This is a genomic window from Parabacteroides sp. D25, from assembly GCF_000307475.1.
GTDB lineage: Bacteria > Bacteroidota > Bacteroidia > Bacteroidales > Tannerellaceae > Parabacteroides > Parabacteroides distasonis.
This window is the reverse complement of the sequence record NZ_JH976500.1, coordinates 467,228-582,570: the sequence shown is the minus strand read 5'-3', so window position 1 is coordinate 582,570 and position 115,343 is coordinate 467,228. Positions and strand designations below refer to the sequence as shown.

93 protein-coding genes, 3 tRNA genes and 2 pseudogenes (2 of these 98 running past the window's edge) are annotated in these 115,343 nt (G+C 46.3%); 42 read left to right on the top strand and 56 right to left on the bottom strand.

Annotation, left to right across the window (positions count from 1 at the left end; all coding sequences use genetic code 11):
- Positions 1-804, bottom strand: the 5' portion of a protein-coding gene (locus HMPREF0999_RS02280) for a PhoH family protein (RefSeq protein WP_009275076.1). The gene continues 522 nt to the left of window position 1, outside the view; 804 of the gene's 1,326 nt are visible here — the first part of the coding sequence; it begins with the start codon at positions 802-804; its stop codon lies beyond the left edge, outside the window.
- Positions 805-972: 168 nt separating this feature from the next.
- Between HMPREF0999_RS02280 and HMPREF0999_RS02275 the strand changes: the two genes are divergently transcribed.
- The gene (locus HMPREF0999_RS02275; RefSeq protein ID WP_009275075.1) at positions 973-1,584 is read left to right on the top strand and encodes a MarC family protein; all 612 of its coding nucleotides are present in this window, start codon (positions 973-975) and stop codon (positions 1,582-1,584) included.
- 76 nt (positions 1,585-1,660) lie between these two features.
- On the opposite strand, the gene HMPREF0999_RS02270 is transcribed toward HMPREF0999_RS02275, so the two are convergent.
- Entirely contained in the window at positions 1,661-4,027 is a 2,367-nt protein-coding gene (locus HMPREF0999_RS02270) for an outer membrane beta-barrel family protein (RefSeq protein ID WP_009275074.1), read from the bottom strand.
- Between the two features lie 183 nt (positions 4,028-4,210).
- On the opposite strand from HMPREF0999_RS02270, the pseudogene HMPREF0999_RS23195 reads away from it, so the two are divergent.
- The 5 genes and pseudogenes from HMPREF0999_RS23195 to HMPREF0999_RS02250 all read left to right on the top strand — a co-directional run.
- Positions 4,211-4,291: pseudogene (locus HMPREF0999_RS23195) on the top strand (cysteine hydrolase); the annotation flags it as partial.
- A gap of 295 nt (positions 4,292-4,586) precedes the next feature.
- On the top strand, positions 4,587-5,468 hold the full coding sequence (locus tag HMPREF0999_RS02265; protein WP_005857566.1) for a helix-turn-helix domain-containing protein: 882 nt from the start codon (positions 4,587-4,589) through the stop codon (positions 5,466-5,468).
- A 95-nt stretch (positions 5,469-5,563) separates the two neighbouring features.
- Positions 5,564-7,945 carry a response regulator gene (locus HMPREF0999_RS02260; RefSeq protein ID WP_005857568.1) on the top strand — a complete coding sequence of 794 codons (2,382 nt, stop codon included), beginning with the start codon at positions 5,564-5,566 and terminating at the stop codon, positions 7,943-7,945.
- 83 nt (positions 7,946-8,028) lie between these two features.
- Positions 8,029-9,549 carry a sensor histidine kinase gene (locus HMPREF0999_RS02255; protein ID WP_005857570.1) on the top strand — a complete coding sequence of 507 codons (1,521 nt, stop codon included), beginning with the start codon at positions 8,029-8,031 and terminating at the stop codon, positions 9,547-9,549.
- A gap of 24 nt (positions 9,550-9,573) precedes the next feature.
- The gene (locus tag HMPREF0999_RS02250) at positions 9,574-10,257 is read left to right on the top strand and encodes a response regulator transcription factor (RefSeq protein ID WP_005857572.1); all 684 of its coding nucleotides are present in this window, start codon (positions 9,574-9,576) and stop codon (positions 10,255-10,257) included.
- Here HMPREF0999_RS02250 and HMPREF0999_RS02245 read toward each other — a convergent pair.
- Entirely contained in the window at positions 10,247-10,504 is a 258-nt protein-coding gene (locus HMPREF0999_RS02245; RefSeq protein WP_005857574.1) for a TIGR03905 family TSCPD domain-containing protein, read from the bottom strand. The genes HMPREF0999_RS02250 and HMPREF0999_RS02245 overlap by 11 nt on opposite strands.
- A gap of 83 nt (positions 10,505-10,587) precedes the next feature.
- On the opposite strand from HMPREF0999_RS02245, the gene HMPREF0999_RS02240 reads away from it, so the two are divergent.
- The 7 genes from HMPREF0999_RS02240 (at position 10,588) to HMPREF0999_RS02205 (ending at position 20,452) form a co-directional block, all read left to right on the top strand.
- Positions 10,588-11,907, top strand: coding sequence for a bifunctional folylpolyglutamate synthase/dihydrofolate synthase (locus tag HMPREF0999_RS02240; protein WP_009275072.1), 1,320 nt, complete (start codon positions 10,588-10,590; stop codon positions 11,905-11,907).
- Between the two features lie 23 nt (positions 11,908-11,930).
- Positions 11,931-13,346, top strand: a complete 1,416-nt coding sequence (locus HMPREF0999_RS02235) for an MFS transporter (protein ID WP_005857578.1) — start codon at positions 11,931-11,933, stop codon at positions 13,344-13,346.
- 825 nt (positions 13,347-14,171) lie between these two features.
- Positions 14,172-14,564 (top strand): helix-turn-helix domain-containing protein, encoded by a 393-nt coding sequence (locus HMPREF0999_RS02225; protein WP_009275070.1) that lies wholly within the window; start codon positions 14,172-14,174, stop codon positions 14,562-14,564.
- 637 nt (positions 14,565-15,201) lie between these two features.
- Positions 15,202-16,017, top strand: coding sequence for a 4-(cytidine 5'-diphospho)-2-C-methyl-D-erythritol kinase (gene ispE / locus HMPREF0999_RS02220; RefSeq protein WP_008779736.1), 816 nt, complete (start codon positions 15,202-15,204; stop codon positions 16,015-16,017).
- Entirely contained in the window at positions 16,014-16,595 is a 582-nt protein-coding gene (locus HMPREF0999_RS02215; protein ID WP_005857587.1) for a class I SAM-dependent methyltransferase, read from the top strand. Before ispE ends, HMPREF0999_RS02215 begins: the two co-directional genes overlap by 4 nt.
- An 11-nt stretch (positions 16,596-16,606) precedes the next feature.
- Positions 16,607-19,099: a S9 family peptidase gene (locus HMPREF0999_RS02210; RefSeq protein ID WP_009275069.1), complete on the top strand. Its 2,493-nt coding sequence runs from the start codon at positions 16,607-16,609 to the stop codon at positions 19,097-19,099.
- A gap of 198 nt (positions 19,100-19,297) precedes the next feature.
- The gene (locus tag HMPREF0999_RS02205) at positions 19,298-20,452 is read left to right on the top strand and encodes a carboxymuconolactone decarboxylase family protein (RefSeq protein ID WP_009275068.1); all 1,155 of its coding nucleotides are present in this window, start codon (positions 19,298-19,300) and stop codon (positions 20,450-20,452) included.
- A gap of 84 nt (positions 20,453-20,536) precedes the next feature.
- Here the strand turns inward: HMPREF0999_RS02205 and HMPREF0999_RS02200 are convergent, their stop codons facing one another.
- Positions 20,537-21,538, bottom strand: coding sequence for a malate dehydrogenase (locus HMPREF0999_RS02200; protein ID WP_005857595.1), 1,002 nt, complete (start codon positions 21,536-21,538; stop codon positions 20,537-20,539).
- 154 nt (positions 21,539-21,692) lie between these two features.
- Here HMPREF0999_RS02200 and HMPREF0999_RS02195 point away from each other — a divergent pair, with 154 nt between their 5' ends.
- The gene (locus HMPREF0999_RS02195; RefSeq protein ID WP_008779733.1) at positions 21,693-23,543 is read left to right on the top strand and encodes a YgiQ family radical SAM protein; all 1,851 of its coding nucleotides are present in this window, start codon (positions 21,693-21,695) and stop codon (positions 23,541-23,543) included.
- Positions 23,544-23,669: 126 nt separating this feature from the next.
- Here the strand turns inward: HMPREF0999_RS02195 and HMPREF0999_RS02190 are convergent, their stop codons facing one another.
- The 3 genes from HMPREF0999_RS02190 to HMPREF0999_RS02180 are packed head-to-tail and all read right to left on the bottom strand — an operon-like array spanning position 23,670 to position 25,464.
- Complete coding sequence (locus tag HMPREF0999_RS02190) at positions 23,670-24,050, bottom strand: RidA family protein (protein ID WP_005862903.1); 381 nt, start codon at positions 24,048-24,050, stop codon at positions 23,670-23,672.
- Positions 24,051-24,077: 27 nt separating this feature from the next.
- Positions 24,078-24,824, bottom strand: coding sequence for a 23S rRNA (guanosine(2251)-2'-O)-methyltransferase RlmB (rlmB, locus tag HMPREF0999_RS02185; RefSeq protein WP_008779732.1), 747 nt, complete (start codon positions 24,822-24,824; stop codon positions 24,078-24,080).
- Between the two features lie 49 nt (positions 24,825-24,873).
- Positions 24,874-25,464: a thymidine kinase gene (locus HMPREF0999_RS02180; RefSeq protein WP_009275066.1), complete on the bottom strand. Its 591-nt coding sequence runs from the start codon at positions 25,462-25,464 to the stop codon at positions 24,874-24,876.
- 372 nt (positions 25,465-25,836) lie between these two features.
- Between HMPREF0999_RS02180 and HMPREF0999_RS02175 the strand changes: the two genes are divergently transcribed.
- From HMPREF0999_RS02175 to HMPREF0999_RS02155, 5 genes are read left to right on the top strand one after another with little or no spacing between them, the layout of a single operon-like run.
- A complete protein-coding gene (locus tag HMPREF0999_RS02175) occupies positions 25,837-26,877 on the top strand; it encodes an efflux RND transporter periplasmic adaptor subunit (RefSeq protein WP_009275064.1) in 1,041 nt (346 codons plus the stop codon).
- Between the two features lie 5 nt (positions 26,878-26,882).
- Positions 26,883-29,924 carry an efflux RND transporter permease subunit gene (locus tag HMPREF0999_RS02170; protein WP_009275063.1) on the top strand — a complete coding sequence of 1,014 codons (3,042 nt, stop codon included), beginning with the start codon at positions 26,883-26,885 and terminating at the stop codon, positions 29,922-29,924.
- Positions 29,925-29,933: 9 nt separating this feature from the next.
- Positions 29,934-31,244: a TolC family protein gene (locus HMPREF0999_RS02165; RefSeq protein ID WP_005857609.1), complete on the top strand. Its 1,311-nt coding sequence runs from the start codon at positions 29,934-29,936 to the stop codon at positions 31,242-31,244.
- 3 nt (positions 31,245-31,247) lie between these two features.
- Positions 31,248-32,288, top strand: coding sequence for a sensor histidine kinase (locus HMPREF0999_RS02160; RefSeq protein ID WP_005857611.1), 1,041 nt, complete (start codon positions 31,248-31,250; stop codon positions 32,286-32,288).
- Positions 32,281-33,060, top strand: coding sequence for a LytR/AlgR family response regulator transcription factor (locus HMPREF0999_RS02155; RefSeq protein WP_010183331.1), 780 nt, complete (start codon positions 32,281-32,283; stop codon positions 33,058-33,060). Before HMPREF0999_RS02160 ends, HMPREF0999_RS02155 begins: the two co-directional genes overlap by 8 nt.
- Here the strand turns inward: HMPREF0999_RS02155 and HMPREF0999_RS02150 are convergent.
- From HMPREF0999_RS02150 to rpmB, 10 genes are all read right to left on the bottom strand, one after another.
- Positions 33,057-33,575: a hypothetical protein gene (locus tag HMPREF0999_RS02150; RefSeq protein WP_010183333.1), complete on the bottom strand. Its 519-nt coding sequence runs from the start codon at positions 33,573-33,575 to the stop codon at positions 33,057-33,059. The genes HMPREF0999_RS02155 and HMPREF0999_RS02150 overlap by 4 nt on opposite strands.
- Positions 33,576-33,764: 189 nt before the next feature.
- The gene (recN, locus tag HMPREF0999_RS02145; protein WP_008779726.1) at positions 33,765-35,429 is read right to left on the bottom strand and encodes a DNA repair protein RecN; all 1,665 of its coding nucleotides are present in this window, start codon (positions 35,427-35,429) and stop codon (positions 33,765-33,767) included.
- Positions 35,430-35,436: 7 nt separating this feature from the next.
- Positions 35,437-36,348 (bottom strand): DUF4835 family protein, encoded by a 912-nt coding sequence (locus tag HMPREF0999_RS02140; RefSeq protein WP_005857619.1) that lies wholly within the window; start codon positions 36,346-36,348, stop codon positions 35,437-35,439.
- The gene (coaBC, locus tag HMPREF0999_RS02135; protein WP_009275062.1) at positions 36,345-37,550 is read right to left on the bottom strand and encodes a bifunctional phosphopantothenoylcysteine decarboxylase/phosphopantothenate--cysteine ligase CoaBC; all 1,206 of its coding nucleotides are present in this window, start codon (positions 37,548-37,550) and stop codon (positions 36,345-36,347) included. Before coaBC ends, HMPREF0999_RS02140 begins: the two co-directional genes overlap by 4 nt.
- Before the next feature lie 49 nt (positions 37,551-37,599).
- The gene (locus HMPREF0999_RS02130) at positions 37,600-38,751 is read right to left on the bottom strand and encodes an iron-containing alcohol dehydrogenase (RefSeq protein WP_009275061.1); all 1,152 of its coding nucleotides are present in this window, start codon (positions 38,749-38,751) and stop codon (positions 37,600-37,602) included.
- Positions 38,752-38,755: 4 nt separating this feature from the next.
- Positions 38,756-39,526, bottom strand: coding sequence for a 3'-5' exonuclease (locus HMPREF0999_RS02125; protein ID WP_005857624.1), 771 nt, complete (start codon positions 39,524-39,526; stop codon positions 38,756-38,758).
- Between the two features lie 10 nt (positions 39,527-39,536).
- Positions 39,537-40,661 carry a DNA polymerase III subunit beta gene (gene dnaN, locus HMPREF0999_RS02120; RefSeq protein WP_005857626.1) on the bottom strand — a complete coding sequence of 375 codons (1,125 nt, stop codon included), beginning with the start codon at positions 40,659-40,661 and terminating at the stop codon, positions 39,537-39,539.
- Between the two features lie 219 nt (positions 40,662-40,880).
- Positions 40,881-41,033 (bottom strand): DUF4295 domain-containing protein, encoded by a 153-nt coding sequence (locus tag HMPREF0999_RS21675; protein ID WP_005638125.1) that lies wholly within the window; start codon positions 41,031-41,033, stop codon positions 40,881-40,883.
- A 16-nt stretch (positions 41,034-41,049) separates the two neighbouring features.
- On the bottom strand, positions 41,050-41,238 hold the full coding sequence (gene rpmG, locus HMPREF0999_RS02115) for a 50S ribosomal protein L33 (protein WP_005857628.1): 189 nt from the start codon (positions 41,236-41,238) through the stop codon (positions 41,050-41,052).
- A 19-nt stretch (positions 41,239-41,257) separates the two neighbouring features.
- A complete protein-coding gene (rpmB, locus tag HMPREF0999_RS02110; protein WP_005857630.1) occupies positions 41,258-41,497 on the bottom strand; it encodes a 50S ribosomal protein L28 in 240 nt (79 codons plus the stop codon).
- A 234-nt stretch (positions 41,498-41,731) separates the two neighbouring features.
- Here rpmB and HMPREF0999_RS02105 point away from each other — a divergent pair, with 234 nt between their 5' ends.
- The 11 genes from HMPREF0999_RS02105 (at position 41,732) to htpG (ending at position 55,478) form a co-directional block, all read left to right on the top strand.
- The gene (locus HMPREF0999_RS02105; protein WP_005857632.1) at positions 41,732-42,334 is read left to right on the top strand and encodes a nitroreductase family protein; all 603 of its coding nucleotides are present in this window, start codon (positions 41,732-41,734) and stop codon (positions 42,332-42,334) included.
- A gap of 15 nt (positions 42,335-42,349) precedes the next feature.
- A complete protein-coding gene (gene lpdA / locus HMPREF0999_RS02100) occupies positions 42,350-43,699 on the top strand; it encodes a dihydrolipoyl dehydrogenase (protein WP_010183358.1) in 1,350 nt (449 codons plus the stop codon).
- 28 nt (positions 43,700-43,727) lie between these two features.
- On the top strand, positions 43,728-44,471 hold the full coding sequence (locus HMPREF0999_RS02095; protein ID WP_005862951.1) for a biotin/lipoate A/B protein ligase family protein: 744 nt from the start codon (positions 43,728-43,730) through the stop codon (positions 44,469-44,471).
- Positions 44,472-44,574: 103 nt separating this feature from the next.
- The gene (locus HMPREF0999_RS02090; RefSeq protein ID WP_009275060.1) at positions 44,575-45,909 is read left to right on the top strand and encodes a dihydrolipoamide acetyltransferase family protein; all 1,335 of its coding nucleotides are present in this window, start codon (positions 44,575-44,577) and stop codon (positions 45,907-45,909) included.
- Between the two features lie 23 nt (positions 45,910-45,932).
- Positions 45,933-47,966, top strand: a complete 2,034-nt coding sequence (locus HMPREF0999_RS02085) for a thiamine pyrophosphate-dependent enzyme (protein WP_005862955.1) — start codon at positions 45,933-45,935, stop codon at positions 47,964-47,966.
- Between the two features lie 33 nt (positions 47,967-47,999).
- Entirely contained in the window at positions 48,000-48,503 is a 504-nt protein-coding gene (locus tag HMPREF0999_RS02080; protein WP_005857641.1) for a flavodoxin, read from the top strand.
- A gap of 324 nt (positions 48,504-48,827) precedes the next feature.
- Positions 48,828-49,268: a MarR family winged helix-turn-helix transcriptional regulator gene (locus HMPREF0999_RS02075; protein WP_009275059.1), complete on the top strand. Its 441-nt coding sequence runs from the start codon at positions 48,828-48,830 to the stop codon at positions 49,266-49,268.
- Complete coding sequence (locus tag HMPREF0999_RS02070; RefSeq protein ID WP_009275058.1) at positions 49,249-50,568, top strand: TolC family protein; 1,320 nt, start codon at positions 49,249-49,251, stop codon at positions 50,566-50,568. Before HMPREF0999_RS02075 ends, HMPREF0999_RS02070 begins: the two co-directional genes overlap by 20 nt.
- Before the next feature lie 15 nt (positions 50,569-50,583).
- Positions 50,584-51,654 carry an HlyD family secretion protein gene (locus tag HMPREF0999_RS02065; RefSeq protein ID WP_009275057.1) on the top strand — a complete coding sequence of 357 codons (1,071 nt, stop codon included), beginning with the start codon at positions 50,584-50,586 and terminating at the stop codon, positions 51,652-51,654.
- Positions 51,651-53,255 carry an MFS transporter gene (locus HMPREF0999_RS02060; protein WP_009275056.1) on the top strand — a complete coding sequence of 535 codons (1,605 nt, stop codon included), beginning with the start codon at positions 51,651-51,653 and terminating at the stop codon, positions 53,253-53,255. Before HMPREF0999_RS02065 ends, HMPREF0999_RS02060 begins: the two co-directional genes overlap by 4 nt.
- Positions 53,256-53,423: 168 nt before the next feature.
- Entirely contained in the window at positions 53,424-55,478 is a 2,055-nt protein-coding gene (htpG, locus tag HMPREF0999_RS02055) for a molecular chaperone HtpG (protein ID WP_008772401.1), read from the top strand.
- A 56-nt stretch (positions 55,479-55,534) separates the two neighbouring features.
- On the opposite strand, the gene HMPREF0999_RS02050 is transcribed toward htpG, so the two are convergent.
- Positions 55,535-55,858 carry a thioredoxin family protein gene (locus HMPREF0999_RS02050; RefSeq protein WP_009275055.1) on the bottom strand — a complete coding sequence of 108 codons (324 nt, stop codon included), beginning with the start codon at positions 55,856-55,858 and terminating at the stop codon, positions 55,535-55,537.
- A gap of 112 nt (positions 55,859-55,970) precedes the next feature.
- Between HMPREF0999_RS02050 and HMPREF0999_RS02045 the strand changes: the two genes are divergently transcribed.
- The 4 genes from HMPREF0999_RS02045 (at position 55,971) to HMPREF0999_RS02030 (ending at position 58,645) form a co-directional block, all read left to right on the top strand.
- On the top strand, positions 55,971-58,289 hold the full coding sequence (locus HMPREF0999_RS02045) for a patatin-like phospholipase family protein (protein ID WP_009275054.1): 2,319 nt from the start codon (positions 55,971-55,973) through the stop codon (positions 58,287-58,289).
- 76 nt (positions 58,290-58,365) lie between these two features.
- Positions 58,366-58,442 (top strand) — tRNA-Arg (locus HMPREF0999_RS02040).
- A 27-nt stretch (positions 58,443-58,469) separates the two neighbouring features.
- Positions 58,470-58,543, top strand: a tRNA-Arg gene (locus tag HMPREF0999_RS02035).
- A 28-nt stretch (positions 58,544-58,571) separates the two neighbouring features.
- Positions 58,572-58,645: transfer RNA gene (locus HMPREF0999_RS02030), tRNA-Arg, on the top strand.
- Between the two features lie 66 nt (positions 58,646-58,711).
- On the opposite strand, the gene HMPREF0999_RS02025 is transcribed toward HMPREF0999_RS02030, so the two are convergent.
- The 3 genes and pseudogenes from HMPREF0999_RS02025 to HMPREF0999_RS02015 form a co-directional block, all read right to left on the bottom strand.
- Complete coding sequence (locus HMPREF0999_RS02025) at positions 58,712-59,350, bottom strand: hypothetical protein (RefSeq protein ID WP_009275053.1); 639 nt, start codon at positions 59,348-59,350, stop codon at positions 58,712-58,714.
- Positions 59,351-59,487: 137 nt separating this feature from the next.
- Positions 59,488-60,615 carry an ISAs1 family transposase gene (locus tag HMPREF0999_RS02020; protein ID WP_009275052.1) on the bottom strand — a complete coding sequence of 376 codons (1,128 nt, stop codon included), beginning with the start codon at positions 60,613-60,615 and terminating at the stop codon, positions 59,488-59,490.
- A 355-nt stretch (positions 60,616-60,970) separates the two neighbouring features.
- Positions 60,971-61,560 (bottom strand): annotated as a pseudogene (locus tag HMPREF0999_RS02015) (master DNA invertase Mpi family serine-type recombinase).
- 87 nt (positions 61,561-61,647) lie between these two features.
- On the opposite strand from HMPREF0999_RS02015, the gene HMPREF0999_RS02010 reads away from it, so the two are divergent.
- The 3 genes from HMPREF0999_RS02010 to HMPREF0999_RS02000 all read left to right on the top strand — a co-directional run bounded on the left by HMPREF0999_RS02010 (position 61,648) and on the right by HMPREF0999_RS02000 (position 64,255).
- Positions 61,648-62,424, top strand: a complete 777-nt coding sequence (locus tag HMPREF0999_RS02010; protein WP_009275050.1) for a virulence RhuM family protein — start codon at positions 61,648-61,650, stop codon at positions 62,422-62,424.
- A gap of 1 nt (position 62,425) precedes the next feature.
- On the top strand, positions 62,426-62,887 hold the full coding sequence (locus tag HMPREF0999_RS02005) for a hypothetical protein (RefSeq protein WP_009275049.1): 462 nt from the start codon (positions 62,426-62,428) through the stop codon (positions 62,885-62,887).
- Between the two features lie 96 nt (positions 62,888-62,983).
- The gene (locus HMPREF0999_RS02000) at positions 62,984-64,255 is read left to right on the top strand and encodes a phosphoglycerate kinase (RefSeq protein ID WP_005862970.1); all 1,272 of its coding nucleotides are present in this window, start codon (positions 62,984-62,986) and stop codon (positions 64,253-64,255) included.
- 91 nt (positions 64,256-64,346) lie between these two features.
- On the opposite strand, the gene pulA is transcribed toward HMPREF0999_RS02000, so the two are convergent.
- On the bottom strand, positions 64,347-66,344 hold the full coding sequence (gene pulA, locus HMPREF0999_RS01995) for a type I pullulanase (protein ID WP_005857667.1): 1,998 nt from the start codon (positions 66,342-66,344) through the stop codon (positions 64,347-64,349).
- Positions 66,345-66,473: 129 nt separating this feature from the next.
- A complete protein-coding gene (gene dnaB, locus HMPREF0999_RS01990) occupies positions 66,474-67,991 on the bottom strand; it encodes a replicative DNA helicase (protein ID WP_008772408.1) in 1,518 nt (505 codons plus the stop codon).
- A gap of 90 nt (positions 67,992-68,081) precedes the next feature.
- On the opposite strand from dnaB, the gene HMPREF0999_RS01985 reads away from it, so the two are divergent.
- The gene (locus tag HMPREF0999_RS01985) at positions 68,082-68,975 is read left to right on the top strand and encodes an immunoglobulin-like domain-containing protein (RefSeq protein ID WP_009275048.1); all 894 of its coding nucleotides are present in this window, start codon (positions 68,082-68,084) and stop codon (positions 68,973-68,975) included.
- A 378-nt stretch (positions 68,976-69,353) separates the two neighbouring features.
- On the top strand, positions 69,354-70,280 hold the full coding sequence (locus tag HMPREF0999_RS01980; protein WP_008772410.1) for a magnesium transporter CorA family protein: 927 nt from the start codon (positions 69,354-69,356) through the stop codon (positions 70,278-70,280).
- Positions 70,281-70,374: 94 nt separating this feature from the next.
- On the opposite strand, the gene HMPREF0999_RS01975 is transcribed toward HMPREF0999_RS01980, so the two are convergent.
- The 22 genes from HMPREF0999_RS01975 to HMPREF0999_RS01870 form a co-directional block, all read right to left on the bottom strand.
- On the bottom strand, positions 70,375-72,618 hold the full coding sequence (locus HMPREF0999_RS01975; protein ID WP_009275047.1) for a GH92 family glycosyl hydrolase: 2,244 nt from the start codon (positions 72,616-72,618) through the stop codon (positions 70,375-70,377).
- 40 nt (positions 72,619-72,658) lie between these two features.
- Positions 72,659-74,836, bottom strand: coding sequence for a family 20 glycosylhydrolase (locus HMPREF0999_RS01970; RefSeq protein ID WP_009275046.1), 2,178 nt, complete (start codon positions 74,834-74,836; stop codon positions 72,659-72,661).
- Positions 74,837-74,963: 127 nt separating this feature from the next.
- Positions 74,964-75,209: an RNA recognition motif domain-containing protein gene (locus HMPREF0999_RS01965; RefSeq protein ID WP_005862983.1), complete on the bottom strand. Its 246-nt coding sequence runs from the start codon at positions 75,207-75,209 to the stop codon at positions 74,964-74,966.
- A gap of 604 nt (positions 75,210-75,813) precedes the next feature.
- Positions 75,814-76,158 (bottom strand): 50S ribosomal protein L20, encoded by a 345-nt coding sequence (rplT, locus tag HMPREF0999_RS01960; RefSeq protein WP_005857682.1) that lies wholly within the window; start codon positions 76,156-76,158, stop codon positions 75,814-75,816.
- A 105-nt stretch (positions 76,159-76,263) separates the two neighbouring features.
- Positions 76,264-76,461, bottom strand: coding sequence for a 50S ribosomal protein L35 (rpmI, locus tag HMPREF0999_RS01955; RefSeq protein ID WP_005857684.1), 198 nt, complete (start codon positions 76,459-76,461; stop codon positions 76,264-76,266).
- A 55-nt stretch (positions 76,462-76,516) separates the two neighbouring features.
- A complete protein-coding gene (gene infC / locus HMPREF0999_RS01950; protein ID WP_008779711.1) occupies positions 76,517-77,143 on the bottom strand; it encodes a translation initiation factor IF-3 in 627 nt (208 codons plus the stop codon).
- Positions 77,144-77,176: 33 nt separating this feature from the next.
- Positions 77,177-79,132 (bottom strand): threonine--tRNA ligase, encoded by a 1,956-nt coding sequence (gene thrS / locus HMPREF0999_RS01945; RefSeq protein ID WP_009017253.1) that lies wholly within the window; start codon positions 79,130-79,132, stop codon positions 77,177-77,179.
- A 90-nt stretch (positions 79,133-79,222) separates the two neighbouring features.
- Positions 79,223-81,346 carry a tetratricopeptide repeat protein gene (locus HMPREF0999_RS01940; protein WP_009275045.1) on the bottom strand — a complete coding sequence of 708 codons (2,124 nt, stop codon included), beginning with the start codon at positions 81,344-81,346 and terminating at the stop codon, positions 79,223-79,225.
- 41 nt (positions 81,347-81,387) lie between these two features.
- Entirely contained in the window at positions 81,388-81,720 is a 333-nt protein-coding gene (locus HMPREF0999_RS01935) for an acetyl-CoA carboxylase biotin carboxyl carrier protein subunit (protein WP_009275044.1), read from the bottom strand.
- 12 nt (positions 81,721-81,732) lie between these two features.
- Complete coding sequence (locus HMPREF0999_RS01930; protein WP_005857693.1) at positions 81,733-83,280, bottom strand: acyl-CoA carboxylase subunit beta; 1,548 nt, start codon at positions 83,278-83,280, stop codon at positions 81,733-81,735.
- Positions 83,281-83,300: 20 nt separating this feature from the next.
- Positions 83,301-83,858 (bottom strand): peptide deformylase, encoded by a 558-nt coding sequence (def, locus tag HMPREF0999_RS01925; protein ID WP_005857695.1) that lies wholly within the window; start codon positions 83,856-83,858, stop codon positions 83,301-83,303.
- A 3-nt stretch (positions 83,859-83,861) separates the two neighbouring features.
- Complete coding sequence (gene ruvX, locus HMPREF0999_RS01920) at positions 83,862-84,284, bottom strand: Holliday junction resolvase RuvX (RefSeq protein ID WP_008772415.1); 423 nt, start codon at positions 84,282-84,284, stop codon at positions 83,862-83,864.
- A 69-nt stretch (positions 84,285-84,353) separates the two neighbouring features.
- Positions 84,354-85,751, bottom strand: a complete 1,398-nt coding sequence (locus HMPREF0999_RS01915) for an undecaprenyl-phosphate glucose phosphotransferase (protein ID WP_009275043.1) — start codon at positions 85,749-85,751, stop codon at positions 84,354-84,356.
- Positions 85,752-85,847: 96 nt separating this feature from the next.
- Positions 85,848-86,993, bottom strand: coding sequence for an OmpA family protein (locus HMPREF0999_RS01910; protein ID WP_008772416.1), 1,146 nt, complete (start codon positions 86,991-86,993; stop codon positions 85,848-85,850).
- 107 nt (positions 86,994-87,100) lie between these two features.
- Entirely contained in the window at positions 87,101-88,252 is a 1,152-nt protein-coding gene (gene gmd / locus HMPREF0999_RS01905) for a GDP-mannose 4,6-dehydratase (RefSeq protein WP_005857703.1), read from the bottom strand.
- Positions 88,253-88,277: 25 nt separating this feature from the next.
- Positions 88,278-89,354, bottom strand: coding sequence for a GDP-L-fucose synthase family protein (locus HMPREF0999_RS01900; RefSeq protein ID WP_009275042.1), 1,077 nt, complete (start codon positions 89,352-89,354; stop codon positions 88,278-88,280).
- 25 nt (positions 89,355-89,379) lie between these two features.
- Positions 89,380-90,255 carry a glucose-1-phosphate thymidylyltransferase RfbA gene (gene rfbA, locus HMPREF0999_RS01895; protein ID WP_009275041.1) on the bottom strand — a complete coding sequence of 292 codons (876 nt, stop codon included), beginning with the start codon at positions 90,253-90,255 and terminating at the stop codon, positions 89,380-89,382.
- Between the two features lie 88 nt (positions 90,256-90,343).
- Positions 90,344-90,895 carry a nucleoside 2-deoxyribosyltransferase domain-containing protein gene (locus tag HMPREF0999_RS01890; protein WP_009275040.1) on the bottom strand — a complete coding sequence of 184 codons (552 nt, stop codon included), beginning with the start codon at positions 90,893-90,895 and terminating at the stop codon, positions 90,344-90,346.
- 299 nt (positions 90,896-91,194) lie between these two features.
- Positions 91,195-91,896, bottom strand: a complete 702-nt coding sequence (gene pgl, locus HMPREF0999_RS01885) for a 6-phosphogluconolactonase (protein ID WP_009275039.1) — start codon at positions 91,894-91,896, stop codon at positions 91,195-91,197.
- Positions 91,897-91,900: 4 nt separating this feature from the next.
- On the bottom strand, positions 91,901-93,367 hold the full coding sequence (gene zwf, locus HMPREF0999_RS01880) for a glucose-6-phosphate dehydrogenase (protein ID WP_005857714.1): 1,467 nt from the start codon (positions 93,365-93,367) through the stop codon (positions 91,901-91,903).
- 4 nt (positions 93,368-93,371) lie between these two features.
- Positions 93,372-94,832: a decarboxylating NADP(+)-dependent phosphogluconate dehydrogenase gene (gene gnd, locus HMPREF0999_RS01875; protein ID WP_009275038.1), complete on the bottom strand. Its 1,461-nt coding sequence runs from the start codon at positions 94,830-94,832 to the stop codon at positions 93,372-93,374.
- Between the two features lie 10 nt (positions 94,833-94,842).
- Positions 94,843-96,222, bottom strand: coding sequence for an FAD-dependent oxidoreductase (locus tag HMPREF0999_RS01870; RefSeq protein WP_009275037.1), 1,380 nt, complete (start codon positions 96,220-96,222; stop codon positions 94,843-94,845).
- A 205-nt stretch (positions 96,223-96,427) separates the two neighbouring features.
- On the opposite strand from HMPREF0999_RS01870, the gene HMPREF0999_RS01865 reads away from it, so the two are divergent.
- From HMPREF0999_RS01865 to HMPREF0999_RS01855, 3 genes are read left to right on the top strand one after another with little or no spacing between them, the layout of a single operon-like run.
- Positions 96,428-98,293, top strand: a complete 1,866-nt coding sequence (locus HMPREF0999_RS01865) for an SLC13 family permease (RefSeq protein ID WP_009275036.1) — start codon at positions 96,428-96,430, stop codon at positions 98,291-98,293.
- 60 nt (positions 98,294-98,353) lie between these two features.
- A complete protein-coding gene (locus tag HMPREF0999_RS01860; RefSeq protein WP_008772425.1) occupies positions 98,354-99,271 on the top strand; it encodes a DUF2156 domain-containing protein in 918 nt (305 codons plus the stop codon).
- A gap of 3 nt (positions 99,272-99,274) precedes the next feature.
- Entirely contained in the window at positions 99,275-100,237 is a 963-nt protein-coding gene (locus tag HMPREF0999_RS01855) for a GNAT family N-acetyltransferase (RefSeq protein ID WP_005857723.1), read from the top strand.
- 106 nt (positions 100,238-100,343) lie between these two features.
- On the opposite strand, the gene HMPREF0999_RS01850 is transcribed toward HMPREF0999_RS01855, so the two are convergent.
- The 11 genes from HMPREF0999_RS01850 to lsrF all read right to left on the bottom strand — a co-directional run.
- Positions 100,344-102,491, bottom strand: coding sequence for an LruC domain-containing protein (locus HMPREF0999_RS01850; RefSeq protein WP_005857725.1), 2,148 nt, complete (start codon positions 102,489-102,491; stop codon positions 100,344-100,346).
- 897 nt (positions 102,492-103,388) lie between these two features.
- Positions 103,389-104,708, bottom strand: coding sequence for a sigma-54-dependent transcriptional regulator (locus tag HMPREF0999_RS01845; protein WP_009275035.1), 1,320 nt, complete (start codon positions 104,706-104,708; stop codon positions 103,389-103,391).
- 50 nt (positions 104,709-104,758) lie between these two features.
- Positions 104,759-105,931, bottom strand: a complete 1,173-nt coding sequence (locus HMPREF0999_RS01840) for a DUF418 domain-containing protein (RefSeq protein ID WP_008779702.1) — start codon at positions 105,929-105,931, stop codon at positions 104,759-104,761.
- Positions 105,932-106,301: 370 nt separating this feature from the next.
- Positions 106,302-108,788, bottom strand: coding sequence for an ATP-binding protein (locus HMPREF0999_RS01835; protein ID WP_005857731.1), 2,487 nt, complete (start codon positions 108,786-108,788; stop codon positions 106,302-106,304).
- Between the two features lie 17 nt (positions 108,789-108,805).
- Entirely contained in the window at positions 108,806-110,524 is a 1,719-nt protein-coding gene (locus HMPREF0999_RS01830; protein WP_009275034.1) for a phosphoethanolamine transferase, read from the bottom strand.
- Positions 110,525-110,662: 138 nt separating this feature from the next.
- Positions 110,663-110,794 (bottom strand): alanine:cation symporter family protein, encoded by a 132-nt coding sequence (locus tag HMPREF0999_RS22400; protein WP_009017246.1) that lies wholly within the window; start codon positions 110,792-110,794, stop codon positions 110,663-110,665.
- A gap of 22 nt (positions 110,795-110,816) precedes the next feature.
- On the bottom strand, positions 110,817-111,158 hold the full coding sequence (locus HMPREF0999_RS01825) for a hypothetical protein (RefSeq protein ID WP_005863025.1): 342 nt from the start codon (positions 111,156-111,158) through the stop codon (positions 110,817-110,819).
- Between the two features lie 119 nt (positions 111,159-111,277).
- The gene (locus tag HMPREF0999_RS01820; protein WP_005857736.1) at positions 111,278-112,276 is read right to left on the bottom strand and encodes a glycoside hydrolase family 130 protein; all 999 of its coding nucleotides are present in this window, start codon (positions 112,274-112,276) and stop codon (positions 111,278-111,280) included.
- Between the two features lie 22 nt (positions 112,277-112,298).
- Positions 112,299-113,615, bottom strand: a complete 1,317-nt coding sequence (locus tag HMPREF0999_RS01815; protein WP_008779699.1) for an MFS transporter — start codon at positions 113,613-113,615, stop codon at positions 112,299-112,301.
- Positions 113,616-113,667: 52 nt separating this feature from the next.
- The gene (locus tag HMPREF0999_RS01810; RefSeq protein ID WP_005857740.1) at positions 113,668-114,552 is read right to left on the bottom strand and encodes a WD40 repeat domain-containing protein; all 885 of its coding nucleotides are present in this window, start codon (positions 114,550-114,552) and stop codon (positions 113,668-113,670) included.
- Between the two features lie 155 nt (positions 114,553-114,707).
- Positions 114,708-115,343 carry the 3' portion of a 3-hydroxy-5-phosphonooxypentane-2,4-dione thiolase gene (lsrF, locus tag HMPREF0999_RS01805; protein WP_009275033.1) on the bottom strand. The gene runs 237 nt beyond the window's last position, so only the last 636 of its 873 coding nucleotides appear in the window; the start codon falls outside the window, past its right edge; it ends in the stop codon at positions 114,708-114,710.

Genomic DNA, 115,343 nt, shown 5'->3' with positions numbered 1-115,343 from the left:
GGCCAACGCCAACAACGTCTTTCCGGTACCGGCCTTTCCGGTCAGCCCCACTAGCTTGATATTCGGATCGTTCAACACCTCGAAAGCGAAACTCTGCTCGGCATTACGGGGCTGGATACCAAAGTTCGTGCCTTTATCCACCTTCTTGATCTTATCCGTAAACGGATTGTAGCGAGCCAATACACTATTACGTACGCTTTTCAAGATAAAGCATTCGTTCGGGTCGAGCTTAGACTTGATATCCAACGAATCTGCGTCTACGCCTTCCGGAGAGCTGTATATCTTATCGATCAAATCGGGGTCTATATTCTCATAGGTCTCTTGCGCACGCTCGAAAATATCTACATTCACGACCTTATCCGTAATATAATCCTCTACGGGAATACCTAAAGAACGAGCTTTCATACGAAGATTCACGTCCTTACTGACCAAGGTTGTCTTGATCTTCGGATTCTTCTCGGCAATCGTCAACGTACAAGACAAGATACGATGATCCGGTGTTTTCTCCGGAAAAGAAAGAGCTATTTTCTCTTGGTATTTATCACCGGTCACGATATAGAGGGTTCCCTTGCCCGGTCCTAGTGAGGCGCCTTTCAAGAACAGGTCATTGCTGGTCAATAAGTCTAGTTCCCGAACAAACTCACGGGCATTATAATTGATCTGCTCACTCCCCTTCTTGAACTTGTCCAACTCTTCTAATACCACGATGGGTAGATAGATATCATTTTCCTGAAAGTTCTCGATGCACTTATAGTCATGTAATATGACATTCGTGTCCAACACAAAATTCTTCTTTGCTCCCATGGCCTTTCGATTTAATGATTATTGCTTCTAATATAAGAACAATTCTGACACGTTGATAGTTCAGGCCAGCTAAAATTAGTTACACACACCAATAATTTCGTCATATTGACCAATTCAAGGAAAAATATGTATCTTTACGAGGATTAAAAAATAGAGGAGGGTAACGTCATGTTCACAAATTTCAATTTCCAACAAATACTTAGCGCATTCATCGTATTATTCGCTGTTATCGATATAATCGGAGCTATTCCCATCATCATAGACCTAAAGGATAAAGGCAAGGATGTCAATGCGTTGAAGGCAACCTTAATCTCCTTTCTATTGTTATTAGGGTTCTTCTACGCCGGGGATATATTACTCAGGCTTTTCCATGTGGACATCGAGTCGTTTGCCGTGGCCGGCGCTTTTGTGATCTTCCTCCTATCTTTAGAGATGATTCTCGACATAGAGATTTTCAAGAATCAAGGGCCAATCAAGGAGGCTACGTTGGTGCCGCTGGTATTCCCGTTGCTAGCCGGAGCAGGATCGTTCACCACTTTGTTGTCGCTCCGTGCGGAATATGCCAGCATGAATATTATCGTAGCCTTGGTACTGAATATGCTATGGGTCTACTTTGTTGTCCGCATGACACGCAAGGTAGAGAAAGTCTTGGGGAAAGGCGGCATATACCTGATCCGTAAATTCTTCGGTATCATCCTGCTGGCGATCTCCGTCAAGCTATTCATGAGCAATATCACCCTGCTAATGGAACAGATAGAAGCGAGTACGAAAGCAATATAGGATTTCCTTTAGAAGAGCATCCAGTTTCATCCTATTGAAACAAAGAGTTCATTAGGATGAAACTACAAGGCATCTATTATTTTCCGAAACGGGATGTGTCTATCGAATCATGTTTCCTCTCCTTGTAACCACCAAACTTCCAGACAAAAGATAATTTCAGACATCTCTCATCATTCAATTTCCTCATCCGGCTCCATTGATTGCCTTGGTTTATCTTGATGGTACGTGGAATGCTGCTGGCGAAAATATCGTCTCCTTTAAGTGTCAAGCTGGCACGGTCATTCAAGAAAGTCCATTTTAATCCAGCGGATATCTCATACATGGAACCCAAGTCGTATATACCTTGGATGGCACCGGGAGTCACGTATTGGCCGTCTATCGTCATTTTTAAATTCGGTTTATCACATAGGTTAAATGTGTTACTCATATGCGCTAACCCTAGATAAGCCTCACGGTTATATGAGACGCCGTGGAAGTTATCATTCTTCTCTTGCATCCTCCAACCTCGCAGTGTGATGCGGCTATTCCAAAAACGACCCACATTAAAAGGAATGATCACCGCCAATCCCGCTTCCAAACTATAATCCATATTCTCGAAACGAAAAACGGTCTTCAGTTCCGTATCGCTTTGATAAGGAAGTTGGGCGAAATAATCCGGCGTGTATTCACAGAACGCTACCAGCATATACTTTTGGCGGAAGATATAGACCATCTGCCCCTCATACGTGCGATAAGGTTTCAACAAGGGATTTCCCGCCACCTCCGAGTAAGAGTTTAGAGGCGTTACTTGTGGGGAGACTTGCCAATAACCGGGATAGGTCTTATCGCTACTTATATCGAACTGTAAAATATGTCGGGGAGAAAACGTATAGCTCAGGGATACGGTAGGAAACAACGCCCCCTCATTCCATAGGTTCATATTTTCCCGGCTAGAGGCGTAGTCAGACTTAAAATACTCCCCTTTCAGCCCAACCGTAGCAGAGAAACGCTCTCCGAAGCTTTTCGATACCTCGGCGAAAATATCAGCGATGTATTCCTTTTGTGTATTATCCTCCAACGCTTCCTCGTCCATCTCATAGCCAGCACCTTGCTCATATAAATACTCCGAATAGTTTTTCGACGAGGCGTAACCTCCATGCACGCCGTAATTCAATCCCCACCCGGAAGCGAAACTATGTGTCTTATTTAGGAATACGGACCAGCGGGATACATCCTGTCTCGTATTATTTATCATATCAGTCCGGGAACCATTCGTATTCGTATCATGGTAATCAAGTACCGAGGGCGAATGATAACGAGTAAAATCCGCTCCTGCCGATATCCCGGCATGTCCGTCATACTGTAAACGTATATTATGGATAGCGGAGTGCCCGTCGTCACGGACCAAGCTCGTACTCTCACTTTTATTTTCCGGCTTCGACAGATCCAGATATGAGGTAAAGGCATCACGGTCCGATAAGACTTTATCTCCCTTCAGATAATATGCCAAAGAGAGTTTATCCTCATTCGCGAACGTATAATCCATTCCCAGACGAACCGTTCCTCTATTTACATGGACAAGGGCCCGATTATGTTGGCTTATTTCCGTCATACCACTATTTAATGTATGGCGGGCCAACATATCCTCCCCCATCACATCCCGTCTCTTATTACCATTCAACAGGAAATCTAAGCTAAAGCCCTTATTCGTATAAAGTAAATTCACATGCGCATCTCCCCCCGCATGGCGATATTGGGTGTAATCCACACCCGTTTCACCTTGCCAAGAATGAGTCTCGGACTCATTCTTACTTAATACGACATTGAGTAACGCCCCCTTGACATTATATTTAGCTGGAGCGTTATACATCACCTCGACCTTTTCGACCCTTGAGGCCGGCATAGTTTTCAGTAACTGGATTAATTGATCTGCCGACATTGTCGTCAACTGCCCATTCAAGATTATATTCAAACGACTAGCCCCTACCAGTTCCAGATTATCATTTCGTTCGATAAGCCCCGGTAAGTCCTTGATGATCTCAAAAGCGTTCGTGGCAGTCTTATCCTTCATCAGTTGAGGGACATCATACGTCAGCTTGCCTCCCTCCAGTTTCACTTGCGAGCGTTCTCCCTTTACGGTAATCTCGGCCAACTGATAATCTTTCTCCTCCAGCACCACCGTACCTACGTTGGCGGTAGTTATCTCTTTCTCTACCATATTATATAAGATGTGTTGGAAAATAAGTCGATACGACTGGTCTAGCAGATGATTCAATCGAAAATTCCCAAGCGTATCGGTAACCACGGTATCCACATATACAGAGTCGAGGGTCTGTAATATCACCGCCACTCCATCTACCGGCTGTTCCTTGCCATCCATCACCTTCCCGGAAATACCTTGTGCCATAATCTCACCGAGACTCATCAGCAAGCATAAAATCATGTAGTAAATAGTACGTTTCATATCGGTTTGTTTTTATCATTTTTCGTTCATACAAAAGAAACGTATTCTTAAAAGAAACTATGTTACCACTCACTTACGAAGTCTTACCTTGTCTTATCAGGAATGTTATTTAGTCTTATCGCCATTTATCAAACCCAACAAAGAGGAACAAGGTAATCTAGAAAACACCTTCGGAAAAGTAGTATGAATGGTATCCTTTGTGCTAAATCTCACCTAAGGGAATTGCAGGAAAAAGGTTTCAAGGCCGCCGTACTCTTTGACGCGAAAACGTAAACTGAACATTAAGAGGTTCTAACTGTTGATATATCAATCAAATATTTGAAGATAACCTATTAAAAGTTGAAAATCATGTGTACAAGAGTAGTTTATTCGGGAACAAACGGGATGGTAGCGACTGGTCGCACAAGACTTTAAGCCGGCGCAACCGTTCAAGTTTATGGGTGTAAAGGATCTTATTTAGTCTTGGCTAACTATTTTTTGGGATAATATGTTCCATATTTCCTTTTACAACATTTGAGTTTCAATTAATATTTATATTTGACGTCAAAAATCTTACAATATGGATAAACAGTTCCTCTGCCTTGATTCACCTACAGACTTTATGGTTGGTAAATACATATCCGCCGATGAACTCAAGGAGTTTATAAATATTCCTTGTAAGATAAAAGCCGGGGTCTTTATCCTTTGCATGGAAGGGCAAATACGCTCAACTATCAATATGTCAGAATTGACCACCTCGAAACTCAATGTTGTAACGCTATTGCCCAATAGTCGCATACAAATACATGAGATATCCCCCGACATCTTGATCTATTTCATAGCGTTCTCTTTCGATTTTATGTGTTACGCAAATTTTATCAAGAGCACGATGGGTTATCTACTTATGATTTACAGGTATCCGATTATAAAAATATCCCAAAACAGGGCCAACCTGATCACGAACTTCTACGAGCTTCTCTATCAATATGCCGTATATCCCGATATCTTGAACAATAAAGAGATGATAAAGGCCATTTTCATGATGTGTAGTCAAGGTATCGCAGAAATATACAGTAAAAATTACCCATTAGAGAAACAGGAACTTACACGTCCGTTACAAATCTATCAAGAGTTCCTAAATATGGTATTAAGATACTATACAAAAGAGCATAACGTATCGTTTTATGCCGAGAAGTTGGGCCTCACGTTCTCCTATTTCTCGACATCCATCAAAAAAGCGATCGGCGAGACTCCCCAAGAGATCCTCACGCAAACAATAATCATAGACGCTAAGACACAGTTAAAAGGGACTAACCAAGAAATCAAAAACATAGCGATGGACCTCGGCTTTAATAATCTATCGTTCTTTAATAAGTTCTTCCGTCGAAATGTAGGCATGACTCCACAAGAATACAGGGGTAAATCGTATACCTATTCTTGTTACCAGAAAACATCCGACTAGCCGAAAGCAAAAACGGAACATATTATCAAAAAGAAGAATTTCAAGGGTACCTTTTATAATTTTTACTTTTGTAGAATAATATAAAAAGACATACGATGGAAGGGCGAGAGACGGATCTAGAATACAACTTATTGATGGGGCTTACGGGAGCTAGCGTCAGCAAACATTTATTGGATGAGCATTTCACACTTTTATGGGCAAATGACTTCTATTACGATATGATAGGTTACCCCAAAGAAGAATATGAAGCTCTTTTCCACAATAAACCCGATTTGTATTTTAAAGGTTATGATGAAGCTTGGAATATATTATCCAAGAATGTTTACGAGACGATAGCTAATAAAGCCAGCGGTTACGAAACCGTTATCCAGATGCCAACGAGAAAAGGGAAAAGATGGACTAAAATCACCTCAACGTTTACCGACCAACTACAAGACGGCATCCCTATCTCCTATACGGTAATGACCGATGTAGAGGACGTAATGCGAAGGCGGATCGAGCAAACGATCACTTATGATAATATCCCCGGCTTCATATCCAAGCATAAGGTACATAAAGACGGCAGTTTTACATTGCTGGAGGCAAATGATAAATATATGGACTTCTCTGGTATCGATAAAAATTCTTTTTTATCTTTCAGTCCTTTCTCCCGTTTAGATGAAACAAGCCGTAATACGATGAACGCACATATCCCCTGTATGCTAAAAGGGGAACCTGTACATTTCGTTATCCAGTCGAAAGACAAAAACGGCAACGGCGCTTGGCTACAGTTGAACGGGGAATGTATCGGCTGGGAAGGTGACGAGCCTATCTATCTTATCGTTTACATCAATATCACCGACATTACCGAACAGAGGGAGTTGCAAAAGAAACTGGAGAAACAGTCAAAGCAACTTAAAGAAGCACTAAAGTCGGCGGAACAAGCCAACCAAGCCAAATCTGATTTTCTCGCCCGCATGAGCCACGATATCCGTACACCCATGAACGCCATCATGGGAATGGCGACTATAGCCAAAGCCCATGTAGATGAACGTGAAAGAATATTAGATTGTATGGAAAAAATCAATGGAGCCTCTAAATTATTATTGAGTCTGATTAATGAGGTTCTCGATATGTCCAAGATCGAAAGTGGCAGGTTAATTCTTTCGGAGGATGAGTTCAATGTGGGTGAGCTCTTGCAAGACTTGGTCGTTATGATGCAACCGGAGATCAAAAACAAACAACAAACTTTAAATATACACGTCAAGAACCTTAGGCATGAGAATGTAAAAGGCGATACGCAGCGTATCAAACAGGTATTGATGAATATCCTCTCGAACGCAATTAAGTATACGCCAGAGAATGGGCGAATCACGATAGAAATCTACGAGAAGGACCCTCATAACGGCATCGGAAATTATCAATTCGTGTTTGAGGATAACGGAAGAGGTATGAAACCGGAGTTTCTGGATAAGATTTTCGAGCCTTTCGAGCGTGCGAGCGATGATGAGATCAAGAGGATACAAGGCACTGGCCTCGGGATGTCGATCAGCCATAAGATCATTCAGATGATGGGAGGAGATATCAAGGTGGAGAGTGAATATGGCAAAGGTTCCCGCTTCACCATCGACATGCCATTGGTTTGTCGGGATCAGAAGCCCGATGATAAGATAGAGGTAGAAGGTTTAGAGGTTCTTGTGGTAGATGATGATAAGATCGCTTGTCTAAACACGTCTAGCTGTTTGCGAGAGATCGGGATAAACAGTGAATGCGTATATTCAGGTAGCGAAGCTATAGAAAAAGTACGACAGCATCATTTAGCGGAGAAAGAGTATTTCGCCGTGATCATTGACTTGAAGATGCCTCAAATGAACGGCATTGAAACAACCCGGCAAATCAGACGTTTCGTGGGAGCGGACGTACCGATCATCATTCTCTCCGCATACGATCTTGAGGAATATGAGGCAGAGGCTAAGGAGGTTAAGGCCAATGGATTCATCACCAAGCCTCTCTATAAGTCCAAGCTACTCCAAGTATTGAGATCTTTCCTTGACGAAGGAGACCAGCCGGAACCGATCCGCCCATTCAAGTTATCAAACGTCGATTATTCCGGCAAGCGCATCTTGCTGGTGGAGGATAACGAGTTAAATCGTGAGATCGCCGTAGAGATCATCGGCAGCACCGGTATCACTATCGATACGGCGATAAATGGGCTCGACGCCGTACATAAAGTCGCCCAATCGGAAGAAGGATTTTACCAGATAATACTGATGGATATCCAGATGCCTATCATGGACGGTTATGAGGCGACCCGGCAGATTCGTTCCCTCCAACGAAGGGATATCGCACATATGCCAATTATAGCCATGACCGCCAACGCTTTTTCCGAAGACGTGACAAACGCTATCAAAGCGGGCATGAATTATCATTTGGCTAAACCGATTGATATTGGGGCGTTGATGGGCATCCTTAGTAAATATTTACAAGCGCCCGCATAAAGTTTATCTTGCGTATTAAAAGTTCATGTAATAAAATTGTCTATTTTTAGCGATCAATTCGATTATAAGCATAAAGAGACTTCATGAACATCAGACTTCGTTTTAAGTTAATCGCTTTGTTGATCGTCCTATCGCTGGCCGGGCTTTTGGTTTTCCAAGGATACTGGCTGAAAGGTTTATATGATACATTATATAAACAGATGGAGATCAATATAGAGGAAGCGATGAAGATCGCCGACTATAAGGAGTTGTTCCTGCGCATCCGATCTATCAAAAAAGAACAGGGAGCGCTGGGACCTCAAACCCAAGATGTGTACTTCAGCTCAGAGCTAGATCCGTCTAATAAGCAGAAGATGGACGCAAAAGCTTCGATCCATCCGCAGAAAGAAGATCCTGACCTTAACCGGGAAGATATCTTCAAGACGGCAAATCCCGACTCACACATGAAACTACATATCGATTACGGGGATGAGGAGGACTTTAGCTCGATAGACTCTACCCTAACGGATTACCTATATGTAATCGGCGAGGTGGAGGACATGGTGCAGCAAGCGATGCACGCAAATATAGATTCTATAAAACCAATTGATTTCAAGACCTACAACAAATTATTAACCTCGGAGCTGGAGGCAAGAAACATCGTAACGGAACATGAGCTGGTAACGATTTATAAACCAAACAACGGGGACGAGAAGGGTTGGATGCATCTGGACAAGCCGGAACGATTCACTACGTGGAAAAACCCCGTGCATTTCGATTACCCGCTCCATAACGAGAGCACGTTACAATATCGCCTGTTCCTCAAATCGCCGGCCAGCGTGATACTCACCCAGATGAAAGGCATCCTGATCTCCTCCTTCCTATTACTTTTGCTGATCATTTGCGCTTTCATATACTTACTCCGCACCATCTTAAAGCAAAAGACCGTGGAAGAATTGAAGACCGATTTCACCAACAATATGACGCATGAGCTGAAAACCCCGATCAGCGTCAGCTATGCCGCCGTAGACGCATTATTGAACTTTAGCGATCCCGTCAACGAGAAACAGAAGAAATACCTGACGATCGTTAAAGACCAACTTATCCATCTTACCGGATTGGTGGAACAAATCTTGACACTCGCCGTAGAGAACCGCAGTACCTTCCGCTTGCGCCCCGAAACCATCTCATTAAACGAGTTGGTGAACTCCCTCATCGAGCAATACAAACTGAAAGCGAGCAAACCCGTGGAGTTTACTTGCTCCATCCCCGAGGATATAGAATTGGTGGCCGATCGTACCCACCTATATAATATGTTGAGCAACCTTATCGATAACGCGATCAAATACGCCGACAAGGAACCTTGCCGCATCGAAGCGACAGCCCGGCAAGACAATCACGAAACGACAATCTCCATAACCGATAACGGCCCGGGTATCAGCGAAGCCAACCAGCGGCAGATATTCGACAAGTTCTTCCGGGTTCCCAGCGGGAATATCCACAACGTGAAAGGTTATGGCCTAGGATTATATTACGTAAAAGACATGATGGGTAAACATGGAGGAACAGCCCGTGTGGAAAGCGTCCCCGGCAAAGGCTCCACCTTTACCCTGCATTTTAAATAATAATCCGAAAATAAAGTATCAAATATGGAAAAGATAAAAGTACTACTAGTAGAAGACGAGCCTACATTGGCCATGATCATCAAGGATACGCTGGATGGGAACGAGTTCGATATCACCCTAGCTGCGAATGGCGAGGAGGGCCTCTCCCGTTACGCGGAGATCAAGCCGGATATTATCGTAGCGGATATCATGATGCCTAAGATGGATGGTTTCACGATGGTCAAGTTGATCCGTAAGACGGATACGCATACCCCTGTCCTATTCCTATCGGCCCGTTCCGCGGCCAACGACGTGGTAGAGGGCTTCGAGCTGGGCGGCAACGATTACTTGAAAAAGCCTTTCGGCATGGCGGAATTGATCGTGCGCATCAAGGCGTTACTGCATAAGGTGTCCGTCCAAAGACCGGAAGCCACCTCTTTCCGTATCGGGCTTTATACGTTCGATTCCATCACGCAGACATTGGTCTACCGGGGAGAGAAACAACTCCTCAGCAACCGGGAATCCGAGATATTGAAGCGCCTTTGCGACAATAAGGACCAAGTATTACCGATGAAAGGGATCTTGATAGACCTTTGGGGGGATGATTCTTTCTTCAACGCACGCAGCCTGCATGTCTTTATCACCAAGCTACGTCATAAGTTATCGAAAGACGAGTCTATCAAGATTTTGAATATCCGGGGAATCGGATATAAACTGATCATTGATTGAATTGCTTCAATGCCTGTGCCATCTGGTCCGGGCATGAAGTTCCCCTTCCATGACAATCGATGCCAGACAAACGACCGATAGCGTCTTCGATGCGCATACCTTTCAATAAGGCGCACATGCCTTGCCCGTTACCGTGGCAACCTCCTACAATCTGCACATTCTCGATCACGCCATCCTTCGCGTCGATCACCATCAACTTAGAACAAACACCTCCTTGAGGCGTATAGGTTATACGTCGTGTTTCCATTTTCTTTTTCTCTCCTTTTTATAAACGAGTCGCAAAGGTATAAATAAAATTAACTACATTTGTAGCATCTAATTTACAAAAACATGACATACGAGGAAACGCTACACTATCTATATACCAGCATCCCGGTCTTCCAACACAGCGGAGCTTCCGCTTACAAACCCGGTCTTGGTACAAGTATCGCCCTAGATGATTATCTGGGAAATCCGCATAAAGCCTATAAGACCATCCATGTAGCCGGGACAAACGGCAAAGGCTCGGTCAGCCATCTATTGGCGGCCATTCTCCGGCAATCCGGTTTCAAGGTCGGGCTTTATACCTCTCCCCACTTAGTGGACTTCCGGGAACGCATCCGGGTGAACGGGAAAAAGATCTCCCAAGATTACGTGGTTGATTTCGTCGAGCGTCATCGTTCTTTCTTCGAGCCTCTCCATCCTTCTTTCTTCGAGTTAACGTCCAGCATGGCTTTTGAGTATTTCCGCGACCAGCAGGTAGATTACGCGGTTATCGAGGTCGGGCTTGGCGGTCGTTTGGACAGTACGAACATTATCACTCCGATCTTGAGTATTATCACGAATATCAGTCTGGATCATACGCAATTCTTGGGAGATACGGAGGAGAAGATAGCGGCGGAGAAAGCCGGCATTATCAAGAAAGGCGTACCGGCACTTCTTGGGGAAGCCGAGAAACAATCGGTTTACGACGTTTTCAAAAACAAGGCGGAAGAAGTTGGCGCACCTTTCTACTACGCCCAACGAATGGACATGGTAAAAGACGAGTGCAGGCTGACGGTCGGTGGCAAATGGTTCTTCCCTTCCGTTGAATATGGAGAAATCCAAGGAGAACTTGGCGGTGAGGTACAGGTAAGAAATGCTGTCACCGTATTATCCGCCATCCATATATTACGAACGGAATTGGGTGTAGATATCATCCCGGAAGCGGTACACGAGGGTTTCGCCCACGTAACGAAACTGACGGGATTGATGGGACGTTGGCAAACCTTGCGATCCAAACCGACCGTCATTTGCGACACGGGGCATAATGTAGGAGGCTGGGAGCACCTAGCGGAGCATCTGAAAGTCTTGCGTCAATATTGCGGGCAAATCTATATGATCATCGGCATGGTAAACGACAAGGATATCGATGGCGTATTATCCTTGATGCCGCAAGACGCTTTTTATTTCTTCACGCAAGCCTCCGTGGAGAGAGCGATGCCCGTAGAGGATTTCGCCGTGAAAGCCATGCGTCACGGACTGTCCGGTACCCTTTGCGATACGGTGCAAGACGCTGTCGAGAAAGCGTTAAGAAGGGCTCGTGAGAACGACCTGATCTTTATCGGAGGCAGTACGTTTATCGTAGCGGACGCTCTCCCCTTGTTCATGAAAGAAGACGAATACAAATAATATAACTCTATAAAACAAATATCATGATAGAAAAAATTCATCAGAAACTAAGCGACTCGAAAGTCGCACGCTGGAGTGTACTCGCTTTGGCGGCATTCACGATGCTTTGCGGATACTTCCTTACGGATGTAATGGCTCCGCTTAAACCGATGTTGGAAGAACAGCTAAGCTGGACGAGTACGGAATATGGTTGGTTCACCAGCGCTTACGGCTGGTTCAACGTATTTCTCTTCATGTTGATCATTGGTGGTATCGTTCTGGATAAGATGGGTGTCCGTTTCACGGGTGTCGCTTCCTGTATCTTGATGATTATCGGTTGTTCCATTAAATATTACGCCATCTCGGATGCGTTTACGATGGAAGGAGAGCTTTTCGGATGGAAAGCGCAAGTGATGGTGGCCGCCCTCGGATACGCGATCTTCGGTGTCGGCGTGGAGACCGCCGGTATCACGGTATCTAAGATTATCGTACGGTGGTTCAAGGGAAAAGAGATGGCGTTGGCTATGGGCTTGGAGATGGCTACGGCTCGTTTGGGTACGGCCTTGGCTTTATCTATCACGGTTCCCGCCGCCAAGTACTTCGGTAGCATCTCCGCTCCTATCTTGCTTTGTCTTTGTATGTTGTGTATCGGTTTGATCGCCTTCCTCGTATTTTGCGTGATGGATCGCAAGCTGGACGCTTCGATGGACGCTATCGAGCAAGCCGAGGAGGAAGAGCCTTTCCGTTTGAAAGATATCTTATTGATCGTTACCAATAAGGGTTTCTGGTTGATCGCTCTGCTTTGCGTATTATTCTATTCGGCCGTATTCCCCTTCTTGAAATACGCTACGGACTTGATGGTCAATAAATATAACGTAGATCCGGAGTTGGCGGGAAATATCCCGGCTATCTTACCTTTCGGCACGATTCTTCTGACTCCGTTCTTCGGTAATTTATACGACCGCAAGGGTAAAGGGGCGACGATCATGATCTTTGGCGCCTTGATGTTGATCGGCGTGCATTTATTATTCACGCTTCCGATCTTGAATCAGTGGTGGTTCGCCACGATCGTGATGATCGTATTGGGTATCGCTTTCTCCTTGGTCCCATCGGCGATGTGGCCATCTGTTCCGAAGATTATCCCGGAGAAGCAATTAGGCACGGCTTATGCCTTGATTTTCTGGGTACAGAATATCGGTCTGAGTATGGTTCCCTTATTAATCGGCTGGATATTGGATACGTATTGCAAGATCGACAATGGTACGGGCAAACCGGCTTACGACTATACGATACCGATGGCAGTCTTCACCTGCTTCGGCGTGCTCGCCCTCTTCATCGCCTTGATGTTGAAACGTGAGGACCGGATCAAAGGCTACGGCCTTGAATTGCCGAACATCCAAAAGGACGCCGATAAAGCCGAGGCCGAGATAATCGCTAAAGAGATGATCGCGGAGCCTTAATAAAGCTCATAACCCTAAATAAATGGAAGGCGCTGTAAACTTGATTTACAGCGCCTTTCTTTTTGATAACTGAAAACCATCGTCATTGGAACACACAAAAAGTTCGTTTGAAAAAGAGGAGTAGCGAAACAACTACAATATGCCTTATTCATAAAATCTTTTTTAGCGGTAATATTAATAAAAAACACCCTTGATTTTCGGAACGGCATATTGAAATGTGGCATTTATCCGTGGTCCAGCCATCCAAAAGGAAATCATATGTATAGGTCTTAACGCAGTGGCTTATATATTTCATTAGATCCTTATTATCAGTTAAGAATAGATATACAGCTTCACAAATATCGTTTTGATTAAAAAGGCAAGTGAGCGTGGAGGTTTTGAACACGACTTCCAATGTAATCTGGCTTACGTCATTCCACGTATAAGTGATCATACATAAATCCAGATTCTTCAATAACATCTGCGCCTTCCTTACCGGCAGATCAATTACTTGATGGGCTAAGCTAATTATCTCGGAATAATCCCTTTGAGGATATTGATTTTGAGTTTCCATTGATTTCTGTGTTTATCATTCGCAGACAAAATAAGCTTACCGCCTGCTGATATACCATCAATCCCCCTGATAAAATATCAATGTCACGACTAATATTATTAGATGACAGGGATAAATGATATATCTGACTACGTATTTACGGCCGGTAACAATGCCCATCGTAATTTGTAGCTATAAATAAAATTAGGTGCGGTTGCTCTGGATATCTGATACAATAGTAAGATAACTCAGATTTAATACTTATTTTTGTGACAGGATCAATAAGAACAGACATGGAAACAACATTTACCAGAAGAAATAGTCATGGAGCCAACTTAAAACGTTGGAGAGAATGGAGAGGCATCAAACAAGAAGTGCTAGCCGACAAAATAGGGGTATCACAAGCCACCTTATCTGGCTACGAGAAAAAAGACGAATTGGAACCTGAAGTATTGGAAAAGATAACTAAAGCTTTGGACATTCCGATAGAGGCGATCACGGAGCTTAATGAAGGAGCGCTTATCAATATTTATTCTGGCACATGGCAAGATAACGCAACTGCAGCCGGAAGCATTCAAAATCAAACATTCAATCCCATCGATAAAATAGTCGAGCTTTACGAACGATTACTAAAGGCCGAGCAAGAAAAGGTTGCCATGCTCCATGAAATCATAAAGGATAAATAAGTATCGATTATAGAGACCGTAAGCGAAAATGAGATAATCTTGACATTATGATCGAAATAACAGAATAACGATGTCAAGACCTTTTTACAAATAGAGAAAAAGAGGGAGAGACCTATGATGAAATCATACGTTTTCCCTCTTTTTCTTGCCTAAATACCCCTGTTTGGACTCAAAAGTAATAGAGTTAGGTAACACAAAAGGCTGTATTAGGCAACACGACCGTATGTATTAGGTAACGCAACCGTATGTATTAGGCGATACATACGGAAGAAACAGCCCTCGCATCCTATAGAATTGATCGATACACCCGTATAAAATGGCTATTTTCACCTAAAAATATGAGATACGATGAATTAATCTCGCTAGAATAAAAAGGCCTATTTCCATAAAACACTACAAGACAACCAGATGCTATTATTCTATGCCATTTTCGGAAGCAAGGCATACCTTAGCCCGGAAAAAACGCTTCTCCGGGAGTTTAGATTACAGAATGTCAAAACGTCAAACCTACTCTTTTACGCGTGATGCCCATCGTGGGCCCCTTATTAAAGCCATATATAGTTCACCCGATAAAACAGAACGTTTATAAGGATATCTTCTTATCTTCGCGTATCACATAAAACAAACATTAAATACTATGATCTGTTTCCCGAATGCCAAGATAAACCTAGGTCTGAACGTGGTAAGCAAACGTCCGGACGGTTATCATAATATAGAGACCATCTTCTATCCGATCCCCGTGAGGGATGCCCTCGAGATCGTCGCCTCGGATCGGACCTGTTTCACGCAAACCGGAATCCCGGTAGACGCTCCCCAAGAGAAGAACCTCGTCATAAAAGCACTGAACGCCCTAAAGACGAGATACGAGATTCCCCCGCTAGAGATCCATTTGTTGAAAGCGATACCTTTTGGCGCCGGGCTTGGAGGAGGTTCCGCCGATGCCGCTTTTATGTTGAAGCTGGTCAATGATTTCTGCGGTTTGGATATTCACCCGGATGAGTTGGAGGCGATAGCGTCCACCATCGGAGCCGATTGCCCGTTTTTTATCCGTAACACGCCGGTATTCGCGACCGGCACGGGAAACCAATTCGAGCCCGTGGACTTGTCCTTGAAGGATTATTATCTATGCTTGGTAAAACCGGATGTAGCCGTCTCCACCCCCGAAGCCTATTCAATGGTAACACCCGCCGCGCCCGAGACCTCCTTGAAAGAGATCATCCGGCTACCGGTATCCGAATGGAAAGAGCGGATGGTGAACGATTTCGAGCGAAGCGTATTCCCGAGACATCCCGTGATCGAGCGGATCAAGGATACCTTATACGAGGGAGGCGCCTTATATGCCGCCATGTCCGGCTCCGGATCGTCCGTGTTCGGTTTGTTCGAAAAACCAACCCATTTCAAGGAACAATCCCTGTTCAGCGATTGTTTTCTATGGGAAGGACAATTATCATGAATCAAATAGAGACTTTTTTTGATACGATGGCGGAACGCTGGGACGCTGTCTGCGTACATGATCCGGGAAAGATCCGGACGATATTGGATCGTACCAACCTGCGGCAGAACGCCCGCATCCTCGATGTCGGTTGCGGCACGGGGATATTGGAAAGTTACCTGCTGCCGTACGAACCCCGCCAAATCGTAGCTATCGATATAGCGGGCCAAATGATCGAGAAAGCACGCATGAAATATCCGGATCATCCGCTCATCGAGTTCCTCCAAGAGGACGCTATGAGCTACGAGGGGAAAGGATTCGACTATATTATCCTATATAGCGCTTACCCGCATTTCATGCGGCCGGAACGGTTGATCGAGCATATGAGCGGCTTGCTCGCGCCCGGCGGTAAATTGGTTATCTGCCACAGCGAGAGCAAGGAAAAGATCAATACGCACCACCATCGGCACGCCGATCGATTATCGCTGCCCTTGCCCCCGGCCCGAGAGGTGGCGGCATTGATGGAGCCTTATCTTCTTCCGCTCGTCGTAGAGGATACCGAACAGCTTTACATCGTTTGCGGAAAACGTTTATCCTAAACTAATTATATATGGACAGAAAAACTAACTTAATTCCGGCATTGCTTCTTTCCGCCCTTTCGCTTTACGCCATGGAAGACGTGAAAGTAACGCAATTCCAGCACGCAGGCCCGTTCACGGTCAACAAGCCGATCCTAGCGGACAGCCTCAACGTAAACGGCAAGCCTTTCGAGGCGAAGAATCTATTAAAAGCGACCTTACCGTTCGAGCAAACGCTTGCGAACGCCACGGTACTCGACGCTGACACGGCAGGCGCAATCACCTTCGCTGCCCCGCGAAAAGGATATGCCCTGCATCTATTCTCTTTCTTCTTGAACAGCGACCGATACGTAAAAGGCACGCTCGATATATCGGGTCCCGGGGCGTTCGAAGTATTCGTCAATGATAAACCGGTCGGAGCCTCCTCCGAGTTGGTGATGGAACCCCGCCGCTATCAAGTAGTCGTTAAATACCTGACAGCGGAAACAGACACTTGTCCTCCCAGCCTAAAGGCTACCTTCAAGAGCGAGGCGGAAGCGAAAGTCGTAGCTTCCTTGAACCCGGAGAAACGCTACACCCTTCTGAATATCCTAGAAGGAAAGGATTTCCAAGGCGTAAGTGTCTCCCCGAACGGAAAGTATGCCTTGGTAAAATACGTCAACCGGTTCCCGGAGAGCAAGAGCGAATCGTACGGGCAATTGATGGATGCCGCTACGGGACGGGTCTTATTGCAAGACGGAAGTTTCTTGACAACCGCCAAATGGATGCCTAAAAGCAATCGATTGTATTACACCCGCACCGGTCTGGACGGTACGGAGTTGGTAACCGTAGATCCGGCGACCTACCAACAAACGGTATTAGTCCCGAACCTTCCGAAAGGGCGGTTCGTATTCACCCCCGATGAGTCCACGCTTCTCTATACCGTAGAAGAGGAAGGTCCCAAGGAAGGGACGGACTTGATCCGTGTATTAGAGCCGGCAGACCGTATCCCGGGTTTCCGTGACCGCTCCTTTATCTGGCGGTATGACTTAAAAACAGGTTTGTACGAGCAACTTACTTTCGGGCATACGGACACTTATATCAATGATATCAGCGCTGATAGCCGCTATCTATTGTTCAGCACCAGCGACCGGGTGTACACCTCCTTACCGCACTCCCGCAACTCCCTTTATAAATTGGATTTGCAGACCATGGCGATCGATACGATCTGGGAGAAAGCCCCGTACGTAAACCAAGCCGCCTTCTCGCCCGACGGTAAACAGTTATTGGTAGCCGGGGCAGGCGACGCTTTCGACGGGATCGGACGAAATATCAAGCAAGGACAGATCTCCAACTCATACGACGGGCAGTTATTCCTATACGATCTGGCAAGCCGTAAAGTCTCCCCTCTCACCAAGGATTTCAATCCGAACGTGATCGATGCCGTATGGAACCGCTTCAACGGGCAAATCTATATCCTCTGTGAGGATGAGGATTACCAACGGATCTATACGTGCGATCCGGCAAACGGGAAGATCAAGCAAGTAGCCGCCTCCGAGGATATTATCATGTCGTATGCGTTGGCCGACAACGCTCCGGTTCTCTTCTATTACGGACAGAGCGCGTCCAACGCCAACCGCCTTTACGCTTACGACCTGAAAGGTGGAAAGAACCGCTTGGTGTATGATCTCTCGCAAGATAAATTAAAAGATATCGCCTTGGGCGAGGTACACGACTGGAACTTCAAGTCGGATGACGGTACGACTATCCAAGGCCGTTATTACCTGCCGCCTCATTTCGATCCGAATAAGAAATATCCGATGATCGTTTATTACTATGGCGGTACTTCCCCGACGAACCGTGCGCTGGAGATGCGTTATTCCATGCATATGTACGCCGCTCTCGGATACGTGGTCTACACCTTGAACCCTAGCGGAACGACGGGCTTCGGACAGGAATTCGCCGCCCGCCATGTGAACGCATGGGGCCTGAAGACCGCCGATGAGATCATCCAAGGTACCAAGCTGTTCTGCAAGGAGCATTCTTTCGTGAACGAGAAGAAGATCGGTTGCATCGGTGCCAGCTACGGCGGATTCATGACACAATACCTACAAACCCGTACGGACATTTTCGCCGCCGCTATCAGCCATGCCGGTATTAGCGCGTTGAGTAGCTATTGGGGAGAAGGTTATTGGGGATATGGCTATTGCTCCGTAGCGAATGCCGGCACTTATCCTTGGAACGCCCCGGAGTTCTTTACCAAGCAAAGCCCGTTGTTCAACGCCGATAAGATCAAGACCCCGCTCCTGTTGCTTCACGGCAACGCCGATACGAACGTACCCATCGGGGAAAGTATCCAGATGTTCGCCGCCTTGAAGATCCTAGGGAAAACCGTGGAGTTCGTGCAGGTGGATGGCGAGAATCATGGTATCGTAGGCTATCAGAAACGTATAGGCTGGCAAAATACCATCTACGCATGGTTCGCCAAATGGCTGAAAGACGAGCCGGAATGGTGGAAAGCCTTATATCCGGATCGTACTTTATAAGAATATTTATTTGAACGAAAGCGTCTGTGTCTCCCGCAAGGGAATCGCAGGCGCTTTATTCGTTTGCTCAACCCCGGCTGTCATCCGGATCAGCTCCGTTTACGAACGGTAATTTTGATACAAAGATCCGTAATATATATACATATACTTGAGATAAATCCGAATATCTTTGTGATGTCAAACAATAACGATATCCTCATGAAAACAAAAGCAATCGCACTCTTCCTGCTAGGCTTCATACCAGCCTTCGCACAAGATATCCCAACTTCTAAAACAGAACAAAATATGGACAGAATCGAACGCTGTAAAAAGAATTACACCGAGCTATTCGGAGGCGAGGCATTGACCGGACAAGGAACAGATCCGGAAATGATGGACATTCTCCAGAAATTCATCTTCGGGGAGGTATTCCGCACAGGAGATCTTGATAAAAAGACCCGGGAGCTTATCACTTGCACCATATTAGCCACGATGCAAACCTTGCCCCAACTGAACGCCCACGCCAAAGCGGCGCTAAACGTAGGCGTCACTCCCATCGAGCTACGGGAGGCGATATACCTATGCGCTCCGTTTATCGGTTTCCCGAAGACATTGAATGCCTTAAATACCATCAACGAAGTCTTTAAGCAACAAGGCATCGCTTTGCCTCTGGAGAGACAAGCTACCGTTACGGAAGAAGATCGCCACGAGAAAGGACAAGCCATACAAAGCCGGCTTTACGGCGAGGGAATCAAAGAGGCCATGAGGAACGTCCCGGGAAATATGGGTCCGGAAGTAGAGCGATTCCTCACCGAATTCTGCTTCGGAGATATCTATACTCGCAACGGGCTAGACCTGAAAACCCGGGAGTTACTGGCTTATTGCATACTAACGACCCTTGAAGCCGAAAGCCAACTACACTCGCATCTCGAAGGGAACTTACTGGCCGGCAATAGCAAGGAGACCTTAACGGCGGCGGTTATACAATGTCTTCCTTATATCGGCTTCCCTTCCGCTATCAAAGCGTTGAAAATCATTAAGGAATCCTCTCAGCCCGCCCCAAAGAAGAACTTAGTCCGCCTATCCAAGATCACGGTCGATCCCGCCCAGTTGGAGCGTTATAACGCCTTTCTGGAAGAAGAGATCGAGGCTTCCATGCGTCTAGAGCCGGGTGTTCTTACACTGTATGCCGTATCGGAGAAAGAACATCCAAATAAAGTAACCATCCTAGAGATTTACGCAGATCAAGACGCTTATAAAAGCCATATCCAAACGCCCCATTTCCAGAAATACAAACAAGGAACATTACAGATGGTGCAAGAGTTGGAGCTGGTAGATAGCACGCCCCTGATCCCCGGACTAAAGATAAAATAAAACAAGAATCCCCGCTTTCCGGCACGAAGCCATCTAAGCGGGGATTTCATATATCCGTGAAAATCTAAATGACTTGTTATTCGATCATTTGATATTCGGATTCAATTTATGCCATTCGGAAATAGCGGGAAGCACGCCCATAGCGATCACCTCGTCACGTAAAGCGCAAAGGTGCTTGTAGCTCTTCTCCAAGGCAGCCTCTTCTTCCGGTGTACCGTGCACCTCTTTCAACGCTACGCCGTCTTTCGTAATTGAGGTCTCCCAAGCCATCATGATATGATCGAACTTACCGTTTGATACATAAGCGCCAGCCGGCCAACGGAACGGTTTACCACCCATCGCAGCTGCGATCATCTCGATAGATACATATGACGGGCTTTGGAAGGAAGAACGGCCCCGCAAAGCGATAATGTTAGCGCCACCCTTCGTAACCTTGGTTTGTATCTCCGCCCATTGATCTTTCGTCAAGGCATCCGTACCGATAAGTTCCGTCAAAGGCTTGCCATCCACCTTAGCGGTAGAGGCGAAAACAGCCATTTGCTCGCCATGACCGCCATACGTACGACAATTCTCAACCTGATCCATAGAGATACCGAAATGTTTTGCCAACTCACTGCGTAAACGAGTTGAATCCAATGCGGCCAACGTCGTAACCTGAGAAGGTTTCAAGCCGGAATACAATAAGGTAATCAAACCGGTAATATCCGCCGGGTTAAAAATAACCACGATATGCTTTACGTCCGGGCAATAAGCCTTTACGTTCTTGCCGAACTCCTCGGCGATAGCGGCGTTTCCTTTTAGGAGATCCTCACGGGTCATACCTGCCTTTCTTGCGGCACCACCGGAGTTAACGATATATTTAGCGCCCGTCAAAGCCTCCTTGATGTCTGAGGTAAAAGTGATGTTTACACCCTCGAAACCACAATGGAATAATTCCTCGGCGACTCCCTCCAAACCCGGTGCGTAAGGGTCGTACAAACAAATGTTAGAAGTTAGTCCCATCATAATAGCGGTCTGTGCCATATTAGAACCGATCATACCTGCTGCGCCGACAATCGTCAGCTTCTCGTCTGTGAGTGTTTTCATAAGAAACCTTGTTTTTAAATGTTTATTTTTCTTTTCGACACAAAGATACGAGATTGAGAACTCTTGTCCTAATCATAAAAACGAATCCCCCATAAATAAAAGTTATGAATAGCGTCTCTATGATTATTCCAAGATTATCACGTACCTTTGTATTATGAAAACATTTAAACTAGACAATTGGTTGCCCACGACGAAGAAAGAAGTCGAGGCACGGGGATGGGGTTACCTCGACGTGATCCTTTTCTCGGGAGACGCCTATGTGGATCACCCCTCTTTCGGGGCGGCCGTGATCGGTCGTGTATTGGAAGCGGAAGGATTACGGGTAGCGATCGTACCGCAACCGGATTGGCGGGGAGATTACCGGGATTTCAAGAAGCTCGGCGTTCCCCGGCTTTTCTTCGGTGTATCCGCCGGTGCCATGGATTCAATGATCAACCATTATACTGCCAATAAGCGATTACGCAGCGACGACGCCTATACGCCGGACCAACGTCCGGGAATGCGTCCGGACTATCCGAGCATCGTCTATACTAAAATACTGAAAGAATTGTATCCGGATGTCCCCGTCGTATTGGGTAGCATCGAGGCCTCATTACGCCGGCTTACGCATTACGATTATTGGCAAGATAAGCTATTACCGGGAATCCTTGCCAGTAGCCCGGCCGATTTATTGATTTACGGCATGGGCGAGAAGCCGATCAAGGAATTGGTGCGCCGCCTAAAGTCCGGCATTCCTTTCAACGAGATCAAGAACATCCGCCAAACGGTTTATCTGGCAGACAAAGAGGATGCGAAAGACGACGATATCGTGCTCTTCTCACATGAGGAATGCCTAAAAGATAAATTGAAACAAGCGAAGAATTTCCGGTATATAGAAGAGGAATCCAACAAATACAATGCCTCACGTATCTTGCAAAAGGTAGGAAAACAGGTGATCGTAGTGAATCCTCCCTTCCCTCCAATGACGGAAGCGGAGATAGATGCTTCCTACGACCTTCCCTATACCCGCTTGCCGCATCCCAAATACAAAGGGAAAGTGATACCGGCTTTCGAGATGATCAAGTTCTCGGTGAATATCCACCGGGGTTGTTTCGGAGGATGCGCGTTCTGTACCATATCGGCGCATCAAGGGAAGTTCATCGCCTCCCGAAGCAAGGAATCGATCTTGAAGGAAGTGAAAGCGATTACCGAAATGCCCGATTTCAAAGGATATCTAAGCGATTTGGGAGGCCCTTCCGCCAATATGTACCGTATGAAGGGGAAAGATGAGCGAATTTGCGCCAAATGCAAGAAACCGTCTTGTATCTCCCCCGTCGTTTGCAAGAACTTGAACGCGGACCATACGCCGCTACTGGATATCTACAAAGCGGTAGATAGACTTCCCGAGATCAAGAAGTCGTTTATCGGAAGCGGTGTACGCTATGACCTGTTATTGCACCGTTATGCGGATGAGTCTTTAAACAAGGCAGCTCAAACCTATACCGAGGAATTAATCGCCCGCCACGTATCCGGCCGTTTGAAAGTGGCCCCGGAGCATACGCAAGACGAGGTGTTGAAACAAATGCGTAAACCGTCTTTCTCGCAATTCGGACAGTTCAAGAAGATATTCGATAAGGTAAACCGGCAATACGGGTTGAACCAGCAACTCATCCCCTATTTCATTTCCAGCCATCCGGGATGTACCGAGGCGGATATGGCGGAGCTGGCGGTGATCACCAAGAGCTTGCATTTCCAGTTGGAGCAAGTACAAGACTTCACGCCTACGCCGATGACATTGGCTACGGAGATGTATTATACCGGATATCATCCTTATACGTTGGAGAAAGTATATACGGCCCGCTCAAAAGAACAAAAGTTGGCACAACGCCAGTTCTTCTTCTGGTATAAACCCGAGTCACGCCGTCAGATCATGCAAGTATTGCAAAAGATGGGACGAAAGGATTTGATTGAGAAATTATTCGGACAGAGGGGTGACATGAATCCCGCTCCCAGAAAAAGAAGATAATAGGCTTTTGAGATTAGCTGTATCGATGAATTACGAGAGTAGTCGCATCGTATCACGGGAGTAGTCTTGATGGATAACGAGAGTAGTCTCGACAAGCGATGAGACTACTCTCGTTATTCCTTATGATTATTCTTTCACGGCGATCACCTCGATCTCTACCAAACCATTCTTCGGCAGTGTCTTAACGGCTACCGCCGAACGTGCGGGAAACGCACCTTCGAACTGAGAGGCGTATACCTCGTTCATAACGGCGAAGTCGCCCATATCCGCTAAAAATACGGTTGTTTTTACGACATCATTGATGCTATAACCTGCCTCTGCCAAGATAGCGTGAACATTCTTGAACGCTTGGGCGGTTTGTTCCTTTACGGATCCCTCAACGAAAAGTCCCGTAGCAGGATCGATACCCAGTTGTCCGGAAGCGAACAGCATATTACCTACTTGCACCGCTTGGCTATACGGACCGATAGCGGCGGGAGCGTTTTTTGTAGCGATAACTTTCTTCATTTTCTTCTTTAGTTTATATACATATTATTATTGTTGCTCGTTCATACGTTGGCGAACCACCTCGTACACCAGAATGGAAGTGGCTACAGATACATTCAAGGAGCCGATCGTTCCGAATTGCGGAATCTTTACCATATTATCGCAGATGCGCAAGTTCTCCGGAGACACACCCGTATCCTCCGCTCCCATCACGATCGCTACCGGTCCTTCATACTTCACCGCCGTATAATTCTCCGCCGCTTTCTCGCTGGCGGCAAATACCTTCACCCCGCTTTGCTGCAAGAAACGGATCGCTTGGTTGATACTCTTCTCCTTACAAACCGGCAATACATGCAAGGCACCGGCAGAGGTCTTGATCGCGTCGGCGTTTACCGAAACGCTTCCTTTTGCCGGAATCACGATCGTATCGACTCCCGCACACTCGCAGGTACGGGCAATAGCGCCGAAATTACGCACGTCCGTAACCCCATCCAGCAATACGATGAAAGGATCTTTTCCTTGCTCATACACAAAAGGAATGATATCTTCCAAGCTCTGGTAGGTAACCGCCGACATAAAAGCGATCACCCCCTGATGATTCTTTCGAGTCAAACGATCCAAGCGTTCAGCCGGAACACGTTGTACCGGTATCTCACGGCCTCTCAGTACCTCAAATAACTCTTTGGATAGATCCCCTTGTAAATCCCTTTTCACAAGGATCTTATCTACCTCCTTATCAGCCTGTATAGCCTCAATCACGGCACGAATGCCGAACACCATTTCGTTTTCTTTCATACTTTATATAACGCAAAACTATTAATTTCACAAATGTAGGGATAAATAATCAATTCTTCAAACCTTCAGCCTTCGCATAACATTCCCGGCATAAAGGCTCGTATTCGGATTGTTCCCCTAAGAAGACCCGTTTATCATTTCCCACGATACGATGGGATACGTAAGCCAAACGTCCGCATTTCACGCAGATGGCATGCACTTTCGTCACCTCATCGGCGATAGCGCATAACTCCGGCATAGGACCGAAAGGAACTCCCTTATAGTCCATGTCCAACCCGGCCACGATCACCCGGATACCGTTAGCGGCCAATTGATTGCATACGTTTACCAATCCCTCGTCGAAAAACTGGGCCTCGTCTATCCCCACCACATCGATCTCGGAAGTGAACAATAGGATACTGGAGGAAGAATCCACCGGAGTAGAAGGAATCGAATTACTATCGTGCGAGACCACGTTATCCTGCGAATAGCGGGTATCGATCGCAGGCTTGAAAATCTCCACCCGCTGCTTGGCGAATTCAGCCCGCTTCAAACGGCGGATAAGCTCCTCCGTCTTACCGGAAAACATGGAACCGCAAATCACCTCGATCCGCCCTTGTCCCGGATACTGGAATATATGCTCTTCTGAAGGCAATGTCATCACTTTCTCTTTTTGTCCGCAAAAGTACATAAAAAAAGCGGAACCATGGAAGCTTATTCACCCCATCCCCGGTTTGTCTTTCACTGCAACCCGGGTTGCAGTACTACTGCACAAGGCTTGCAGTGTCACTGCACGTGGGTTGCAGTAAAACTGCAAGACGTGTTGCAGTAATGCCGCGAGGCAGGTTGCAGTAAATATTACGACTACAATCCATCGGTGTAAGGCATCGATCGCACGCCTCGTTATAAATTAAAGTTGGGCCGGTCTATTTTCCAGTTGAGCGACGGTATCTTCCGGTTCAGTAAAAATCCGCCTTATTCCCTCACCTATTGCCTCTATTTTTGCCCGGTAACAAATAACTAGGTATATCTTATGAGAAGAATTTCATACATCCTGCTTCTGGGCATCCTTTTATCGGCATGCCAAAAGAACACAAAGTCCGAAGGCACGAACTTACCTGTCGAGGTTATCTCTCCAATAAAAAAGACAGAGACCGACAGAAGTCGTGAATACACCTTTTTATCAAGGCCCTATAATGAGACAGTCCTATCTTTCCGCATCAATGGCCCCGTCTTGAATTTCGACTTACGGCCCGGACAAGCGTTCTCCAAAGGCAGCACGATCCTCTCGATCGATAACCGTGACTTCTTGATTCGCAAGCAGCAAACAGAGGCGCTCTACTCGCAAACCAACCAAGAGTATAAACGGATCGAGGCCCTTTACAAAAAGAATAACATCTCCGGAAGTAATTATGAGAAGGCGAAAGCGGATTTCCTTGTCGCCAAATCCAATTACGAGACCGCCGTCAACGCCCTAAGCGATACCCATCTGAGCGCCCCTTACGACGGGTATATCCAAAATATCCATATCGAACCTTTCCAAGACGTGAAAGCGACCGAGCCAATCCTTACCTTCATAGAACTGGACAGGCTGAAGATCGAGACCTATATACCAGAGGAAGTCGCCTTACACTTATATGATAAAGAAAAACAGAAGCTATGTCAAATAGGAATCCATTTCGATACGGCTCCCGAACGGACAATCACCCCTTCCAATTTATATGTGTCTAAAAGTACGACAAACAATAACCTCTCTTATCTACTGACCGCCATTATCCCCAACCCCGATATGGAATGGCTGGGCGGAATGAGTGGAATCCTCTCGATCGACCTACCCAAAGAAGAGCGGTCTCAAAATCTATGGCTTCCCTTAACGGCTATCTGTCATCGCCCCCAAAAAGGAGATTATGTATGGGTGGTTAAAGGAGACAAGGTTAACTCCGTTCCCGTCAAACTCGGTGAGCAAAGAAATAACCAGATAGAGATCGTGGAAGGAATCACGGAAAATGACCTTGTCGTATTGACAAGGCAACGTTTCCTTTCCGAAAATAGTACCGTAACCATCCAAAAATAAGTAAGATGCAAAAATTCATCAAATATTTCCTGAAAAACAAAGCGGTTACATGGCTCCTGCTAGTCCTGATCTTGGCAGGGGGGCTGTTCTCTTACGCAAAGATGGGAAAACTGGAAGATGCCCCGTTTACGATCAAGCAAGCCTTGGTACTTACCCCTTATCCCGGCGCCTCCCCCTCGGAAGTTCAGTCCCAAGTGACGGATGTGCTGGAAGAAGCCATTCAATCCTTAGGCGAGTTATACTATCTGAAGACAGAGAACCGGGCTGGACTTTCCAAAATCACGGTCTACGTGAAAAAGGAAATCCGGGCTGATGAGATGCAGCAGTTATGGGATAAACTACGCCGAAAGGTAAACGACGTACAAGGCAAATTACCTTCCGGAGCGGGAACCTCCATCGTCAATGATGATTTTGGCGATGTATTGGGTGTTTTCTACGGATTGACCGGAGAATCTTATACCTACCGGGAACTGGAAGATCAAGCCAAACTGATCAAAGACGATTTACTGAAAGTAAAAGACGTGGCAAAGGTAGAGATCTACGGCATACAAACTCCCGTAATCGATATCCGGATAAACCCCACGATCTTATCCAATCGGGGTATTACGACAGCTGATATCAAACGGGCGTTCGACGGACAGAATAAAGTGGTAGACGCCGGGAGTATTCGCAACGGGGAGACTCGCATACGTATCGAATCCACCGGTAATTTTTACTCCTTGGATGATATCCGTAACCTTACGATCGTATCTCATTCCGGCGAGCATTTCCGGCTAGGCGATATCGCCCGTATCGAAGAGGGTTACCAGACTCCGCCCCAAAACTTCATGCGCATCAATAACAAGCAAGCGGTCGGTATCGCTATCTCTACCATACCGACCGGGAACGTGGTCGATATGGCCAAGGCCGTGAAAAAGCGTATTCAATCATTTTCGGAGACCATGCCCAAGGGTTTTGAGCTCACCTCCATATACGACCAAGGATATGAGTCCGCCGTGGCCAACCAAGGATTTATCTTGAACTTGATCATCTCCGTCGTGACCGTAGTAGCGATCTTATTGTTCTTTATCGGTTTCAAAAACGGCCTTTTGATCGGTAGCGGATTGGTTTTCTCTATCTTCGCCACTTTAATTGTCATGTTCGCCAACGGGATCGCCTTGCAACGAATGTCTCTTGCCGCTATCATCATCGCGATGGGTATGTTGGTAGATAACGCCATCGTAGTATCGGACTCTGCCTTGGTAAATATGCAACGAGGCATGCGCAAACGTATCGCGATCATGAGGGCTTGCTCATCCACCGCCCTGCCTCTACTGGCGGCTACGGCTATCGCGATCCTCACGTTCTTGCCCATTTACTATTCACCGCATATCACGGGCGAATTACTTTCATCCTTAGTGATCGTGATCGGAGTATCCTTGATGTTCAGCTGGGTGTTCGCACTTACGCAAACCCCATTCTTCATCCAAGAGTTTGTACGGCGCCCCAGACCGGACGAGTTAACAGGGGAATTATTCTCTGGAAAATACTATGATTATTTTCGGTCTTCCCTACGCCTTGTCATCAAATACCGATACGCTACAGTAGGTAGCTTATCCGTTCTATTGGTTATCTCCGCATGGAGTTTCCAGTTTATCCCGAAAGTGTTCGTGCCTTCGCTCGATAAGCAGTATTTCACTTTAGATATGTGGCTACCGGAAGGTACAGCCATCGAGGAAACCGATCGATACGCTACCGATATGGCCGAATCCATCCAAGAATATTCGCAGACGGAAATGGTTTCCTCTTATATCGGACGGACACCGCCCCGTTATTATCTATCGAACGTTAGCTTCGGTCCCCAACCAAACTATGCCCAATTATTGGTAAAATGCAAGACATCCGGAGAGGCCCGGGAATTGCATGCCTTGCTACAAGACTCAATTCGCTTAAAATATCCGGAACCGCTCATCAAGGTGAACAAGTTTGAGTTAAGCCCGCTTACGGAAGCCTTGATAGAAGCCCGTTTCCTCGGACCGGACCCGGCGGTATTGGACTCTTTGACCGGAGTAGCTATCGACATTATGCGAAGGAACCCGAAAGTAACCGATGCCCGGAATGAATGGGGTAATATGACCTATATGATACGCCCGGTATATGATCCGGTAAAAGCCGGTTTCTTAGGTATCACCAAGGCTAATTTGATGGAATCCGTCAAATCCATCGAGGAAGGTACGGTTATCGGGATTTACCGGGATGAGGAAAAGAAAGTCCCGGTCTTATTGAAATCGGAGAAGAGCGGAATCGACGATCCCCGTTCATTAGGTGATTTCTCGGTGTGGAACGGAGAGAAATCCGCACCCTTGTCACAAGTAACCCGACAGGTAACCTCCGCATGGGAATATCCGCAGATCAAGACCTACAACCGGCAATTGTCTATGGCAGCGATGTGTGGCGTGAAAAACGGTTACACCATGTCTGAGGTACACGGTGAGATTCGGGAAGAGATCGAGAAAATGAACCTGCCCCAAGGATATAGCTTCTTCTGGGATTCACAATATAAAGACCAGACAGAGGGATTGCAAGCCCTTGTCAAATTCTTCCCGCTGGCTTTCTTGATGTTGGTTGTTATATTGGTCGCTTTATTCTCCAATTTCCGTCAACCGATAATCATCCTTTGCGTGCTCCCTCTCTCCTTAATCGGGGTAGCGATCGGTATGTTACTTACCGGGTTCGATTTCGGCTTTTTCCCGATCGCCGGATGGTTGGGGCTCTTGGGTATGATTATCAAAAACGTAATCGTATTATTAGACGAGATTAACACGCAACGTCGTAACGGTATCTCTCCATACGACTCGATCATAGAGGCAACCATCTCAAGGACTCGCCCGGTCTTGATGGCGGCTACCACGACTATTTTAGGAATGGTGCCTTTACTTTTCGACGTAGCGTTCGGTGGAATGGCGGCGACTATTATCTTCGGACTCACCTTCGCCACCTTACTTACGTTATTCGTAACCCCGACGTTATACGCATTGTTTTACCGGATTCATTCACCTCACAAATAAACGATAAAAATGGACAAAGTATATATTATCAGCGGTCTCTTATCCTTCCTATCCTTCCCGTTAATCGCACAAAACAGCGATTATCAAGCGCAATATAGGGAAAAAGTCTTGGAATACAACCAAGACTTGAAAGCAGCGGGATACAACGAGGCCATGAAACAGGAAATGATCAAATCGGCCCGTGCGGATTTCAAACCGAAACTCTCGGCGGAAGGTAATTTCAATTATACCGGTAATCCGCTAGAATTATCGATTGATTTGCCATCTATGAATTCCCCCCTTTATTTTCAAGGTAAAGATCTGAAATATGGGGCGACTCTCTCCCTCTCGCAACCGATTTATACCGGAGGCGGCATTCGTGCCAACTACCAAAAAGCACGACAAGAAAAAGAGTTGGCATCCAATGAATCCGATCGTATAAAAAGCAATACCCTACACGACGCCGATATCTACTATTGGAATGCGGTAGCCCAGCACGAGCTGGTTTTCGTGGCACAGGCATTTCGTACATCCATACAGCAACTGGTGGACGTCGTACGCCACCGGGTAGAAGTCGAATACATCGATCGAAACGATCTTCTTATGGCGGAGGTAAAGCTAAACGATGCAGATTTCCAGTTATTGCAAACTCGTGATAACGCCGAGATCGCACGTTTGGCCCTTAATTCTTTCGCTGGTGTAAACCCGAGCGATACCTTGCCGATCGATCATTCCGTAATCGCCCTCAAACAATTTATCCCTTTATCGGATGAGATAGATAATGCGATAACCAGCAGGCCGGAATACCGGATCGCCAAAAACAAGATCGAGTTACAGGAATCATCCCGGAAAATAGCGGATGCCCATTTCTTACCCCAATTCCATATTGGAGTAGATGGAAGTTATTCCTCACCGGGCTATAACTTCAAATCCGACCTAGATCCGAACTATGCGATCTACGCCAAGCTCAGTATCCCGCTCTTCGAATGGGGAAAACGTAAGAGTACCCGCAACGCTTCCTCGTACGCCATCAATATGGCTCAACAGAATCTCAGCAAGACGCAAGATAAGATCCGGCTGGAAATACAAACCGCCCATTACAACTATAAACAAGCTATCGATAAAGTCGAACTAACCGAGAGCTCATTATCAAAAGCATCCGAAAGTGAGCAAATGGCCATGGAGCGTTATAAGGAGGGGAATGTTTCCATCGTCGAGGTTATCAACGCTCAATTATATCATCAGCAAGCTCAGGTTAATTATATACAATCCAAACTAAACGCACAGATGGCGAAGACGGATTTCGAACGGGCAATTTATTATCTTCGCGAAAAAGAATAGGTCATGAAAGAAATATCATACGGGAAATCGGCATGTATCCTTTTGTTTTCGGCATTAGGGGTCTTTTCCTATTTCTTGCTGTTATATCATACGGAGCTACAAGAGCGCATCCCCGATATAAAGATCTCATTGATCGCTTTGTCCATCACGATAGCGGTATTCAACTTGTTCGGTTTCAGTTTACTGGTCAGCAGCCATTGGATGGCTACCAACTATCCATTATATTATATCGATAAAAGCCGGATGTTATGGCATTATCTGCTGGTAGCGATCCTATTGCTACTTATGAATTGTACCCTGTTTATCTCGTTGAAATGGATCACAAGCATTGGCGATCCTTTCGTGATCCGGGCAAAAGGGGCCGGTTTGGTAATAGCCGTCTGGTTCGTGGAGATGATCATTTTCAGCCTTCTCTTGATTAATTATTCGATGCGTTATACATTGAATTTATATAAGGAGAAACAAAGATTGGAAGCAGAATCTATACAAGCTAAATATACCGCTCTCCAAAGCCAGCTAAATCCTCATTTCCTATTCAATAGCTTGAATACATTGATAGCAGAGATAGAGTATGATCCGGCTACGGCGGTCAAGTTTACGCAGCATCTATCCGAGGTATACCGTTACGTGCTCCGCCAGCAACAGTGCCAGATCGTCTCTTTAAAAGAGGAGCTTGATTTTCTGGATTCCTATATATTCCTCCATCAAGTCCGGCTGGGAGATTGTTTGTCGTTGGAACGCGATCTTCCCGACAACGTCATTGACCATCAATTGCCCCCTCTGACACTGCAACTACTAGCCGAGAATGTCGTGAAACATAATTATATCGACGATTTTAACCCGATGACCATACGGGTATATACTGAAAGGAACAGTCGATATCTATGCGTCAGCAATACATTACGGCCTAAAAAAGTCTCAAACGCATCCGGTAAAGGATTAAAGAATTTGTCGGAGCGTTATCAATTACTATGTAAGCAGGATATCCAGATCCGAAAAAATGATCACCAATTCACCGTATCAATCCCACTTATTTATGAATAATATCCAAGTAGCCATTATCGAAGATGAGAAACCGGCCGCCCGGTTACTGGAAGGTATGATAAAGAAATTACGCCCGCAATGGGATATCATCAAGATACCCGGAAGCATCGAATCATCCGTGGCTTGGTTCGCTTCCCATCCGCATCCGGATATCGTTTTTCTGGATATCCAGTTGTCGGATGGAAATTCTTTTTTATTTATAGAACAGGCTTGTCCTACAAGTCTCATTATCTTTACGACCGCTTACGATGAATATGCAGTCCGGGCCTTTACGGTAAACAGTATTGATTATCTACTCAAACCGATACGACAAGAGAGATTGGAGGAAGCCATCCAAAAATTCGAGCATGTCACGTCTAAGTACAACCAGAAGCTCTTAGAGCAAAATGATTTATTGGAAGTACTCCATTCCCTCACGTATCCCGGCAAGAAATACAGGACCCGTTTCCTTATTTCCGGCAACGAGAAACTGATCACTTTACAGGTGGAGGATATCGCCCACTTTTATTCATTAAACAAGATCACCTTCGCTGTCACACGCCAAAACAAGGAGTACATAATCGATTTCCCGCTGGATAAACTCATGGAACAATTAGATCCCGATAAATTTTTCCGGACGAACCGGCAGACGATCATAAATATCGAATCCATCGTGAAAATAGAGCCCTATTTTCAGAATAAGGTCATTGTCCACATAAAGCCGGAACATAAAGAGAAAATATTGGTCAGCAAAGAAAAATGGGCCTCTTTCAAGCTATGGTTGAATTATTAGACCTTTCGCCCATTGCTATAATACCGTTCTTTTCTATCGTCCCGATCCTTCTTATTCTTTTTAGGTTTGGGCTTATCCGGTTTCGCTGGTTTCCGATAGTCATGACGATGGTTGTCACGATCCCAATGTCTATCTGAGTCATGCCGGTCGTCTCTCCAATGATTGTCATGGTGAATGGTACCCCAGCGGTAATTCCAATAGTTATCCTCATATCGACGGCAGTCATGGGACGGGCGGCGATCCGGATATCTCGGATTCGCATACCATCCCCGATAATCATGGATACGTTGCGGATGCTCCCTTACAAAACGGACATATAGATTGAACTGGGCCGGAGTCAATAGACGTTGGATCTTACGATCCCTTTCCATACGCAAATCGTAAATACGGCGAGCCGCACGGTCCCAATACCGATAGTCACGGCGGGCCTCCTTCTCTATTTTCTGTCCGTACTTATGGATAATCTTATGGTATTCCGCTGCTTGGCGAGCGGGCAAATGCATCGCTTGCTCCATCCAAAGACAATTTTGACAATGCGGTTCATTCCACCCAAAACTGATCCAAAACTGGCTGTAAGCGGGTAAACTGCACAATATAGCCAACACACATAGTAAGCTGAATCGTTTCATGTCTTTTCAATTTTAAGTTAATAATAAAGCGAATCGTTTGTTCTTTTATCTAAGACTGCCCTACTTCAGAAAGGTTTAATCCTTGATACCCAACAAATCTTTCGCATTGGCAAGAGAAGCCTCTGTCAACGAGGCTCCGCTCAACATACGGGCCACCTCGTTCACACGTTCCTCCCCCTCTAATTGCTTGATACGGGTCAGCGTACGGTCTTTGGTATCCTTCTTATAAACAAAATAATGAGCTTGCCCCTTCGCCGCTATCTGAGGTAAGTGAGTGATAGCGAAAACTTGCATCTTTGTTCCGAGTTCTTGCATGATATCCCCCATTTTATCGGCGATATCACCCGATACCCCCGTATCTACCTCATCAAAGATAATAGTAGGTAAAGCGGTGAACCCGGCAATCATAGCCTTAATGCAGAGCATCAACCGGGAGATCTCACCTCCGGAAGCGGTTTGGGCTACCGGCTGCAATTCCGCGCTCTTATTGGCGGAGAACATAAATCGGATATCGTCCATTCCATCGCTCTCCGGCTCTTTGCGAGGAAGGATGTCCACACGGAAACGGGTATTCGGCATCCCCAACGGAATAATCATCTTGACCAATTGCGAGGCCATCGCCGTGGAAGCGACTTTACGCTGCTCGCTAAGCACGGAGGCTTGTTGAAGCAACTCTTTATACGAGGCATCCAATTGACTCTCTAACAAACCGATTTGCTCATCGAAAGAATCGATCGCACGCAATTGCTCTTGGTATTGATCCCGTATAGCAATCAATTCATCCACGGTGGAGACACGGTGTTTTTGCAGAAGTGTATAAAGGATATTCAAGCGTTCATTCACCCATTCCAATCGTTCCGGGTTGAACTCTACATCTTCCTTTAAAACGTCTGTCTCGGAAGCCAGATCATTCAAGTCGATATAAGCCGAGCGGATTCGCTCGGAGATCTCCTTGGCTTTCGGGAAATATCTTTCTAAGGAATCCACGGTGGAAAGGGCTTCCTTGAGTATTTGGATGGCTCCTTGCTCCTCGCCGTCCAAGAGTTCGGTTACCTTATATAAAGAGCTTTTGATCTCCTCCGCATGCGAGAGAGTTTCTTGCTCTTGCTCCAACTCATCCTGCTCATCCGGTTGAAGGTTGGCTTCGTCCAATTGTTCCAATTGAAAACGGATATAGTCCTCCTCCTGCTTGCTTTGAGCCGCTTTGTCCCTCAAATCTTTCAGTTCCCTTCGCAACGCCTGATAACGAGTAAATTCCTTCTTATAAAGAATGAGCAAGATCTCATTTTCGGCCATTACATCGATCACTTTCAGCTGGAAACGGTTGTCGCCCAACAATAGGTTCTGATGCTGCGAATGGATATCGATCAAGCGGCTTCCCAACTCTTTTAAGATCGTAAGGGAAACCGGAGAATCATTGACGAAGGCACGGGATTTGCCGGAGGCATAAAGTTCCCGACGCAAGATACAGCTATCCGCGTCGTACTCAAGGTCGTTACTTAGGAAGAAAGGCTCCAACTGATATTTTGAGACATCAAATACGGCCTCGATCACACATTTATCCGAACCTTTCTTTATACTCTTGCCATCCGCACGCTGTCCCAGCACCAAAGACAAGGCTCCTAATATAATTGATTTTCCCGCTCCGGTCTCACCCGTTATCACCGAGAAGCCTTTATCAAAGCGGATATCCAAATTGTCTATCAAGACAAAGTTCTGTATAAATAAGGATTTCAACATAACTATTTTACCTTACTGGTTTTTGAAGCTCTTCCAAGCGAGTGGATTGTGCCGGATAGATCTCGAACAGCATCTTATAGCCCTCTTGCCGCTCTTGTGTGGTCGCTTTCGAATAAATTGCGATAATCTCATCTAATTTAGCGTCGGCGAACATTTGTAGAAGCACAGAGGTAGGCCGGGCTTTCTTTACTTCCTGCAAGGCGGGAAGCGCACTAATGATCGTCGTACGTCCACGATCCGGATTTGCTGCCATTTCATCGAGTCCTTTCCGGTGATACGTGTACCACATTTCCCGGAAAGCGTCGGATGCGTTATCTTGCAAAGCCGTCGCTACGGCATGGCGGTTCTGGTTGCTATCAAAAGCTTTCCAGCCCGTCCACGACATCTCAGACTGGGCCATGTTCACGATTTGCTGGGCTTGTTGTATATAGGTAGTTCCACCTTTCGGAGCGAAACTATCGAAATCAAGCCCCAAGATCACATAGACGTAAAACACGATAGTGGCCGTAAGATTGCTGGTCAGCGTATTTGAGTTATAGTCCAACGGCTCGCCCTCCGTATACTCAAAATCCAACTGTTGATCCCTGAAATTCAGAAGAGTAGTTGTATAACTGGAATTATAGACCGGACGGCGGGCTTGTATCTGGATCTCGCTCTTGAAGTTCGTCTCATCCAATTCATTCACGATAATCGTCATCGTACAATCGATCTTCTCATTGACGGCAAACGTGGCATCCGTCCATTTCCGGTTATTCACGAACTCAGTCAAGGAGTTCTGTAAGGTCGTGAAGATTTGCTTGTTAGCGGTCGCAATTTTGTCTCCGTTCACCGTGATACGGGCGTTCAACTCTTGCGCCTTCCCACAAAAAGGAGCGGCGCAAAGCATGAATAGATAAAACAGTCTTCTTACTTTTCTCATTTCAATAATGTTACCAACTTATTTACGATATCACAGGCTACCTCCCGCTTCGTTTTGAGCGGATAGCTCGTTACTCCTCCGGCATTGTCGATAATCGTGATCTTATTGGTATCGCAACGGAAACCGGCACCTTGGTCTCGTAAAGAATTCAAGACGATGAAATCGAGATTCTTCCGCTTCAGTTTACCTTCGGCATGAGTAGCCTCGTCGTTCGTCTCCAAGGCGAACCCCACCATGACCTGTCCTTCCCGCTTGATCGCACCCAAAGAGGCGGCGATATCCGGGTTCGGAACCAAATGAAGCGTCATCTCTCTCTCCGTTTCCCGTTTGATCTTCTGCTCGGAAGCATTCTCCGGACGGTAATCGGCGACAGCGGCACATAATATGGCAGCATCGCTACTCGGGAATGCGGTCATCGCCGCTTGGTACATTTCCCCGGCAGACTCAACATCGATTCGTTTAATAGCTGGATGATGTGTTTTTAAAGAGACTGGACCAGCGACCAAAGTCACCTCCGCCCCTCTCTCCGCACAAGCTTCCGCTAAAGCGAACCCCATCTTACCGGAAGAGTAATTACCTATAAAACGTACGGGATCTATCTTTTCATATGTCGGACCTGCTGTTATTAAGATCTTTTTTTTTTCAAGATCTTTTTGAGCGAAAAAGAAGTCTTCCAAAACCTCGATAATCTTATCGGGTTCTTCCATCCGGCCTTTACCAACCAAATGGCTCGCCAATTCCCCCTCGGCAGGTTCGATAATCCGGTTACCGAATGAACGCAAGCGCTCCAGATTCTGTTGGGTACTCGGATGAGCGAACATATCCAAATCCATGGCCGGAGCCACGAATACAGGGGATTTGCAAGAAAGATAAGTAGTTATCAGCATATTATCGGCGATTCCGTTCGCCATCTTACCGATCGTGGAAGCGGTAGCCGGAGCAATCAACATGGCATCCGCCCAAAGCCCCAGATCCACATGGCTATTCCATGTACCATCCCTATTGGAAAAAAACTCGCTGATTACAGGGTGGCTACTCAACGTCGATAACGTAAGCGGAGTGATAAACTCTTTTCCCGCCGGCGTGATAACCACTTGTACCTCGGCTCCTTTTTTCACCAATCCCCGGATGATATAAGCGGCTTTGTATGCGGCTATACTCCCCGTAATCCCTAATATAATATGTTTATCTTTCAATGTCATATATCGAATCAATTTATCTTTGCCAGTAGAGACGTAGCACGTTGCGTCTCTACAACCTCAACAAAAGAATCTCTTTGGCTACTTTTGAGTTTATATTGCCATATTCGCCAAGTTTCCATCCCATTCGATCGATAGGTTCCACCAAAGCATCCAAGTCGGACTCCTTGATCCCATAGTCGGAAAGACGGGTCTTTAATCCCATGAAATGGAAAAAATCTTCCGTAGCCTCTATTGACTTTTGCGCCTTTTCATCGGCAGATCCTTCGGTAATACCAAATACGACCTCTCCCATCCGGATCAGTTTCGCCGCTTTCTCCTTACGCATATAGGTCATGACACCCGGCAAGATAACCGCCAAAGTCTGGGCATGATCCAAGCCAAACTGCGCCGTCAATGCATATCCCATACGGTGTGAGGACCAGTCTTGGGGTACTCCTTGGCCGATCCAACAGTTCAAGGCATTCGTAGCCGCCCACATCAAATTAGCACGAATATCATAATCATTCGGGTTTTGCAAGACCTTGCGGCCTTCTTCCACGATTGTCTTCATCAATCCCTCGGCAAAATAATCTTGAACCTTAGCGTTCACCGGATAAGTCAGGTATTGCTCGACCACATGGATAAACGAATCAACGACACCGTTAGCCACCTGTCGCTCTGGTAAAGAATAAGTTACCTGCGGATCTAAGATAGCGAACTTAGGGAACACCAACGGAGACATGAAATTCAATTTCTCATGAACAGATTCCCGGGAAATTACCGCCCGTTCATTCATTTCCGAACCGGTAGCGGCCAAAGTCAGCACTACTCCTAAAGGAAGCGCTTTCTTTATCACGCCACCTTTCGACAAGATATCCCAAGGATCTCCCTCGAAAAACGTAGCCGAAGCGATAAATTTCGTAGCGTCGATCACTGATCCGCCGCCTACCGCCAGCAAGAAATCGATATTCTCCCTCTTCACCAACTCAACAGCCTTCATACAAGTCTCATAACGGGGATTCGCCTCGATACCACCAAACTCATAGGTATGGAAGTCTTTCAAAGCTGCCGTCACCTGCTCATAAATGCCATTTTTCTTAATGCTACCGCCACCGTATACCACCAGAACCTTACTTCCTTCTGGAAGTAACGCAGACAAACGGGCAATACTTCCTTTGCCGAACACAACCTTTACAGGATTGCAAAACTCAAAATTATTCATCGCCTTATTTTGAATTAAAGTCTCTCAAACGGATCTCTGTCAACATTTTCTTCGTATTCAACGGGAAATCGCCATTCATGATCCAAGAATAATAACCCGGATCCGACTTCAAGATCTCCGTTACCAAACGGCCTTTATACTTACCGAAGTTAATAACCTCCTCGCCTTTATCGTTGTAAACCATACGTCCGGCGAAATCCACATTATTCGAGTAGCAGGAATATTGGGAAAGGAAAGCTACGTCATTCTTCAAATCCGGATAGCGATCCAGCTGCGCTTTCAACACCTCATACGTAGCCAACGTATCAGCCTCAGCCGTATGAGCGTTCTCCAAGCTTTTATTGCAATAGAATTTATAAGCGGCAGATAACGTACGTTGCTCCATCTTATGGAAAATCGTCTGTACATCGATAAATTTGCGCCGGTTCAAATCGATATCCACACCCGCACGCAGAAACTCCTCGGCAAGCATGGGTATATCAAAACGGTTGGAATTATATCCGGCCAAATCACAACCCTCGATCTGGGTTGCCAAAGATTTAGCGATCTCCTTAAAGGTCGGACAATCTTTTACATCTTCATCGGTTATGCCATGAATAGCGGTAGATTCGGGGGGAATAGGCATACCGGGATTTATCCGGCGTGTCTTCGTTTCTTCTTTCCCATTTGGGAAGACCTTCACGTAGGAAATCTCTACGATACGGTCCTTTACGATATTTATACCCGTGGTCTCTAAATCAAAAAAGACCAGCGGGTTCCTTAAGTTTAACTGCATTATTTATTTATTAGTCATTCAACATCATCGGCATCAGCAACATGAGCAAGTCCTCGTCCTCATCATTCTCAGAAGGAACGATCAAGCCGGCACGTGAAGGGTCCGCTAATTCTAATACAACCTCTTCCGAGCTGATATTTCCAAGGATCTCGATCAGATATGTAGCCTTAAAACCGATGCTTAACTCCGTCCCGTCAAACTGACAAACAATACGCTCTTCCGCAGAAGTGGAGAAATCGATATCTTGGGCGGAAACCGTAATCAAGCTATCCTTCAAGTGCAACTTCACCAAGCTGCTCGCCGGATTAGAAAAGACAGAAACACGCTTTAAAGCATTCAAGAAAGAGATACGATCGATCGTTACCTTAAACGGGTTTTCTTGAGGAATCACACTATTATAGTTCGGGTAACGCCCCTCGATCAAACGACAAACCATCTCGAAGTTCGTGCAAGTAATATACGCATTGTTATCATCAAACTTAATCAATACTTGCTCCGACTCCTTCGCCAACAAATTCTTCAATAAATTAGCCGGCTTCTTCGGCAAAATGAAAGAAGCCCGTTCCGGGGATTTCACCGCCAAGTTACGCAAGCGAACCAATTTATGTCCGTCTGATGCCACGAACGTCAAATCATCCGTATGGATATCGAAATAGACACCATTCATTACAGGGCGAAGCTCATCATCGGCTGTGGCGAACAAGGAACGACTGATGCCGTTTAACAGCATCTGGGCATCCATCGAGATAGAGATAGCGTTATCATTCAACGGCTTCTGCTGCGGATATGTGTCCCCTTTCTGACCGATAAAATTATACTTTCCATTCTGGAAATGAATGAAAATCTCCAAATTCTCATCATTGATATCAAAAGTAAGCGGTTGTTCGGGAAGCTCTTTCAGCGGATCGAGCAATATCTTGGCGGAAACCGCAAAGAGTCCGGCACCTTGGGCATTCATGACGTCTACGGAAGTCACCAACCGGGTCTCGGCATCGGAAGCTGTCACCGTAAGCGTATTTCCTTCTAGGTTAAAAAGGAAGCTGTCCAGAATCGGTAAAGAGTTCTTGGAAGCGATAACCTTGCTTATAGACTGTAAACGTGATAATAGCGCAGTGCTGGATACATCGAATCTCATAGCTTTAATTATTTTATCTTGTTATATTATTATTTCATACAAACTACCATTTGGATGGGAAGAGACGGGGCATGCCCTGTCTCTACAAATTAACCCAACAAAATTAAGAAAATATTTTGTTTGTAACCAACTATACTTTCAAAAGTTTAGGGCATAAAAAAAGCTCCCCTCCGCTTTATCGGAGAGAAGCCTCTTATATTCTTTTAATTCGCTAATTTATTATTTAGCGAAATAATCTTTTACTGCTTCGTTAGGGATCATTTCTTCTTGGAAGATGTATGCACCTGTTTTCGGAGACTTAACCATTTTAATCACTTTGGAATAAGTACGACCGTCACCTTTCTTAAATGTTGCAACTGCTTTTTTTGCCATCGTTTAAAATCTCCTATTACTTAATTTCTTTGTGTAACGTCATCTTCTTCAAAACCGGATTGTATTTCATCAATTCCAATCTCTGAGTAGTATTCTTTCTATTCTTCGTAGTGATATAGCGAGACATACCCGGCATTCCACTTTCCTTGTGCTCTGTACACTCAAGGATTACCTGTACTCTATTTCCTTTTGCTTTTTTTGCCATTTTCTATATCCTCCACAAATTATGCGTTCAAATAACCTTTTTCAGCCGCCATCTTGATAGCCGCATCCAAACCTAACTTATTGATTGTACGTAAGCCAGCCGCAGATATATTCAAGCTAACCCAGCAATCCTGCTCTACCCAGTAGAACTTCTTCGTAAACAGGTTGACATTGAACTTACGTTTCGTTCTTCTCTTTGAGTGAGAAACGTTGTTTCCAACCATTGCTCTCTTTCCAGTAATTTGACAAATTTTAGACATTTCTAATCTGTTCTTTTAAATTATACGAAATTTAAGTCAACTCCTGCTATGTGTCTTCCCTTTCTGAACTAGCATCATGAACAAAAACGAAGATTCTAATAGAGTCTTATCTTTACAGGGTGCAAAGGTAAGAATTATTTTGATTTATCCGCAAGAATTCTCAAATATTTTTTCCTCAACAAATCATGTCTTAAATTAGTTATAGGTATATAACAACATAACATGATATTCATTATGGCAAGAAGTTTTAAAGAAGCGATCCAGCATCGCCGGACACATTATGGAATAGGTAACAACTCTCCCATTTCCGACAACGAGATTCATGAGATTATTAAGACAGCGGTCACTCACGTTCCCTCCGCATTCAATTCGCAGTCTACGAGAATCGTACTGCTACTGGGTGAAAGCCACAAGAAGCTTTGGGAAATCGTAAAAGACACGCTTCGTAAAATCGTCCCCGCCGAAGCCTATAAGGCTACCGAGGCAAAGATAGATAATTCTTTCGAGGCTGGCTATGGCACGGTCCTCTTTTTCGAGGATACGGCGGTAGTAGAAGGCTTGCAGAAGCAATTCCCTTCTTATAAAGATAATTTCCCGGTATGGTCCCAACAGACATCGGCTATGCATCAACTCGCGATATGGACTATGCTGGAAGACGCCGGTTTCGGCGCTTCTCTGCAACATTACAACCCGTTGATCGACGAGGCGGTCGCTAAACAATGGCATATCAATCCGAACTGGAAACTGATCGCCGAGATGCCGTTCGGTACCTCTACGCAAGAACCGGGAGAAAAACAATTCGCCCCATTAGAGGAACGAATTTTAGTATTCAAATAATTATAATTAATGTATATGGAATATGACATAGCAATCATAGGCGGTGGACCTGCGGGTTACACCGCCGCCGAAAGGGCTTCGGAGAATGGATTAAAAACGATCCTTTTCGAGAAGAACGCTATCGGTGGCGTCTGCCTAAACGAGGGATGTATCCCGACAAAAACTCTTTTATACTCCGCCAAGATACTAGACAGTATCAAAAGTGCCTCCAAATATGGTATAGTGGCGATGAAAGACCCAAGTTTCGACTTGGCAAAGATTATCGACCGGAAGAACAAGACCGTCCGTAAACTTACGCTCGGGGTAAAAGCCCGGCTTACGGGTAACGGCGTCACCATCGTAGAAGGAGAGGCACGAATCACCGGAGAGGAGTTTGGAAATATACGGATTCACTGTGATGGAAAAGAGTATTTAGTGAAGAATGTGTTAGTATGTACAGGCTCTGAAACCGTGATCCCTCCTATCAAAGGATTATCTGAGGTCAAGTATTGGACTTCCCGGGAAGCCCTTGATCTCAACGATTTGCCAAAATCGTTAGCGATTATCGGTGGTGGCGTGATCGGAATGGAGTTCGCCTCATTCTTTAACAGTATGGGCGTAAAGGTGAAGGTAATCGAGATGCTACCCGAGATATTAGGGAATATGGATAAAGAAACCTCAGCGATGCTTCGATCCGAGTATAAGAAAAAAGGCGTAGAGTTTTTCTTGAATACCAAAGTTACAGAGGTATCCGCAGAGAAAGTCTTTGTTGAGAAAAACGGCAAGGCAGACACGATTGAAGCCGATAAAATATTGGTGAGCGTGGGCCGCCGTCCGATTACAAAGAGTCTGGGACTAGAAAATCTAGCGATCGAAATACAAGGGGCCGGTGTAAAGGTAAACGAACATATGCTGACTTCCCATCCACATGTATATGCGGCTGGAGATATTACCGGTTTTTCCCTGCTGGCACATACGGCTTACCGGGAAGCGGAAGTTGCCATACACCATATCCTAGGCATACCGGACGAGATGAGCTATAAAGCCATTCCGGCGGTAGTTTATACGAATCCGGAATTGGCGAGCGTGGGTAAGACAGAAGAGGAATTGGTAGCGAATGGGGAAAGTTTCCGTGTTCAAAAGATCCCGATGACCTATTCCGGACGTTTCGTCGCAGAGAACGAGAATGGTAATGGTTTATGTAAACTGATCACGGACGACGAGGATCGTATCATCGGTTGCCATCTACTAGGGAATCCGGCATCCGAGATTATCGTCACCGCCGGAATCGCTGTCGAGAATGGTTATACAGTCGATGAATTTAAGAAAAATATTTTCCCGCATCCGACAGTCAGTGAGATCCTCCACGAAAGTTTATATATCTAATAAAACGCCTAACTAAAACAGTTTCCTGATGCTTTGCATTCACAATACACAAACGGATCCATACTTCAATTTGGCCGCCGAAGAGTATCTGCTCAAGAATTTCAAAGAGAATATTTTCATGCTTTGGCAGAATGAACCATCAATCGTGATCGGTAAGCATCAGGATGTATGGGCCGAGGTAAATCTCAAATTCGTACAAGACCAACAAATCAAGATAGCACGCAGGTTTTCCGGTGGTGGTGCCGTTTACCATGATCCGGGAAACCTGAATCTTACATTTATAGAGACCGGCCAGATTATGCAGACCGATAAATATACCATCCAGATCATGAATTTTCTCAAGACATTGGGAGTACATGTCGAGGTGGATGAACGGAAAGGATTAACTATCGGAGGATTTAAAATATCGGGTAGCGCACAGAGTATCCATAAGAATCGGTATATGCACCATGCTACCTTATTGTTTTCCACCGATCTGGATAGGCTCGTCACCTCCTTGAAAAGTACATCCCGTCAAGCACCAGAGAAAACAGGAGGTAAACGATCGACATTCGTTAAATCTGTACGGAGTCCGGTCACGAATATCAGCGCCCATCTTCCGGCTTCTATCTCCATCCAGCATTTTAAGAAAGCGCTTCTTTACTATTTCACGATCAATAATCCCGGCATTCAAGATTATTATTTCACGCAAGCAGACTTGGAAGCCATCTATCGGCTTAAAGAGCAGAAATATGCTACAGCCAGCTGGAACTTTAACACTTATACACTATAATACAGAAACTTACCTTCTTGATCTTTGTTCTTATTATATACCGTTTGTAGAGACGGGGCACGCCCCGTCTCCCACTATATAACAGTAATTAAAAAATCAAAATATGGCTACATTTGAGATAAAGATGCCTAAGTTGGGCGAAAGTATTACAGAAGGAACCATCATCTCATGGTCGGTAAAGGTAGGTGATACCGTAGAGGAAGATGATGTCCTTTTCGAAGTAAGCACAGCGAAAGTAAGCGCTGAGATTCCATCCCCCGTTGAGGGAAAAGTAAAACAACTTCTTTTTAATGAGGGAGACACCGTAGCGGTCGGTACAGTCGTAGCGATCCTTGAGATCGAAGGTGAAGGAGAGGATAACGGAGCTCAGCCGGAAACCTCGGAGGCTACTCAACCGAAAGAAAAAGTCCCCGCTCCCGCCTCAGAGGAATTATCAAAGAATTCCCAAGAGGAAGATCGTTGGTATTCTCCCGTCGTATTGCAATTAGCGAAAGCTGCCGGTGTGTCGCAAGATGAACTGGATCATATTCCGGGTACCGGATATCTGGGACGTCTCAGTAAGAAAGATATTCAAACGTATATCGATCACAAAAATAAAGGTACGGAAATGCCGAAGCCGAAACAGGCTCCTGTTTCTTCCATGCAGCAAACGGCTACGAGCACGCCAACAATTACGGTAGCGCCGCCGACCGCTCCTTCCATGCCTATGACAGCGGCCACTCCATCCGCTCCACTCGCCCAAGGAGACGAGGTGAGAGAAATGGATCGTGTACGTAAGATCATTGCGGACCATATGGTATTATCGAAAAAAGTATCTCCGCATGTGACGTCGGTTATCGAGGTAGACGTGACCCGACTGGTTAACTGGCGTAAAAAAGTGAAGGATCAATTCTTCAAGCAAGAAGGCATCAACCTAACTTATATGCCGGCTATTACCGAAGCGACCGCCAAAGCGTTGAAAGCCTATCCATTAGTAAATTCATCCGTGGACGGTTACAATATCATCCTAAAGAAGCCTATTAATATAGGTATAGCGGTTTCCTTAAACGACGGAAATTTAATTGTCCCGGTTATACACGATGCCGATAAGCTGAACCTAAGTGGCCTCGCCTCACAAATAGATACCTTGGCGGCTAAAGCCCGTGAGAATAAGCTCGCCCCAGATAGCATCCAAGGCGGAACGTTCACGATTACGAATTTCGGAACCTTCAAGAGTCTGTTCGGCACCCCGATCATCAATCAGCCTCAAGTAGCGATCCTAGCCGTCGGTTATATCGAGAAGAAGCCTGCGGTAGTAGAGACGCCCGAGGGAGATACGATCGCTATCCGTCACAAGATGTACCTCTCACTCTCCTACGATCATCGTATCGTGGACGGAGCTTTGGCGGGAGCCTTTTTACGTTCCATCGCCGACGAACTAGAGAATTGGAACGCTTAATACATTATATATAATAGAACAACATGAAAAAGTATGATATAAAAACAACAGATAAGGAGACTCTCAGGAAATGGTTTTACCTTATGACGCTCGGAAGGGCGATCGATGAGAAGGCTCCCTCCTATTTATTGCAATCTCTCGGCTGGTCTTATCATGCCCCGTATGCCGGGCACGACGGGATACAACTCGCCATGGGACAAGTATTCGATAAGGACACGGACTTTCTCTTCCCCTATTACCGGGATATGTTGACGGTTCTCTCGGCGGGAATGACCGCCGAGGAGATCATCCTGAACGGTATCTCCAAGGCGACCGATCTGACCAGTGGCGGCCGCCACATGTCTAACCACTTCTCTAAGATGGAATGGCATATCGAGAACGTTTCTTCCGCTACGGCGACTCACGATCTCCATGCCGCCGGCGTGGCACGGGCGATGGTTTACTATGGACAGAAAGGCGTAGCGATTACCTCGCACGGTGAATCGGCCGCTTCCGAAGGCTATGTGTATGAGGCAATCAATGGCGCCAGCAATGAGCGACTGCCGGTTATCTTTGTCTTCCAAGACAATGGATATGGTATCTCTGTCCCCAAAAAGGACCAGACGGCCAATCGTAAAGTTGCCGATAACTTCTCTGGCTTCAAGAATTTACGTATTATCCATTGCAATGGAAAAGACGTGTTCGATTCCATGAATGCCATGACCGAGGCCAAAGAGTATGCGATCGCCAACCGGACTCCCGTAATCGTTCAGGCCAATTGCGTACGGATAGGCTCCCACTCAAACTCCGATAAACATACCTTGTATCGTGATGAGAACGAGCTTACCTATGTAAAATCCGCCGATCCTTTATACAAATTCCATCGCATGCTGATTCGTTACGGACGTTTCACCGAGGAAGAATTGAAAGAGATCGCGGATCTAGCGGCTAAAGACCTGAAAGCCGCCAATCGGAAAGCGATGGCCGCCCCCGATCCCGATCCGTCTACCGTCAAGGATTACGTCCTCCCGGAACCTTATCAACCTCAAAAATACAAAGAAGGTGTTCAAAACGAGGAAGGAGAGAAAGAAACGCTAGTTACGGCGATCAACAAGACGTTGAAAGCGGAGTTCCGGCACAACCCGGATACGTTTATCTGGGGACAGGATGTAGCCAATAAAGAAAAGGGTGGCGTATTCAACATCACGAAAGGCATGCAGCAAGAATTCGGTATCGAGCGAGTCTTCAACGCCCCTATCGCCGAGGATTATATCGTAGGGACAGCGAACGGTATGTGCCGCTTTGACCCGAAGATCCATGTAGTGATCGAGGGCGCGGAATTCGCCGATTACTTCTGGCCGGCCGTCGAGCAATACGTGGAATGTACGCATGAGTATTGGCGCAGCAACGGGCAATTTACCCCAAACATCACTTTGCGCCTAGCCTCCGGAGGCTATATCGGAGGAGGACTTTATCATTCCCAGACCATCGAGGGCGCATTGACCTCACTGCCCGGTGCCCGGATTGTTTATCCCTCTTTCGCGGATGATGCCGCCGGGCTGTTGCGGACGAGCATGCGTTCTAAAGGCTTTACGCTCTATCTGGAACCGAAAGCGCTCTACAACGCGGTAGAAGCCTCCACCTTTGTCCCCGAGGATTTCGAGGTTCCGTTCGGGAAAGCCCGCATACGCCGTCCGGGAAAAGATCTGACAATCATCACTTATGGCAATACGACCCATCTTTGCCTCAACGTAGCCGAGCTTCTTTACAAAGAAAAAGGCTGGGAACTGGAGGTTATCGATCTTCGTACCTTGATACCATTGGATAAAGAGGCGATCTTCAACTCGGTGAAGAAAACCAGTAAAGTATTGATCGTACATGAGGACAAGGTCTTCTCTGGCTTCGGAGCGGAAATTGCCGGCATCATCGGCTCGGAACTATTCCAGTACTTGGATGCTCCGATCCAACGGGTAGGTTCCCTATTCACTCCGGTTGGTTTCCATCCGGTCTTGGAACGGGCCATCCTCCCCAACGAGGAGACCATCTATCATGCGGCAAAAGAACTGCTGCTTTATTAGATCCACATTCGTTAAATCTTTAAAAGTATCACAATGAAAACAGGATTATTTTACGGAACGGGCACAGAGAAAACAACCTTTGTCGCCAATAAAATAAGAAAAGCTTTCGGGGAGGATCAGATCGATATCATCCCTATTGAAAGCGCATGGAAAAGAGATTTCGAGGCTTACGACCATATAATCGCAGGAACCTCTACTTGGTTCGATGGCGAACTTCCCACCTATTGGGACGAGATCATCCCGGAACTGGTCACTTTAGACCTTAAAAATAAGAAGGTCGCTATTTTCGGTCTTGGAGATCAAACGAATTATCCGGATAATTTCGCCGATGGAGTCGGCATATTGGCGGACGCTTTCACCTCCTGTGGAGCGACTTTAGTAGGCGAGACCTCTTCGGATGATTATTTCTTTAATGCCTCCAAAGCCTTGAAAAATGGCAAACTACTAGGCTTAGTCCTCGATTTGGAAAACCAACCGGATCAAACCGACAAACGAATCGAGCGATGGGTGAAGCAATTGAAGGAGGCGTTTGGATAAAGAAGAATGCATCTTAAACTCGTAAACGAGAACTAAACAGAAAGCGTAACGAATCACTCCACGGGTTTGTTACGCCTTCATTCTATACACCTGTCTTTCATACACATACTGTGCCAACATCTGCCATCGCCTTGGCACAGCTGTGCCACGCTGATGGCATACCCGTGCCATAGTGATGGCAAGCCCGTGCCACGCCGATGGCAAAGCTGTGCCACCTAGATGGCAAACATACTTTATTAGCAAGACGCTAATTAGTTAAACATTTGACTAATCCGAGAAAAAACGCTATCTTCGCGCCCAGCAAGTTTAAAAGAATTATAAGTAATGGTAGAAGGTAAAGAATTCCGGGAACTTATGTTACAAGTTGTCCGCACACGCATGGCATTTCGTCGGTCTATGCAACGAACGCTGAAAAAGAACAACGCCGGTATAACATTTGAGATGCTTCAAATCTTGAGTTGCCTATGGCACGAACAAGGTATCACCCAACAGGTCTTGGCAGAGAGAACGGCAAAGGATAAGGCTTGTCTGACAAACCTAATGAACAATTTAGAGAAGAAAGGCTACGTCCATCGGAAAGAAGATCCCGAGGACCGGAGGAACAAACTGGTTTTCCTAACCCCGGAAGGAGAAGAATTCAAAAAGCAAATTCGCCCGATCCTTGATCAGGTTTATGTACATGCGGAGCATATTATCGGAATAGAGAACGTAGAAACCATGTTATCCGTATTAAAAGCAGTACATAATGTCCTTGAGAATATATAAAAAGCACGTATTGAGCCTCTTTTGTATGACGGTCGCTACATTTCCGGCAATCGCCCAAACCGATTCGCTCTTCTTGACCATCGACCAGCTTTTCGAGAGAGGCGTACGGCATAGTCTGCAGATCCAAGCAGACGTCTTAAAAGAATCGATAGCGCAAGAGAGAACCCATACGGCACGTTCCGCACAATTGCCAGACCTGCAAATCGGCTTGAAAGGTGGATATGTAGGGCAACCGATCCTCTTTGAGCAAGGACTCGCCCATCCGACTCGCCCGGAAGCGCCCGATTGGTCCCAGAACTATGCCATCGACCTTACCCAACCGATATACCAAGGCGGTAAAATCCGGTATTCCATCCGGAAAGCGGATCTGGAGAAAGAAGTCGCCTCTTTACAAACGCTCACAGACCAAAGTGAGATCAAGCTCGGTCTATTAAATCAATACATCGGTCTTTTCAGCCTGTTTAAACAACGTGAGGTGCTTTCCCGTAATATCGAGGAATCGGAACGCCGCCTGCAAGATATCCGGCGTATGAAAAAAGAGGGACTGATAACCAATAACGACGTATTAAGAAGCGAGATGCAATTAACCAACGACCGCCTATCCTTGCAAGAAACGGATAATAGCCTCATACTGGTATCACAGCAATTGGATATCCTGATCGGTCTCGATGAGAATCTGTTGCTCAAGCCAGACACCACGTTACTGGACCAAACCGTATCTTTAGAAACTTACGAAGATTATGTAGCCCAAGCCTATTCCAATGATCCGGCGATACGTCTACTCCGGAAACAAACAGAGTTAGCCCAAAACGATATACGTTTGACTAAAGCCTCATCGCTACCCAGCCTATCGCTATATGCGTCGAACACATTGGCACGTCCAGTCTCCCGAACATTAGCGGATATGTACAATAACAACTGGAACATAGGTCTGTCGCTCTCCTACCCTTTATCCTCTTTATATAAAAACAACCATAAGATAAAGGAAAGCAAATGGATGGTCTCGTTACATAAAAACGAGGAGGAACAGAAAAAACAGAAAATCCGTATAGAAGTGCGCACCGCGTTCTTACGTCATAAGGAAGCTCTACAAGAAGTGGAAGCCTTGAAGTTATCCGTACGGCAAGCTCAAGAGAACTACAGGATCATGCAAAACCGGTATTTAAACCAATTGGCGATCCTAACCGACTTACTCGACGCGAACTCGGTTCTCCTCAACGCGGAGCTACAGCTCACGAATACCCGTACCCACGTGATTTACACTTACTATCAACTACAGAAGGCTTGCGGCCGTCTCTAAAAAGAAACAACGACTATGGCAAACGAATTAAAAGAGAAACATCAAAGACTAAAGAAAGTAAGGACACGGAATATAGTATTAAACTCCATATGTATCCTTTTAGCCGGTTCCGGCATTTGGTGGACAGCCAATTATTTCTGGCGTTACATCAATTATGAGGTGACAAACGATGCCTTTGTGGACCAATATATCGCCCCACTAAATATACGTGCCTCCGGCTACATAAAAGAGGTCCGTTTCAAGGAACACCAGTACGTTCACCAAGGGGACACACTTCTCATATTGGACGATCGGGAATATCGGATCAAGGTAAAAGAGGCAGAGGCCGCGTTGATCGACGCCCAAGGATCACAAGACGTACTTCGTTCCGGTATCGAGACCTCCCATACGAACATCGCCGTACAAGACGCCAACATCGCCGAGGCTAAAGCCAAGCTTTGGCAACTGGAACAGGATTATCACCGATTTGAGCGGCTGCTGAAAGAAGAATCGATCCCCGAGCAACAATACGAGCAATCCAAGGCCGCTTTCGAGGCGGCGCAAGCCCGATATCAGGCGTTGGTGGAACAAAAGAAAGCCGCTTTCTCCCAATTCACCGAAACCAGCAAGAAGACAATAGGAGCCGAGGCGGCGATCTTACGAAAAGAAGCGGATCTGGATTTAGCGAGGTTAAACCTTTCCTATACCGTTATAACCGCCCCTTACGACGGTCATGTAGGCAGACGGACCTTAGAGCCCGGACAATACGTGCAAGCCGGACAAACGATATCCTACCTCGTACGAGATAAAGACAAATGGATCACGGCCAATTACAAGGAGACCCAGATCCCCCACATCTATATCGGGCAGAAAGTACGTATCAAGGTAGACGCATTGCCGGGAAAGATATTCAACGGGGAGGTAACCGCAATCTCCGACGCCACAGGCTCCAAATACTCATTGGTCCCGACCGACAATTCCGCCGGAAACTTCGTCAAGGTACAACAACGTATCCCGGTACGGATAGATTTGGAAAATCTATCGCAAGAAGATACGCAATATTTAAGAGCAGGCATGATGGTTGAAACAGAAGCCTTACGCAAATGATCACGATGAAAGAGCTTGGGGCACCGATCCGCCAATGGGTGCCGGACTGGTTAGGATTGATTTGCATCTTCATCGTTATTCTTCCGGTTACGATGCTAAACGGTTCGTACACCGGCAGTATGCTGGAGGTATCAAACACGCTAGGCACGAACACCGAGGATATAACCATGGGATATTACGCGGCAGCGGCGGGAATGGCGGTATCCTATCCGATTATTCCGAAGATATTAGAAGCCTTCTCCATCAAATTCTTATTGTTGGCGGATTTAGTCGCCCAGTTCTTCCTAAGCTGGATCTGTGCCCGCTCCCAGAACGCCGACATATTGATCGTCTGTAGTTTCGCGATCGGTTTCCTGAAAGGGTTTCTCATGCTGTGGTTTATCCGGTACGCACAAAAGATATTCAGCCCTAAAAATATACGTAGCCAATTCTATTCCTACTTCTATCCTTTTGTTTTCGGAGGGGGACAAGCATCCATGCTTGTTACCGCACAGTTAGCCTACCATTACGACTGGAAATATATGTATTACTTCATGATGCTAATGATTTTATTGGCCATAGTAATGGTAATCATCTGCTTCCGCCATAACCGGCCGATCAAGTCCATCCCCTTGGCCGATCTACACATCCGGGAAATGTTCATCATATCCACCGGATTGTTAATGCTTATGTATGTCATTAATTACGGGAAAGTACTCGACTGGATGGCATCCCCCAAGATTTGCCTTTATATCATGATCGCCCCGATATTGATCGCTTTATTTATTTGGTATCAATATCATTCGGAACGTCCGTACGTGAATCTGGCGCCTTTATACCAGCCGAAAGCTATTATCGGTTATTTCTATATGATGCTTGTCATGTTTTTCAGTACTTCTACTACCTTGTTGACTAGTTACCTGACTAGTATCTTAAAGGTAGACAGTACCCATACCTATTCCCTTTATACTTATTTGCTTCCGGGATATGTCTTGGGGGCGTTCATCTGTTTTTGGTGGTTCCGGTGGCAACGTTGGCGGTTTCGTTTCTTGATAGCGGGAGGAATGAGTTGTTTCGTCCTGTTCTTCGGGAGCCTTTATTTCGGGATCTCACCGGATAGCAGATACGAGATGCTCTACTTTCCTATATTCCTCAGGGGATTGGGCATGATGATTCTAATCATAGCTTTCGCCTTATTTGCCGTGGAAGATTTAAATCCTAAATATTTATTGTCAAACGCTTTCTTTCTCATCATTTTCCGTTCAGTATTATCCCCCATCATGGCGACTTCTTTTTACAGTAATATACTATATCGCTTGGAACAAAAATATATGTATTCCTTATCAGAAACCGTTACGCTGGCCGATCCTCTAGCCGCCTCACGCTATAACCAAGCGCTTGGCAATGCCTTGACCCAAGGGCATCCCTACGACGAGGCAGCGCAAATGGCTACCAGTACACTCTATAATACGTTACAGCAACAAAGCTTATTATTGGCGTTAAAAGAGATACTGGGGTATTTATTAGTCATCTCCTTATTCATAGCGATCGTATCCCGCTTTATCCCATTCCATAAAACCATCCGTGTTACATTCGCCAAGACAGGAGATGATATGGTTTGATCAAACTATGCCCGGCTGCAAATCTATCAGCCGGCATCTGCCTTTTTGTCATTTATAGTTTATCCGAAACACTTTGGCATTCGTTTTGTATAGGAATAGGCGGATCTTGAGAATGATCAAGATAGGAATACGCACAAAATAACAATAAAATAATAAGATATTCAGACTATGAGCAGTAAACAAGGTAACATCGGAGTAACATCGGAAAACATCTTTCCGATTATCAAGAAGTTCTTATACAGTGATCACGAAATCTTCCTTCGTGAACTTGTTTCCAATGCGGTAGACGCTACCCAAAAGTTAAAAACGCTTTCTTCCGTAGGCGAGTTTAAAGGCGAACTCGGCGATTTGACCGTACAGGTTAAGTTCGATGACAAAACGATCACGATCTCTGACCGGGGTATCGGTATGACAGCCGAGGAGATCGATAAGTACATCAACCAGATCGCTTTCTCCGGCGCCGAGGAGTTCGTTGAGAAATACAAGAACGACGCCGCTTCTATCATCGGTCACTTCGGTCTTGGTTTCTACTCCTCTTTCATGGTTTCCAAGAAAGTAGAGATCGTGACGAAATCATACAAAGAAGGCGCTGTTCCCATGAAATGGAGCTGCGACGGTACGCCGGAATACTCTTTGGAGGAAACGACGAAAGAGGATCGCGGTACCGATATCATCCTGTATATCGACGACGAGAACAAGGATTTCTTGAACAAGGATAAGATCAATGGCTTATTGACAAAATACTGCCGTTTCTTACCGGTTCCTATCGCGTTCGGCAAGAAGCAAGAGTGGAAGGATGGCAAATATGTAGATACGGACGAAGATAACGTAATCAACGACACCAAACCGGCGTGGGTTCGCAAACCGGCCGATATGACCGACGAGGATTACAAGAAGTTCTATCGAGACTTATATCCTATGACGGATGAGCCGTTGTTCTGGATTCACTTGAACGTAGACTATCCGTTCAACTTGACCGGTATCTTATATTTCCCTCGCATCAAGAGCAATATCGACTTGCATCGTAACAAGATCCAGTTATATTGCAACCAAGTATTCGTTACGGATTCCGTAGAGGGTATCGTTCCTGAGTTCTTGACATTATTGCATGGTGTGTTGGATTCGCCGGATATCCCGTTGAACGTATCCCGTTCCTATTTGCAAAGCGATCAGAACGTGAAGAAGATCTCCAACCACATCACCAAAAAGGTGGCAGACCGCTTGGAAGAGATCTTCAAGAACGACCGTCCGCAGTTCGAGGAGAAATGGGATAGCTTGAAACTATTCATCCAATATGGTATGTTGACTGATGAGAAGTTCTACGACCGCGCGGTTAAGTTCGCCTTATTCAAGGACGTCGAGGGCAAATACTTCACTTTCGAGGAATACAAGAACTTAATCAAGGACAACCAGACAGACAAAGAGGGTAACTTAATCTATCTGTATACCACCAATAAAGACGAGCAATACAGCTATATACAAGCCGCAAAGGACAAAGGTTACAGCGTCTTGGATATGGACGGACAATTGGATGTACACTTGATCGGACAATTGGAGCAGAAATTCGAGAAGAGCCGCTTCGTTCGTGTGGATAGCGATACGATCGATAACTTGATCCGCAAGGAAGATGCGAACAAGGTTACTTTGAGCGAGGAGCAGAAAACGGCCATGCAGGAAGTATTCAAGAGCCAGATGCCGAAATTGAACAAGACCGAGTTCTACGTAACATTCGAGGCATTGGGCGAAAACGCGAACCCTGTCATGTTGACACAAAGCGAGTATATGCGAAGAATGCGTGAGATGTCCGCTATGCAACCGGGTATGTCTTTCTATGGCGAGATGCCGGATAGCTTCAACTTCGTATTGAATACGGATCATCCGTTGATCAAGAAAGTATTAACTGAAGAGGAGCAAGCTTGCGACGAGAAGTTAAAACCGATCCTTGGCGATATCAAAGGATGGGAGGCTCGTCAAGCCGACTTACGTGAGGCTCAAAGCAAAAAGAAAGAAGATGAGATCACGGCGCAAGAGAAAGAGGATATGACCAACACCGACCATAAGCTGGATGAGCTTCGTGAGCAACGCAACCAAGTTCTCGCCGAGTACGCCGGCACGAACAAGACAGTTAGTCAGTTGATCGACCTTGCCCTGCTAGGAAACGGTATGTTGAAAGGAGAGGCCCTAAGCCAATTCATCAAACGTAGCGTAGAACTGATCGGATAAACCAATCCTCACATATATAAAAACCGTTCCTTCTCGGGGGAACGGTTTTTTTAGTTTCAGCTCACGACATCCTCGACCACTTTCCGTAACCTATCCAAGCTCATCTCGCCGGATTGTCTCCACAAAGCCTCCCCTTTCCGTAGCAGGATAAAAGTAGGAACCGATTCCACCGTATACAAATCGGCAAGAGCGCTCTCCTCCTCGATATTGATTTGTACTACTTCTAATTTTCCTTTCTCCAATTCCTTGAACTCCTTCACGATCGGCATCATTCTCTGGCAATGAGGACACCAATCCGCATAAAACTCAGCCATGACCAAAGCACCGGTCTCCATAACGGTTTTATTCCGTTCTTCCCTGTTTAAATCTTTTTCTTTCATAACATCATCTGTTTTAATTGTATTGATAACTCAACAATACGAAAAAACAAAATGTTTATGTTTCTAAAGAAATACTTCTTACATTTGGAGAAGAAAAACAGATTGGGTTCATATGAGAAAAATAACCGTTATCATAGCCTTATTCCTTGCAGCCATTCAAATTGTTTCCGCCCAGAAAGTAGGGTTGGTACTCAGTGGCGGCGGTGCCAAAGGAGCGGCACATATCGGAGTGATCAAGGCGCTGGAAGAAAATAATATACCGATCGATTACATTACCGGTACCTCCATCGGGGCGATTATCGGTAGTTTATACGCCATGGGGTATTCCCCCGAGGAGATGCTGGAGCTAATGCTTTCCAAGGAGTTCTCCTATTGGCAAACAGGTACGGTGGAGGAGCAATATACCTATTATTTCAAGGAGCCTTACCCGACCCCGGAATTCGCGCATTTCTCCATCGATATGTCCGATTCCCTACAGATCAAGGCTAGCTTCTTACCGCAAAGCTTGATCAATCCCATACAGATGAATCAGGCGTTCATGGCCTTGTTCTCGCAGGCGACGGCAAAGGCGGGATGGAATTTCGACAACCTGTTTGTCCCTTTCCGTTGCGTGGCCTCGGATATATATACCAAAAAGCCGATCATCTTTAAGAATGGGGATCTGGGAGACGCCGTACGTGCCTCCATGACTTTCCCGTTTTTCTTCCAGCCCATATGGAAAGACAGTATTCCTTTATTTGATGGAGGTATCTACGATAATTTCCCGGTAGGCCCGATGAAAGATGCGTTCCACCCGGATTTCATTTTCGGATCGACGGTATCGGGAGGGAATAAAAAGCCTTCGGAGAATCCTTATAACCAGATCGAGACCATGATCATGCAAAAGACCGACTATGAGGTACCGGAAGAAGATGGCATGATGATTAAATTCAGTTTCCCCACCGTCTCCTTATTGGATTTCCAGAAAGGTAAGGAGCTTATGGACATCGGGTATAAACGTACCCTTTCCATGATCGACTCCATCAAGCAACGGGTTCCCCGGGAAGTGCCTTTAAATGAGGTTACCGAAAGAAGGAAAGCCTATAAAGAGAACCTTCCCCCGCTGATCTTCCGCAATATTTACGTGACGGGCGTATCCGAGGCCCAGCGTAAATACATAGAGGCCCAATTACACAGGGATATCAATAACGAGTTCTCCATGGAAGAGTTCAAGCGGGCTTATTTCAAGATGCTGACCTATTCCAAGATTAGGGAAATCATGCCGCATGCCGTTTATAACCGGAAAGAGAAGAAATTCGATCTTTACCTGGACGTGAAGATGAAAGAAGAGATCACGGTTGGCTTCGGTGGAAACGTATCGTCTCATCAAGCGAATCAATTATACCTAGGATTGGGGTATCAATATCTGGGACGGTTCGCCGCCGACGTAAACTCGAACTTTCAAGTGGGTAACTCCTTTAGTGGTGTCATGTTGAGTGGCCGGATGTACCTGCAAACGCAAATCCCCACTTATTTAAATTGGCAAGGAGTCTTCTCGGACAAGAAATACACGGAAAGCCAATCCCTCTTTTATGAGGATATAGTGCCCGCCATGATTAAGCAGAAAGAACTGTACATGAAACTAAAATTAGGCTTCCCCTTCCTCAACCACGCGAAAGCGGAGATCGGGTTCGCCTACGGACGGTTGAACGATTTCTATTTGCAGAGCACCACGATACCTTTCCCGAACGCCTCTTTCGACCATAGCTGGTACGATTTATTCAGCGGTTCGTTAAGTATCGAGCAAAACTCACTCAACGCCAAACAATACCCGATAAGCGGAAAACAGCAATTCCTAATCGCCCAATACGTAACCGGTACGGAGAAGTACACTCCATCCCCCACTTCCGCCACGACGGAAGCCCCGATTGGTCGCAAAGTGCATAGCTGGCTGCAACTGAAAGGGCGCTGGAACCAATACCAGACGCTGAGCAACCGTTTCAACTTAGGTTATTTGGCGGAAATGGTCATATCCAGCAAGAACCTCATGAATAACTATACGGCTAGCGTATTACAGGCCCCGGCGTTTACCCCGACACCCCATAGCGAGATTGTATTCAACGAGGCGTTCCGGGCGAACCAATATGTGGCTTTCGGGCTTTCCCCGATCTTGAAGTTAAGCAAGCTTCTGCACTTCCGGTTGGATATGTATGGCTTCGCTCCGCTCTATGAAATACAAAAGACGGTGCCGGAAAACAACCCGTATGTCGGAATCCCGCATTATGGTAAGTTTTTGCACTCGTTTAATTATATGGGTGAAGCGGCGGTCGTATTGCAATTGCCATTCTTATGTATTAGTCTGTACGCCAACGGATACAGTTATCCGAAGGAGAATTTCAACTTTGGCTTAAACATTGGTTATCTGATCTTCAATCCAAAAATGTTAGATTAAATTCGCAAAAAAGTAGTCGAAACGTTTGCATATTTAAAACAAAAACGTACCTTTGCACTCGCAATCACGAAACAATGGCCGCGTAGCTCAACTGAATAGAGTAGCTGACTACGGATCAGCCGGTTACAGGTTTGAATCCTGTCGCGGTCACCATTCGAAGATAGCAATAGAATATATCTAGGCTCCTTAGCTCAACTGAATAGAGCATCTGACTACGGATCAGAAGGTTAAAGGTTTGAATCCTTTAGGAGTCACTTGAATATTCAAATTCATTTACAGATTGGCTCGCTAGCTCAACTGAATAGAGCATCTGACTACGGATCAGAAGGTTATAGGTTTGAATCCTATGCGAGTCACTTGAGAATCCTTCTCCCGTCGATCTTCTTATCAAAGGTTACGAGAGAAGGATTTTTCATTTTCCCTTACCGCTCTCCTGCTTTCCTCAATATATATACCCGATGGTTTCCCCTGCCCGATATCGTTATTCCACTTTCCGGGTCAGCGCCAAGGCGGCGCAATTCCAAGGAAGCGGTCGTACGCTTCAAGCCCGTGATAAACATATAATCTTGCAAGCACATGCAAGGATGCTCCGCCAAAAAGCCCAAAGCCCTCTCCCGCCGCTCCTCCTCGCTGAAAGGGGATTTCCGTACTCGGACGATACCGCCCCGACTCAAATCGCAACGCAGCTTGGTTTCCTGCACCAGTTCCTTATCCGCCCGGAAGCCGACACCGTTCACCTCCAGACTACGAGCGTTCCGCTTCGGATCATCCCCATCCAAGGTATCGCTCTCCTTATCTTTCACCACTCCCAACTTAGGCGTGAACGTACCGATCCCTTCAAGCGTAACAGAATGCCCATCTGCCATGCAATAAGCCAGACGCTCCGCCACCATCGTCATCACCTGCAACACGTTGCCCTTGCTCAGTCCCGAGCCGGGATAGGTGATCTGCTCCACGAAATGCTCCATATCCACGTTTTGCTCTATCTTCATCCGATAGTACACTCGTTTCTCGCCCGTCCCGTCAAGATCGTTCATCTCTTGCTTGATGTATCTCGCCATAATCGCTATATATAATGTTGTTTTACTAGTAAGAAAACCATTTTCCCCTATACACAAAGATAATCACATATGTGCAGAGAAAACGCATGAATTAAAACGCATAAATCCACCGTGTTATTAAATCATATAGGCAATCTTCATTCCATGCGGCCATCATCCTCTTTGAATGTGATATCCAGTTGCCAATGCAAACCGTTCTCTATCCCCCAGTGCTTTCTTTTGACCCGCATGATTTTCTCGGGATCGTTCTCCAATGAGGATATGAAGTAATGCGTCTCCACGGCACTTTCCCCTGTCGCCTCGTCTACACGTTCCGTGCGGATGAGGCCGTAGGATCTCAAGTTCTCCCAATCCTTGTATATTTTTCCTAAGGAATGTAGTGAGGAGCATACACGGCATTCACGAAGGAAGACAAACCCATGCCCGTTCTCCCCCTCCTTGTGGACTTTATACACCTCATTGGGAAGTGGGATACGTTCGAAGTCTCTCATGTTACCGGCGATGGTTTCCCACAATGTGGCTTGGTTCTTTTTAACCTCCAGCAGATAACCGGCTCTCTTCTTGGCTATTCTCGAGACGATATCTTTTTGGGTTCCCATGGCGTCGATGGTCACCACGTCTCCCTCCGAGATATCCAAATCGTCCAAGAGCCTTGGGATGGCAACTATCTCGTTCTCCTTCTTATCCACCCGCTCTTGTCCCAACGAGAGGCAGTCGTCAACAGAAAACGCGCTGACGATGTGAAGCTTATCATTGGAGCGCTCTTCCTGTGTCATGAAGAAACCATCCTCATCCCGTCTCCGTCTTTCATTCATGGCCTTTTTTATGGTCTTCCCGTCTATGGCTATCTGGCGGAACGGCTTCTTTTCCCTCTCCTCGGCGATTCCCTCCTCCACTAATCCCTCTTCCTTTGAGGTGGCAAGATTTTCTCGCATGTTCAAGGCCCACGCACGGTAACGCCGCTCAAGGGCGTTGGGACAGACCAGGCAAAAGAAACGCCTGAGCGTGTCATGCGACGGGGCCTTTTGGATGTCAGGAAAGAACTTTCGAATGAAATCGATACGTTCCGCCGAGAAGTCCGCAACCTCATTCCAACTCTGGCAGTTGGCAAACACCCCGATTAATGCCGACATCATGATCACTCCTGCCCGGTGTACCACCTTGGATTCCTGCCGTGAGTCTATCTCTCCCAGAGCATTGTACATGCTTTCAAGATGTCTTTCCAACTCGTCGTTTATCAAAAAGTCTTTCCCCGCTTTATCCATGTATGTCTTTTTGAAAGCAAAGATAATGGAGGTAAACGAGATATGCTTTCAAAAAGAGCTTAAACAACTATTTATTTATCCATCGTATATTTTAATTGGCATTCATGCGTTTTCTCTGCAGTATGCGAACAAGAATCCATAGGCTATCGAGCAAGAATTCATATAGATAATACCGGATTTATTATAAGGAAAAAGATATTCCGCGTACATTTGTGATATAATATCCACAGTTTGTATCGAACACAAAATTACCACCCAATGAGATTTCGGGAGCAAGCAGTTTTGGTATGTCTCCAAAGTTTATCCCTTGCGAACGTCCAAACATAAACCACCTGTCATTATCAAACCTCCCTTATTATGGAACAGCATTTAGATACAAATAAAGTGTGTTTCGGCTGATTCCTAATTTTTTTGCGATTTGGCTCTTGCTTAATCCCTCGCCCAACATCTCTGTAATAGTTCTTTCCCTGTCAACTTGTTCCGTTTATTCTTGCTCCCCTTTATTCTCCCGATATGTTTTCCTTCTGCTTTCAATCGGGCCAAAGCCTCTTTTGTCCGTTGCGAAATCAAGTTACGCTCAATCTCTGCCGACAAACCGAAGGCAAAAGCAAGCACCTTGCTTTGAATGTCATCACCAAGGCGGTAATTATCTTTTATAGTCCATACACGGCATTCTTTGGTCATACAGATGTTCAGGATTTCCATTATCATGAAAAGGTTACGCCCCAAGCGGGATAGTTCGGCGCAGATGATTAAGTCATCTTTCTTCACTTGGTTTAAAAGCTTACCCAACTCACGTTTGTTGTACGATTTTGTTTCACTAATGGTCTCCTCTATCCAACCATCAATTTTCAGATTTTCCCGCTCACAAAACTTATTGATCTCGAAACGTTGATTTTCTACCGTTTGCTTGTCACTGCTTACTCTAATGTACCCGTATATCATGCTCATAAGTCGTTTTTCACGCATGATACTATTTTATTTCGTACATTTGGCCTGATTTCAAGAAATATAATCAAAACATATAAAATAATGGAACAAGAAATCCAACTGAACAAGCACAACAAGCAAAAGTATCCGCCCATGCATACGGCAGATTTTAACCCAGCCTTAAACGATATCATCATTTACCAAACGGAAGATGGGGAAATCAAGCTGGATGTAAAGATGGAGAAGGAAACCGTTTGGTTGACACAAGCGCAGATGGGTGAGTTGTTCCAAAAAGACAGGACTGTCATTGGCCGACATATTAATAATATATATAAAGAAGGAGAATTAGAAAAACATATCACATGTGCAAAATTTGCACACATGGGTTCTGAGGGTGACCAAAAGTATGAAACAACACTTTACAATCTTGATGTCATCATATCTGTTGGTTATCGTGTAAAATCCAAACGTGGTATCCAATTCCGTATCTGGGCCAACAAAATATTGAAAGACTATCTTATCAAGGGGTATGCCATCAACCAGAAGATAAAACTAGAACATTATCAAGAGCTAAAAGATATCGTTCGTATACTCGGTAATATGCTCAAGAACCAAGAACAGTTGACCTCCGATCAGTCCAAAGGCTTATTAGCCGTCGTGACCGATTATGTCTATGCCCTTGATACTTTGGATAAGTATGATTATCAGCAACTGACGATAGAGGAGACAATCAAAGGAGACCGTTTCCAAGCGACCTACGAGAATGCGATGGAAGCCATTCGAAGCCTAAAAGATAAATTCGGAGAAAGCGAACTTTTCGCACATGAGAAAGACATCATGGTAAAAGTAGTAGTAAATTTAATCAATCAAAATAATTAATATGGAACAAGAAATCCAATTAAACGAGCACAACAAGCAAGAGTATCCTCCTATGCACACGGCGGAACATATCTTAAACCAGACAATGGTACGGATGTTCGGGTGTCCCAGATCCAAGAACGCGCACATAGAGAGGAAGAAGTCTAAATGCGATTATCTATTGGCGGAAGAGCCCAGTGCGGAGGTCATGGCCGAGGTTGAGAAGAAGATAAACGAGGTGATCGACCGGCACCTGCCCGTAACCATCGAGTTCATGCCGAAAGAAGAGGCCGGCGGTATCGTGGATTTAAGTAAATTGCCCGATGATGCCAGCGATACATTACGTATCGTACGCATAGGCGATTACGATGCCTGCGCATGTATCGGATCGCACGTGGCGAATACATCCGAGATCGGACATTTCAAGCTATTGAATTACGACTATGCCGACGGGAGATTACGGCTACGTTTCAAATTGGTATAAAATTTAAAGCAAGCGCAAACAGCCAAATGAAATATTTTGTGTAAGTTTGCAAGCGATTAAAAGAACATTTTAATACAGACATTAAATACAATAGTTATGCAAACAATTGACAATTTCAATTTTGCCGGCAAAAAGGCATTTGTAAGAGTTGACTTTAACGTTCCATTGGACGAAAACTTCAACATCACCGACGACACTCGTATGCGTGCCGCTCTTCCTACATTAAAGAAGATCTTAGCGGATGGTGGTAGCGTAATTATCGGTTCTCACCTAGGTCGTCCGAAAGGCGCTACTGATAAGTTCTCCTTAAAGCACATATTGAAGCACCTTTCTGAGTTGTTAGGCGTAGATGTTCAGTTTGCAAACGACTGTATTGGCGAAGAAGCCGGCGCTAAGGCTGCCGCTTTGCAACCGGGCGAAGCTTTGTTGCTTGAGAACCTTCGTTTCTACGCTGAGGAAGAAGGCAAACCAAGAGGTTTGGCTGAAGACGCTTCCGACGAGGAGAAGAAGGCTGCCAAGAAAGCCGTTAAAGAAAGCCAGAAAGAGTTCACGAAGAGATTGGCTTCTTACGCTGACTGCTATGTAAACGACGCGTTCGGTACCGCTCACCGTGCTCACGCTTCTACGGCTTTGATCGCTGACTACTTCGATACGGACAACAAGATGTTCGGTTATTTGATGGAGAAGGAAGTGAAGGCTGTCGATAAGGTTATGAACGACATCCAACGTCCGTTCACCGCTATCATGGGTGGTTCTAAGGTTTCCTCTAAGATCGAGATCATCGAGAACTTGTTGAACAAGGTAGACAACTTGATCATCACGGGTGGTATGACTTATACTTTCACGAAAGCGCAAGGCGGTAAGATCGGTAAGTCTATTTGCGAGGACGATAAGTTGGATCTTGCTCTTGATTTGATCAAGAAAGCGAAAGAAAAAGGCGTAAACTTGGTATTGGCTGTTGACGCTAAGATCGCTGACGATTTCAGCAACGACGCTAAGACTGATTTCGCTCCGGTAGATCAGATTCCTGATGGTTGGGAAGGTCTTGACATAGGTCCGAAGACCGAGGCTATCTACGCTGACGTTATCAAGAACTCTAAGACGATCCTTTGGAACGGTCCTACGGGTGTATTTGAGTTCGAGAACTTTACGCACGGATCTCGTACGGTTGGCGAGGCTATCGTTGAGGCTACGAAAAACGGCGCTTTCTCTTTAGTAGGTGGTGGCGACTCTGTTGCTTGCGTTAACAAATTCGGTTTGGCTAACGGCGTATCTTACGTTTCTACAGGTGGTGGCGCTCTTCTTGAGGCTATCGAAGGTAAGGTTCTTCCGGGTATCGCTGCTGTAAAAGGCGAGGCTTACAAATAATCAGATAAGTAAGTGATTTAATAAAAAATCCCCCGGGACGCTCGGTATTCATCGAGATGTCCCGGGGGATTTTCTTTGATTTAGTTCCGTATTAATCTTGTTTCAAGATCAAGGCGGAAGAGGCGCTTACGGTAGTTTTACCCTGTACGGAACCTTTACCGTCCAGATAAATCCGACCATCCTTACAAACCGGAACCCATGTTCCTTCCGGCAGAGAAACCGTTACCGCCTTCCGGTTCCCGTTAAAGATAACCATAATCTTCTTCCAACTATCCCCGTTCGCATGCTCCCCTAAGGTATACGCTACGACACCGGGCTGGTTCACTTCTTGGAATTGAAGGGCCTCCCTCACTCCCTCGGCCGTGGCGATACGGAAAGCCGGGTGCGACTTACGAAGGGCGATCAAATCCTTGTAATAGTTGAAAACATCCTTGTTTTTTGCCTTTAAAGACCAGTCGATCTCATTGATTGAATCGGGCGATTGATAGCTGTTATGTACGCCCTTCTTATCGTGCAGCAACTCCTCTCCTGCCCGCATGAAGGGTACTCCTTGCGAGGTGAAGATGATGGTCTGGGCCAACTTGCCGAATCGTATCAACTCATCCGGGGTAGCGTCTTTCGGAGCCGAGAGCTTCAACTTATCCATCAAACAAAGATCATCGTGGCAAGAGACATAGTTGATCACTTGCGTAGGCTTGTTCGCATAAGGCGCTTTGCAATATAATATTTGGTTATAGTCGATTTGCGGATGGCGGATAGCGCCTACAATACCGAACTTAATAGACTCCTCGTTACCTTCCGGCTTTCCGGAGGCGAAACCGGCCTGTGTAGTCTCGAACACGCTTCCTTTTAAAGCATCCCGCAGGTCATCGCTAAATACGGCCACGTCATTCAGTTTCGGGGCGTTTACCTTGATCGCCCTCTGGTCCTCCGGTAGCGGGGAATCGCTGGCGGTCCAACCCTCGCCGTATACGAAGATGGAAGGATCTAGTTTAGCTAACTCGGCTTTTACCTCGTTCATGGTCTCTACGTCATGGATGCCCATCAAGTCGAAACGGAAACCATCCACATGGTATTCCTCGGCCCAATATTTCACGGACTCCACGATATAGCGGCGTACCATCGCCCGCTCCGAAGCGGTCTCATTACCACAGCCGGAGGCATCCGAATAGCTTCCGTCCGGTTTATGACGGTAGAAGTAACCGGGGACGGTCAAGCTGAAATTCGACCCGTCACCCACAAAGGTATGATTGTAAACCACGTCCATGATCACACGGATACCATTCCGGTGCAATCCCCGCACCATCTCCTTGAACTCACGGATACGAGCCTCGGGATTGTAAGGATCGGTGGAATAGCTCCCCTCGGGGGCGTTATAGTTCTTGGGATCATACCCCCAATTGTACACATTATCTTGCAAGCGAGTCTCGTCCACCGAGCCATAATCATAGGAAGGAAGGATATGGACATGGGTAACGCCCAACTCCTTCAGATGATCCACGCCGGTAGCCACGCCGCCCGGCCCTTTCGTGCCCTCCTCCGCCAAGGCGAGAAACTTACCTTTATGCGTCACGCCGGAGTTCGCGGCGATCGAGAAATCCCGATGATGCATCTCGTAGATGATAATATCGGAGAAGCTTTTCAACTCGGGAGATTTATCCGCCTCCCAGCCCTCCGGATCGGTAGCCGCCCAATCGATCACGGCCGCACGGTTTCCATTCACCCCGACGGCTTTCGCCCAGATACCGGGAGTCTCATCCAGCCATTTATCGCCGATACGGATCTGGAAGGTATAGAAGGAGCCTTTCAGATCCTCGCTCACGGAGATACGCCACGTACCCTTGTCCGAGGATTTCATCGGCAACCGGCGGACAGGCTCCCCTCCTTCACCGGAGGCGTAAAGATTCAAGCGGACTTCTTCCGCCGTCGGGGCCCAAAGGGTGAACACGGATTTCGTGGGAGAATAGAACAACTCCAGATCGTCTCCCTCATAGGAAGGGTATTCATCAAAGGATTTGTATTCTTTCGGCGAGTTGCAGCTAAGCAACAGCGACAGGTATATAGATACCGGAACTAAGTGTCTCGTCATGGCTGATTCAGTAATTTGTTTTCAATCACAAAGATAGAAGATTCGAACCGGATTCGCCAACGAAACAGAAAAGAAGAGGCGAAAAATCTACCGCAAACGTTTTCGCCTCTTTCGCTCATTCATGCTATATTAGAACGGAACCTCGTTACTGCTACCTTGACTCAAGAAGTCAGCTCCCGCCGATGGGATCGGGGGCATCGGGTCTCCACCGTTCATGGTTGAGGAGAATTCCCTTACCGCTATATCTTCCTCTACGTTCATAAACTTGGCGAACTCGCTCTTAAAGCGCAGCCGGACATCCCCCACGGCACCGTTACGATGCTTGGCGATAATGATCTCGGCGAGACCGATCAGGGAATTTCCCCGCTCGTCTTCCGTAATCTTATAATATTCGGGACGGTGGATGAAACATACCATATCGGCATCCTGCTCGATAGCTCCGGACTCACGCAAGTCGGCTAGCTGCGGACGCTTACCTTCCACGCCTTGACGGGCTTCCACACCACGGTTCAACTGCGACAAGGCGATAATCGGGATATTCAACTCCTTCGCCAATCCCTTCAACGAGCGGGAGATCGTACTCACCTCCTGCTCACGGCTACCGAAGTTCATACCGCTGGCGTTCATCAACTGAAGGTAGTCGATAATGATACATTTAATGCCATGCTCACGCACCAGACGACGGGCTTTCGTCCGCAGCTCGAAGACGGACAAGCTCGGGGTATCGTCCACGAAGATCGGGGCGTCGTAAAGCTCCTTGATCTTAAAATCCAGCTGTTCCCACTCGTAGCTCTCCAAGCGTCCGCTCTTGATCTTCTCGCCCGGTATCTCGCAGACATTCACGATCAGACGGTTTACCAACTGCACGTTACTCATCTCGAGCGAGAACAGGGCGACAGGCGTATTGAAATTCACCGCCATATTCTTCGCCATGGAAAGGACGAAGGCCGTCTTACCCATGGCCGGACGGGCGGCGATAATGATAAGGTCTGAATTCTGCCAACCGGAAGTCATCTTATCCAACCCCTCGAAGCCCGTACGCAATCCGCTCAGACCTTCCTTCTGGAGAGCCGCCTTTTGCAACATCTCCATAGCGTCCTTGATGACGGGGTTGATCTGGGTGACATCCTTCTTTACGTTACGTTGCGAGATCTCGAACAACTTGCCCTCCGCCTCTTGCATCAGGTCCTCTACATCGAGCGTCTCATCAAATGCCTTTCCTTGGATCATCGCCGTGAAAGAGATCAACTCCCTCGCCAGATATTTCTGGGCGATGATACGGGCGTGATACTCGATATGGGCGCTGCTGGCCACCTTGCTGGTAAGTTGAGAGATATAGAACGGTCCGCCTACATCCTCCAATTCTCCCCGTTTCTTCAATTGCTCCGTTACGGTAAGCATATCCACGGGACGCTGGCTCAACGCCAAGTCTACGATAGCGGCATAAATCTTCTCATGCGCTTTCTCATAGAAACACTCCGGCTTCAAGATCTCGCTGACGATCGAGTACGCGTCTTTCTCCAGCATCAACGCACCCAACACAGCCTCCTCTAACTCACGGGCCTGTGGCTGAAGACGCCCCATATCGGGGAGCATCTCCACAGGCTTTTTCCTTCCTCTTCCTGTATTTCTTGTTCCTTCTGCCATCATTCTTTCTATTTGGGGAGTCAAAGGTAATATCTTTTACCCATTTCTGAAAAAGATTCTTTATATTTAGGAATTAAAACCTGTCGAATCATGAAAGCGTATTTTATCGGATTAGTTATCATGGGAGGTTGCCTATTATACGGCTGCCATACCAAACAAAAGAAAGAGGAAAACAGTAGCGACTACTCAGCCGACTCCCAATCCATAGCACGGCAAGATACCCTACCGTTACCAACTGATACCCATGCCGCATCTTCAGTTTCCACGGAAGGATGGACCGCCAAGCAGATACGGGACAGCATAGAATCGTTCTTCGGCAAGGAATACGATACCCTTCCCCCGCATCTACGGAAGATCCGTAGAAACATGACCTCCCTCTGGAACACGGACGACTCCGTCTTCCTACAGCTTATCATAGCGGAGAAGGAGTATGTGGAGGCTTTCAAGACTTACGTATTCAATTCACCCCTCATCCGGATCGGCGGAGGCCCTTACGACCGGCCACCCGAGGAAGCTATCAGCATGGACACCACCCACTTCTCCATGCGAGTAAGACCGAACGTCTACCCAACCAACATCGAGCGGATCGAGATCGCTATCACCAACCATACCGACCTGGAAGGGATGGGAGGCGAAGAGTATTTCATCGAGCGTTTCGACGGGAGGGCATGGAAAGGAATCCCGCAACCCACCGCCTTCGTCGCTCTCGGCTATCCGATCTTTCCTAACGAGACAAGAGACGATTTCTCGGCCACCTTGCTGCCTGAGCTCAAGGAAAACCCTCCGGGATTGTACCGGGTGCGCAAGACCGTCATCACCGGACAGGGCGCCGGCATCGTCCATTATCCTTTGGCCGCCACGTTCTACCTATCCGATAACCCGGAAGATTATGAGGAATACACACGTTTCGCCAGCCGGCTCCACGAGCCTCGCCCCATGGCCGAGTTCAAGGGAGGAAGAGAAGCCATGGTCCGGTCAGCATAGATACCGGGCTCTTCTTCTACTTCAACGAAGAGGGGAAATGCGGGATTGAATAGATGGCCAGTACTGCCTAAGAAGTATTGGAGTACTTCTTAGGCAGTACTCGGGTACTTCCATGAAAGTACTCCAGTACTATTACCAGAAGTATCGCAATACTCTCAGAGAAGTAAGCCTATGCTAACGTAAACTGGCAACAATATTGCTGTCAGCATACAGCGACATAACTTTACTTACGTAAAAAAGTATTATCTTTGCACCCGTAAAAAGTAATTTTCAAATTATGGACGACAGTATCCCGCTAGAAACAGAACAGAGTATGAACTAACGAGGCGGAGGGTTTCATTGATCCTCTGCTCGGATTAAACACGAAAGGAGGCAATAATGAGACAATTTCTTTATTGTGAGGCCGGTTATGTGGAGAAGAACCAATGGCTTCCTAACAGTTGGGTAAACGTAGAGTGCCCAACTCCCGAAGATCTTCAATTCTTGATGGATCGATTTAACGTACCCGAATCATTCTTGAGCGATATAGCCGATACGGACGAGCGTCCCCGTATCGAGTACGAGGGGAATTGGTTGCTTACCATCTTACGTATCCCGTTGCAGAACCAAGATCATGACATCCCGTTCAATACGGTGCCGATCGGTATCATCACGAACAATGAGATCATCGTAAGCGTATGTTACCATAAGACGGACTTGATCCCCGATTTCATCCGCTATACCCAACGGAAGGAACTCCAGATTAAAAACAAGTATGAGTTGATCCTCCGGCTGATCCACTCATCGGCCGTATGGTTCCTTAAATACCTGAAACAAATCAATTACGCCGTCACCGAGGCGGAAAAGGCGTTAGAGAAAAGCATCCGCAACGAGGATCTGCTAGCGTTGATGAAGCTGGAGAAAAGCATGGTATTCTTCAACACCTCCATCCGCGGGAATGAGGTGATGCTGGCCAAGCTCCAGAATATTTTCCAAGAGCCGCAATATATCGACAAGGATTTAGTGGAGGACGTGGAGATCGAGTTGAAACAGGCCCATAACACGGTAAATATCTATAGCGATATTCTTACGGGTACGATGGACGCTTTCGCCTCTATCATCTCCAACAACGTGAACACGATCATGAAACGTATGACATCACTTTCCATTATCTTAATGGTTCCGACATTAATCGCTAGCTTCTACGGGATGAACGTCCCGATCTACATGGAGGATATGCCGCATGGTTTCGTGGTTATCATCTTGCTCTCGATCTTGCTATCCGCTACGGCCTTTTTCATATTCAGGAAGATCAAATGGTTTTAGGATATCAAATAAATAAACCGGACGCAGATCACCCGTGCTTGTCGGTGTCATCTGCGTCCGGTAAATATCAAATTCGGTATATCTTTATCTTGGCTTACTTATGCGTATCCTCGAGGATATAACGCAAGGTTCCGGCATTCACCAATTCCTCTTGCGAGATGGTGTAGCCCTTTAGCTTTTTATCGCCGGCGAAAACGTCCTTGATGTAGATCGCTTCCGGATTACTATGCTTAGACTCGATTACCAATTCGCCTTTAGGATAGAATTTCTTGTCGAGCTGGATCGTAACCTTATCGAAAGTCGGGGAAGTCAATACATAGTTCACGTCGCCCGGACAAGCTGGGTAGAAGCCCATCATGGAGAAAATAGCCCAAGCGGACATCGTGCCTGTATCCTCGTTACCCGGGACACCGTTCGGGGCGTTATGATAGCAATCCTTCAACAACTGACGGACCAACTTCTGGGTACGCCAAGCCTCTCCCTTGAAATAGCTAAACAAATAAGGATAAGCGATATCTGGCTCATTGGCGGGATCATAATTGCCGTCATCGAATACCTTCTGCAAATGATCGACAAATTTCTTATCGCCTCCCATCAATTTGGCCAGTCCCTTGATATCGTGAGGAACATAAAACGTATAATTCCATGCGTTGCCTTCATGGAAACCGGGACTAGGCTCGAAGTTCTCGCCTTGTTTCGGATCGAACGGAGAGTAGAAGGTGCCGTCCGGCAAGATCGGACGCAGCGTTCCGAACTCCTTGCTATAATAATGTTTGTAACCTAAAGAACGGTCACGGAATAACTTGGCATCCTCTTTCTTACCCAAGGCTTGAGCGAAATTAGCCAAGTTCCAGTCGGCGATATAATATTCCAGCGCATGAGATACGGAGTTATCGTATTGCTCACGCAAAGGAACATAGCCCTTGCTGAAATAATCGTTCGCGTCCGGACGAAGCAGGTTGAACTCTCCCGGGGTAGTAGCGCCTTTACGCATCGCCTCATAAGCGGTTTGCTCATCAAAGTCACGCAAGCCGCGCATCCATGCGTCTACGATATACGGGATCGAGGGATCGCCTTCCATCGTAAAGGTCTCACGTCCGTAAAGCTCCCATTTCGGTAACCAACCGTTTTCCCGGTACATATCCAGCATCGTACGGATAATATCCAATTGACGCTCCGGATAGAGCAAGGTCATCAAGGTACTTACGTTGCGGTACGTATCCCACAAGGAGAAGACCGTATAACGGTTTCCGGTGGTATGGCCTACTTTCAGGCTCTCCATCATCGGGTACTCGCCGTTCACGTCTTGCAGGATATTCGGATGGATCAGCAAATGATACATACCGGTATAGAATATCGTTTTCTCGTCTTTCGTACCCCCTTCCACTTGTACCTTGGAAAGATCCTTGTTCCACATCGTACTAGCCGCCGTACGGACCTTGTCGAAATCGAAGCCGGGCTGCTCCGTATTCATGTTCAGGCGGGCGTTCTCGATGCTCACGTACGAGATACCCATCTTCACCTCGATAGCCTCGCCCTCGTCCGTATCGTAATCGAACCATACGCCGACATCGTCTCCGCTCATCTCACGGGTATAACTGGTATATAACTTATACTTGCCGGAGTAGATATCCCATTCGGCCTCTACCCCCTTCATCTCACGTTGTTTCTTCCAATAACCCATCTTCTTCGGGGCCTTGTTTACCTTCATCACGAAGTAAACCGGGAATACGGCCTGTGGATTATAGCAGAACGTACCTAAAAGCTTACTCCCCTCGATCTCCGTATCATTCACGATACGAACCGTAGCGCCGGTCTCGTTCGTCAAGCCCTCGCCTAGGTTCAAGAGGATATGGCTCTCCCCTTTCGGGAAGGTAAAACGGCTCAAGCCCGTACGCATGCTGGCAGTAGCCTCCGCCTTGATATTATACTTGGTCAAGGTATTGCTATAATAACCGGGGTGAGCCACCTCGTCCTTGTACTCACTGCCGTAAGCCTTATAGTCCACGTTCAACTCGCCCGTCGTCGGCATCAATAGCAAACCTCCCAGCTCCGGGCATCCCACGCCGCTCAAGCTGCCGTGGGCGAATCCCGTAAAGAATTTATTGTCTGCCGAGTAAGGAGTAGACCACCATTGACTATCCTTGTCAAAACGGTTCTTCTCCGACCCCATGACGTTGAAAGGAACCACGCTCATCATACCCTGCGGACAAACCGCGCCGGGATTCGTCGTACCGTAATTGCTCGTACCGATGAAGGGGTTCACATAATCTACCGGTTGCTGCGCCGTAGCGAACAGACTGCCACACAACAGGAAGGTCATTAACTGTTTCTTCATTTGATAAATGTATTTTAGTTGATAATTAATTGATTCATACTTACCAGATCACGATCTCATCCGTGAAGATGAAACCCTTATTTGCCTCTTTTGCCTTGATACGGATATAACGGGCTTTCCAATCGCCGTTAAACGTATATTCCTGAAAAGACAGGTCTTTATCCGTATTGGATATCGTAGTAGGGATAACTCCCTGCGAGATATAGCTCTCCCCGTCTTCCGATGTCAGCAACTCCACCTCTCCCGGTTGGTACACGCCCGGGCCGATCAATTGCATAAAGCGGGACGATACCTTATGGATATCCGTCACCTCGCCCATGTCCACCACGCAATCCAAGTCATTCAAATAACCCTGCCAACGGCCGTCCAGATAAGTCAAGCCTCCCCTATAGCCGTCCAGCAAGGCGTTCATGCCACCCGCCATATAACCGCTATACAGCTTACTATTATAATGTATAGGCTTATTGATACCCCGGTGATAATCCACCTTCTTCTCGGTAGGCGTTCCTTGAAGCTGCCCGTCACGGAAGATAGCGGCCTTGATATCAGCGGAGTCTTTCACCACGATCGGACCGTCATAGACCCGGGAAGAGGCGGTGGGAATAGAACCGTCTGTCGTGTAACGTATCTCCGCCGGATATTTCTCCGCATCCAACATGACCTTGATCTCTCGCCGCAAGGTATCTACCTTCATCGTGGTCTCGATCTCGTCCGAGAGCGTGAACGTATGGATACCCATCCGTTGCAGAACCGGGATATTCGCATTCATACGAGGCTTAAAATCCTCCCAACTACGATCCTCTTGCGGAGTCCATCCAATCTCGGCGACCGCCAAGGCACGAGGGAACATCATATACTCCAGATGCTTCTCATCCTTGATATACTCCGTCCATGTATTCGCCTGTACCCCTAGGATATGCTTACTTTCCTCGGCAGTCAACGAATCCACAGGCACCGGATTATAACTGTACGCCCGCTTGATCGGCGTATAACCGCCGATGGCATACGGCTGTGTCTTCGGATCGGCTTGATAGAAATCGAAATACATATAACCACCCGGTGTCATGACCACGTCGTGTCCCATGCGAGCGGACTTGATTCCCCCTTCCTCGCCCCGCCAAGACATGACGGTAGCCTCCGGAGCCAAGCCCCCTTCCAGAATCTCATCCCAACCGATCAATTTGCGGCCTTTGGAAATCAGGAATTCCTCGGCACGATGAATCATATAGCTCTGCAACTCATCCACGTCCTTCATCCCATTCCGGCGCATCAAGCCTTGACATTTCGGGCAGGTCTTCCAAGCTCCCTTCCCGGCCTCGTCTCCCCCGATATGGATATATTCGGAAGGGAACAACTCGATCACCTCGGACAATACATCCTCCATGAACGTAAACGATTTCTCGTTGCCGATGCAGAAATCACCCGTCGTATAAGGTTTGCCGGCACAACTCAACTCCGGGTACGCCACGAACACCTCGTCCGAATGCCCCGGGAATTCGATTTCCGGTATTATATTAATATGCCGGGCCGTAGCGTAATCCACGATCTCACGGATATCTTCTTTCGTAAAATAACCGCCATATGCCCCCGGAGTTCCTTCCGGCAGATACTTGCGATCCTTTCCATCCCACCATTTCTGCCAATCGGATTCCGTACGGAAAGCCACGTCCGTAGTCAGTTTCGGGTATTTATCCATCTGGATACGCCAACCACCGGCATCCGTCAAATGCATATGAAGCGTATTCAATTTATAATAAGACATGACGTTCAATAACTTCATCACCTCCTCTTTCGGGAAGAAATGACGGGAGACATCCAGATGCAAGCCACGATACGGGAAACGGGGATTATCTTGGATCGATACGCAAGGAATCCCTTTCGACGTATACAGCTGGCGCAACGTTTGTTCCCCGTAAAACAATCCGGATTTAGAGGCGGCTCTCAACTCGATCCCCTTCTCGGTCACGTCCAACGCATATCCCTCCGGATTCCCGCCATTAAAAGACTCATCGACCACGTAACGGATCGTACCCGATTGATCATTCCCGAATATGAGATTACTATCTACTTTGAAATAACCGCCAGTCACCTCGATATGGGCCGGCTTAGGGATTAAATTCACCTGCGAAACCTCCTTGGGAACACAGGAAAAAAGTAGCGAGGAGCAAGCGAGAGCAAGTCCGGTTACTTTCATGCAAGACCGTTTTGGCAACGTCATAATACTTATTTTTTAGTTGTGTTATTCTTGGTGCGTAAATATACGACAATAATGGACAATATCAAAAAAGCGGAAAGACTATCGTCTCCCCGCTTCAGAGTTATTTTAAGATGTATATCTTCTAAAATTAACGTCTAGGAATTGCTTCTTTTACAACCATCTGACGACCTTCGTACTCAGCTTGGTTTAATTCCTCGATAGCTTTTTGAGCCTCGTCTACGTTAGGCATTTCAGCGAAAGCAAAACCCTTAGAACGTCTAGTATCACGATCAACAATTAACTTTACTGAATCAACAACACCATACTCTTCTAATACTTGTTGCAAATCAGACTCTCTTACTCGATAACTCAAGTTTCCAATGTAAATATTCATACGAAAAAAATTAAAAATAAATTAATAATAAAACAAGTGATGTTAGTGAAGATCGATTTCTAGAAGAATATATTATCATTACTGAGAATAGAAACTCGAAGATAAAGAGCAAGACAAACTATCTTTTGTTTGTTGCTACAAAGGAAAGCATTCTTTTTGGATTACCAACTATAAAACCTAATTTATTTTCAAAATAATTCACTTTATCTTCAGAAGACTACTTATATGAGCTAACGAGACTATCTGCGTGAACCGCATAAAAAAGAAGAGAATCTAATTAAAGATCCTCTTCCCTATTTGAAAAAGCCGCACTGTAGATGTGAACAAACTCCGTATGACAGGATTTGAGTACTTTGCCACCTTTGTAATCCGCCGTGCTAAGCATACCCCGAAGGGCGCGGCCCGCCATTGGCGACAAGAGCTATGTCTCGGAATTAAAATAAACTGATGAGTTTCCCAATCGAACAAGTGCGGCTTAACTCATTCCCTGTTTATCTTTTTCTTGTTACAAAGATATGTAATCGTATCGACATAACCAAACAAAAACAACAAAAAAAGAGCCTCCTTTTCGGGGAGGCTCTTTATTAACTATATAGCAAAAATCTTATTTTACTTTAGCTACGATAGCCTTGAATGCTTCCGGATGGTTAACGGCCAAGTCTGCCAAAACCTTACGGTTGATCTCGATACCGGCAGCGTGCAAAGCACCCATTAGGCGAGAGTAAGACAAACCTTCCATACGAGCGGCAGCGTTGATACGCTGAATCCACAAAGCACGGAAATTACGTTTCTTGTTACGACGGTCGCGGAAAGCATAAGTCAAACCTTTTTCCCATGTATTCTTCGCTACGGTCCAAACGTTCTTACGTGCACCATAATAACCGCGGGTTAGTTTTAAAATCCGTTTTCTTTTTGCTCTTGAAGCAACATGATTTACTGATCTAGGCATAATTCTAATCTGTTTTGAATGTTAGCGTCATCTCGTAGGATGAACTTGATTGCTAATGCATTCGGTTAATAAAAATCGTTATAAAACTCGCTTAATGAATAAAGATTACTTCATGCAAAGCATCTGCTTTACGTTGCTTACGTCAACACTAGCTACCAAACCCGTGTGAGTAAGATTTCTCTTTTGCTTCTTAGTCTTCTTTGTTAAGATATGACTCTTAAAAGCGTGTTTTCTTTTGATCTTTCCTGATCCGGTAAGGGCGAACCTCTTTTTGGCACCGGAATTAGTCTTCATCTTAGGCATTTTCCAATTATATTTTAATTATTAAACTTAACCTCCCTTCTATCAGGGACGGATTTTATTCTTCTGTTTTCTTATCACCCTCACTTTTAGGCTTAGGTGTCGTAATCACTTTCTTTACAACTTTCGGAGCTGCGGCCGCAGCCGGGGCTGAACCAGTGCCCGCTTTCTTCGGAGTAAGCATGATAATCATACGTTTTCCCTCCAGAACCGGCAACTGCTCTACTTTTCCATAGTCCTCCAAATCGTTGGCAAAACGAAGCAGCAAGACTTCTCCCTGTTCCTTGAAAAGGATAGAACGGCCTTTAAAGAACACGTAGGCTTTGACCTTCGAACCTTCCTCCAAAAATCCCTTAGCGTGCTTCAATTTAAAATTGTAATCATGATCATCTGTCTGAGGCCCGAAACGAATCTCCTTCACGACCACTTTCACAGATTTCGCTTTTTGCTCTTTCTGACGCTTTTTTTGCTGATAGAGGAATTTTTGGTAGTCGATTACTCTACAAACGGGGGGCGCAGCATTTGGTGAAATCTCGACTAGATCCATCCCCTGCTCTTCCGCTATTTTCAGCGCTTGAGCGATCGGATAAACACCCGTCTCAATATTGTCACCTACTAAACGAACTTCACGAACACGAATACGTTCGTTGATTCTATACTGTTCTTTCAGATTGTCATTCTTCATTCAAAAAGATTTATTCTCCTCGTTATTAGTTATTTAATCATTACTTTTTTGCCAGCGATTCATCATTTCCTCTACCTCGCCATTCAAAAGCGCTGCAAAGGTAGCAATTTTCATCGAACCTTTATCACCTTCGCCCTGTTTTCTTACAGAAACTTCACTATTTTCTGCTTCTTTTTCTCCAACGATGAGCATATAAGGGATTCTTTTCAATTCATTATCACGAATTTTACGACCGATCTTCTCATTTCGGTCATCTACGATAGCACGGATTTCCTGATTACCCAACTCACGCGCGATTTGCCAAGCGTAATCATTAAACTTCTCGCTGATCGGCATGATACATACCTGCTCCGGAGTCAACCACAACGGGAACTTTCCGGCGGTGTGCTCGATCAATACGGCAACGAATCGTTCCATGGAACCGAACGGCGCGCGGTGGATCATAACCGGACGGTGCTTCTGGTTGTCGGCACCCGTATATTCCAATTGGAAACGTTCCGGTAAGTTATAGTCTACCTGAATCGTACCTAACTGCCAACGGCGGCCGATAGCGTCTTTCACCATGAAGTCGAGTTTCGGACCGTAGAAAGCGGCCTCTCCATATTCGATCTTAGCTTTCAAGCCTTTTTCCTCACAAGCCTCTACAATCGCTTGCTCAGCCTTCTCCCAATTCTCGTCGCTACCGATATATTTCTCACGGTTCACCTTGTCACGCAAGGAGATCTGAGCCTCGAAGTTCTCGAAATTCATCGTCTTGAATACGATCGAGATGATGTCCATTACGTTCAAGAATTCCTGCTTTACCTGATCGGGGCGGCAGAAGATATGAGCATCATCCTGCGTAAAGCTACGTACACGGGTCAATCCGTGCAACTCTCCGCTCTGTTCATACCGGCAAACCGTACCGAACTCAGCGAGACGCAACGGCAGGTCCTTATACGAACGAGGAGAGTTTTTATAGATCATACAGTGATGAGGACAGTTCATCGGTTTCAAGAAGTATTCCTCACCCTCCTCAGGTGTATGGATCGGTTGGAAAGAATCCTTTCCGTATTTAGCGTAGTGGCCGGAGGTAATATACAATAATTTATTACCGATCGGCGGACACATTACCTCTTGATAATTATAACGAGCTTGGATACGACGCAAGAACTCTTGCAGACGCAAACGCAAGGCGGTACCTTTCGGCAACCACATCGGTAAGCCCTTACCTACCGTATCGGAGAACATGAACAAGTCCATCTCCTTACCGATCTTACGGTGGTCACGTTTCTTGGCCTCCTCCAACAATGTCAGATACTCATCCAACATCTTCTTTTTCGGGAAAGTGATACCATACAAACGAACCAATTGCTTGCGTTTCTCATCGCCACGCCAATAAGCGCCGGCTACGCTCAATATCTTGACAGCTTTCAGATAAGAGGTATTCGGTAAGTGCGGCCCTCTACACAAGTCCGTAAAAGAACCCTGTGTATAGGTAGTGATCGTACCGTCTTCCAACTCACTGATAAGCTCTGTTTTATACTCTTCACCTCTATCGCCGAACATCTTCATGGCATCCGCCTTGGTAATGTCCTGACGTTTGATCTCTTCTTTCTTGGCTACCAGCTCAAGCATCTTAGCCTCGATAGCAGCGAAATCACCCTCTTTGATCACGGCCTCACCCGGATCCACGTCATAATAGAAACCGTTCTCGATCGCCGGACCGATACCGAATTTAATACCCGGATATAATTCCTGCAAAGCCTCTGCCATAAGGTGAGCGCTGGAATGCCAGAACGCATGTTTACCTTCCTCGTCTTCCCACTTCAAAAGTTTCACCGTAGCGTCGTCGTTGATAGGACGGCTTAAGTCCCAAACCTCCCCATTCACGCTTGCGGCTAGGACTTCCTGTGCCAAACGAGAACTAATGCTTTCCGCTATCTGCATAGCAGTCGTTCCCTTTGCATATTCTCTTACGGAATTGTCCGGAAATGTAATCTTTATCATATTCTATTCTCTAAAATTCTTTATATTCAGCCCACAAAGTTAATATTTCTTTTCTATCAGCGAAACATTTAACTCGAATAATTTGCGTTATCACCGGCTTGTCATTCGCTTGATGATACTATAGGCGTTGTAGATACCCAATTCCCCTGCCTTGCTCAAGTCGGCGATGCCCCGGTTCACGTCACCTTGCGACAGACGGGCTAACCCACGGTTGTAGTAAGCCTCGGCAAATTCAGGGTCCCGCTCGATCGCCTCGTTGTAATCAACGATAGCGGCACGGAAATCACGCTGGGCGCAACGCAGATTCGCACGGTTAAAGTAAGCGTACACAAAACCCGGGTTCAGCTTGATCACCATATCGTAATCCCTCATGATCTGCTCATGCTCATAGGCTCGCTTATTATCCTTCAGCATAGCGCTCCGGAGGTCCACCGAGGTGTTGGCGTTTACCTGCGACTGTGCGGACTTACCAATATTCAAGTTCATTCCCGAGCCACTCAAGTCGTACGTATCCTTGCTAGCCTGCTGGGATTGGGTGTACATCAATTGCTTATAACGTTCCACGGCACGATTGAAATAAGCCATCGTGAACGACGGGTCTCGCTCGATCGCTTCCGAGAAATTCTTGATCGCCTCCGAGAAATCCTGCACCAACATGAAGTCCATCGCACGACCGAAATAAGCGTTAGCGTTGTTCGGATCACGCTCGATCTCCGCCGAATACTCGTCGATGGAGGCGAAATGCACGGCGATCTGGTCCTCGGTCAAAGCGGCCTCCTCGTTCGTGATACGCAATTTACGCTTCAAGACCATCTGGCCATTGTAATCCTCCACCATCTTGTCGTAATAAACAAGTTTCTTTACGGGATCCGCCTTCTCGTAATAGGTCAAGACAAACTGGGGTTCCAGATCCACATGGACATTCCGGTCTTGTACACGCCCACGGACCTCACTTTGGTATTTACTTTTACGCTCCTGCTCCTTATCGTATACCACCAAGCGGTTGAACTTATTGATATTCTTATCGGATTGCTCACGAGTATTCTCCTCCGAATCGTCCGTCTTGGCATCTCCGTTCACCGCTGTATTGGAGCTAGAAGACGATGTCTTCGGGAGCTGTCCGTTCTTGGCCTGCTCCTCCATCTTTATGGCTGCCCAATAATCACGGTCTGCCCCCACGTTATCCCCTAGCTTACGCTTTGCTTCCGAACGGCTCACAAAGCCTGGCAGGAAAGTAGGATATTGCTTCAAGACCACGTCGTAATCCTGCACGGCCCCCCGGTAGTCGCCCGTCTCGAAACGGAGCAACGCACGGTTGTAATAAGCCATATAGTTATCTGGCTCTTGCTGGATAACGACATCGAAGTCTTCGATAGCACGGTTATTATCCCCGACTTGGAACCGAAGCAAACCTCGGTTGAATCGTGCGATCAAGTTCCGGCTATCCATGCTGATCACCTGATCGTAATCGGCCATCGCACCTCTCAAGTCATTCATCTGATAACGAACTAGCCCCCGGTTAATATAATATCCGCTCTCACGGGTATCCAGACGTAGAGCCTCGTTCAAATCGGCCAAAGCGTCCTTGTAATCATCCATTTGATAATGAAGGATCGCACGATTGCCATACGCCGGCGCATAATAAGGATCCATCTCGATCGCCTTATTATAATCGGCCAAGGCTTTCAACGTATCCCCTTTCTCCAGATACATAGCGCCCCGTGTCATATAATTCATGGAATATTTCGGATGGGCGGTCATTAAATCATCGAATGTCTTCTCCGCCCCGTTATAGTCTTTTTTCTGGATAAAAGCCACCGCCATATTCACCAGCATCTGGCGGTCCTCGGGTTTGAACTCAAGTCCTTTCTGGTAATCGTCGATCGCCTCGTCGTATTTCTCCTGGCTTTGACGGGCGATGCCGCGAGCGTAATACGCTTGCGTTAAAAAAGGGTTCCGCTGAAGACATAAAGTACAGTCTTCCTCGGCCCCCTTAAAATCGTCCAGATTTATCTTCGCCACCGCACGGTAAAAATAGGGTTCCGCCAACCAAGGTTTGGATTTGATAACCTGATTGAAGTACTGAATGGAAAGAACATAATCCTCAAAATAAAGGGCGTTCCTGCCAATGGCCAATACACGGTCCGTATTAATCTGCGCAAAAAGCGAAATCGTAAATATCTGTAATATCAAAAAGAGTGTTGCCTTCTTCATCCTATTAAAAATGATTGAGAGGCAAAAATAAGTAAATTATCTTACTTAGACTCTATTTTTACCATTAAATGATTCTTCGTTATCTTATCGCCCTCTTTTACATTGAGCTCGACAACGACTCCCGATATGGGAGCGATCACCCGGTTCTGCATTTTCATCGCCTCATGGATTAGCAGAAGTTGCCCGGCCTCCACAGCCTGTCCTTCCTCTACCATAATCTTGATAATCGTTCCGGGAAGATGAGAAACCACGTCACCAGCCGACGGCTTATGCCACATCGGTCGGCTCTTATACTTCGCTGTCAGCAACGTCTTATATTTACGTGCCGTCACCACAAAGTCTACATATTCTTCTTGCTGGTGTTTCTTTTCCATACTCTCATCAATTTAGAACGGAGGCAAACCGTGCTTCTTGGCCGGTCTGTATTCCTCTTTTAGAATGGAAAGCTTCAGTGCGTGTAGCAATAATGAACGGGTTTCTTTCGGTTCGATCACAGAGTCGATAAATCCCTTGGAAGCCGCCACGTATGGGTTCGCGAATTTCTCGATATATTCTTTCACCTTCTCCTGACGCATAGCGTTCTGATCTTCCGCCTCCATGATCTCCTTGCGGAATATGATGTTAGCTGCGCCTTCCGGACCCATAACAGCGATCTCCGCGCTCGGCCAAGCGAACATGAAGTCAGCGCCCAAGTGACGGGAGTTCATAGCTATATAACCTCCACCGTACGCCTTGCGCAAGATAACCGTGATCTTAGGAACAGTAGCTTCCGAATACGCATACAGAACCTTAGCCCCATGACGAATCACACCCGCATGCTCTTGATCTACGCCCGGCAGATAACCCGGCATATCCTCCAACGTGATGATAGGAATATTGAATGAGTCGCAGAAACGGATGAAACGAGCGGCCTTGTCAGCGCTATCACAATCAAGCACGCCGGCCAAAACCATCGGTTGATTGGCAACGAAACCTACCGTTTCTCCTGCCATACGACCAAAACCGATCACAATATTAGCGGCCCACAACTCTTGAATCTCCAAGAAGTCCGAGTCATCGACGATACATCTGATAACGTCTCGCACATCATACGGTTGTTTCGGGTCCGCCGGAACTACTTGCTCGATATTCAGCATAGCGGACGGCTCTTTCGGCTCAACCACTTTCGCACGCTCCTGATTATTCCAAGGGATGAAGCTAACCAAACGTTTCACCTGATCGAAACATTCTTGCTCGCTCAAGGCATAAAAATGAGCGTTACCTGTAGTCTCCGCATGAACACGTGCGCCACCAAGGTCTTCCATAGAGATATCCTCACCCAGCACGGTCTTGATAACGTTCGGTCCCGTGATAAACATCTTAGAGATGTTCTCAACCACAAACACGAAGTCCGTCAACGCCGGAGAATAAACGGCACCACCGGCACAAGGACCGAGGATCAAGGAAATCTGAGGGATCACGCCCGAGGCGATCGTATTGCGATAGAATATTTCACCATAACCAGCCAAAGCACCAACACCTTCTTGGATACGTGCGCCACCCGAGTCATTGATTCCGATGATCGGACATTTCATCTTCAACGCATGATCCATGATCTTGGTGATCTTACGAGCATGCTGCAAACCTAACGAACCACCGGCAACCGTAAAGTCCTGCGCATAGATGCAAACCGGGGCACCAAAGATCGTACCCGTACCAGTAACCACACCATCACCCGGCAGAACCTTCTTCTCCATACCGAAATCACGGCCATCGTGTTTCACGAACATGTCATACTCATGGAAAGAGTTCTTATCCAACAAAGCCAAGATACGCTCCCGGGCAGTAAGCTTACCCATCGCCACTTGCTTTTCGATAGCAGCCTCACCACCGCCCATCTCGATAACGGCTTTCTTTTCCCTGAGGGCCTCAATGTTTTTACTTAAATCTGTCATATTGATTATTTATAGATTTATTATTTACCAACGGCTTTTGCCCGGTAAGAGCAACGAACCGTCCCTTTAATAATACTATTTAATTTGCCTTTGTTCAATTGGCGGCGAATAGCGGAGACATTGTCTATAAAGACATGCCCCGTCAGATGCTCGCACTCATGCTGCACGATACGGGCGGCGAAACCTTCCACCACTTCCTCGTGTTCCTCCCAATTCTCATCCCAATATCTCACACGAACCGTTTTCGAGCGAGACACTTTCTCGTGTATACCCGGCAGGCTCAAGCAGCCTTCCTCCATAGCTATTTCCTCCTCGCTACGTTCCAAAAACTCGGGATTAATCAACGCACGCTTGAAACCCTTGCATTCAGGGAAGTCATCTCCCATCACATCACCGTCTATAACCACCAAACGGATAGACAAGCCCACCTGAGGAGCGGCAAGCCCTACCCCATCAGCATTATACATCGTTTCAAACATATTGGCAACCAACTGTTTCAAGTCGGGATAATCTTTAGGTACATCCTCAGCCTCTTTTCTTAGTACGGGCTGACCATATAAAAATACGGGTAAAATCATAAGTTATAACTGATATTTTTTACTTTCTAAATAAGCTTGCAAAATAATAACGGCGCTAATCTCATCAACCAATCCTTTATCTTGCCGTTTCTTTTTCTTTAAACCGCCTTCCAACATGGCCTTATGAGCTAAGACCGACGTGAACCGCTCGTCGTAATAAGTTACCGGGATACTTGGTATCGTCCTTTTCAGATGGGTCACGAACGCCTCCACATACTTCATGTTCTCAGAAGGCTCATTGTTCATTTGCTTCGGAAGCCCGACCACAAATAAATCCACCGGTTCCCGTGATATGTAATCCGACAGGTATTTCACAACCTCTCCACTTGGGACTGTCGCCACGCCGTTAGCGATCATTTGTAAAATATCCGTAGCGGCTATCCCCGTACGTTTCCGGCCGTAATCTATTGCAATTATTCTTCCCATCGAGCGCGAATATAGCATAAATATAAATACAGATTACACAAATCCGCAAAAAGTGTGCAACAAATCGGATCAATATGCATTCTTCTCTCCCTTGAACATATTCAGTACCGTAACCACAATAATCTTTAAATCAAGGAAGAACGTCCAATTCTCTATATACCACACATCTCTCTTCACACGTCCTTCCATCTGCTCCAGCGTCTTGGTCTCACCTCGGTAACCGGTGACTTGCGCCCACCCCGTTACTCCCGGTTTCACCAAATGCCGCACCATATACTTATCGATCAACGCCGAGTACTGCTCGGTATGCTTCAGCATATGCGGACGAGGGCCTACCACGGACATATCGCCCAGCAAGACGTTCACGAACTGAGGGAACTCATCCAAATTCGTCCGGCGCAAGAAATCGCCGATCCGGGTCTTCCGGGGATCATCCTTGACGGCCTGCAAGGTATCGGCCTGCGCGTTCACCTTCATCGTACGAAATTTAAAACATTCGAAGTCATGCCCATACAATCCCGTACGTTTCTGCTTAAACAAAATCGGGCCGGGTGAGCTTAACTTGATCATTATACCGACCACGATGTACAGGATCGGATAAATCGTGAGCAAAATCACCAAAGAGAAAAATATATCGAACGTTCGTTTCAAGAACCGGTTATAGGCGGATTGCAAAGGCTCTCGGCGGACCGTCAGCAATGGGATCGATTCCATCACCTCCATCACCATACTCTTCTTTACATCCCGGTAAAACTCGGGCACGATATAGAAGCGCACCATCTTCTTCTCGGCGAAATTCAGAAGCCGTACGATCTTTCCGTTGTTCGTACCCGGCAAGGTACAATAAATCTCATCGATATCATGCTCCAGCACATACGCTTCCACCTCGCTCGTCTTGCCCAAGTAATTAGGTAAAACGTCTTTCAACGAGTCATTGTCATCAAAAAATCCCTTTACGCTAAACCCATAGCTCAAATCATCTTTCATGACTTGGTAAAGCTCCATACCATTCTTTCCGGCCCCCACAATCACCACCTTCTTAAAGTTATAGCCTTTTCGCCTGTACAACTTTAAAGATAGGCGCACCAAAACCCGCCAAAGCGAAAACAAGATGATAGAAACCCCGTAATAGACCAAGAGGAAGGTTGCCAGAACATCTCCCACATTCAAGAAGATCAAGCAAGTAGCGAACAAGAAGATAAGTACGGTAACCAATCCGAACGCCCGTTGCACGATCTTGTCGATAAACACGACCGCCTGATGCAATTGAATCGGGATAAAATATAAAGAGAAGAAATAACAGAAGTTCAATAACAGAATAACCTCTCTCAAATTATAGGATATCGCTTCCGTGTATTTCGGGCCAAGCAGATGAAAAACGGCCATAAACAAAAGATTCAATACGATCAAATCTCCTACACCAATCAGCCATTGGATTAAATAACCATGTTTTTTGTTCAATATCATAGCAATTCGATAAATTCTCACAAAAGTAAGTATTTTTCGGCGCAAAAAAAAGGCCGCACTTAGAAGTACGGCCTTTTTAAAGTATTAATTCGTAAATTAATTATTAGCGCTCATAATTACTACACGGTTCCAGCTATTTTCGCCATAAGGTTGTTCGTCCGAACCTCTCCACTCGATAGTGATCTGGCTAGAAGAGATACCGTATTTATCGATAAGTTCCTTAGCGACCGCTCTAGCACGTTTCTCAGAAAGACCCATGTTATAATCAGAAGTACCCGTCTTCTTGTCAGCGTAACCAACTACCTTGATCGGAGCGTTGTTGTTCTTCATGAACTCAGCTGTGTTATAGATATTGATCTGCTGGTTCTTGTCGATCTTAGCGCTGTTGATGCGGAAGTAAACCACATTGTCAACGTAGTTATTTACAACTTCAGTAACTGTCTCTTGGCACTCAGGGCAAGAAACCGGACGTTTGCTCAACTCATCGTTAGCAGCACGCAAAGAGTTGATCTGGCCGTTCAAGTCGTTCAACAAAGCGTAATCCATCGGCTCCAATACCTCGAAGTCTGTCTTACCCAATTTGAATGTCAAACCAGCGCTCAACTGAACGATACCATCTGTCAGGTGATTCATCTCGACGCGGTTAAACTGCTCGTTCAACAAAGAACCTTGGATCTCAACGTTCAAATCAACACGTTTGCTCAAACGGAAAGCGGTTAAGATACCAGCGTTCAACGTAGGAGACTCCGTTCTTGGACGATCATAAGACTCTGTAGTCTTGAAACGCTGCGCATAACCAAAACCGACCCAAGGAATCAAGCGGAACACTTTAGATTCTCTGTAAGGAGCCCAAAAGTTAGTAACATCCCACAACAAGTCTACGTGAGCGGCTACATATTTATTATGTTGCATAAACTGTGCGCCATCACCTTCAAAACCGTGGATAATACCACCATTTAACTGGGTACGGAATCCTAAATACGGATTAAACCACTTACCAAAAGATACTTGTGGAGCGAAGTTTAAACGATTCTTGAAATCAGCCTCTCCATTTTGGTCTCCTAACAATACGCTGGCTCCACCCGCAATTGAAATAAACCAATTGTCGCGAGCTTTATTCTTCTTGAAATTAGTCTTATAACCAGCCTCATTGCTGAACCCCACCTGCGGTTGATATTCCTGTGCTGTCACAGAGAATACAAAACCTGATAACAAAGCTAAAAGTAAAACCTTAGTCTTCATATTTTCAACATTTTAATTAAACAATCAATTACCTAATATCTTAAAATTGGCACAAATTTAACTCTTTTTGTAATTACAACAAATAAAATCTTCAAATTGTTTCGAACTCACTCGAAATAGTTCAAAATTTTATAGCCCCCCTCTTTCAGATAAGACTCCTTCTTCATTAGTTTTATATCGTTCTTCATCATATCCTCAATTAAAGCCGCTAATGAATACTCCGGTTCCCACCCTAAACGAGTACGTGCCTTCGTAGCGTCACCGATCAGCAACTCTACTTCCGTAGGGCGGAAATACTGCGGATCTACTCCCACAACTTCCTCACCCACACGTTTCTTAAAGTTTTCCAGATAGGCATCACCAACCTTCTTGACGAACAATCCCTCGTCTATCGACTCTATGATAGCGACCTCGTCTATCCCTTCTCCTTTAAAGCGGATTCCCACGCCAATTTCCTCAAAAGCCATACGGATAAAGTCCCGAATCGTGGTAGTAATCCCGGTAGCTATGACATAATCCGAGGGTTCATCTTGTTGCAAAATAGCGTACATGGCACGCACGTAATCTTTTGCGTGTCCCCAATCCCGTTTGGAGGAAAGATTACCCATATAAACCTTTTTTTGCATACCCAAAACGATACGTGAAACCGCCCGGGTTACCTTACGGGTCACGAATGTCTCTCCCCTTAATGGAGACTCGTGATTAAACAAGATGCCATTGGAAGCGTGCATATGATAGGCCTCCCTGTAATTCACCGTAATCCAGTAACCGTATAGTTTCGCTACCGCATAAGGGCTTCTCGGATAGAAAGGAGTAGTCTCCCTCTGCGGCACCTCTTGCACCAAGCCATACAACTCGGATGTAGATGCCTGGTAAATACGCGTCTTCGGGATCAAGTTCAGCAAACGGACCGCCTCTAGGATACGCAATACGCCCAAACCATCCGCATTCGCAGTATATTCGGGAGTGTCGAAACTTACTTTTACATGGCTCATGGCGGCCAGATTATAGATCTCGTCCGGTTGAACCTCGCCAATGATACGTGTAAGATTCAAACTATCCGTTAAATCGCCATAATGCAAAATCAAATTACGGTTTTCCACATGCGGGTCTTGATACAAATGATCGATACGGTCCGTATTGAACATGGAAGAACGACGCTTGATACCGTGTACCGTATATCCTTTCTTGATCAAGAACTCGGTAAGATAAGCCCCATCCTGTCCCGTAATACCCGTTATTAACGCTACTTTGCCCATTTCTCTAATTTTCAATTTTCAATTCTCATTTTTCAATTCCCAAGTACCATTCATAGAGTCGCTTCACGCCCTCCTCGATCTCGATCGTATGGCGCCAACCCAAGGCATGCAACTTGCTTACATCCGTCAGCTTACGAAGCGTACCGTCCGGCTTGGACGAGTTAAACCTCAACTCGCCCTCGAACCCGATCTCTCGCCGGATCAGTTCGGCGACCTCACGGATCGAAAGCTCGATACCCGTACCTATATTAATATGTGTATTCCGGACCTCGCCCTCCTTCTGGCGGACATCCTCGAAATCCACGTGTTCCATGATATAAACAGAAGCGTCGGCCATCTCCTCGCTCCATAAAAACTCACGAAGCGGCTTGCCGGTTCCCCACAGCTCCACCTCGCCCGGACGGATACCCTGTTTATCCAATACGGAGAGTATCTCCGGCTCGGAGGCCTTCCCAGACACGCCCTCTACCGGACGAATGTCCATATCCTTACGCAAGGCCTCCCAATCTCCTGTATGCAGGCATTTCGCCATATGTATCTTACGGATCATGGCTGGCAACACATGCGAGGTCTCCAGATTGAAATTATCATTCGGCCCGTAGAGGTTAGTAGGCATCACGGCGATATAGTTCGTACCGTATTGCAGGTTGTAACTCTCGCACATCTTGATACCCGCTATCTTGGCGATCGCATAAGGCTCGTTGGAATATTCCAAGGGAGATGTCAGCAAGCAATCCTCCGGCATCGGCTGCGGAGCCTCACGAGGATAGATGCAGGTGCTTCCCAAGAATAATAATTTCTTTACATTGTTTTTCCAAGAGGCATGAATGACATTATTCTGGATCATCAAATTATTGTAGATAAAATCGGCACGGTACAGACTGTTCGCCATGATACCGCCGACGTGCGCCGCCGACAAGAACACATAGTCCGGCCGCTCGGCTGCAAAGAACTCGTTCACAGCGGCTTGATCCGTCAGATCCAGTTCCGCATGCGTACGAAGCAGGAAGTTCGTATACCCTTTGCTACGCAAATTATTCAGGATGGCGGAGCCTACCAAGCCCCGGTGACCGGCAACAAATATTTTACTGTCTTTTTCCATCGATATCTCGTATTCTGAACTACTTCTACTTATTAATCAACCTCATCAAATACTGGCCGTACTGATTCTTAATCATCGGCAAAGCCACTTGCTCAAGTCGCTTCTCATCAATCCATCCTTGCTTGAAAGCGATCTCCTCCAGACAAGCCACCTTCAGTCCCTGTCTCTTCTCGATCACCTCCACGAAAGTAGATGCCTCAGACAACGAGTCGTGAGTCCCGGTATCCAACCAAGCGAATCCACGTCCCAATAGCTGCACTTTCAACTCCCCATCCTTCAAGAACCACTGGTTCACGGTAGTGATCTCCAGCTCTCCACGGGCGGATGGCTTGATATTCTTGGCCACGCCCACCACCTTGTTCGGATAGAAATACAACCCTACCACGGCGTAATTCGACTTCGGTTCCTTCGGTTTCTCCTCGATACTGAGGACGTTCCCATCCGCATCGAACTCGGCCACGCCATAGCGTTCCGGATCGTTTACGTAGTAACCGAACACGGTCGCTTTTTGTTCGTTCTCCACCTTGTCAACGGCCTCTTTTAACATACGGGTAAAGCTCTGTCCGTAAAAGATATTATCGCCAAGCACCAGACAAACGGAGTCATCGCCGATAAAGCGCTCTCCTATGATGAAAGCTTGCGCCAATCCGTCCGGCGAAGGCTGCTCGGCATATTCAAAACGAACGCCATAATCGGAGCCATCGCCCAGTAAACGACGGAAGCCCGGCAAATCCTGCGGGGTCGATATGATAAGAATCTCCCGTATCCCCGCCAGCATGAGCACGGATACCGGATAAAAAATCATCGGCTTATCATAAATAGGTAGAAGTTGCTTGGAAACTCCTTTAGTGATCGGATACAAGCGGGTGCCCGATCCACCGGCTAAAACTATACCTTTCATATTCTTTCCATTTTGTTCGACAATACTCGCTTAGGATCGATTCCACACCGTCCCTAAAACTATACAAAGTTAAACAAATAATAATAGATTAGCGTATCGTTTTCAAAAAATCGTCCATATTCTGATACAATGGGACGCCATAGCGCGCGCAAGTCAAGCGCACATTATCATACCGGTAAAAGCCGGGCTCGCAAATCACCCGCAACTTTCCGGAGCGCATAAACAGCCCCATCTCCAATAAGGTTATCGGGGATTTGCTGCTCGCCAGAATGTTCATGATAATCAGGTCGGCTTTCTCCAGATGCTCCAGTTCCCAATTCACTTGATGCTCAAAATCGGACATCTCCCCGCTCAGCCCTTTATCCCTGCGAGGATTGAACAAGAGATACCGTCCCTCCGGAAGCGCCCGGAACCAGTCGCAGGTAGCCTTCTGCCAATCCACGCTTTTCCCCATATCGATCGTGCCGGCGAGAAAGATCTTCTGGTAGACCGTCTCATCCAAGTCTGCCCCTTTATCATCCGGGCGCAAGACGATAACCTCGGATTGGGCGAATAATCCCACGGGTAATAAAAGAGATAAGAATAAAATCAGAAATCCCCGCTTTCCGGCGGTAAGGGATTTATCGTTCGTAAGTTTCATATAATGGTAGAGTTATTTTATGCAAAAATAGGGAAAATCCATGGATATACAAAACCCTCTTGCTTCCGTATGAATACTATCCCACAAGCTTATCCATACTTGTTCGCAAGCCGTCTAATTCTATAATCACCGCCACTGATTATAGAACCGCCGTCAGCGATCGTACAATCAGTGGCAGTGATCATAGAATCAGCATCGGCGATTATAGAATTTATTAAGATGCGACAGGCTTTGTTGATAGAGAGAAGATTGTTTGCTTCATGGAGAAACAAGCTTTAGAGCGAGCGAAAGCAGACTCTTCATGGATTCAGCCCATAAATCGTAGCCTGTACGGCATGCGATAAGATATAGGCCGCAGGCGTGTCGTTCGAGGGGGAATAGCCTTTGGAGAGCCTCTGGATTACGGGCTCCTTGTTCGTGCCCAGTATCGGGACCAATAAGGGGGCGCCGTTCAAGATAAGCGGTCCCGTCATGGTGATCCGGTATTGGCCGGTAGAAGGTTGCTGGGATACCGCATAGTTACGGCTATCCGACAATAGCTCCATGGTGGTAGGGAAAATGGATGCCGTATGTGAATCCTCGCCTACGCCGAGGATGATGCAATCGAACGTAGGCATTTGGTTGAACAACGGCAAGAATTCCTTTACGACCCATGAATAACGCATCGCCTCGGTACCCGGCTCGTTCTCGCCCTTGATCCGGTGGATATGATCTGCCGGGATACACAAAGGCTTAAAAAGCAAATGATTCGCATGACCGTAATTACTATCCGGGCATGTCGGTAGAACGCAACGCTCGTCCACCCAGAAGAAACGGATGTTATTCCAGTCAATCTTATCCTTATACTCATCTACCCAGAGGGAAAACATATGCTTCGCCGTCTCCCCTCCCGAGAGCGCTAGGTTAAACGGAGCGAAGTCTTTCCGGCGAATCATCGCCATCATGTCCTCCGTCATCGACCGAAGCGCCTCTTTCCTCTCATTATATCTCTTTATTTCCATAAAATTATCTTCTTTGGCAGGCGCAGACTTTCTTTTCCGCACCTAAAATAACAGTTTCCTCCGGTCCGTCCTCGCCCGGCTCATAGAAGAATAAGTTCTTCGAACCCTCCTCTTTCCAATGGAGCAAGATCGGATCGATAAATTTCCAGCTAGCCTCCAAAGCGTCGCTACGAGCATACAGGGTGGAATCGCCCAGCATGGCATCCAGCAACAGACGCTCGTAAGCGTCAGGAAGATAGCTCTTCGAGAGGGAATCGTAGCGGAAGTCCATGCTGACTTGCTTCACCTCGAAACCGGCTCCCGGCATTTTCAGCCCGAACTTCAAGGATATACTCTCGTTCGGTTGGATACGGATGGTCAATTTATTGCAGGAACCTCCCGAACATTGACCGACAAACAGTTGATGGGGCGTAGACTTGAAGTGGATCACTACCTCCGATGACTTCTCCGGCAACTTCTTTCCCGTATAGAAATAGAAGGGCACACCGCTCCAGCGCCAGTTATCGATGAAGAATTTCATCGCCACATACGTCTCGGTATTCGAGTCGGGAGCTACGTTCTTCTCTTCCCGATAACCGATATATTGTCCGCGGACAACCATCTTATCCATATCCAACACCGTATACGGACGTATGGAGCGGAATACTTTCACGATCTCGTCACGAATCGGTTCCGGCTCGAATATAGAGGGAGATTCCATGGCGATAAACGACATCAATTGCATCAAGTGATTCTGGATCATATCCCGCATCGCCCCGGCTCCATCATAATATTTCCCTCGATTCTCCACCCCCAAAGTCTCGGTAGCGCTGATCTCGATGGAATCGATATAATTATGATTCCACAATGGCTCGAAAATACCGTTCGAGAAGCGCAATACCAAGATATTCTGCACGGTCTCTTTCCCCAGATAATGGTCGATACGATAAATCTCCTCCTCATGGAAGATATGTCGTAAATGATCGTTCAACTGGCGGGCAGACTCCAAGCTGGTGCCAAACGGCTTCTCCACGATGATCCGCCGGAAACCATCCGGAGACTCGGTCTTGTTCAAACCACTCTCCAGCAAACATTGCGGGACGATCTCGTACATCACCGGCGGGGTAGCCAAGTAATAGATGATCTTATCCGGCAAGTCATGTTTCTCTTGCAAGAACTCGATGCGCTCACGCAATTTGTAGTATTCATCGGCGTTGGTGGAATCGAAGGCGAGGTAATAAACATTCTCCAAGAAGTCATCGATCAAGCCCTCGTCGTAGGTCTTTCCCTTCTGTGCCTCCAAGATATGCGTATGTTGCTCCGCACGGAACTCCTCATCGCCATAAGCGGTACGGGCGGCTCCCAAGATGCAGAAGCGGTCGGGTAGCAAGCCACGAACATATAACTCGAACAAAGAGGGAAGCAACTTGCGACTGGTAAGATCGCCCGACGCCCCGAATATAACTAATAATTGATTATCTGCTTTCTTCATGTCTTTATACGTTATAAGTTCCAGAAACCGTCTTTCCTCCCTCACCCGTCCAGTTGGTATGGAAAAACTTACCACGCTCCCAATCGACCCGCTCATAAGTATGAGCCCCGAAATAATCCCGCTGGGCCTGAATCAAGTTAGCGGCGGAATGCGGGGTAGACAGTCCATCGAAATAGCTCAACCCCGAGCTCATCGCCGGCAAAGCCACTCCATGCAAGGCACCCTCGGCTACCACTTGCCGCCAAGCCAACAAGGAAGACTCGATCTTTTGAATAAAGAACTCATCGAATAAGAGGTTCTCCAGATTCCGGTTCTTCTCATAAGCCTGCGTAATTTTCTCCAAAAAGACAGAGCGTATGATACATCCCTTCCGCCAGATCTTGGCGATCGTACCGTAATCCAACTGCCAATCATATCGCTTGGAGGCTTGGCACAACAAAGAGAATCCCTGTGCGTAGGAAACCAACTTAGCGGCATACAAAGCCTGCTTGATCTCTTTCTCCGAGATTAAGGTCTGCCCCAGCACGCCACTCTTCGGATAAAGCGAGGACGCTTTTTTCCGTTCTTCCTGCATGGAAGAAAGCATACGGGCATAAACAGCCTCGGTAATCAATGTCAGCGGATCATTCTCGTCCATAGCGGCGATAGCGCTCCATTTACCGGTACCCTTCTGGCCGGCGGCATCCAATATCTTATCTAGCAGGTAGCCCTCCCCCGCCTCGTCCTTGAAGCGGAGAATATCGGCCGTAATACCGATCAGGTAGCTATCCAGCTCTCCCGTGTTCCAATCCTCAAAGATACGAGCCAAGGCCTCATTGTCCAGATCCAGACGATTCTTCAATAAGGAATACGCCTCGGAAATCAACTGCATATCTCCATACTCGATACCATTGTGTACCATTTTCACGAAATGGCCGGCTCCACCCGGACCAATCCATTGGCAACAAGGCGTCCCGTCGTCCAGCTTGGCGGCGATGCTTTGCAAGACATCCTTCACCAAAGGCCAAGCGGCAGGCGAACCACCCGGCATCACGGAAGGTCCGTACAAGGCACCGATCTCGCCTCCGGAGATTCCGGTACCTACGAAGTACATCCCATACGCCTCCATCTCCTTCACCCGGTGTTCCGTATCATGGAAGTCCGAGTTGCCACCATCGATAATCACGTCACCGGGTGATAAGTAAGGAATCAATTGAGCCATCAGCTCATCCACCGGGGCACCCGCTTTTACCATCAGCATGATCTTGCGAGGACGCTCGATAGACTCGACAAATTCCTGTATCGTATGGGTTCCTATAAAATTCTTTCCTTTTCCACGACCGCTCATGAAGCGGTCTACCACGCCTTCCTCTCCCGGCGCTGTACGATTATAAACGGATACGGCGAACCCCTTGCTTTCCATGTTCAACGCAAGGTTTTCTCCCATCACGGCCAAGCCGATTAATCCAATATTTGATGTTTTCATATTTATGTTTTTATTTTATTAATCCAAATAGATCATTTAAAGCCTCACTCATCGACGGATGGGTGAATATCGAATCCCGGAGGAACGTGTAATCTTGCCCGAGACGCATCGCCAAGCTAACCGTATTTATGACTTCGCTGGACTCGGCGCAGAATAAGGTACATCCTAGGATCTTCCCGGTATCCGCATCTACCACAGCTTTCAGTAAGCCATCCGTCTGCTCGATGGTACGGGTACGAGGCATGGCGGCGGCGGGCAGGCTGGCCACCTTTATATTTTTCTCCATCTTACGGGCTTGCGTCTCGTTCAACCCGACATGGGCCAACGGAGGATCGATGAATACGGAATAAGCCACTGCTTCCCGATCGTCCAAGCTCCGGAAACCATTACCAAACAGCTCTTCCCGGATAATACGGTAATCATCCAAAGACAGATAGGTAAATTGTAATCCGCCATGTACATCCCCGATCGCCCAGATATTAGGGATATTGGTACGCAACTTACTATCCACCTCGATAGCGCCACGATTAGTCGTCCGTATTCCGGCGGCTTGCAGATTTAGGCTTTCCGTATTCGGTTTACGGCCGGTAGCCAAAAGCACCGCCTCGGCATCCAGCCGCAAGGTATCTCCCGAGATAGCGTTACGGCAGATCACCGTAGCCCGCTCGGCATCCTGCTCGATCGTCTGCACGACCGTATTCAAATGAATGGTGATCCCTTTTTTCTCTAGCGTGGACTTCACCGAATCGGCGATGTCCCGGTCCTCACGAGGAATGAACACCTCCCCAGCCTCCAAGATCGTTACCTTCGATCCAAAACCGGCGAACATGGAAGCGAATTCCAGCCCGATATATCCGCCTCCGACAATAACCAGATGCCGTGGCAGTTTCTCCAGTTCCATAATGGAAGTACTTGTATATACGTAAGGATTATCCTCGATACCGCATATCGTAGGAATAATCGTCGTGGCTCCGGTATTGATGAATATCTTCTCGCCTTCCAGCAAGAAAGAGTCCGTATCCGTTTTCACGACAATCTCATAAGGGGAACGAAAAGAAGCCTCTCCGGTATAGACCGTTACGGTCTCCCGATCATCCAGATTCTTGAAATTCTTCTCACGAAGCAAAGAGGTCAGTTTCTCCTTGGCGAGGATAGCCTGTTTAAACTCCTCCGCATATTGCTCGAAGGTAGAAGGTCTGCGATACCCTGTCACTTGAGCGTAATGTACAAGCGCTTTCGTCGGTATACAGCCGATATTGATACAAGTACCTCCGTACATACCCGTCGAACGCTCCACCACAGCTACATTCCATCCATGGTTGGCCAAATCCGCCGCCAAGGTTTTTCCACCTTTCCCAAAACCAATAATAATCGCGTCGTACTTTTTCATCTCTGATTTATCTTCTTTTCGTTAGACATTAAAATAACATTCGTTTTAACCTAATTGTTGCGAATTTCATATCGCAAAAATAGCTCCAGCCCCTATTTTACAAAATGGCTGTTCAACCTATAAGTTTAGCCATTTTTCCCGAAACAAGAAAATAACGAACAAATACCCCCTATTTTTTGTTCTTTACCTATAATATTTATACCCTATGATCACAACACTTATAATACTGGCCCTATCAGCCGTTTTCTTTGTTAATGGAAAATTACGTTCCGATCTTGCCGCTCTATGCGCCCTCGTCTTATTAATCGTATGCAACATACTTACACCCGAAGAAGCGCTTTCCGGCTTCTCCAATCCTATCGTCATCATGATGGTCGGGTTATTTGTCGTAGGAGGAGCTATCTTTAAAACGGGATTGGCCAAGATGATCAGCAGCAAGATACTCCGTCTAGCGGGAAAAAGCGAATTGAAATTATTCATATTGATCATGATGGTCACCGCTTTTATCGGGGCGTTCGTCAGTAATACGGGTACCGTGGCCCTCATGCTTCCGATCGTAGTGAGCATGGCGGCAAGCGCCAATATCAGTCCCGGGAGGTTCTTGATGCCCTTGGCTTTCGCTAGTAGCATGGGCGGAATGGCCACGCTGATCGGTACGCCTCCGAACCTCGTGGTAGATGAGGTGCTATCCAACGCCGGATTCACGGATCTATCGTTTTTCTCGTTTACGCCTATCGGGGTTATTTGTGTGCTTATCGGCTTGGTCGTCTTGATTCCCCTAAGCAAATTCTTCTTGGTAAAAAAGGAGGATGGCAAAGACACGAAGACTACAACCGGGCACTCCCCAAAAGAGTTAGCCAAGAAATACCAATTATCGGATAATCTATATCGGATACAGATCAGGCCCGGTTCCCGGATCGGAGGGAAAAAATTGCAAGAATTAAATATTACGCAGGCTTATAATCTCTCCATTCTGGAGATACGCCGGCAGTCGTCCTCTCAAGGACGTTTCCTTAAAACCGTAGACCAGTCCTTAGCCGGCCCACATACGGAATTACAGGAGAACGATATCCTCTATGTGTTCGGCCCGTTCGAGAAAGTAAACCAATTCGCCAAAGAACAGAATCTGGAGCTTACGGATACCCACGTATCCGAATATGTTGAAGGGGCGGAAGTTGAAAAGCTGAGCGTTCGGGAGATCGGTATCGCCGAGGTCTTATTAATGCCCGACTCGAAATTGATAAATAAGGTGGTAAAGGACTCTGGTTTCAGGGATAAATATTCCGTGAATATCTTAGGCATCCAACGGAAAGGGGAATATATACTGAATGATATAAAAGATATAAAGATGCATGCCGGCGATATCCTTCTAATACAAGGCACATGGGACAGTATCGCTCGCATGAGCCAGAAGCAATCGCAATGGGTGGTATTGGGCCAGCCCTTAGAAGAGGCCTCTAAAGTCACTCTGGATTATAAAGCCCCTGTCGCCGCCTTGATCATGGTCTTAATGATTGCCGCCATGGTATTCGACTTCATCCCGATTCCTCCGGTAGCGGCGGTAATCATAGCGGGAATATTGATGGTATTAACCGGATGTTTCCGTAACGTGGAAGAGGCTTATAAAACGATTAATTGGGAAAGCGTAGTCTTGATCGCCGCCATGTTACCCATGTCGCTAGCCTTAGAGAAGACAGGCGCCTCCAATCTTATCTCGGAGAAATTGGTGAGCGGACTAGGCGATTACGGACCGCTCGTCTTGATGGCCGGAATTTATTTCACCACCTCGCTACTGACCATGTTTATCAGCAACACGGCCACGGCGGTACTGGTAGCCCCTATTGCCCTTCAATCCGCCATAGCCATCAACGTTAGCCCTTATCCGTTCCTGCTGGCGGTGACGGTAGGTGCCAGCATGTGCTTCGCCTCCCCCTTCTCTACGCCACCCAACGCACTCGTTATGTCCGCCGGAAAATATACATTTATGGACTATGTAAAGGTGGGGTTGCCTTTACAAATCGTGATGGGAATCGTTATGGTATTTATATTACCTTTATTATTCCCATTCTAAACATTCGCACACGCATTTTAGTTTTATATTTGCAGTTTGTAAAACAGTACAAGAAAATTTATGGATATACCGTTTAAACCGATTAGGTTAGAAGACAAAGAGATCATAACCTCATTTACATTTCCCAGCGATTATCGCAATTGTGATTTCTCATTCGCGAACATGTGCAGTTGGCGTTTCTTATATGACAGTGAATTCGCTATCGTGGATGGCTATTTATTAATCCGTTTCATGATCGAGGACAAGAGCCGTTTCGCCTATATGATGCCTGTCGGGGATGGAGATTTAGCGGGTGCCGTTCGTTTGCTGGAAGAGGATTCCTTAAAATATGGACATCCGCTCTGTATGCTGGGTATCACCCCCGACGCCAAGGAGCAACTGGAAGGCGCACTTCCCGGAAGCTTTTTTTATATCCCAGAACGGGATTATTTCGATTACATTTATTTACGGGAGGATTTAGCGACCTTACGGGGTAAGAAATACCAATCCAAACGTAATCATATCAATAATTTCAAGAAACAATATTCGTACGAGTATGTCCCTATCACGCCGGATATCGTCCCCCAATGCCTAAAACTGGAATGTAAATGGTATAAGGCGAACAATGGAGATAATGACGAGGAAGAGCTTAATGACGAACGTCGCTCCCTTACCTATGCCTTGCATCATTTTGACAGCCTAGGCCTGATCGGTGGCGCTCTCCGGGTGGATAACGAGATTATCGCTTTCTCTTTCGGGGCCCCCATCAACCATAATACATTCGGAGTACACGTGGAAAAAGCGGACGTGAATTTTGACGGTGCCTATACGGTGATCAACCAAGAGTTCGCCTCTCACCTTCCGGAACAGTATACTTACGTGAACCGGGAGGAGGATCTCGGCATACCGGGGTTGCGCCAAGCGAAGCTTTCTTATCAGCCTACCATACTATTAGAGAAGAGTGCCGCAATAAAAAAGCAACTTACGCAAACTAAATAAATTATGGACAAGAAACAACAAATCGTAAACTTATGGCGTACCTGCTTCGGGGATTCCGAGGCATTTATCAGCCTTTATTTTGATCGTGTTTACAAGGACGAGAACGCAATGACCATCGAGAAGGACGGTAAAATAGTTTCTGCCTTGCAGATAGTTCCTCATACGATGACTTATTTGGGTACCGAGATCTCGGTAGGCTATATCTCTGGGGCGTGCACGACTCCGGAAGAAAGAGGGCAAGGGCTTATGCGACAACTCTTGCAAGAGACATTCGAGGAAATGGAACGGCGTGAGATCGCTATCTCCGCCTTAATCCCTGCCGATCCTTGGTTATTCGACTATTATAGGGAACAGGGTTATACCGAGGCATTCGATTATTCCGTAGAGACATATATCCGCCCGAATACGCCGGTTCAACTCCCGAAGATAACGGTTATCCAACCGGAGGTACCGACAACCGACGAATTGTTCGCTTATTTCAACCGCAAATTACGTGAACGCCCTTCCTGTATCTTGCACTCGCAGGATGATTTCATCACGATACTTCGTGATCTGCAATTAGATAACGGGGGGATGTACACGGCCTTGGACGAGAACGAGAAGGTGGTTGGCATGGCTTTCGCACTGCCTCTTGAGGCGGGTACAGCGCCGTCCGACAAAAAGCTTTTTATCAAGGAACTTCTTTACGACTCGGAAGAGATCAAGGAATTACTATTGCAAGAGCTTACCCTGCAAAATAACATATCGCAAGCGACGGTCAATACCCCTCCCACCCCTCCGGGTACCTTACCTATGGGTATGGCCCGCATCATCGACACGAAACGCATGATCCACCTCTGGCTATCCAAACAACACGAAAGCCCTGTCTCCAAAAAAGATTTGGAACAAATGGATAACCAAACGCTAACACGACAGTTGATGGGTTATCAGGGGAGGATGGCTTATATGAGTTTGATGCTGGATTAATAGAAATGAAAAACGGATTGCTAAGGATAAAGTTCCCGCAATCCGTTTTTATTCTTAAATCTATTTACTGTTTACGACAAATAAAATTATCATTTAGATGCTATGATCACTTATCTTTAGCAGAATCTCCTTGGTAAAGAAGATCATTGACACCTAAAGTATACCAATCCAAAACATCTTTTCCTCCAGACTTGGCCCAATTCATAAATTGAGGATATGCATCCATAATAGAAATACCTTCTCTAGGATATGAATCAAAAGATGATTTAGGGATCATCAATCCCCACATCATATTATTAAATTCCTCTGTTGAATTATCAATATTCTCATTATACTTATATCGATAATATTCATCACTTGTTAAGGCCGTGGCTGCTTGTTCCGTCCCTAAAAAACCAGCTATATGGACCTCGTTCTTTTTATTCTTATTAGGATCACCCCAAACAATAAAAACGTTTAAGTTGTTAGCATTCACAACTCCGCTCATGCCATTCACATCTACTTCTATCAAGCTTTCACGTGCTTCACAAGTCTTATTATATGTATTTATTATTTGACCTGGCTCGCTATTCATGAACTCATGCGCCTCTTTTCCTTCCAATAAATTAATAACCTTGTCTGTTCCTTGGATCTTCGCAAAAGCATATAAAGATTTCGTTGCACCTACAGCCCTAACACTTGTTGATAAATATACAGTTTTTGCATTAATACCTTCACTGCTAGCCTCTGTCGTATTCATGATGCTGACAATCATAACCAAGTCATTCATATCATAGTCACCAAAATTAGGCCAATTGTCTTCAAATAAATAGACATAAGCTTCTGTCTTATCATATTCAGGTTTATACTCAGGCGTCTCGGATTCGTCTGTAAAAGGCTCATCTTTACTGTAATTGATATCGCCAAAACAATCACCGGATATATTTACAGGGCATTTATTGCCAACCACTCTTAACGCACCATTCTTATTAGCTGAATAATTTACTTCACTTTGCGCATAAGTATATAAATCACTCCAGAAAAAGCCTGTTATCTGAACAGATGTATAATCCAATACACCATTCACCTTAAACAATTTGGCACTATTTCCATCTCCATATTGATTGGCATCCGCATCCTCTACAACTAAGGATACAGGACCTGTTTGAGCAGGATTCAACGCATCTGTCTCAAACAAGGAATGTTCCGCCATCGATATTTTCGTATCATAACCATATATAAAATTCCCGGAAATTACAGAAGAACCCCGATTTAAATATAATCCGGAAGCAGATCCATCAAAAGAGAAAGTACCAACCTTTACCAAACAATGATTATGAAGTTCACCTCCATTCAAATGCATTGAGTTTACAGTAATTTCCGAATTCGTATGATTATAAATTGAACTATGTGGCGAAGGTAGAGTTTCTATTCTATTAATATCTACTTTACCCATATTAACCAATTGAGAATTTCCATCAATTTTCAGAACAGCCTTAGAGCCAATTATCTGACCTCCATGAAAAACTACAATTTGACTGTTTTTTGTCAATGGTGAGGCTGAAGAAGCTAAATCCAAGGTAGCGCCGCTAAAAATATAAAGAGTGTAGTTCTCGTTATCAGGGAAAACGACATTGTTGACCTTTCCGCTCGTAATTTTATAACTCTTATTTTTATCAAGAGTCATACCACTCCGTAGCTCTATTACATCTTTCATCTCAGCTTTTTTATCCAACTTCTCAATTTCCTTCTCCGAAAGCGGGGTGAGCCAACGTGTTATTTCTTGATCACTAATCCCGCTGTCACTACGCAAAAAAGATTTTGTAATAACTGGATCCGTATAATCCAATAATAAATCGCCATCTTTCACCTCTAAGCTTACAACAGTACTATACCCTTGTGCATCCGTTTTCTTAATATAAATATATTCTTGAGTCTTAGGTAAAGCCAAATCAACAATAAATGGATTCCTTGAGTTTGTTTTACCTCCAACATAGAAAACAGAATTAGGATCAGTGATAGGGTCCGAACCAAATACTTCTATCGTATAATAACGTTTCCCCTCATATTCATCCAAGACTTTAACAGTCAATTTATGGCTAGCCTTTGTTGAATAATCAAAATCATTCGGAATACCATTTGTACTCTCGTCCGGTCTCGGCTTTGGATCGGGATCCGGCTTAGGCTCGTACACGTCCGCTGTACATGCGGTCATCAGCACCGCAAACAGGAACAGTGCCATGAACTTTACTTTCGTAAAAATACATCTCTTCATATGCTTAATCATTAAATATTTCCCCTATAACATCATTAAAAAAAGAAGTTGTATATTTTAATCAACTTATTGAGTATTATCAACAGCAAAGGTAGATTTTATTATAATGCGAAGTTCTTAAACGCACAAATATTATCACATCAATTAACTATAATTAATAATACTCCAAAGAAAAAACCTTTGATAAATAGACAATATTTATTCCATGTCATGTTAAAAAAGAATAATAAAAGACTATTCACCCTACTCCAACCATTCAATCAGCTTATCAGCCAAAGTTACTGTTCCCGGCAAAGGTGGTTGGTGCCGATGTGGAGAAAGCCCCTAGCGATTTTCTCTTGGCAATAACATACCATCTGGCAATTTGACAAAATGAAAACTAAAGTCTCGGAGAATCGATTTTTTCGGGCAAAGGTACGGCTCGTTTCTAAATACGAGAAGAAAAAGCAGCATTTGTCTCGTTGACAGATGAATACAGAAAAACAGCCTCTCGCTCCAGCGAAATTAATTCATCGTATCTCATATTTTGAGGCAAGAAAAGGGTAAAAGCAGTGTTACGATAGGGTTATAGCACGGTAAGAATGCCCATTCATGAGTACTCATAACCCTATGCGTGACCGCTCATAATGCCTAACGCGAGTATCGGCATTGGGCAATACGACCTATCGCAACAGGTTTCGCCACCTATCGTGTACAAAATTGGCCCCTTTTTCAAGAAAAAGCGTGTTTATTGCCACACCTATCTCATTATCTTGTCACTTTCGCACGAAGGGTATGTCAACATATTCGTATAATATGAAGCAAATAGTCAGAATAAGCTTCTATTTCGCAACAGACCCATCATACAAGCCAGAGGCTCCCAATAGGCCTTAAGCACTCACATAAAACACGGAATTTTCAATCCAACTGATAAATCTTCAGCTTATTGTAAAGCGTCTTCCGGTCGATGCCCAATAACTGGGCCGCACGGGTCTTATTGTTGCCGCACTCTTGGAGGGCCTTACGGATAAGGTCTCGTTCGTGCTCCACGTTCTTTAGCTGGATGTTAGTGTGCGACGGGAGGTTCTCCGTCAGTTCCTCCGGGAGTTCCTTGCGGGTGATGTAGCGGCCGGTCGCCAATAAGGTGGCGTACTTGATGACGTTCTTCATCTGCCGCAGGTTGCCCGGCCAAGAATAGGATTGGAACAATTGCATGGTATCGTTGTCGAAACCGATGATATCTTTCTGGAGCTCGCTATTCGCCAGATCGAGAAAATGATTGGCGAACAAGAGCAAATCCTCTTTTCGCTCTTTCAAGTCCGGGATACGGATCGTGAACTCATTGATACGATGGTACAGGTCCTCACGGAAATCTCCTTTCTCGATCGCCTGCCGCAAGTTCTCGTTCGTAGCGGATATCAGACGTACGTTGATGGCGATCTCCTGATTGCTCCCGATCGGCTTCACCTTGCGCTCCTGCAGGGCACGCAATAGCTGGACCTGCACCTCATACGTCAGGTTCCCGATCTCATCCAAAAATATCGTACCGCCTTGGGCCGCCACGAACGCCCCGGTCTTGTTCTCGATCGCCCCCGTAAAAGAACCTTTCACGTGGCCGAAGAACTCGGAAGCCGCCAATTCCTTGGGAATAGCGCCGCAATCCACGGCGACAAACGGAGCCTTGCTACGATTACTTTGCTCGTGAATCCGACGGGCGATATACTCCTTACCGGTACCACTAGCGCCGGTCACCAATACCGACATATCCGTCGGAGCCACCAAACGCACATGCTCATAAAGCTGGCGGGCCGCTTGGCTCTGCCCCTCGATATAAAGATCCGGGGCCGAAGAAACCGGGACTCTCGCCGGAGCCTTCTCCTCCACGCGCACAAGTTCCTTGATCTTTCCCAGCAACTCATCCGGGTTCAGCGGCTTGGCAATATAATCCGCCGCTCCCAGCTTCATCGCCTGAACCGCCGTTTGTATCTCCGCATAACTGGTCATCATGATAAGGGGTAAGGAAGGATGAGTGCTTTTCAGCCATTTCAATAAGTCGATCCCGTCACTATCCGGCAGGCGTAAATCCGATATAACCAAATCGAACGCTTCCTCCCCCAGCCTCCGTTTAGCATCGGAAACAGAGGACGAGGATCTTACGACAAACCCTTTCTTACCCAGCCATGTGGTAAGCATCAAGGAAAAAGTTATATCATCTTCAACGATTAGAATCGACAACATACCCACTCAGATTATTTATAGTAACCACAAAGGTAAATAAATAAAACGAATCAAGAAAACATCCACGTAGCTTTACGCCATACTCCCTCGAAAGGACCTTGTTTATGATGGGCTAACCACCAGTGGCAAAAACCTAGCTGGAGAATGAAAAGAAGGATTCCTACGGCGAAGCTGGCGGTCGTTCCCAGATCGTCATACAGGGATAAACCGTATCCGAAATAGATAAAAGAGCCTACCATCGATTGCGTGAGGTAATTCGTCAAGCTCATTTTCCCGTAAGGCACAAGCCCGTGAAGCACCTTATGCGGCGCCTTCCACTGCCACAAAAAGATAAAGGAGGATACCAATACGCACATGAACGAGAAATTACGCAAGGAAGACACGATCGTACTCATCGGGCGAAGCTCTTCGGTACGCTCCAGCAAACCGGGTAGGGAAAGGGACAGATAATAGAGGGGAATGAAACAAACTACCCCGATAACAAAGGTCCTTGTCCAAAACGTCCGATGCTTCTCCGGATCGACAAACAATCCCTTGCGCCCCAACAACATGCCCAGCATAAAGAGAGCCGATGTCTGGAAGAAACGTCCATAGCTCCAAGCCCAGAGAAGGCTATACAGCTGCCCGTCCCACAGATTAGACTTGACCATTTCCCAAAAGCTAGCACCTTCCATATACGGATAGATCCGCATACAGTGCACCAGCCATTGTTCCTTGGATGCCACATATTCCGGATGCATCAAGGCATACATGAATTTACCCCATTCCATGGGCTGTAGCATCAAAAACACGGCGATCGCCAATACCATCTTATTACTCAACTTGCAAACCGGTATCAACACAATACCCAAGATCGAATAAAGCACCAATATCTCCCCCGGGAAGAACGAGGCGTTGAAGCAACCGATAAAGAATAGGAGCATCAACCGCCAGAAGAAACGAAGCCGGAAGTCCTTCCCTTTCCTCGCTTGGTTATCAAACTGGATGAAAAAACTAAAACCGAACAGCAGGGCGAAAATAGCGTATGCCTTCCCGGAAAAGAGGAAGAACAAGGTATCCCATACCCCTTTATCCAAGGCTTTCATAAAATCGGTAGTAGCCTCCGGAAAATTATACAAGTTAAAATGCTCGATATTATGCAATAGGATAATAGCCATAACAGCAAATCCTCGTAATGCGTCGACCACCTCGATACGAGGTCGGGATTGTAGCGCGTGTTCCATGATATGATTCAGTAGATTTTATTATTTCGTGGCAAAAGTAACGAAACTAAATAGAAAAAGCATCCTCGAAAGGATGCCTTTTTCTTTTGCAGACTTAAATTGAATACTCAGGACTTAATCTTTCGCCATGAATAAATTCATGACTTTTGTTTTTAACGGTTTAAATGTAGAAACGCCCACTTGCGATTTCATTAAATAGATAGCGAATATCGTGCCAAAGCCAGCGAAACGCACGACAATGAATATCTAACTACTTATCCTTTAACAAGTAATAGATAAATTTTGTTTCTATAAAGTAGAATTTTATTTCAAAAGCATGGGGAAAGGCATTCCACGGATGGGTATTTATTCCACACCGGATTCCACAAGATTACCCGATGGCGGACTCCGCATCCTTCACGATAGCAAGTGCTTGCTCGATTACCTCGCCCAGCAGGTGGTACCAGCCGGAATCGGTCAGTTCCTCATCGTTCTTCTCCAAGATCCGCAGGTGTTGTACCAATGAATTGGCCCCCAGCATCGTGAACAGGGGAATCAACTTATGAGATATCCGGGAGGCTTCCTCCCGGTCTTTTCCCTCTAACGCATCCCGAAGTAAGTCGATGCTCTTGCGGGTTTCCTCCGAGAAGGTTTTCAGTATAGAGGCTGAGGCCTCCGGATCCTCTCCGGCAAAAGCGGTCAACGAAGAGAAATTCAACTCGCTCCTTGCCTCCAGATGGAGTGTCAGCAACTCATTCAGCAAGGAGATTAATTGGGCGGCGGTAAACGGCTTGTTCAAGAAACCCGTGAAACCAGCCTCCAGATAATGCTCGTGCTCCTTGGCGATACTGGCAGATAGGGCGATCACCGGGATCTCATCCGTTCCGGGGATACCGGACGTACGTATCCGCTCCAGTAAATGATAGCCATCCAGCGTCGGCATCTGTATATCGGTGATAATGGCGTTGAATACGGTGTTCCGCAATAGCTCGAGGACGTTATGCGGATTCGTACAACCTACCACCTGCACGTGACTCTGCTTCAAGAGTTCCTCCGTCAAGGCCAGTTGTAGAGGATCGTCATCTACCAGAAGACAATAGACATCTTGCCCCTCAAACAAGGGTAAAGCCTCGGCCTCACCAGCATCCGGAGCCTCCGCCGTTACGTCCGGCAAAGATTGATTATCGGCCAAGGGAAGAGGTAGCAAGATCGTGAAATCACTGCCTTTCCCCGGGGTACTATCCAAAGCAAGCGTACCGTTCATCAAGGACAGAAGCTTACGGGTGATGGAGAGGCCCAGACCGAAACCTTCCACCTCTTCCGTATCGGCAAGGCGAGTAAACTCCCCGAATATCCGCTCTTGTTCCTCTTTCGGGATGCCCGGACCGGAATCGCTGACGGTAATGGACAGTTGATAATGGACAGCGGACAGTTTCTGTAAGGAGACAAGTAAAACGACTCGCCCCGCTTCCGTGAACTTGATAGCGTTAGATAAGAGGTTTCCTACGACCTGCCGGATACGGATCGGGTCGCCCATATAAACTTGCCCAGTCTCCTCCGGTTTCAGGTTCAAGACAAACCGTAAGCCTTTCGCCTCCGCTATCGGCTGGAAGCTGGTATAGATCTCATCGAACAAGGCCGGGACACGGAAGGGAACGCTATGCACCTCCATCTCGCCGGACTCCAACCGCTGGAAATCCAACAGGTCGTTCACCAAGGAAAGGATATGATCCGAGGAACCTTTCATGTTCTCCAGATAATATTGCTGACGCTCGTCTGGATGGCGGCGTAGCAAAAGCTCGATATATCCGATGATGGAAGAGAGCGGAGCCCGTATATCGTGGCTGATCGTCAACATCAGCTTCTCACGGCTTCGCAATAAGCTCTCGGCGACCTGTTTCGCCTTTTCCAGTTGCATACGGTAATATTTACTTCGTGAGATATCCCGTGAGATAAAGAAGAGGAACAGAAAGGCGATTACCACGGAGACGATCGCGATTCCGGCGATCAAATGGGAGGTCTCCCTTAATAGTACCTGCTTCTTATAGACCCTTTCCAGCGACGCCTCCATCTCCTCCTCCTCGATATTACGGAGCATCTGGTTGATCTCCCGGGTAATCACGCTATTGTTATACCGTAAGTTAGAGGCCCTTTCCAACAACTGATCCATCAGTTGTTGCCGTTGCCAAGCCACACTGTCTTGGATGCTTTTCAGAACGCTGACAATCGTATCGGTCGGATTATAAGCGTTCACCAACGTATCGGTGACGATCTCCCGGGTCGTGTTCACCACGATGCTGGTATCTTCCTTGCCGGGAGAGAACACGTCGGCCAAACGCTTGAAGAATCCTCGCTTCTTACGGGGAACTACCACCGTATCTTGCTTGACCTCTACCCGCTCTTGTACCTGCACCTCATTTACGATCGTATCCCGGACGGCAATTATTTTCTCGATATTCTCCGTATAAAGACGCTCCGTGTTCGCTTCCTGCCAAGTCTCAAGCAAGCGGCGGGTATTCCATCGCTTACGCTCCAGCAGTATGTCGATCGTATCTATTTTCAGGAGTTGCATGGAGTCCGTCACCAAGGTCCTCAACGAATCCATGTTATTATGGGCCTTATTCAACGTACGATTGAAGTGGCGGAACTCGTTCTGGGGCATGCCTACCAACTGCCCCAACGCCTCGCTCTCATAGAGCAGGGAGAGCGTATTGGTGACCAAGTACACCTTCCGGCGTGCCTGATGATCCGGCTCGTCCTCCTCGGCCACTTTCTCTACTATATTATAAATGTAAGCGACCGAGCAGACCGCAATGGTAATCAGCAAAATATAGCCTAATATCACCTTGCTAGTAATATGTCCGCTTTGCTCTTTCATATACGATTGAGATCAGTCTAATTCCTATCATAAGCGATATCCCATTTATCCATCATCTCAAAATCCTGCTTTTTTAAGCCGACTTTCCAAAATGGGATCGGGTCGTCATGGTCTCCCAGATACATACGGTCACGTACCTTGAAGGCACGATTCGTTAAAGCAAACGTGGAATCGGCCACCGGAGTCCGCACACCGGCTATATCAAGCATCGTATGGAATACGCTGTTCGTGCTAACCGGATAAGTCTCGTGTGCCTGCGCTTCCAGATATTTCTGGGGATATGACTCCCGGTAAGCCTTCGAGAACCAGATCACATACGGGATATGCAACTGGTAATAGGTCGGTATCGGAGAAGCATGCAGATAACGGGCTCTGGAATCATCGAAGATATCCTCTCCATGATCGCTTAAGTAAAGCATGGATGCCGGAGCATTTGTCTTCGCCAACATATCCACGATTTCCCCCAGCACGTAATCTGTATAGTGGATGGAATTATCATAAGCGTTCCGTAACTCCTTTTTATACGAGGCACGAATTCCCTCCGCCTTATCCGGCCTATAGAAACGGAACTCCTTCGGATAACGTTCATGGTAATTAAAATGCGAGCCATAAGTATGCAGTACTACGAAAAGATTACCGTCCTCTTTATCCAGTTCCTTCTTTAGATAAGGCAGGATCGCCGCATCGTGCAAGGAGGTTAGCGTAGAACCCGTATTAAATGCGCTCATATCGATAAAGGTATCTGCCTCCCGGTAAAAAGCGCCGATCATCGAGGTCGTTAGTTTCTGGTTGGCGATCACGAGCGTACGGAAACCAGCCTCTTTGAAAGCGGTCACGATACTTTTCTCGTCGTAAAGGACTCCATAATTCTCGGCGCTGGCAGCGGACAGGATAATGGGGACACTTTTATGCGTATTATTCGATTGCGTCACCACATCCGTGAAATGCACCAATCCGTCTAAAGCCTCCATACGGGGAGTCGTCTTGCGCTCGTATCCGTAAAGGCTCCATTCCATAGCACGGGAGGTCTCTCCCACTACCAAGACGTAGATCTCCCGTTTTCCCTCAGCTTGTTCCAGCTTAGTGGCGTCGAACTTAAAGTCGGCGGAAGTAATATGATACTTACGGTTCCTCTCCGCCTTATTTATGGCGAAATATAAATTGTATAGGGCGTTAGCCGGATACACATCGTCCTTCCATGAGAACCGGTGATCTTGCAAAGGAGACAGGAAGCAAAGGATCAAGCCCATGACAAACATGCCTAGGCTGATCTTGGCCCATTTCTTCCGGAAAGAATTTCGCAATTTCTCTTTCTGCCGTATCGAACGATAAGCGAGCACCAGCGTAGGCAATGTATAGAAAAAGAATACGCAACCGATCACCAGAATGATATTCCCCAATAATTCGCTAGCCTCGGAAGCGTTCGAGCTGGTAAGGTTCAAATACATATCAACCGCTATCACGGACTGCCCGAAAAGATACAGAAGCACCAACTGCCCCCCGTCTAATATAACCTTCGGCAACAGGCACCAAACCACGATCCCCGGTTTACGGGCCACTAACAAAACACCCATCCAAAAGGCCAAAGGTATCAGCAACGAGGCGATACCGACCGTAACGGGAAGCGGTTCCGTAAAAAAGAACACACAGTTTGGGATGATAAATAACAGGGCAAATAAGAAATATAAATGCTCCTGTGAGGATATCCAGCGTATTAACTTTGTAAAATACTTCATTCAATAAAACTTTGCCAACTCTCAATCATTACTCTTCTCAAAGAATACCCAGAACCTAAAATTCCGGTAATTGGCAAAGATAGGCGTTATTAAACACATACAAAGCGTATTATACACAAAAAATGTTATTCACAGTCATTACTTCTCCTTCATCCGTCGCCAATACTCCTTGACAGAGTTTTTCACTTCCCTATGTAACAGCAAGATACCAATTAAGTTCGGGAGAGTCATCAAAGCCACGGTGATACCGGATAATGTCAATACTACCACACAATAAAATTATATTTATCTCCTATATTTTCTGGAGGATAGCGATAAACTCATCATTCGTAATGTCTAGCTCCGGCTCTTTGTAATTGACATAATCCTCAAAATAGTCGCTGGCGATATCGGCTACGATCTCCCCTCCGTCCAAGCCATACGAGGAAACTAGTTTCTCCACCCGGTTACGTATCTGGCGAATCACCTGTAAACGATCCTCATAACGATCTGGCTTCTCCTGATCAGTGACGTGCTCATTCCGGGCGATCAAGTAAACTACCGTATAAAATTTCTCCATGCTCCCGAAAACAGGGACAAACAAGGATTTCTTCTCCTCGGGCAGATCTGCCAAAAACTGTTGTATCTTTGTCATAGCTCTTACTCTTTTACCTAATAAAAAAAACAATATACTTTTTGTTCTAAAACAATATACTTTCGTGTGTAAAAGTATATTGTTTCGACAACAAAAGTATATTGTTCTTCTCGAGTCTGTTAAATGATTGAATTCTTCTTCGTAAAATCCAAAATCTCATCAATATAGCCAAAAGCCAATCCTGTTACCGTATCTGCGCAGCCGTAATAGATAGCGATACGTTTCGTCTCCGGATCATGCAAGGCGGCACAGGGAAAGACTACGTTCGGAACGTCTCCCATGCACTCGTAATCCTTTTGCGGGGATAACAAATAAGGTCCGGAGCGGAATTTCACTTTCCAAGGTTGCTCCAAATCCAAGATAGCGGAACCGAAGCTATACACATACCCGTTGCAAGAACGAAGCACGCCGTGGTAAATCAATAACCAGCCTTCGGAAGTCTCGATAGGGATAGGGCCCGCACCGATCTTCGTACACTGCCAAGCGCTATCCTCGAACGCAGCCGGAGACATCACGTGGCGATGTTTACCCCAGAAACACATATCCGGAGACTCGCTATAGAAAATATCGCCGAACGGAGTATGACCGTTGTCGCTCGGACGGCTCAACATGGCGAAGTTTCCGTTAATCTTACGAGGGAACATCACGCCATTACGGTTGAAAGGCAGATAAGCGTTCTCCAGCTGATGGAAGGTCTCGAAATCGAACGTGTAAGCCACGCCGATCGTCGGGCCATGATAACCGTTACACCAAGTCACATAGTAACGATCCTCGATAAAACATACACGGGGGTCGTAGGCATAAACAAACTCGCCGATCTCCTTGTCGTCGCACTCAAACTCGAGTTTTGTCTCAGAGATACTCCAATGAATGGCATCTGCGCTAAAACCTACGTGCAAACGCATCCGGCGATTCGTATCGTCGCATCGGAACACACCGGCATAACCACCTTTGAAAGGGACAACAGCACTGTTGAACACACTGTTCGATGTCGGGAGGATATCACGAGGAATCACCGGGTTCTTCGAATATCTCCACAATACTTCTTTGCTACCCTCGGGACGATCTTCCCAAGGCATATCTGGCAGCGGAGCGCCTACGATTTTCAAATTATCCATAACTAATCCTATTAAAATATTACTATACTAACTTATTACCTTTATCGTCATACGTGAACGGTACGAAATAGGCTACCAAGAATGAAGGGATCATCGCCAGCAAGGTCACGATAAAGAAATACTTATAACCTAGCCAGTCACTCACAAAACCGCTCATCATTCCCGGAAGCATTACGCCAAGGTTCATGATACCTGAGGCGAACGCATAATGCGCCATCTGATGCTTGCCCGGAGCTACCTGTTGCATCATAAACAGCATCAAGCCCACGAAACCGAATCCATAGCCAAAATACTCGAATACGATGGCGGAAGCGATAATGAGACCATTATCAGGCTGGAAACACGCCAAGAACGTGTATACCAAAAACGGTATGTTGAAGCAACAACAAAGCGTAAACAATACCTTTCGCAATCCCTTAGCCGAGATATAATATCCACCGAGCAAAGAACCCAGCACAAACGCCGCCGCTCCAAACGTACCATAATACAAACCGATCTCTTGCTCCGTTAGTCCTAATCCTTGATCAGCTATCGGAGCTTTCAAGAACAAAGGTACGATCTTTATCACGAAACCCTCGGCAAAACGATACAATATAATGAAACAGATATACCACACGATATACTTCTTCGTGAAGAACTCCTTGAAGACCAGCCATAGCTCAGCCATACTTTCCTTCAACGAATGTTCTCCGGTAGCGGCTTTTCCACCCGAAGGCAACATCTTCATATGATAAAAACCAAGCAGGATCATGATCGTACCGCAAAGCAGCATAACGATCATCCAAGCGTATATCATGGCCTCTTTCTCCAATCCTATCCCGGTAAAATATTGCATCATATAACCCGCCAGATAAACCAGACCACCCGTGGCTACGATCTTCGCTAAATTGTAAAACGCACCTTGCCAACCGATATATTTGGCTTGATTCTCCGGTGAGAGCTCTTTCATATAAACGCCATCCGTTGCCACGTCATGCGTAGCCCCGCTAAGCGCTATAATACCTAATAATGCGATAGATAGAGCAAAGAAACTCGGCAAGTTTAACGCCAAGGCCACTAAACCGAATAAGCAACCGGATAACAACTGGGTCAATACGACAAAGAATTTCTTGGTACGATACATTTCCAAAAACGGGCTCCATAAAGGCTTTAAGGTCCAAGGTAACATGATAACCGAGGTCCATAACGCAATCTGGGCATCCGAGATATCCAATCCCTTAAACATGAGTACGGTAACCATGTTCAGCACTACAAAAGGCAATCCCATAGCAAAATAGACACTAGGGACCCAAGTTACAGGGTTTCGACGTTTAGTAGCATTCGTGTTTTTCTCTTCCATGCTTTATTTAGAATTTAGGTGTACAAATATAATTAATAATCCGGATATATCTTTAATCGATCGGACAAATAGAGGAGATCATCCCGAAGGTAGCGTTATCATTCAAATCCCAGACCATCTTTCCGGCTCCGTTTATCTCGATCAACTGCGGGTAATGTCCTTTCGCAGCCTCTCCGTCATGGCCTTGCCAGTTACAGATATACAAACCACCGTCCCGTTTAGGGAGCAACTGGGCAACAAAGAAAAGCTGGGCTCCCTCGATATCGTTCTCATTCACCTTGCGAACGATATCTCCAGTCTCGAAATTCAGCTCTATGAAGCAATGGGCATCACCGCAAGCGACCAGATAATTACCGTTATCCAACGCAGCCACGCTAAACGGGTTACCGTCTACTTTCACGCTTTTCAGCAATTGACCAGACGGGGATATTTCCCGGATCTCAGAGGTAGCGAACAAGGGCACTAAATAATTGCCCTGCTTATTCTTGTTTACTTGACGGAATTGGGCATGGGGTTGCTCGATATGGGTGTCGAAATCCGTTTTCGACAGGATCTCTCCTTTTGCATTCACCTCCATGATCGTCGCCGGGTATCCACACCACGCTAATAAATAATTACCGTTGGGAAGTACACGGGCCGTCTGCATCTCACAGCCTTCCGGAGCGGAGATATTCCAGACCTCCTCATGATCCCGGGTGATTAGCTTCGCCCCTTTCGAATAGGAAAAAAGGATATTCCGGTCGGGAGTAACAGCTACGGAATTACATTCCCATCCTTTTTCCAAGGGATGCTCCCATTCAATTTCTTTCGTGTTCTTGTTTACGATGGCGATTTTGTCCCAGCCGGAACCGCCTAATAAAAGATAATGCGACGCCTCATGACATGCGGAACATACGAGTAGCAGGCATGCGGATAATATAAAAGTATAGATTTTCATGGTATATAATAATGTACTAATTAGATAATATGCCAATGTGCTAATTATAGCAGGATGGACACATGGAGTCCACCCTGCAAAAAAAGATCATGTGTGTTGTATTCGCATTGGCATATTGGCACATTTAGCGAAACGACACATTGGTTCATTCTTCTTTATTTCGCTAAGTCACGGAACAACTCATATCCCTGATCGGGCGTGATATCTTGATGCACGACCGCATGAACCGCCTGGATCATGGCGACAGGAGAAGTACTCTGGAATACATTACGTCCCATATCCACGCCAGCCGCACCGTCGTTGATCGCATTATAACATAATTCCAACGCCTCCTTCTCCGGTAATTTCTTACCACCGGCAATTACCACGGGAACCGGACAAGCAGCGGCTACCTTCTCGAAGCCCTCACAATAGTAGGTCTTCACGATATTAGCGCCATTCTCCGCACAGATACGGGAAGCCAGACCGAAATAACGAGCGTCTCGAGCCATTTGCTTACCAACGGCGGTAACACCCATTACCGGGATATTGTAACGGCTGGCCTTATCGACCGCCTTATATAAGTTAGCCACAGTCTTAGCCTCATGCGCCTCATCACCGATAGCCAACATAACCGCCATGGCGGAGACGTTCATACGGATAGCGTCCTCTATATCGATCAATACATTATCGTTCAAATCCGTAAGGATAGACGTTCCAGCGTCCGAACGAAGACAAATCGGTTTCGTCGTATTCGCAGGGATCGTAGATTGCAGGATACCACGGGTACACATCAAGCAATCCGCATATTC

What these genes read in the sequence shown, in the direction of transcription:
- HMPREF0999_RS02275 (WP_009275075.1), top strand. Translation starts at nt 973, where the DNA reads ATGTTCACAAATTTCAATTTCCAACAAATACTTAGCGCATTCATCGTA.
- HMPREF0999_RS02270 (WP_009275074.1), bottom strand. Translation starts at nt 4,027, where the DNA reads ATGAAACGTACTATTTACTACATGATTTTATGCTTGCTGATGAGTCTC.
- HMPREF0999_RS02265 (WP_005857566.1), top strand. Translation starts at nt 4,587, where the DNA reads ATGGATAAACAGTTCCTCTGCCTTGATTCACCTACAGACTTTATGGTT.
- HMPREF0999_RS02260 (WP_005857568.1), top strand. Translation starts at nt 5,564, where the DNA reads ATGGAAGGGCGAGAGACGGATCTAGAATACAACTTATTGATGGGGCTT.
- HMPREF0999_RS02255 (WP_005857570.1), top strand. Translation starts at nt 8,029, where the DNA reads ATGAACATCAGACTTCGTTTTAAGTTAATCGCTTTGTTGATCGTCCTA.
- HMPREF0999_RS02250 (WP_005857572.1), top strand. Translation starts at nt 9,574, where the DNA reads ATGGAAAAGATAAAAGTACTACTAGTAGAAGACGAGCCTACATTGGCC.
- HMPREF0999_RS02245 (WP_005857574.1), bottom strand. Translation starts at nt 10,504, where the DNA reads ATGGAAACACGACGTATAACCTATACGCCTCAAGGAGGTGTTTGTTCT.
- HMPREF0999_RS02240 (WP_009275072.1), top strand. Translation starts at nt 10,588, where the DNA reads ATGACATACGAGGAAACGCTACACTATCTATATACCAGCATCCCGGTC.
- HMPREF0999_RS02235 (WP_005857578.1), top strand. Translation starts at nt 11,931, where the DNA reads ATGATAGAAAAAATTCATCAGAAACTAAGCGACTCGAAAGTCGCACGC.
- HMPREF0999_RS02225 (WP_009275070.1), top strand. Translation starts at nt 14,172, where the DNA reads ATGGAAACAACATTTACCAGAAGAAATAGTCATGGAGCCAACTTAAAA.
- ispE (WP_008779736.1), top strand. Translation starts at nt 15,202, where the DNA reads ATGATCTGTTTCCCGAATGCCAAGATAAACCTAGGTCTGAACGTGGTA.
- HMPREF0999_RS02215 (WP_005857587.1), top strand. Translation starts at nt 16,014, where the DNA reads ATGAATCAAATAGAGACTTTTTTTGATACGATGGCGGAACGCTGGGAC.
- HMPREF0999_RS02210 (WP_009275069.1), top strand. Translation starts at nt 16,607, where the DNA reads ATGGACAGAAAAACTAACTTAATTCCGGCATTGCTTCTTTCCGCCCTT.
- HMPREF0999_RS02205 (WP_009275068.1), top strand. Translation starts at nt 19,298, where the DNA reads ATGAAAACAAAAGCAATCGCACTCTTCCTGCTAGGCTTCATACCAGCC.
- HMPREF0999_RS02200 (WP_005857595.1), bottom strand. Translation starts at nt 21,538, where the DNA reads ATGAAAACACTCACAGACGAGAAGCTGACGATTGTCGGCGCAGCAGGT.
- HMPREF0999_RS02195 (WP_008779733.1), top strand. Translation starts at nt 21,693, where the DNA reads ATGAAAACATTTAAACTAGACAATTGGTTGCCCACGACGAAGAAAGAA.
- HMPREF0999_RS02190 (WP_005862903.1), bottom strand. Translation starts at nt 24,050, where the DNA reads ATGAAGAAAGTTATCGCTACAAAAAACGCTCCCGCCGCTATCGGTCCG.
- rlmB (WP_008779732.1), bottom strand. Translation starts at nt 24,824, where the DNA reads ATGAAAGAAAACGAAATGGTGTTCGGCATTCGTGCCGTGATTGAGGCT.
- HMPREF0999_RS02180 (WP_009275066.1), bottom strand. Translation starts at nt 25,464, where the DNA reads ATGACATTGCCTTCAGAAGAGCATATATTCCAGTATCCGGGACAAGGG.
- HMPREF0999_RS02175 (WP_009275064.1), top strand. Translation starts at nt 25,837, where the DNA reads ATGAGAAGAATTTCATACATCCTGCTTCTGGGCATCCTTTTATCGGCA.
- HMPREF0999_RS02170 (WP_009275063.1), top strand. Translation starts at nt 26,883, where the DNA reads ATGCAAAAATTCATCAAATATTTCCTGAAAAACAAAGCGGTTACATGG.
- HMPREF0999_RS02165 (WP_005857609.1), top strand. Translation starts at nt 29,934, where the DNA reads ATGGACAAAGTATATATTATCAGCGGTCTCTTATCCTTCCTATCCTTC.
- HMPREF0999_RS02160 (WP_005857611.1), top strand. Translation starts at nt 31,248, where the DNA reads ATGAAAGAAATATCATACGGGAAATCGGCATGTATCCTTTTGTTTTCG.
- HMPREF0999_RS02155 (WP_010183331.1), top strand. Translation starts at nt 32,281, where the DNA reads ATGAATAATATCCAAGTAGCCATTATCGAAGATGAGAAACCGGCCGCC.
- HMPREF0999_RS02150 (WP_010183333.1), bottom strand. Translation starts at nt 33,575, where the DNA reads ATGGAGCAAGCGATGCATTTGCCCGCTCGCCAAGCAGCGGAATACCAT.
- recN (WP_008779726.1), bottom strand. Translation starts at nt 35,429, where the DNA reads ATGTTGAAATCCTTATTTATACAGAACTTTGTCTTGATAGACAATTTG.
- HMPREF0999_RS02140 (WP_005857619.1), bottom strand. Translation starts at nt 36,348, where the DNA reads ATGAGAAAAGTAAGAAGACTGTTTTATCTATTCATGCTTTGCGCCGCT.
- coaBC (WP_009275062.1), bottom strand. Translation starts at nt 37,550, where the DNA reads ATGACATTGAAAGATAAACATATTATATTAGGGATTACGGGGAGTATA.
- HMPREF0999_RS02130 (WP_009275061.1), bottom strand. Translation starts at nt 38,751, where the DNA reads ATGAATAATTTTGAGTTTTGCAATCCTGTAAAGGTTGTGTTCGGCAAA.
- HMPREF0999_RS02125 (WP_005857624.1), bottom strand. Translation starts at nt 39,526, where the DNA reads ATGCAGTTAAACTTAAGGAACCCGCTGGTCTTTTTTGATTTAGAGACC.
- dnaN (WP_005857626.1), bottom strand. Translation starts at nt 40,661, where the DNA reads ATGAGATTCGATGTATCCAGCACTGCGCTATTATCACGTTTACAGTCT.
- HMPREF0999_RS21675 (WP_005638125.1), bottom strand. Translation starts at nt 41,033, where the DNA reads ATGGCAAAAAAAGCAGTTGCAACATTTAAGAAAGGTGACGGTCGTACT.
- rpmG (WP_005857628.1), bottom strand. Translation starts at nt 41,238, where the DNA reads ATGGCAAAAAAAGCAAAAGGAAATAGAGTACAGGTAATCCTTGAGTGT.
- rpmB (WP_005857630.1), bottom strand. Translation starts at nt 41,497, where the DNA reads ATGTCTAAAATTTGTCAAATTACTGGAAAGAGAGCAATGGTTGGAAAC.
- HMPREF0999_RS02105 (WP_005857632.1), top strand. Translation starts at nt 41,732, where the DNA reads ATGGCAAGAAGTTTTAAAGAAGCGATCCAGCATCGCCGGACACATTAT.
- lpdA (WP_010183358.1), top strand. Translation starts at nt 42,350, where the DNA reads ATGGAATATGACATAGCAATCATAGGCGGTGGACCTGCGGGTTACACC.
- HMPREF0999_RS02095 (WP_005862951.1), top strand. Translation starts at nt 43,728, where the DNA reads ATGCTTTGCATTCACAATACACAAACGGATCCATACTTCAATTTGGCC.
- HMPREF0999_RS02090 (WP_009275060.1), top strand. Translation starts at nt 44,575, where the DNA reads ATGGCTACATTTGAGATAAAGATGCCTAAGTTGGGCGAAAGTATTACA.
- HMPREF0999_RS02085 (WP_005862955.1), top strand. Translation starts at nt 45,933, where the DNA reads ATGAAAAAGTATGATATAAAAACAACAGATAAGGAGACTCTCAGGAAA.
- HMPREF0999_RS02080 (WP_005857641.1), top strand. Translation starts at nt 48,000, where the DNA reads ATGAAAACAGGATTATTTTACGGAACGGGCACAGAGAAAACAACCTTT.
- HMPREF0999_RS02075 (WP_009275059.1), top strand. Translation starts at nt 48,828, where the DNA reads ATGGTAGAAGGTAAAGAATTCCGGGAACTTATGTTACAAGTTGTCCGC.
- HMPREF0999_RS02070 (WP_009275058.1), top strand. Translation starts at nt 49,249, where the DNA reads ATGTCCTTGAGAATATATAAAAAGCACGTATTGAGCCTCTTTTGTATG.
- HMPREF0999_RS02065 (WP_009275057.1), top strand. Translation starts at nt 50,584, where the DNA reads ATGGCAAACGAATTAAAAGAGAAACATCAAAGACTAAAGAAAGTAAGG.
- HMPREF0999_RS02060 (WP_009275056.1), top strand. Translation starts at nt 51,651, where the DNA reads ATGATCACGATGAAAGAGCTTGGGGCACCGATCCGCCAATGGGTGCCG.
- htpG (WP_008772401.1), top strand. Translation starts at nt 53,424, where the DNA reads ATGAGCAGTAAACAAGGTAACATCGGAGTAACATCGGAAAACATCTTT.
- HMPREF0999_RS02050 (WP_009275055.1), bottom strand. Translation starts at nt 55,858, where the DNA reads ATGAAAGAAAAAGATTTAAACAGGGAAGAACGGAATAAAACCGTTATG.
- HMPREF0999_RS02045 (WP_009275054.1), top strand. Translation starts at nt 55,971, where the DNA reads ATGAGAAAAATAACCGTTATCATAGCCTTATTCCTTGCAGCCATTCAA.
- HMPREF0999_RS02025 (WP_009275053.1), bottom strand. Translation starts at nt 59,350, where the DNA reads ATGGCGAGATACATCAAGCAAGAGATGAACGATCTTGACGGGACGGGC.
- HMPREF0999_RS02020 (WP_009275052.1), bottom strand. Translation starts at nt 60,615, where the DNA reads ATGGATAAAGCGGGGAAAGACTTTTTGATAAACGACGAGTTGGAAAGA.
- HMPREF0999_RS02010 (WP_009275050.1), top strand. Translation starts at nt 61,648, where the DNA reads ATGGAACAAGAAATCCAACTGAACAAGCACAACAAGCAAAAGTATCCG.
- HMPREF0999_RS02005 (WP_009275049.1), top strand. Translation starts at nt 62,426, where the DNA reads ATGGAACAAGAAATCCAATTAAACGAGCACAACAAGCAAGAGTATCCT.
- HMPREF0999_RS02000 (WP_005862970.1), top strand. Translation starts at nt 62,984, where the DNA reads ATGCAAACAATTGACAATTTCAATTTTGCCGGCAAAAAGGCATTTGTA.
- pulA (WP_005857667.1), bottom strand. Translation starts at nt 66,344, where the DNA reads ATGACGAGACACTTAGTTCCGGTATCTATATACCTGTCGCTGTTGCTT.
- dnaB (WP_008772408.1), bottom strand. Translation starts at nt 67,991, where the DNA reads ATGGCAGAAGGAACAAGAAATACAGGAAGAGGAAGGAAAAAGCCTGTG.
- HMPREF0999_RS01985 (WP_009275048.1), top strand. Translation starts at nt 68,082, where the DNA reads ATGAAAGCGTATTTTATCGGATTAGTTATCATGGGAGGTTGCCTATTA.
- HMPREF0999_RS01980 (WP_008772410.1), top strand. Translation starts at nt 69,354, where the DNA reads ATGAGACAATTTCTTTATTGTGAGGCCGGTTATGTGGAGAAGAACCAA.
- HMPREF0999_RS01975 (WP_009275047.1), bottom strand. Translation starts at nt 72,618, where the DNA reads ATGAAGAAACAGTTAATGACCTTCCTGTTGTGTGGCAGTCTGTTCGCT.
- HMPREF0999_RS01970 (WP_009275046.1), bottom strand. Translation starts at nt 74,836, where the DNA reads ATGACGTTGCCAAAACGGTCTTGCATGAAAGTAACCGGACTTGCTCTC.
- HMPREF0999_RS01965 (WP_005862983.1), bottom strand. Translation starts at nt 75,209, where the DNA reads ATGAATATTTACATTGGAAACTTGAGTTATCGAGTAAGAGAGTCTGAT.
- rplT (WP_005857682.1), bottom strand. Translation starts at nt 76,158, where the DNA reads ATGCCTAGATCAGTAAATCATGTTGCTTCAAGAGCAAAAAGAAAACGG.
- rpmI (WP_005857684.1), bottom strand. Translation starts at nt 76,461, where the DNA reads ATGCCTAAGATGAAGACTAATTCCGGTGCCAAAAAGAGGTTCGCCCTT.
- infC (WP_008779711.1), bottom strand. Translation starts at nt 77,143, where the DNA reads ATGAAGAATGACAATCTGAAAGAACAGTATAGAATCAACGAACGTATT.
- thrS (WP_009017253.1), bottom strand. Translation starts at nt 79,132, where the DNA reads ATGATAAAGATTACATTTCCGGACAATTCCGTAAGAGAATATGCAAAG.
- HMPREF0999_RS01940 (WP_009275045.1), bottom strand. Translation starts at nt 81,346, where the DNA reads ATGAAGAAGGCAACACTCTTTTTGATATTACAGATATTTACGATTTCG.
- HMPREF0999_RS01935 (WP_009275044.1), bottom strand. Translation starts at nt 81,720, where the DNA reads ATGGAAAAGAAACACCAGCAAGAAGAATATGTAGACTTTGTGGTGACG.
- HMPREF0999_RS01930 (WP_005857693.1), bottom strand. Translation starts at nt 83,280, where the DNA reads ATGACAGATTTAAGTAAAAACATTGAGGCCCTCAGGGAAAAGAAAGCC.
- def (WP_005857695.1), bottom strand. Translation starts at nt 83,858, where the DNA reads ATGATTTTACCCGTATTTTTATATGGTCAGCCCGTACTAAGAAAAGAG.
- ruvX (WP_008772415.1), bottom strand. Translation starts at nt 84,284, where the DNA reads ATGGGAAGAATAATTGCAATAGATTACGGCCGGAAACGTACGGGGATA.
- HMPREF0999_RS01915 (WP_009275043.1), bottom strand. Translation starts at nt 85,751, where the DNA reads ATGATATTGAACAAAAAACATGGTTATTTAATCCAATGGCTGATTGGT.
- HMPREF0999_RS01910 (WP_008772416.1), bottom strand. Translation starts at nt 86,993, where the DNA reads ATGAAGACTAAGGTTTTACTTTTAGCTTTGTTATCAGGTTTTGTATTC.
- gmd (WP_005857703.1), bottom strand. Translation starts at nt 88,252, where the DNA reads ATGGGCAAAGTAGCGTTAATAACGGGTATTACGGGACAGGATGGGGCT.
- HMPREF0999_RS01900 (WP_009275042.1), bottom strand. Translation starts at nt 89,354, where the DNA reads ATGGAAAAAGACAGTAAAATATTTGTTGCCGGTCACCGGGGCTTGGTA.
- rfbA (WP_009275041.1), bottom strand. Translation starts at nt 90,255, where the DNA reads ATGAAAGGTATAGTTTTAGCCGGTGGATCGGGCACCCGCTTGTATCCG.
- HMPREF0999_RS01890 (WP_009275040.1), bottom strand. Translation starts at nt 90,895, where the DNA reads ATGAAACTTACGAACGATAAATCCCTTACCGCCGGAAAGCGGGGATTT.
- pgl (WP_009275039.1), bottom strand. Translation starts at nt 91,896, where the DNA reads ATGGAAATAAAGAGATATAATGAGAGGAAAGAGGCGCTTCGGTCGATG.
- zwf (WP_005857714.1), bottom strand. Translation starts at nt 93,367, where the DNA reads ATGAAGAAAGCAGATAATCAATTATTAGTTATATTCGGGGCGTCGGGC.
- gnd (WP_009275038.1), bottom strand. Translation starts at nt 94,832, where the DNA reads ATGAAAACATCAAATATTGGATTAATCGGCTTGGCCGTGATGGGAGAA.
- HMPREF0999_RS01870 (WP_009275037.1), bottom strand. Translation starts at nt 96,222, where the DNA reads ATGAAAAAGTACGACGCGATTATTATTGGTTTTGGGAAAGGTGGAAAA.
- HMPREF0999_RS01865 (WP_009275036.1), top strand. Translation starts at nt 96,428, where the DNA reads ATGATCACAACACTTATAATACTGGCCCTATCAGCCGTTTTCTTTGTT.
- HMPREF0999_RS01860 (WP_008772425.1), top strand. Translation starts at nt 98,354, where the DNA reads ATGGATATACCGTTTAAACCGATTAGGTTAGAAGACAAAGAGATCATA.
- HMPREF0999_RS01855 (WP_005857723.1), top strand. Translation starts at nt 99,275, where the DNA reads ATGGACAAGAAACAACAAATCGTAAACTTATGGCGTACCTGCTTCGGG.
- HMPREF0999_RS01850 (WP_005857725.1), bottom strand. Translation starts at nt 102,491, where the DNA reads ATGAAGAGATGTATTTTTACGAAAGTAAAGTTCATGGCACTGTTCCTG.
- HMPREF0999_RS01845 (WP_009275035.1), bottom strand. Translation starts at nt 104,708, where the DNA reads ATGTTGTCGATTCTAATCGTTGAAGATGATATAACTTTTTCCTTGATG.
- HMPREF0999_RS01840 (WP_008779702.1), bottom strand. Translation starts at nt 105,931, where the DNA reads ATGGAACACGCGCTACAATCCCGACCTCGTATCGAGGTGGTCGACGCA.
- HMPREF0999_RS01835 (WP_005857731.1), bottom strand. Translation starts at nt 108,788, where the DNA reads ATGAAAGAGCAAAGCGGACATATTACTAGCAAGGTGATATTAGGCTAT.
- HMPREF0999_RS01830 (WP_009275034.1), bottom strand. Translation starts at nt 110,524, where the DNA reads ATGAAGTATTTTACAAAGTTAATACGCTGGATATCCTCACAGGAGCAT.
- HMPREF0999_RS01825 (WP_005863025.1), bottom strand. Translation starts at nt 111,158, where the DNA reads ATGACAAAGATACAACAGTTTTTGGCAGATCTGCCCGAGGAGAAGAAA.
- HMPREF0999_RS01820 (WP_005857736.1), bottom strand. Translation starts at nt 112,276, where the DNA reads ATGGATAATTTGAAAATCGTAGGCGCTCCGCTGCCAGATATGCCTTGG.
- HMPREF0999_RS01815 (WP_008779699.1), bottom strand. Translation starts at nt 113,615, where the DNA reads ATGGAAGAGAAAAACACGAATGCTACTAAACGTCGAAACCCTGTAACT.
- HMPREF0999_RS01810 (WP_005857740.1), bottom strand. Translation starts at nt 114,552, where the DNA reads ATGAAAATCTATACTTTTATATTATCCGCATGCCTGCTACTCGTATGT.